We start from the raw sequence: 115,343 nt of genomic DNA, 5'->3' as shown, positions 1-115,343 counted from the left end.
AGTTTTTAATCTTGACAACTTAAATCTTACTGAATCGTCAAACGGTTTATACGAAATTAAAGTACTAAAACCTTACCCAACACTTTCTAACACTAACAGACCTGGACTTTTTGAAAACACTTACAATGGAAAGCTTAATATTTATGCTGGATATGTAGATGCCCAAATTAAAGCAGGAGAAAAATGGTTGTTTGTACCAGGCGTAAGATTAGAAAATTTTGAGCAAAGTATTGATTACAACGTGATCAACTTAGGAAATAATGGTGTAGACTCTAAAGTATCTGAAGAAACATTTATTTTACCAAGTTTAAACATTAAATACAGCCTAACAGATGATCAAAACCTAAGATTATCTGCAAGTAAAACAGTATCTACACCAGAGTTTAAAGAAATAGCTCCTTTTGTTTACGAAGACGTGTCAACTCGTATAGGTGGTAATCCAGATGCACTTGGTTACTCTGAAGTTTTAAATATTGATTTAAAATATGAGTGGTTTTTTAGTAAAAGCGAAATCTTTTCAATAGGTGCATTTACCAAACAAATTGACAATCCAATAAATCTTGTTGTTGTTGGTGATGCAACAGGTACTCAACGTTATGTTAGAACAGGAGATCAAGCAACTGTTTATGGTGTTGAAGTTGAATTAAGAAAAGACCTATTAGTTGATGCAGATCAAAACACCAATTTATCATTTGGAGTTAATGCAACTTACATGAAAACTAATCAAGATTTATATGAAAACATAGATGGAACATTTGATTTAGCTTTCAATAAAACCGAAGACGAATTACAAGGTGCTTCACCATTTATCCTAAATGCAGACATCAGCTATTCTCCAACATTTAAAAACTACAAGCCTGTTGCCAACTTAGTATTTTCATACTTCTCTGATCGTATCGATGCATTAGGTTCTGGTGATTTAGGAAACATTGTAGAAAAAAGTGTTCCAACTTTAGACTTTATCTGGAAAAACACAATCAATGATAATTTTGAAATCAACTTAAGCGCTAAAAATCTTTTAGACCCAACTATTCAATACGTTAGAGAAGACCAAAACCAAGGTGATGTATTAGTAGTATCTGCAAACGGAAAAGGTGTTACAGATTACAAAAGAGGTATGAATATAGGACTTCAACTTAAATATAAATTTTAATAAACATAACACAAAAACATAGTACAACTAAAAAACTAAAAACAATGAAAAAACAAATAATTTTAGGCTTAGCATTAGCAGCAACAGTATTCTCTTGCTCAACTGATGACACATCTGATATTGTAATTAACGACAATAGTGTAACCAATAATACATCTGGAGGAGGCACAACTGACCCTTCAACTATTTTCTTGTCTGGTACTTATACTGAAGACTTAACATTAGATGCTAACAACACTTATAAGTTAAATGGATCTTTAATTATGGCAAGTGGAACTACTTTAACCATTCCACCATGTATGACTATTAAGGCTTTATCATCTGGAGCAGATGTATATATTGCAATATCTCAAGGTGCACAAATCATAGCTAATGGTACTGCAGATTGCCCTATTGTTTTTACATCTGACGCTGCAAGTCCTGCTGCTGGAGATTGGGGAGGATTAATCTTACTAGGAAAAGCACCTATCAACTCTGTTACAGGAACAAACACTGCAACTTCTGAAATTGCAAGTTTACCTTACGGTGGAAATGTTGCAAACGATAATTCTGGATCTTTAAGCTATGTACGTGTAGAGTATTCTGGTGGTGCAGCTGATGGACAATCTGAAAATAACGGATTCTCTTTTTATGGTGTAGGTAACGGAACGTCTGTAAACTACATCCAAGCTTACGAAGGAAAAGATGATGGAATAGAATTTTTTGGAGGAACAGTTAATGCAAGCTACATCTCTGTAATCAATGCAGAAGATGACTCAGTAGATTGGACAGAAGGTTTTTCTGGAACATTAAACAATGTTTACATCTCTAACAGAGCAACAGATGATAAAGCAATTGAAGCAGATGGATACAATACTGACTTTAGTAATGCAACAGGAATATTCTCTAAACCAACTGTAAACAACGTAACTATTATTGGTGAAGGATCAGTTAACTCATCAGAAGCGGTTAGATTAAGAGCTGGTACTCAAGGATTATTTAGCAATATCATGATAACAGGATATGCTGAAGGTTTTGATTTAGATGATGCTGACACAGGAAACGGAGTTGTAAGTGACGATCTTCAGGTAACAGGAGTAACTTTTGTTGACGTTTTAACTAAAGTTAAAAATGATACTACTGTAACTTTTACAGATGCTGACTTTTTCACTGCAGAAGGTTCTGCAACTGGAACAGATTATACAACTTGGGGAGCTGGTTGGACAATCAATTAAACCAATATACATATATCAAAAAAAGCCTTGCAAATGCAAGGCTTTTTTTGATATAATAACTTAATTACTAGTAGCTACTGGATTTTTTACTTCCCACTCGCTAACATTAGCAATTTTGTTATTACTATAATCTACTTCTTTAAGAGTGGTATCATTCCAATAAAACCACTTGCCGACTTTTTTACCATTATCATAACTTGCTGAAACTTGTTTCTTGCCTGCTGTATCAAAACTTAACCACTCACCTTGCAACTTACCATCTGTCGTATAAGCTCCTGTTTGGCTTACAACTCCATTGTCGTGATAATAAACAACTTCTATTAAGTTAGTGTTTTTATTAAGTTTTAAATCCCTTTTGTCTTGAGCAAAAGAAACCACAGTAAATAAAAAAGCAATTGAAACTAAAATTGATTTCTTCATAATTATGGGTTTTAACATTATACTTCAAAGATACACAATTCATAACATTTATGCAACATTTACGTAACATTAAATTAACATTGGGATTGTAAAACACTGAAAAACAATCATTAAACAAATTAAATTCACATAATAATCCTTAATAATTACATAATATTAGGGTTACATTAAAATCACTTTGTGTGTTGATATTTGTTGGTGTCTTAAGACAACACAATTAGTATTTCATATAATCTATTAGTTTTTGTCGACTACATTATTATGATTTCTAATGAGACTGCTTTTGGCCAAAGCAGTCTTTTTTTATTAATTTTATAAGGTTAATACTTAGGAAACATTAAGTTAACATTAGAGTTATTTCTTTGCAGCGACAAAAACTAATACCTTGTAATGAAACTTATTTTATCTATTGCACTATTCTTGTGCATAACCTTAACTGTGCGTGCTCAAGAAATTAGTGATACGTCCTTTGGTAAAGGACTAATTAATTTTACAGCAAAGGACAGTTCTTTTAGTATAAAATTTGCACCTCGCTTTCAGGTTAGATCTATATCCTCTTGGGATCATGATGGGTCGCAATATACTAGTCCAGAACACAACTTTATTGTGCGACGTGCACGTTTAAAGTTTGATGGTTTTGCCTACAGTCCAAAATTAAAATACAAAATAGAATTAGGTTTATCTAACAGAGATATTTCTGGTGCAAACCAATTTAATCGTAATACACCTAGATATATTTTAGATGCTGTAATTATGTGGCAATTTGCTGATAATTGGGAGCTTTGGGCTGGACAAACAAAATTACCAGGTAATGTAGAGCGTGTTGTGTCATCCGCAAATCTGCAATTAATTGATCGTTCTTTATTAAACAGTCGTTTTAATATTGATCGTGACTTAGGATTACAATTACGACACACATCAAACTTAGGAGGTAATTTTTTAATGCGTCAAAAATTAGCTATTTCCCAAGGCGAAGGTCGTAATGTCTCGGAAGGTAACGAAGGTGGTCTACAATATACAGGTCGTTTAGAGTTTTTACCTTTTGGTAAGTTTCAATCTAAAGGAGACTATATACAAGCAGATTTAAAAAGAGAATCTAAGCCTAAATTAATGTTAGGGTTCACTTATAATTTTAACGAAAACGCTGTACGCGAACGAAGCGGTTTAGGCGACTACCTATTTAAAAGTGATGGCACATTGTATGAAACCAACATATCTACTATTTTCGCAGATGCTATGTTTAAATACAAAGGATTTTCATTTATGGGAGAATATGCTAATAGAGAGGCCGATCAACCTATAGCAATTGACACAGATGGTACAACACCAACTGGAGCTATTGTTTTAACTGGTAAAGCCCTAAATTTACAAGCAGGCTATTTATTTAAAAGTAATTATGAAATTGCAGCTAGATACACTACATTAACTTATGATGCTGTAACCGGAAACTTACCGACAAATCAGTACACTTTAGGAGGATCTAGATATATTGTTGGACACAAACTAAAAGTACAAACAGATTTAAGTTACACAACTGTAAGCGGTAACGAAGATAACATTACCTTTAGACTTGGATTTGACCTTCATTTTTAACAATAAAACATAACATTGTCATAACATTGCACTCGAAAACAGTAAAGATATTTGCAAACTTATTTTAATTAAAAACTATGGATAATATTTATTTATTTATGTTGATTGCCATAACAGTATTAGCAATCGTTGATATTGTTGTAGGTGTTAGTAATGACGCCATCAACTTCCTAAACTCAGCTATAGGCTCCAAAGCTATTTCTATGCGAACTATCATGATAGTTGCTAGTTTAGGTATCTTTATTGGTGCTGTATTTTCTAGCGGAATGATGGAAGTAGCACGTAAAGGTATTTTTGTACCTGCTATGTTTAGCTTTGAGGAGATCATGTATATATTTATGGCAGTAATGATTACTGATATTTTACTACTTGACTTTTTTAATACATTAGGTTTACCAACATCCACTACTGTATCCATTGTATTTAACCTACTTGGTGCAGCAGTTGTAATGTCATTAATTAAAATTAGTGCTTCAGACACGCAAACATTTGCTGATTTAGGAAACTATATTAACACTAAAAAAGCTGTCGAAATTATTACAGGAATTGTAATGTCTGTCTTTATAGCATTTACTGTTGGTTCATTAGTACAATGGGTATCGCGTTTAATTTTTACTTTTCAATACGAAAAAAAATCTAAATATTTTGGAGCTATTTTTGGTGGTATATCATTAGCTTCAATAACTTACTTTATCTTTTTAAAAGGTCTTAAAGGGACTCCTTTTTACAAAAGCATTAATAGTGTTGTAGAAGGAAACGAATTATACATACTAATAGGAAGCGTTATTTTCTGGACTTTATTTTCGTATATTTTTCAAAAATTAACTAAAAAAAGTGTTCTTATTATAGTAATAGCAGTTGGTACATTTGGATTAGCATTAGCCTTTTCTGGAAATGACTTGGTAAACTTTATTGGTGTACCTATGGCAGCTTACCACTCGTTTGAAGCGATGCAAACAGCCTTTACTACTTCAGGAACATTACCAGCAGATTTCTCTATGGCAATTTTAGAGAAAAAAGTACCAGCCGAGCCTTTATTATTGTTTATTTCTGGAGCTATTATGGTATTAACGTTATGGTTTTCTAAAAAAGCTAAAACAGTAGCCGAAACTGAAATTAACTTATCTAGCCAAGGTGATACGCATGAAAAATTTGAACCTAACATGTTATCTAGAGGTATTGTAAAAGGAACCTCAGCTTTATCTGATTACTTTAGTGCTATTGTACCAAAATCAACGCAAGCAAAAATTGACAAAAGCTTTCAAAAGCCTACTGCTAAAGCTTTGACTAAAACACAAAGTAAAGATTTACCAGCTTTTGATATGATTAGAGCATCTGTTAACCTTATGGTGGCTGGTGTATTAATTGCAATTGCTACATCTATGAAACTGCCTTTATCTACAACTTACGTAACGTTTATGGTAGCAATGGGTACATCCTTTGCGGATCGTGCTTGGGGACGCGAAAGTGCTGTATATAGAGTTGCTGGTGTATTAAATGTAATTGGTGGTTGGTTTGGAACTGCTATTGGAGCCTTTTTTGTTGCAGGTACAGTCGTATTTTTAATAAAGTGGAATCCTAAAGTGATGACACCAATATTATTACTATTAACTGCTATTTTACTAGTTAGAAATTATTTATCACACAAAGAGACATCTAACAAAACTGCTCCAGAGGATAGCTTAACAGACTCAGAAAGTAGCTCTGTACAAGGTGTTATTCACGAAAGTGCTAAAAACATTGCTAACGTTGTAAAAAGAGGAAACAAAATTTACACTAACGCTATTAATGGTTTAGCTAAACAGGATAGCGCATTACTTAAAAAGAATAAAAAACAAGTTATTAAACTGTCTACAGAAGTAGATGCGCTTAGAGATAATATCTTTTATTTTATTAAAAATTTAGATGAATCTAGCTTAAACGCAAGTAACTTTTACATCAATATTTTAGGTTATTTACAAGACATGACGCAGTCGTTAGACTACATTACTAAAATGAGTCATAAACACGTAAACAACAATCATAAAAAATTAAAGTTTAGTCAAATAAAAGAGCTTAAAGAGATTGATGCACGTTTTGATTTGTTTTTCAATAATACACAAAACGCATTTAACTCACGCTCATTTGAACAAATAGGAGATATTTTAGGAAGAAAGAATGAAATAATGGAACTTGTTTCCTCTAAAATTATTAAGCAAGTAGAGCGTACAAGAACTGAAGAGTCTAGTCCAAAAAATACAACCTTATATTTTAATTTATTATCAGAAACTAAGGATTTACTTAGTGCCACTATGAATCTTTTAGAAGAGTACCATAACGCTCATGATGCGTCTGTAACTCCTGCTACTTTAGAAGAGGAATAAATTAAATACCATTTATAATAAAAAGCTACCCTTAATCAGGTAGCTTTTTTTATGTCTATACATCAATAGTTAATACTTTAAATATAGTCCATACTACTTTATGGTATTCAAAATTTAAAAAAAACAAAGACTTAGCCTGACCTATTTAAAACCATAATAAACAGGCGTTTAAAGTCTAAAAATCAAACTAAAAGCACACACCGTTTTCAATAAACCCAAGATTAAAACATCCAAAACAGCTTAGCATTCGTAAATAGAATAACTAAAAATTAATGTATTTATGAAAAAAACATCAATAGCCTTATTCGCTTTAGTAATATTGTCATCATGCGTTTCTAAAAAGAAATTTGTCGCATTAGAACAAGAAAAAGGACAAATAACTAGCGAGCTACAAAAGACTCAGGTTGAAAAAGAAGAATTAGAAGCTAAATTTGCAAAAATTGAAGCTAGAGTAAATGAGTATAATTCTAAAATCAATAATCTGACTGATGAAGTAGGTGTTTTAACTGAAGAAAATCAGACTAAATTTGACGCAGTTGGAAACAAAGCTGTTATTTCAGAAAAAGCTAAAGTTGGTATGCGCGAAACTTTAAGTCGTGTAAGTCCAGAAGTAATGAAATATGTTACGACATTGGAAGACTCAATGAACATGGCTTTATCATTAAACTTAAAACGTTTTGTTGACACTACAGATTTAGATGAAAGTGATGATATCGCGATTAACATCGAGGAAACTGTAGTTATGATATCTATTTCTGATAAAATGCTTTTTAATAGCGGAAGCTACAGAATTAGCAAAAAAGCAGACAAAATATTAAAAAAATTAGCTGACGTTATAAACTCTGAGCCAAGCTTAGATGTTATGATTGAAGGTCATACAGACTCTAGAACAATCAGTACAGATAAAGTAGCTGACAACTGGGATTTAAGTGTATTACGTGCCACTTCTGTAGTTAGAAAACTACAAAAAGACTTTGGTGTGGCACCAGAAAAATTAATTGCATCTGGTAGAAGCAGCTATAAACCAGTTACAGATAACGACACTAGCGAAGGACGTTCTAGAAACAGACGTACGCGAATTTTAATACTGCCTAACATTGATAAGTTTTTTGCTTTAATGGCACAACAAAACTAGTTAGACATAACATATATTTAAAAAAAGCATTCAATTTTGGATGCTTTTTTTTGTGTCTAAAAGTTATAAAAATTGTAATAATCAATCATTAAGATTATAAAATTATGGATAAAGTGAATAATCATGCCTAACCAAAGTGTGTTATAGCGACTTCTTAAAAACCCTAACAATAATCCAAAAGGAAAAATCCATAAAAAAGAAAATATTGAAAAGTGAATTACCGCAAATAAAAACGCTGTCGCTATTATAGTAAGCCTTGTACTTGTCACCTCTTTTAAGGCATTAAACAAGACGCCTCTAAAAGCCAACTCCTCTATAACTGCTGGCATTAACGCAATAAATAGTGTTGCCCACAATAAAGGATAATCCAAGTACAAATACTCTTGAAAATAGTTTACAGATGCGCCATCCGCAACAAAACTATTAATAAACCCAATAAAAAAGTAAACAAAAGTGCTTGTTAATATTGGTGTAACAATCGCAAAAGCCAGATGCTTAAGTTTTAAATCTTTGTAGTTGTATAATTGTAAAACGGGTTGCAAATCAAACGACGCAAAACCAATCACAATGCACGCAAAGCCTATAACTGTAATAATTTCGGCCTCTAAATTATTAGGAAACGTGATATCTATGTAATAAACTAACAACATATAAACCAACATTGCTATATAAAAACCAATAATGGTAGACACCTTTTTAAGCTTATTAGTAGACACATTTTTTACAACAGACTGTCCGCATTGCGAACAAAATTTAACTTCTGTTTCAAAAATATAATTACAATTTTTACAGAAAATAGACATTACGCAACTTTATTAATTGAGGATGCCGAGTAAATCCCTTTGGCTAGATATCCAATGATTAATATTTTCCAGATTATTCCTGCTACTAATGTTAAAGGATCTGCAATAGCTGTAATAATTAGTAAAGTTAGATATAACAATAATCCTAAAATCAAGGCTATTAAAGGTCGTTGTTTAGACCAAAAACCCAAAACAACGTATACAATACTAACAACCAAGTTAATGCTTAAAGGCACTATATCTTCAGTTTTATAATAGATAAAAAAACCAAATACAGTAATAATACCTGCAATTATGAATAAGGTTTTTCTTGCCGATTTTATTTTCTCGTAAGCATTGTCCGTTTTACGCTTATCCATTACGCGTTTAGCATAAAACTTTGCAATATCCTGATCGCTACCCTTTATTGGATATCCACATTCAGAACAAAAAGAGGCTTCTTCCTTTGCTGGTGTTTCACAATGTTTACATTCTGATTGTAATATTATACTTTGCGGTATTTCCATTAACACTTTACTTTGGTTTAGTAATATAGTATTTATTGTAGTTTTTGAACAAAAAAAAGCATCCGAATGTGGATGCTTTTTTTATTATAACACTTAATACTAGCAAGTTTGTATACCTGCTTTTTTATTTAAGAACCACACATTAAGCAATCATCACCTTCAGCATCTTTAGCTTGAGCGATTAAAGCTTTCATTTCTTCTGGTGTCATTGGTTCTGCTTCTGCACTAGATGTATTTGCAAACTTAGCTGCTGTATTAGCTGCTTTTTGTTGTTTTTGAGCTACACTATCATTTTCCGCAACCTCAACCGTAGCTTTTACTTCTACTGGTTCTGCCTTCTTTATTTTTGTAACCGTCATTTTTTTAGCGTCTACTGCACTCTTAGATCTTAAGTAGTACATTCCTGTTTTTAAACCGCTTTTCCATGCGTAAAAATGCATAGATGTTAGTTTAGCCATAGTTGCACCTTCTAAAAACAAGTTAAGCGATTGTGATTGATCAATAAAATAACCACGTTGTCTAGACATATCAATAATATCTTTCATGCTTAACTCCCAAACGGTTTTATATAAATCCTTTATGTCCTGAGGAATAATATCTACATTTTGAACAGAACCGTTAGCTCTCATGATTTCGTTTTTAAGATTATCATCCCATAATCCTAAGTCTACTAAATCTTCAAGTAAATGCTTATTTACTACAATAAACTCTCCTGATAATACACGACGTGTGTAAATATTAGAGGTGTAAGGTTCAAAACATTCGTTATTACCTAATATTTGACTTGTAGATGCTGTTGGCATTGGTGCTACTAATAATGAGTTACGCACACCATGTTTTTTAACATCGCTTCTTAATTTATCCCAATCCCAACGTCCACTTAAAGTGTCCTCTTGGATATTCCATAAATTGTGTTGGAATTGTCCTTGACTAATTGGTGATCCTTCATAGGTTTGGTATGGTCCATCTACTTTTGCTTCTTCCATACTTGCTGTTAAAGCAGCATAGTAAAGGGTTTCAAAAATATCTTGGTTTAATGCTTTTGCTGCATCACTAGTAAAAGGCATACGCAATTTAATAAACGCATCTGCTAATCCTTGCACACCTAAACCAACTGGTCTATGACGGAAGTTAGAATTTTCTGCTTCTTTAACAGGATAGTAATTACGATCAATTACTTTATTTAAGTTTTTAGTAACACGCTTAGTAATACGGAACAACTCTTTATGGTCAAATTCTCCGTTTTTAATAAACATTGGTAACGCTATTGACGCTAGATTACATACAGCAACTTCATCCTTAGAAGTATACTCCATAATCTCTGTACATAAGTTAGATGACTTAATAGTCCCTAAATTTTTCTGGTTTGACTTACGGTTTGCTGCATCTTTATACAACATATAAGGCGTACCTGTTTCGATTTGAGATTCTAAAATTTTCTCCCAAAGCTCACGTGCTTTTATAGACTTACGTCCTTTACCTTCTGCTTCATACTTAGTATATAGTGCTTCAAACTCTTCGCTATGCACATCAGATAATCCTGGACATTCGTTTGGACACATTAATGTCCACTCTGCATTATCTTGGACACGTGCCATAAATAAATCTGGCATCCACATGGCGTAAAATAAATCACGCGCACGTAGCTCTTCCGCTCCTGTATTTTTCTTTAAATCTAAAAAACTAAAGATGTCTGCATGCCAAGGCTCTATATACATTGCAAAACTACCTTTACGCTTTCCACCACCTTGATCCACGTAACGCGCAGTATCATTAAACACCTTTAACATTGGTACAATACCATTACTAGTACCATTTGTACCTGCAATATAACTACCTGTAGCACGTACATTATGGATTGACAATCCAATACCTCCTGCAGATTGTGATATTTTAGCAGTTTGTTTTAATGTGTCGTAAATACCATCTATACTATCGTCTTGCATAGCTAATAAAAAGCATGAAGACATTTGTGGTTTTGGCGTACCAGAATTAAAAAGTGTTGGTGTGGCGTGTGTAAAATATTTTTTAGACATCAGCTCGTATGTTTCGATAGCTGCTTCTAAATCGTTTAAATGGATACCTATAGAAACACGCATTAACATATGCTGTGGTCTTTCGGCAATTTTCCCATTTAGTTTTAATAAATATGAACGCTCTAAAGTTTTAAACCCAAAATAATCATAACTAAAATCACGATTATATATAATAGTCGAGTCTAATTTATCTTTATTCTCCATGATGACGTTATACACCTCATCAGATAATAAAGGAGCTTCTTTTCCTGTTCTTGGGTTTACGTACATGTATAAATCATGCATGACTTCACTAAATGTCTTTTTAGTGTTTTTGTGTAAGTTAGATACTGATATACGAGCAGCTAAACGTGCATAATCTGGATGAGATGTTGTCATTGTTGCAGATACCTCTGCAGCTAGATTATCTAGTTCACTAGTAGTAACTCCGTCATATAATCCTTCGATTACACGCATAGCAACTTTTAATGGATCTACAAGTTCGTTTAAACCATAGCACAATTTACGCACTCTAGCAGTTATTTTATCGAACATTATTTGCTCTTTTCTTCCGTCTCTTTTAATTACATACATACTTTACACTGTTTATTATTCTTTTCTGATTTGCCTTTCAGAAAAGGGGTTAACTTCTTGACCTAAATATAGACCAACCTGTTTTTCAATAGGTTAGTTATTTAAGTATTAATTATTTTTTTGGGTTGGGTATAAAAAGTTTGTTAAGCGTTGCATGCAATGCTATAACAACTAAATAATCCAATAAAAATTATCTACGATTAGATTTCGGTATTAAAAGTCGAAATCCATATTGTATTTATCCTCATCAACTTCTTTGTTCATAACACCAGCCTTTTGGTAATCACCAACTCTTTTTTCAAAAAAGTTAGTTTTACCTTGTAGTGATATCATTTCCATAAAGTCAAATGGATTAGCGGTATTATATACCTTATCGCAACCTAAGTCATCTAATAAACTATCGGTTACAAACTCAAGATACTGAGTCATTAAATTAGCATTCATACCAATTAAACTTACTGGTAGAGATTCTGTTATAAATTCTCTTTCAATGTTTAAGGCATCTACTATGATTTCTTTAATACGTTCTTTTGGCACTTTATTGACTAAGTGGTTTTCATGAAGGTGTACTGCAAAATCACAGTGCATTCCTTCATCACGAGAAATCAACTCGTTAGAAAACGTTAAACCTGGCATAATACCACGCTTTTTTAACCAAAATATAGCACAAAATGAACCTGAGAAGAAAATCCCTTCTACTGCTGCAAACGCAATTAAACGTTCAGCAAAGCTAGGAGATTCTATCCATTTTAGTGCCCAATCTGCTTTTTTCTTAATAGCTGGAAACGTTTCAATAGCATTAAACAAGCCATTTTTTTCAGTTTCATCTTTAACATAAGTATCAATTAATAATGAATACGTTTCACTGTGTATGTTTTCCATCATAATTTGGAAACCATAAAAGAATTTTGCCTCACTGTACTGTACTTCGTTTACAAAGTTTTCAGCTAAATTTTCGTTAACAATACCATCGCTAGCAGCAAAAAATGCTAGAACATGTTTGATAAAGTAACGCTCGTCGTCATTTAATTTTTCTTTCCAATCTGAAATGTCTTGGTGTAAATCAATCTCTTCTGCTGTCCAAATACTAGCCATAGATTTTTTATACCACTCCCATAAATCATGGTGTTGAATAGGAAAAATTACGAATCTATCTTTATTTTCTGCTAAAATTGGCTCTACTTCTTGCGACATTGTACTATGTTTTTCTGTGATTATAATATGCGATTATTTGCTTTGACTTGGGACTAACAAAGATTGGAAATAATCTATGATTTAAAAAGCTTGTTTAAGCTAAATGTTTTCAAAGTTTTTAACATCGATTGTTGAAATGTAGGTCTACAAGTGGCTGTTGTTGATGTTTCGGATTTTTTAACATTTTAATATTTTTTTAACATTGAAATTAAACGCTTAAAACACCTAAACAAACAAAAATAAGTTGTAATTTAATAGTCGTTTTTTTTACATCAAATTTAAAATACATACTACACTTCTAACTGACTAACACTCTAGTCACTATGTAACCTTTAACAAAAAATACTTTTGTAGCATCTTATTTATCAGCGACATACAACTAAACCTAAAAGTTTTGTTTTGTTTGCATTATTAAAAATATAATACGTACATGGCATAAAAAAATGAAACTGAGATTATTATTACTTTGTAAAATATTACAATTAGCACCACAAAAACGTTGCTACTAAAAGCACATAAAACGTATTTTATAACAAACGCCAATTAGTATCAAAATTTGATATAAATAGTGTTAAAAAAAATTGTTTTTATTTGAATGGAGCATTACAAAATCATCTCACTTTTCCCTTTTAAATTAAGTTAAAAAGAGATGAGATTTTAGCCTTAAATAGTAAAGCTTTTTATACTTTTCTTTAAGAGAATTAAAGTATAATTTTTATAGTTGACTTAAAGCTATTGGCAGAGCCGAATTATTTAGACATTTTTTCGGCAACTTTTTCAAGCTCTGTATACCAATCTTCTCCAAATTTTCTAATAAGTGCTTCTTTAACAAATTTATAAACTGGTATTTGTAATTCTTTACCTAAGGTACAAGCATCATCACAAATATCCCATTTATCATAGTTAACAGCAGAAAACTCGGTATAATCCTTAACTCTTATTGGATACAAATGACAAGAGACTGGTTTTTTCCAATCTACATCGCCTTGATTATAGGCTTCCTCAATACCACAAAGCGCAGTTTTTTTCTTATCAAAAATAACATACGCACAATCTGCACCATTAATTAAAGGGGTTTCTATATCTCCAAAATCGGTAACAATAGACGTTCCCTGAGCTTCAATTGCTGCAATACCTTCTTTACGTAAATACGGTTTTACTTTTGGGTAAATGTCTTTTAATATTTGAGCTTCATCTTTAGATAAAGGTGCACCAGCATCTCCATCAATACAACATGCGCCTTTACATGCAGAAAGATTACACATAAAATCCTTTTCTATTATAGCCTCAGACACTATAGTTTTACCTAATTGAAACATAAAATAACTTAACTTATTTTTTTACAAATATAAAGCATCTAAATAAAGTAAGCGCTATAATTTTAAAACTAGAAACTTATTCATTGTTTAGCACTAAAATTCAATGAATTAAGACTACTTTTGCAAAAAAATTAAATAATTAAAATTATACGTTATGCCAATAAATTTTAAAGAAATATTTACTGTATTTATGGTGCTTTTTGCAGTAATTGATATTGTAGGTAACATTCCAATAATTATTGATTTGCGTAAAAAAGTTGGTCATATACAAAGTGAAAAAGCGTCAATTATAGCTGGAATTATATTAATTTCATTTTTATTTTTAGGAAAAAGCATATTAAATCTTATTGGTATTAATGTTAGCTCATTTGCTGTAGCAGGATCATTTATATTATTTTTTATTGCTTTAGAAATGATTTTAGGAATAACCCTATACAAAGAAGAAGACACTAACCCTTTAACTGCATCTGTGTTTCCGTTAGCTTTCCCGCTAATTGCTGGACCAGGTAGTTTAACTACATTACTGTCTTTACGTGCTGAGTATGATATTAAAAATATAATTATAGCTGTAATTTTAAACGTGATTGTAATTTACATTGTTTTAAAAACATCTAAACGCATTGAGCGCCTTATTGGTCAAAACGGAATTAGCATTATTAGAAAAGTTTTTGGAGTCATCTTATTAGCAATTGCTGTCAAACTGTTTACCGACAATATCAAAGTACTTTTAACCTAATTGTTGTATTTTTATAAAAATTTATTTTAATGAAACTATTTACATACATCACAACTATAATATCTGTTGTTTTAATAATATATAATGCTACAAACCTTAATTTTTCTGCATTATTTGAAGGAAAAAGCATTGTTGCAATAATCACCATACTAGCCTCATTATGTGCTATTTGCTTAGTACATATTTTACGTATTTCTAAAAAAATAGAAGTTAAAAGTAAAAGCTAATGGATTTTGATACTATAATAATTGGTGCTGGAGCTGCAGGATTATCTTGCGCATTAATTTTAGGTTCTGGACTTAAAAAACCTTTTGCTGAAGGAAAAAAAGTTGCATTAATTACGCATCAAAAAAATTCGCATTTACAAAATGCATTATTTAATAATGTTTTAGGACTTAAACCAGGCACTTTAGGAAAGGACTTACTTGAAGAAGGCATATTACAATTAACGCAATTATATCCTGAAGTTATACAAATTGACAAGGAAAAAGCAGAACAAGTTATTGAAACAGAATCTGGCTATAGCATTGTTACAAACAAAAAAACTTACTCAACAAAACGTGTTGTTATTGCTGTTGGTTACACTAATTTATTAACCATATCTGGATTAGAAAACTACGTTAAACCACATCCAAAAGCTGCGATTGAAAAAGATAGGATTTGGCTAGAAAACACAGACCATTTAATAAAACACAACCTTTATGTTGCTGGAACTTTGGCTGGTTGGAGAAGTCAGTTTGCTATTGCTTCCGGAAGTGGAGCACATGTAGGAACCGATATTTTAACTTTATGGAATAATGGCAAACACACTAAGGTGCACGATAAAATTTAATTTGCACTATTAGATAAGTCAATAACTTTATCAATCATTATATCATGCTTGTTTAATATTTTAAAGTAAGCACCAAAACCATATAACTGTTCTGCTAGAGTGGCTTTTAAATAATGTTTAACCTCTTCCTTATAAGCTACAAATACGATGTTAGAGCGTGTTTTTATTTTTAAAAAATCTTCGAAAGATTTTACAACTTCGTCCGTAATTTTAAAGTTATTAAAAAAGTCTTGCCTAGACATGTTTTTATAAACGTTACGTTCTTTTTCTAGCTCTTCAAAAATAAAATTATTTAATAATCCTCTTTTTTCTAAAAAAGTCAAGGTTTCGTTTAGCATTTTAGTGTCATACGGAACAAAAACATCAGGTATTATTCCACCTCCACCATAAACAATGTTTCCCTTTGGTGTTGTATACTTCAAGGAGTCTGCTACTTCAATTTTACTTTCATCCAAAAGCTCTCCACTGTTTAGGCGATCAGAATAATCGTCATAATAATCTCGGTTACCATTGTCGTAAGATCGTTGTATAGATCGACCAGTTGGTGTATAATATTTAGACACTGTTAGTCTTACCGCACTTCCGTCTCCTAATTTCATTTCGCGTTGCACCAATCCTTTACCATAAGAACGTCTACCTACAATAGTCCCTTTATCATTATCCTGCAAAGCACCTGCAATAATCTCTGAGGCAGAAGCAGAGCTTTCATCTATCATTACATACACCTGTCCTTTTTCAAAGTCACCTCGTTTAGTTGCATAGCTCCTATCTTCTTTTCCTTTTTTATTTTTAGTGTAAACTATTAACTTATCATCTTCCAAAAACTCGTCAACAATATTTACAGCTACTTCTAAAAAACCACCTGGATTACCTCTTAAATCTAAAGCTAAACTGGTTGCTCCTTGCTTCTTTAAATTTAGTAATGCTTTTTTAAATTCTGTAAAAGTACTTTCTGCAAATCGGTTTATTTTAATATAACCCAACTTATCTGTTAGCATATATGCTGCATCTACGCTTTTAATTGACACCTCATCTCTAGTCACATTAAAAGTCAACAGCTTAGGCTCTCCTTTTCTAAAAACCTCTAAAAGTAACTGTGTGTAGCGTTCACCTTTTAGCTTATCAATCAAGGTATCATTATCATAACCACCACCTAAAAGCGACTCGCCATTTGCAGATATAATCCTATCACCTCCAACAATACCTACTCTTGCGCTTGGACCATTTTCAATAGTTTTAATAACTGTTATGGTATCTTTAAATGTGTAAAAATTAATACCAATACCTACAAAGTTACCTTTCATGTTTTCGGCAACTTTTTGCATGTTTTCTTTTGGAATATAAACTGAATGAGGATCTAGATTCCCCAAAATCCCATTAACGGTAACATCTACAATACTATCGGTATTTACATCTTCAACATACTCATAATCAATATAATCTATTAACCTATTAAGTTTATCCTTTTTACTATTAGATGTAAATAATCTGTCTGATGAATCACCAAAATTTAATTTTCCACCAATAAAGATTCCTGCCGCAATTGCAACACCTATAATTAAAGGAAAATATGTTTTGGATTTGGACATTAGTCTTCTAATTGTTCGATTAATTGGATATCTATTCCAGCTTTTTCTAAAAATTTTAAGCCAGAATTATCTTTGTACCCTTGATTATATACTACACGTATTATGCCAGCTTGATGTATTAGCTTACTACAATCTTTACATGGTGACATTGTAATGTACAATGTTGCACCTTTGCAAGATTGTGTAGAAGACGCTACTTTTAAAATTGCATTAGCTTCTGCATGTAAAACATACCACTTTGTGTAACCCTCTTCGTCCTCGCAAAAATTTTCAAACCCACTTGGTGTACCATTATAACCATCTGAAATAATCATTCTATCTTTAACTATAACAGCTCCTACTTGTTTACGCTTGCAATAGGATAACTTACCCCATTCTGTAGCTATTCTTAAATAAGCCTTATCGTATTTGAGTTGTTTTAAGTCTGACATAATTAGGTAATAGAAATTATAACGCATAAAATGATGCGCTTAGATATAAACGAAGATACTCGCTTCATATTTTAATCACAATTTTAAATATGAAGTTTATGAAAATTTTAATGATACTTAACCTAAAAACGGACTGTTTAACAACATAGGAATTACTAATCCAACAACAATTGCAGAGATTACCATAACCCAATCACGCTTAGAAAATCTAAATACAGTTTGAAAAATGTAACTTAAAAACAAGACTACAAAAACAATTATAATTTGAGCAATCTCTATACCTAATGCAAACTCTACAAGTCGCAATAACTTACTATCGCCTTGATCTAAACTCATCCTAAACTCTCTAGCAAAACCAAAACCATGTACTAAACCAAAAAACAAGGTAGACACAAACAAAAGTCCAATTTTTTGGCTTTTAGCAATCTTACCTGCTGTAAAGACATTGTAAACAGCTACAATTAATATAGTAACAGGAATCAAAAACTCAATTAAATTACCATCTATTTTTACTTTTCCGTAACTAGCCAAAATCAAAGAGATTGTGTGACCAACAGTAAACATTGTAACTAGCCACAATACACGTTTCCAATCTTTAAAAAGATATGGCACTGCCAAAACAATTAAAAATAAAACATGGTCATAAGCGTTGATATCTAATACATGGTTAATACCATACTGTACATTTATCCAAAATTCTTGGAACATATAAATTAAGTTTTAGGGTTGTGGTAAATATACATAAAAACAAAAACGCTAGCCAAATTATAAGCACGATACAGATTAAAAAAAGAGTTTAGTAAAAAACTATAAAATATAGCGATAGTTTGGTAAATTTGAACTCTAAACACCACCTTTTATACCTATGGAATTATATCCTTTAAAATTTCAACCGCATTATAAATACAGAATTTGGGGAGGCGAAAAACTAAAAACTGAGCTTGGTAAAAACTATTCCAAAAACATGATAGGTGAGTCTTGGGAAGTATCTGACGTTAATAATGACGAAACAATTGTACTAGAAGGTCCACTTCAAGGGTTAACATTAAAACAATTAATCCAAAGATATAAAGGCGATTTTTTAGGCGAAACCGTTTATACTACATTTGGAAACAACTTTCCTTTGTTAATTAAATTTATTGATGCAAAAACGCCTTTATCAATACAAGTTCATCCAAGTAACGAAATCGCTAAATCACGACACAATTCTTTTGGAAAAAACGAAATGTGGTATGTTATGCAAGCCGAAAAAGAGGCTGAATTAATCATTGGATTTAAAGAAAACTTATCTCCAGAACAATATGAACAATATTTAAAGGATGGTAAGATATTAGACGTAATGAACCATGAGATTGTAAGTAAAGGAGATACTTTTTATGTCCCAACAGGTCGTGTACATGCAATTGGAGCAGGTGTGTTGTTAGCCGAAATACAACAGACCTCTGATATTACATATAGGATTTACGATTATGATAGAACAGATAGCACTACTGGTAAAAAAAGAGAATTACATACACAACTTGCAAAGGACGTTATAGATTTTTCAGTACAAGAGAGCTATAAAACAAACTATAACAAAACGACTAACCAATCTAATGATTTAGTTCATTCACCTTACTTTAAAAGCAATTTTATTAAAATTGATGGTACACTAAATAAAAATTACAGCAATATAGATTCGTTTATAATATATATATGTGTTGAAGGAAACATAGAAATTGAGTGGAAAAAGGATGTTTTTACCTTAAAAAAAGGTGAAACAGTATTACTTCCTGCTAGTATTAAAAACATTTCTTTATCTTCAACATCTTGTGAGTTACTAGAAGTTTATTTATAACAATTACTATGAAAAAAATTACTTTAAAAGATATAGCTAATCATTTTAGTGTTTCAATTTCGACAGTTTCAAAAGCTTTAAATGATAGCCCAGAGATTAGTAAATCTACTTCAGAAGACATAAAAGCTTACGCTAAAGAAAAAAATTACACACCAAACTTTAATGCCCTAAGCTTAAAAAATCAACGCACTAAAACCATTGGGATTATCATTCCAAACATGCTTAACTATTACTTTGCACAAGTATTAAAAGGAATAGAAAAAACAGCTACAAAAAAAGGTTACAAAATAATTACTTGTATATCCAATGACTCGCTTAACAAAGAAATTGAAACGATAGAAATGCTGTCCACAGGTGTTGTAGATGGTTTTATCTTATCTGTAGCTGAAGAAACAGAAACCGAAGCATCTTTTGATCATTTTAAATCTTGTATTGCTAAAGAAATCCCTTTAGTCATGTTTGATCGCGTTGTTGAAGACATAGATTGTGACAAAGTAATCACTAACGACTTTATGGCATCTGTAAACGCTGTAAATTACTTAAAAAATAAAGGCTGTAAAAAAATAGCTTTTGCTGGCGCAAATATGGACTTAAGTATAGGAAAACTAAGATATGAAGGCTATTTAGCTGGTTTAAAAAATAATAATTTAGAAAAAGACGACGACATTATAATAACAACTCATGAAATATATTACAAAAAACATGAAGCTGTCGTAAAACCATTATTTGACCATACTTTTGATGCTCTTATTGCTTCTGACGAGTCCGTAGCAATTGCTGCAATGAAAATAGCCCATGAAAAAGGCATTAAAATACCTACAGAATTATCCGTTTTAGCGTTTTCTAACGGAATTTTAGCAAGACACTCCAATCCTAGATTAAGTACAATAAGTCAACATGGAGAAATTATTGGCGAAAGAGCAGCCACACTTTTAATCAATAAACTAGAAAAGAAAATAACAAATACAACCATTGAAACTATAGAAACTGATATTGTATTTAGAGACTCTTCAAAATAAGATCAAACAAAACAACAGGCTAACAACCAGCTAATTACAACCAATAAAAAAGCCTTTATAAAACTATATTTTAGTATTATAAAGGCTTTAAACGTACTCAAGGTGGGAATCGAACCCACACTCCGAAGAATCGGATTTTGAATCCGACGCGTCTACCAATTCCGCCACTTGAGCAATTTGAGATGACAAAAATAAATATATTTTAGAAATATCCCTTAAAAATAGCGTCTAATATCTTTTAAAGCTCAAAAATTATACTAAATTTGCACCTCATTAAAAATCATGTAGCCTAAAAACCTACCAAACAACAGATTAACAATGCCAAACACAAAGCCAGAAGCTAAAATATTTTCCATTACGCAAAGTAAAGCGTTAGCAGAGAAAATCGCTCATGCTTACGGATCAGATTTAGGCAAAGTAATAACATCAACTTATAGTGATGGCGAGTTTCAACCATCATACGAAGAATCTATCAGAGGAACTCGTATTTTCATCATTGGATCAACAAATCCAAGCTCAGAAAACTTAATGGAAATGTTGTTAATGATTGATGCAGCAAAACGTGCGTCTGCAAGACACATTACAGCTGTATTACCTTACTTTGGTTGGGCAAGACAAGATCGTAAAGACAAACCTAGAGTACCTATTGCTGCTAAATTAGTAGCAAAAATGTTGGAAGCAGCAGGAGCTACTAGAATTATTACTATGGATTTGCATGCTGATCAAATACAAGGATTTTTTGAAAAACCTGTAGATCATTTGTTTGCTTCAACCATCTTTTTACCTTATTTAAAAGATTTAAAGCTAGACAATTTAACTATTGCTTCTCCAGACATGGGAGGATCAAAACGTGCTTATGCTTATTCAAAAGCATTACAAAGTGATGTGGTTATTTGCTACAAGCAACGTGCTAAAGCCAATGTAATTTCACACATGGAATTAATTGGAGATGTTACTGGTAAAAATGTAGTATTGGTAGATGACATGGTAGATACTGCTGGTACACTTACAAAAGCAGCGGATTTAATGATGGAACGTGGTGCATTAAGTGTAAGAGCAATTTGTACACATCCAATATTGTCAGGTAATGCTTACGAAAGAATAGAGAACTCTAAATTAGAAGAATTAATCGTTACAGACTCTATCCCATTAAAGCAAGAAAGTAAAAAAATAAAAGTTTTAAGCTGTGCTGATTTATTTGCCGAAGTCATGCAAAATGTACATTACAATAAATCAATTAGCTCAAAATTTTTAATGTAGTAACGTATAACTACATCAACAACGTATTTAATAATTAAACATAAATAATAAAATGAAGTCAATTACAATCAACGGATCTCAAAGAGAAAGCGTGGGCAAGAAAGCAACAAAAGCCTTACGTAATGCTGGTCAGGTTCCTTGCGTACTATACGGAGGAGACAAACCAGTTCATTTTTCAGCAGCTGAGTTAGCATTCTCTAAATTGGTATACACACCAAATGCGCACACAGTTGTAATCGAATTAGAAGGTGGAACAGTTTTTAATGCTATTTTACAAGACATTCAATTTCACCCTGTAACAGATAATATTTTACACGTAGATTTCTACCAAGTATTTGAAGACAAAGAAATCACAATGGATATTCCACTTAACTTTATTGGTAACCCAAGAGGTGTAAGAAATGGTGGTGTTTTACGTAAAAACAAACGTAGTTTACGTGTTAAGGCTTTACCAGGAGAACTTACCTGATTTTATCGATGCAAATATCGAAGATCTTAAAATCGGTAACAAATTATACATCACTAAGTTAGAAAACGAAGCTTACACTTTTATGCACCCAGACAACACTGTTGTGTGTTTAGTAAGACGTTCTAGAGCTGCAGTAACTGTAGACGATGAAGATGAAGATGAAGATGCAGATGATGTACCAGCAACTGAAACAGATGATGTAGCTGCAGTAAAAGATTAAATTTCTTTTAAAATTAAATACCAAAAAGCATCCTTTTAATTTAGGATGCTTTTTTTATTTTTACAAAAACAGACATTATGCTTAAATGGATTTTTAAACTGTTTACAAACAATAAATCCTCAAATTTTATTGAAGAATTAGATCCCATGAAAAAATTTTTAATCGTAGGCTTAGGTAATATTGGTGAAAAGTACGAGAATACACGCCATAATATAGGCTTTAAAATATTAGACTTTTTAGCTACAAAGGAGGACATTACATTTGAAACTCAAAAATTAGGAGATGTTGCAACCTTTAGATATAAAGGCCGAACATTTATTTTACTAAAACCAAGTACCTATATGAATTTAAGTGGTAAGTCTGTATTATATTGGTTAACTAAAGAAAAAATTCCTTTAGATAATTTACTTGTTATTACAGATGACTTAAACCTACCTTTTGGAAGTCTCAGGATTAAAACCAAAGGTAGTGATGGAGGACATAATGGACTAAAAGACATTCAAGAAAAATTAAACACCTCTAAATATAATCGTTTTAGATTTGGTATAAGCGATGCTTTTAGCAAAGGAAGACAGGTTGATTATGTATTAGGCGAATGGGAAGATGATGAAAACAAAAAACTTCCGGAACGCTATGAAAAAAGTGCAGAAATAGTAAAATCTTTTGGTACTGCTGGAATCAATAATACAATGAATAATTTTAATGGAAAATAAAAAAAGGAAGCTAAATAGCTTCCTTTTTTTATTTATAAATATTGAGTAGTAAATTACTTTACAATTAACTTTTTAGTTGCAGTAGACTTTCCGTCTGTAATACTTAATAAATACAATCCGGATTCTACGTTATTTAATTTTATAGTTTGATTAAATTCAGTAGAATTTTGAAAAGACTCGTTAAAAACACGTCGTCCTCTAACATCATAAACAACAACATTAACATCACTAGACAAATTATTATTATTCATTTGGATAACAAACTCTCCATTATTAGGATTTGGATACACATTAAAACTACTAAAATCAGTAAATTCTGTAACAGATAAAGATGCCATTACATTAATACGGTAATCTTCCACCTCAGCATCATGACCATTTTCGCAAGAGTTTGAAGCAGATGCATACTTTGTAGTTACACGCATAGTTGTCGCTCCAATAAGTGCATCAGAAGGAACGGTAACCATTAGTCCAGAATTTCCTGAAGGCCCATTTGTTACATTAATAGCAGAGCCCAAGTCATAAGTTTCATTTGCTTCAAATAAACAATTTTGATTCCAATCAATCCAAACATTAGTTATACAAGTATAGTTACCATCTGTATTTTGATGTATTACTAATGGATAAGTAGAGCCTCTATTGACATCCGTTGTTTGAGTGGCAATAGTAGACCCTGTATAATCACTATAACCAGAAGGTTTACCAGAAGAATTGTTTATATCTGCAAATTGAACTAAAGTCGTACTAGTTTGATAACTTGTATTAGCAACAGATGCACAGATACCGTCAATAATTGTTAAAGGTAAATCCACTGCTTTAGTTTGTGTAGCAGACGTACCTGTAATAGTAATTGTATAGTCACCAGCTGCAGCGCTTAGTAAACCAGATACGCTTACCAGAGTTGTTCCATCAGTATTTAAACTTGAAGGTGTAAATATCACATTTGCACTTGGTAATGCTGGACTGATTGAAGACGTGAAGTTAGTTGTCTCTGAAAAACCATTAACAGTAATCATATCTACAGTATAATCCACCGCATCTATACTACAAGCAACTTGAGCTCCTGTAGCATTATTAAGCACAAAAGAAGGCGTATTACTTATTGAAAACACGCTAGACATAGCATAAAATATATTATCCGCAGCCTCAACCATTACTCTAGCATTATTTGTGTCTGCAATTGCAGGTATAGTCACAACTTCTGTCCCATCATTAGCTGTACCAGATGCTAAAGTTATTGGGTAAGTTAAACCTCCATCTGTCGAAAATTTAATATTTACCGATTGGCAATTAATAACCGTTCCATCAGTATCTCCAACATTCCATATTAAAGTTTGATCACTTCCTGAACCCCAAGCTGGTGGAGTAACAACAGTAAATGGCTGCGTGCCTACAACGTCAACCACCATTAAATCTGCATCAGTTTGTCCAATACCATTAGCAAAACCACTAGCATTATCCCTTACTATAAAGGAAAAATTCATGGTTCTTGCAACAGCAGGAGTCACTTCCCAAGTTGGTGTTAAATTACCAGCAACCACATCGCTATAACTTGGCATATATCTATCTGGAGAATCTGTTGGCAATATAGATCTATACATTGGACCTGTAGTCCAATTTGGTTGTGGCGCTCCATTTGTTGGTGCCTGAGACGGATCGTTAGGACTCCAATTATACGTTAAACTTGCTAATCCATCAGGATCTGTTGCTGACCCTCTTAAAACAAAAGCTGTACTTGGTGGAATTGAATAATCAGAGCCTGCATCCGCAACTGGAGGTTGATTAGTTAGCGCCATAGTCACACCACAATCACTAGTTCCTCCTGGTTGGATATTAGCAGAGATATCTCTAATATTTACATAGTTAAAATGAGCATCACTATTAGATTGTACGTTAGTAGCACAAATACCTGCATAACCCATAATAGAACTACCAGAAGCTGGCTCTACTTCTGTCATACCATTTCCTGAACGACTGCAAGTATTCATACTATGCCATCCATCAAATTGATGACCCATTTCATGCGCAACATAGTCTATATCAAATGCGTCTCCTGTAGGATTTGGTCGTCCCGTATAACCTCTACCCTTTTGATTCCCTGTATAAGGTGGTGCACCATCAAGACACACACAACCTAAACAACCTGCACTACCTCCTCCAGAGGTATTAAAATTATGGCCTATATCATACAAGCTTTCATCATTTAATGTTGTAGAAATCACTTGTTGTGTTTTTGTATTAAACTCTCCTGTCCAAGGATCTGTCGCTGCGTTATAATAAATCAATTGGTCATTTTGATTAATAAACACTAGTGTTATAGCCAAATCTCTTTCATAAACTTCATTTACTCTATTAATAGTAATTGCCATTTGAGCCTGAATATTTTGCTTCTTTTGTGCATCTGTTCCTGTTCCAGCAAATAATGCTCCATACTCACCATTACAGGTTTGAGCTAATCGATAGGTTCTAAGTTGCATATCGTCGGTATCAGCTAAAGCTCTTGCTGTTTCATTAGTAAGTGATCTAAGCTCTATGTTTTCATCTGTCAAACACTCAAAACCTTGTAAATCTTGACCTAAAGCACTTCTTTGATACACAATATAAAAGTCATTAGTAACAGTGTAAGGATCGATAAATAATGACCCTCTTTTTCCTGACAATGACATTGTATGTAATCCAAATTGAGTTAAACTAAACCGCATTGTAGCTGTTGGATCATCAACACCGACAGCTTTATACGTTTTAATCATCGGATTTTTTGCTGCTAATTCTGACTCCATAATTGGAGATTCAGAAACACTAAAGCGTTCTAACTTACCAGTAGCATCAGGAAAGTAAGCTATAACATTAGACTTACCTATATTTTCACCTCTTAAAGGAGCGTCTTTAATTGCTAATCTAAATTTATCAACGTTTAAGGAAAATACTTGATAATGATCTGGAAAAGAAGCACGTCTAACTTTTTCTAAATTAGAAGTTTTAGCTTCGGTAGATTTAATCCAATAGTCCTGTTGACCATAGGAAAATACAAATGAAAGCATCATAAGTATTTTAAATAAATTGAGTAATCTTGTTTTCATGACAGCTGGTTTTAGTTGAATTATTAGACTAAAATAATGAGAATTCTTAATAAAATGTGTAAAAAAATAATATTCCTTTCAAAATTTAACACCCTAATTAGCAATTTTTCCATAAATTTATCGGATTAAACTAAAAAACCCTTTGATGAAAAAAATTACACTTTATCTTTTTTCTATACTATTCACTTTAAGCTTAACAGCTCAAGAGGAAAAGAGAAATAACGGTCAAAAAAACGTAACCCCTGAAAACGCTCGTAGTCTAGAGGACACGGGTTATGTAAAATGTTCAAGTACAGAATATGAAGCTTACTTAGCTCAACAATTTCCTGAAAGAGCTACAGATGGTCAATTTGAAGATTGGATGGCTACCAAAATTGAAGAAGCTAAACAACAACGCCTAGCAAATCCAGATAGCAGAAGTATGGTTGTTATTTCAATTCCTGTAGTAGTACACGTTGTTCACTCAGGACAAGCAATTGGTGTAGCACCAAATATTACTGACGCACAAGTAATTTCTCAAATTGATGCAATGAATGAAGATTTTAGAAAATTAACAGGTACACCTGGTGATGGAACTGGAGTTGATGTTGAGATAGAATTTTGTCTTGCTCAACAAGATGAAAATGGTAATCCAACTAATGGTATTAATCGTTTTGACTCTACTGCTTTAGGTACAACATGGTCTGGACCAGGAGGTAGTACAGATACAGTACTTAAACCTGCTACAATTTGGGATCCTACACAATACATGAACATGTGGTCTGTTCAATTTACTGATCAAACGCTTTTAGGTTATGCACAATTTCCTAATGCTTCAGGATTACAAGGTTTAAACGCAAATAATGGTGGTGCTAACTCGGATGGTGTTGTAGCTGCATATAGTACTTTTGGAGATATTGGTAGCAATGATGGTAGCTTTTTATTAAACGCACCTTATGATAGAGGTAGAACAATGACTCATGAAGTAGGTCACTACCTAGGTTTAAGACATATTTGGGGTGATGCTAACTGTGGAGATGATTTTTGTGCAGATACACCAACGCAACAAACATCTAGTGGTGGTAACTGTCCAGCAACAACAACTTGTGATGGTGTTGCTGATTTAACTACCAATTATATGGATTATTCAAACGATATCTGTATGAATAACTTTACTCAAAATCAAAAAGACAGAATGTTAATTGTAATGGCTAATTCGCCTCGTAGAATGGAATTAGCTAGCTCTAATGCATGTAACTCTTCAACAATTCCATTTATCAACACGTCTTCTGGAACACCTTCTCCTGGACAAATAGCTGAAGGTAGTGATTGTAATTTCCAAGATTATACAATTGATTTCACAATCTCTTTAGGTGGTACTGCTGCTTCAACTGTAACATTATCAAACAGTGGAACAGCTACAGAAAATGAAGATTTCATGTTAATGAATAACTCTGTTACATTTCCTGCTGGATCAACTACACCTAGTAATGCTGTCACTTTAAGAGTGTTTAATGATAGTTTTGTTGAAGCTGATGAAACTATAGAATTAACCTTAAATTTAACAACTACAGGTGATGCTACGGTATCAACAGTACCTTACAATGTTACCATATTAAATGATGACGCTGTAGTTTCAAACACTGCAAATGTTACATATTTTAGTGATGACTTTGAAGATGAAGATATTTCTGACTGGACAACTACAGATGCCGATGGTGATGGTAATTCATTTGGAGATCAATTTACAGTAGGCGTTGTTTTAAGTCCTAGTTTAATGTCACGTTCATGGATTCAAGTTCCATTAACTCCTGATAATTGGGCTGTAACTCCAGCAATAGATTTATCTGCTGCTTCTGGAACAGTTACAATGAGCTGGACTACTCAAGTGGCTGCAGCAAGTTGGGATGAAGAAAAATATAGCATCCATGTAGGTAACACAAACAATATTGCAACCTTAGTAAATTCTGCGACTTCAATGACAGAAATATTAGGTGATGCTGGAAATACAGGAGCAATTATATCTCATACGTTTGATATTTCGGCATTTGCTGGTCAATCAAATGTTTATATTGCTTTTAGACATTGGGATTGTACAGATCAAGACTTTTTAGCTATAGATAATGTTGCTGTAACATCAAACGTTAACACGTTAGTACAAACAGATGTTAACACTACAACACCTGACCAAATTAACTTAACTGCTGCTGGTCAAGCTTACTCGACAGATGTTTCAACTGGAAATATCATGTTAGATATTGATAACACAGGAGGATTTGCTCATGGTTGTACAACAGTAGCTGTATCTAGAGATGCAACAACTGCTGGAGCTGCAGCTGTATCTTACGCTGGAGCAACTGATGCTGCTGGTTTTGTAACTGCTAAAACTTTTGATATCACAACCACAAATGCTAGTTCTAGTGACGCATCTTCAATTAACTTCTACTTTACTGAAGCTGAAATAGCTGCTTGGGAAACTGCTACTGGAAATAACAGAAGTGCATTACAAGTTAAAAAAGAAGGTACTAACGAAGTTGTACCTGTTACAATTAGTGCGTTTGGTACTGACTTAATATTATCTGCATCATTTACTACAGGTATCGCAGATACTTATTACTTTGGATCACAATTAGCATTCTTATCGGTTAATAATTTTGAATTAGCTAGTACTTTATCTATATACCCTAACCCATCTGTTGGTGTATTAACTATAAAAGCAGCTAATAACAATGATTTACCAAATGCTTACAAAGTATACAACATGCTTGGTCAGTTAATCACTGAAAACAACATTAACAACGCTCAAGATCTTACTATAGACACTACTCCATTTAGTAATGGAATGTATTTTATTAAAATATCTAAAGCTGGAAATGCTGTAACATTCCCTTTTATCAAGAAATAAAAAGATAAATACAATAATCTTAAAAGCCAATTGGATTTAATCCAATTGGCTTTTTTACTTTTGTAGTATAATATTAGAAAGTTGAAAACAAATCAAACACAAAACACTGTATTAACTATTGGTACATTTGATGGCGTTCATATTGGACATCAAAAAATAATCAAACAGTTAGTTGAGGTTGCAAATAATAAAGGACTTCAACCTTCTTTATTAACATTTTTCCCGCATCCAAGGATGGTACTTCAAAAAGACGCTAACATTAAGCTAATTAATACAATAAGTGAAAAAGAGTTATTATTAAAACGTTTTGGAATTACCAATTTAGTTGTAAAAAAATTCACCAAAGACTTTTCTAGATTAACCGCTGAGTCATTTGTAGAGGACATTTTAGTCGATCAATTAAAAGCAAAACACGTCATTATAGGTTATGATCATCATTTTGGTCGTAACAGAAATGCTAACATCAATGACCTAAGACTATTTGGAGAGCAATTTAATTTTGATGTAGAAGAGATTTCTATGCAAGATATAGATGATGTTGCCATAAGTTCTACAAAAATTAGAGCTGCATTAAACGAAGGAGACATCAAAACAGCTAACACGTACTTAGGCTATAATTTTATGCTGACAGGAACAATTATTAAAGGCAAAGGCATTGGTAAAACAATAAGCTATCCTACTGCAAATCTTAAAATTGAAGAAACCTATAAACTTATTCCTAAACAAGGCGTTTACGTCGTTCAAGCCATAATAGATAATGTACTTGAATTTGGAATGATGAATATTGGCACAAATCCAACAGTAAGTGGTACTACCCAAAGTATCGAGATTCATTTTTTCAACTTAAATAAATCTTTATATAACAAAACCTTATCAATTGAGCTACTACATAGGCTAAGAGAAGAGCAAAAGTTTGAAAGCCTTGACTTACTAAAAAAACAATTAGAGATTGACAACCATAATGCATCAGAATTTTTAAAGACGTATGATAAATAAAATTCTATTTAAACATATTGACAATAGCGCCTTAATAGTTTTCAGAATTATTTTTGGTCTGTTGTGTTTTCTAGAATCCGTAGGAGCCATTTTTACAGGATGGATTAAAAATACGTTAATAGAACCAAAATTTACGTTCAACTTTATTGGTTTTGATTTTTTACAGCCACTACCTGGTAATTGGATGTATGTATATTACTTTATAATGGGCTGTTTTGGATTGCTAATAATGGTTGGTTACAAATACAGATTAAGCATGATTGCATTTACTGTTATGTGGACAACTACATATTTAATGCAAAAATCATCGTACAACAACCACTACTATCTATTATGCTTACTAAGCGGAATTATGGTGTTTTTACCTGCTAATAAATACGCATCAATTGACGCCAAACTCAATCCTGAAATAAAAAAAATAAGTATGCCTAGCTGGTGTAAGTGGATTTTTGTAGTGCAATTATTAATATTATATACCTACGCATCCATTGCCAAAATGTATCCTGATTGGTTAGACCTAAGCGTACCTAGACAGCTGTTAGAAAACAAAATTAACTATCCTATTATTGGGCAACTATTACAAAATCAATACTTACCTTTTTTTGTAGCTTATGGAGGTATTTTATATGATGGATTAATAATTCCTTTATTGCTTTTTAAACCAACCAGAAAACTAGCATTTTACAGCTCTATAATATTCCATTTATTTAATTCTATTGTATTTCAAGTTGGCATTTTCCCTTATTTAGCGTTGGCATTTAGCTTATTCTTTTTTGCTCCAGAATTAATTAAAAAAATATTTCTTAAAAACAAGCCCTTATACAAGGATAACCAAGTTATCATCCCTAATTACAAACCAATCTTAATAGGAGCTACAACCATATATTTTATAATTCAAATCATTCTACCTTTACGTCATCATTTTATAAACGATAATGTTTTATGGACAGAAGAAGGTCATAGATTATCTTGGCGAATGATGCTTAGATCAAAATCTGGATACGCAACCTATAAAGTAGTCGATAAAAACACCAATCAAGAAACCTTAATAAATCTAAACGATTATTTAACCAAAAAACAACAACGCTTGGTCACTACAAGACCTGACGTAATATGGCAATTTGCACAGCATTTAAAAAAGGACTACAAGTCAAAAGGTCAAGATATTGCTGTGTACGTAAGTGCAAAAGTAAGCGTTAATGGAAGACCTCATAAAACGCTAATTAATACTAAAACAGATTTAGCTAGTGTCAAGTGGCAACCCTTTAAGCACAGTGATTGGGTATTACCTTCGCAATTAGATAAATAATTTATTTTAAAGCAACCAAAATCTTACTACTTTTACAACATATAATTTGAAGTTACAAATTGTCACCTAGCACAACAATTATAGTGTGCCAAAGCATGAAGTAACACCCAAAACAAAACATATGTTACAAGTACCATTTATCAGAGAAAACAAAGATTTAGTTATCAATAGATTAGCAGTTAGAAACATAGATGCTTCTACATTGATTGAAGAGGTAATAAATTTAGATGAAGAGCGTCGTGCTTTACAAACTAAATTAGATGCAGTTTTAGCAGAATCCAATGCTATCTCTAAAGAAATTGGTATATTATATAAATCCGGTCAAGCCGAAAAAGCAAATGCTTTAAAAGCTAAAACAGCAGATTTTAAAGACGAATCTAAAGAGTTAAACGACAAGCTTACTACTACAGCCGAAGCTTTAAATCAACTATTATACAAAATTCCAAACATTCCACACGCTTCTGTACCAAAAGGTAATAGCGAAGAGGATAATGAAGAAGTATATGCCGAAGGTGAAATCCCTAAATTACATGATGGTGCTTTACCACATTGGGAACTAGCAAAAAAATATGACATCATAGATTTTGAATTAGGTACAAAAATAGCTGGAGCAGGTTTTCCAGTATACAAAGGTAAAGGCGCTAAGTTACAACGTGCATTAATTGCCTATTTTTTAGATAAAAATACAGCAGCTGGCTATGAGGAAGTACAAGTACCACATCTTGTAAACGAAGCTTCAGCTTTGGCAACAGGACAGTTACCAGATAAAGATGGACAAATGTATCATACTACCAATGTTAGCCCAAGTCTATACTTAATCCCTACAGGAGAAGTTCCTGCAACAAATATTTACAGAAACGATTTATTAGACGAAAAAGATTTACCAAAGTGCCTAACCACTTACACACCATGTTTTAGAGTTGAAGCAGGAAGTTATGGTGCACACGTGCGTGGATTAAACCGTTTACATCAATTTGATAAGGTTGAAATTTTACGTGTAGAGCATCCTGACAATTCTTACAAAGCATTAGACGGTATGGTTGACCACGTTAAAGCAATATTAAACGAACTTAATTTACCATTCAGAATCCTAAGATTATGTGGTGGTGACACAGGGTTTACTTCTGCATTAACTTATGACTTCGAAGTCTTTTCTACAGCACAAGACCGTTGGTTAGAAATATCAAGCGTTTCTAATTTTGAAACGTTTCAAGCCAACCGTTTAAAGCTTCGTTTTAAAAATAGTGAAGGTAAAAACGAATTAGCACATACCTTAAACGGAAGCTCTTTAGCACTACCTAGAGTTTTAGCAGGAATATTAGAAAATTACCAAACAGCAGACGGAATTAAGATTCCAGACGTATTAGTCCCTTATACAGGTTTTGAATATATTAATTAGTTTTGTAGGTTTTTTCTTATTTATAAAATTAATTTAATCGATTAAACGTTAAAAAACACGTTGTTTTGTCGTTTTTAATGCGTTTTGTTTTGTGGTTAACAAAAAATAAGTTTTCTTTGATACACCCAATACAACCTACTAATTATGAAAACCGTTGCAAGATTGCTGCTTTTCATGCTTCTTTTAGCTGTTATGGTGAAAGTTTTAAACAAAACTAACGACCAAAGCAACGACAAAGAGACAATAGCACTAGTAAAACAATAAAAAGTAAAATTACATAGATAAACCCCAATCAAGTAATTGAATCTTATATTGAATATATATATGATTAATAGCACATTTATTAGATTGGCTAAATGCCTGAACTTAGTTCGGGCATTTTTTTTGCACATTATTTACATTTACTAGCTTTCGTATTTTTATATTTACAACAATGATAATTAAACGTTACATTTTAATAATACTCTTGATATTTTCTGTGACATTAAATGCACAGGAGGACTTAGTAGCACGCGAATATTTTACAAATGGTGAGTTTGAAAAAGCCTTAACCAGCTATAAAAAATTATACAACAAAAACACAAATAACACCAACTACTTATTACAATTAGTAAAAATAGAGCAACAATTAGAACTATATAAAGATGCAGAAGCAAGACTACTAGAAGTACTTGACACCAATAAATATCCAGAATTATTAGTAGAACTAGGTTACAATTACAACCTACAAAATGACAGTATAAATGCTAATAAATATTATGATCAAGCAATTAAATCCTTAGACGAAAACACAAATAATGCCTATCGCGTTGGTAGGACTTTTGAAAATCTATCACTTTTAAACCAAGCCATAACTACATACAAAAAAGCTATGCAACTTAATCCTAGGTTAGAGTTTAATATGCAATTAGCACGTATTTATGGCGCACAAGGTGAAGTAGAAAAAATGTTTAAAAGCTATATAGATTTAGTAGAAACTAGCTACAGTTATTTAAACACCATTAAAAGAAGTATTAGCGAGTTTATTTCGGATGATGCCTCCAATCAAAATAATATATTTTTAAAAAAAATACTTTTAAAAAAATTCAACAATCACAAGATTTAATCTGGAATGAGATGCTTAGTTGGTTATTCATTCAGCAAAAAGATTACAATAAAGCTTTTGCTCAAGAAAAAGCAATTTACAAAAGACAAATGCAAAGCTTAGATCGTTTGGTAGAATTAGGTTTAATTGCAGAAAACCAAAAACAATACGACGATGCCATAGCTGTATTTAATTTTATAATTCAAAACACTCAGGACATTGACACCAAACTTGTTGGTAACTTAAAAGTGCTATTAATTAAAACTAAAATAGCCACTGCTAACGACTATCCCAACATTCAGAAAGACTATGAAAAGCTTTTTGAAACCTATGGTAAAACACCACAAACACTAAATTTACAAATTAACTACGCGCACTTTTTAGCTTTTAATTTTAATCAGCAAGATCAAGCCATTTCAATATTAAAAAACGCATTAAAATTTAAAATTTCAGAATATGATTTAGCTCCAGTTAAATTAGAATTAGGTGACATATTAATTTTACAAGAAAAATTTAACGAAGCCTTAATATACTACACCCAAATAGAACGCAACCTAAAAAACAGTACCATAGCACAGGAAGCAAGATTTAAAATTGCAAAAGCTAGTTATTATAAAGGCGATTTCAAATGGGCAGAATCACAGCTAAAAATATTAAAATCCTCGACCTCTCAATTAACCGCTAATGATGCATTAGATTTAAAATTACTAATTAGCGATAACAGAGCAGAAGACTCACTACAAATAGCTTTAACTAAATATGCTAAAGCAGATTTATTAGCGTTTCAAAATAAAAATGACCAAGCCATTAATATTCTAAATAGCGTTTTAACAGATCATAAAACAGAAGTTATTGTACCTCAAGCCTTACTAAAACAAGCAGCATTATTCGAAATTAAAAATGAATTTGAAAACGCAAAGTCAAATTACCAACGTATTATAACAGACTTTAAAGACAGTATTTTATTAGATAACGCACTATATAATTTGGCAGAACTATTAGTAAATCACTTAAATCAACCAGAAGAAGCTAAAAAATTATACGAACAATTATTGTTCAATCATTCGGATAGCATATACGCAGTCGATGCTCGTAAAAAATTTAGAGCGCTTCGTGGTGACAACTTAAACTAACATTATGGTAGTAGCAGAAACAGAACGACTTATAATTACTAAGTTTACATTGGATGATGCTCAATTTTTTATAGATTTAGTTAACACTCCAAAATTTAAATTATTTATTGGTGATCGTAAAGTAAACACTATTGACCAAGCCAAAGCACGCATTAAAAAGGGTCATTTAAATGACTACAAAAAACATGGTTATGGGTTTTACAAATTGCATTTAAAAGCAGAAAACAACAAACCAATTGGCACAAACGGTTTAACAAAACGAGCAAATTTAGAATTACCTGACATTGGCTTTGCAATGTTACCAGAATATGAAGGTAAAGGCTATGGGTTAGAATCGTCTTTAGCGATATTAAATTTAGCAAAAAACAGCTTTGACCTTAAAAAAATTGGAGCAATAACTAAAGATAATAACGTTGCATCCATTAAATTAATAGAAAAATTAGGTTTTAACTTCATAAAAATGGTAAAACCCTTTGAGGACGACTCAGAACTTATGTTATTTGCAAAAAACTTATAGACCATGTACATATATAACGTCACAGTAAATATAGATGATAGTGCTCACGACGAGTGGTTAATCTGGATAAAACAACACATACCAACTGTGTTAGCAACAGGTAAGTTTGAAAAAGCAACACTTACTAAGGTTTTAGTGGATGAAGAAATGGGTGGACAAACCTACTCCATTCAATATAAATCGTATTCCAGAGAAGCTTTGGATGCCTATTATAAAGAAGACGCTGACAACCTTAGAAATGAAGGTCTTAAAAAATTTGCAGACAAAATGTTAGCTTTTAGAACAGAGCTTCAAATTGTGGACGAGTATTCGGTATCGTTTAAATAATTCAGCTTAAGCTGAAAAACAACCTATTTTATGGCACATCAAAAACATAACAACCATCAAGTTAAAGCTAAAAAATTTCTTGGTCAACACTTTTTAGAAGATGAAGGTATTGCTAAAGACATTGCAGACGCATTAACTTTAAACGGTTACAAAAACGTCTTAGAGATTGGACCAGGAATGGGTGTTTTAACCAAATACTTACTACAAAAACCTATTACAACTTACGTTATAGAAATAGATACAGAAAGTGTAGAATACCTACAAAACAACTATCTAAACTTAGCGCCAAGAATCATTGAAAAAGATTTTTTAAAATACGACTTAAGCCAAACTTTTAAGGACCAACCTTTTGCAATAATTGGTAACTTCCCTTATAATATTTCAACTCAAATTGTATTTAAAACATTAGAGCTTCGTGATCAAATTCCAGAATTTTCTGGTATGTTTCAAAAAGAAGTAGCACAACGTATTTGCTCCAAAGAAGGTAGTAAAGTTTACGGTATATTATCTGTACTTACACAAGCGTTTTATGATGCCGAGTACTTATTTACAGTACCTCCAACCGTATTTAATCCACCACCAAGAGTAGATTCTGGAGTATTACGTTTAACACGTAAAGCAGATTATAGTTTACCGTGTGACGAAAAATTATTTTTCAGAGTAGTAAAACAAGCTTTTCAGCAACGACGCAAAACCATTCGTAACAGTTTAAAAACAATGGAATTGTCAGATAATTTAAAAGCAAACCCTATCTTTGACAAACGACCAGAGCAACTAAGCGTTGCGCAATTTTTAGAGTTAACTAGCCTAATCGAAAACGACAAATAATTATTTGGTGGAAGACAATCAAAACATACAATTTCAGCTTACAGACGCACTTATTGAGCAAGTAGAGTTACTTATCGAACAAAAAAACGATAAAGCACTTAAAACGCTTTTAGAGGAGTTTCACTATGCAGATATTGCCGAAATCTTAGATGAAGTAAATCTAGACGAGGCTATGTATGTTATCAAGCTTCTAGACTCTGAAACCACATCTGATGTCCTAATGGAATTAGATGAGGACAATCGTGAAAAGGTTTTAAAAAATCTGTCTGCTAAAGAAATTGCAGAAGAAATAGAAGAACTTGACACAGATGATGCTGCAGATATTATTGCAGAGCTTCCAGAAGAGCGTCAAGCAGAAGTAATATCTCAAATAGAAGACCAAGAGCACAAAGCCGAAATCCAAGAACTATTAGCATACGACGAGGATACAGCAGGTGGTTTAATGGCAAAAGAGCTTGTCAAGGTTTACGAAACTTGGACAGTAGCAGGCTGTCTGCGTCGTATTCGTGGTCAAGCACAACACGTCAGTCGCGTACATTCTATTTACGTTGTAGACAAACAAGAAAAACTGTTAGGTCGACTATCTTTAAAAGACCTATTAACAGCAAAAAGTGATCAAAAAATAGCAGAATTAGCCAACAGCAATGTGGACTATGTGTACGTAGAAGAAGACGTAGAGGAAGTCGCAAAAATCATGCAAAAGTATGACCTAGAAGCGATTCCTGTGGTTGATCAAAATAAAACACTATTAGGTCGTATTACTATTGATGATATCGTTGATGTTATTCGTGAAGAAGCAGACAAAGATTATCAAATGGCAGCAGGTATATCGCAAGATGTAGAAGCAGATGATAGCATCCTTAAATTAACCAAAGCACGATTACCATGGTTACTAATTGGTATGTTTGGTGGACTTGGTGCAGCCAGTATAATCGAAGGATTTAATGGCTCCATGGGTGAGTTTATAATCCTACTAAGTTTTGTGCCACTAATACAAGCAACAGCTGGTAATGTTGGAGTACAATCCTCTGCAATTGTAGTACAAGGATTAGCCAACAACAGTATAGATGGTAACATAATAAAACGACTGTTTAAAGAGTCTATCTTAGGATTAGTTAACGGTTTAGCGCTAGCATTGGTAGCCATAGCAGTTACGCATTTTGCATTTAAAACACCATATATAATATCAATAACTATAGCAATAGCATTAGTTGCAGTTATAATTATGGCAGCATTAATTGGGACCTTTATTCCAATATTTTTAGATAAAAGAGGCATTGATCCAGCAGTTGCAACAGGACCATTTATTACTACCAGTAATGATGTATTTGGTATATTACTATATTTTCTTATTGCAAAATCAATCTTAGGATTTTAAATAATTTGGGCGTTACCTAAAGGTCGTGTCATCCGTTATATCTTTTTTTTGCCATATATGGCAGCAAAAAAAAGGATGCCACTACTACCACTAACGCATAAAAACATTACTTTTATTAAAATTGTTTAACACAATAGACAGTCTCTAATAAATGAAAATATTACACCTAGACGCCAACCATCCATTGCTAATCAATCAGCTTAACGATATAGGCTTTACAAATCACGAAGATTATACCTCTTCCAAAATAGACATCCAACAAAAAATAAACCAATATGACGGTTTTATAATACGAAGCCGATTTAGTATTGACAAAACTTTTTAGACGCAGCAACCAACCTTAAATTTATAGGACGTGTTGGTGCAGGTCTAGAAAACATAGATTGTGACTACGCACAAAGTAAAGGCATCGCTTTAATTGCAGCTCCAGAAGGTAATCGTAATGCTGTAGGAGAACATAGTTTAGCCATGCTATTAAGTCTATTTAATAAACTTAATAAAGGTGATAAAGAAGTTAGACAAGGTCAATGGTTACGCGAAGATAATCGTGGATTAGAACTAGATGGTAAAACCGTTGGTTTAATAGGTTACGGTAATATGGGAAAAGCCTTTGCAAAAAAACTTCGTGGCTTTGACGTTAAGGTCTTATGTTATGACCTTAAACCAAATGTAGCAGACGCTAACGCTACACAAGTACCTTTATCTAAGTTACAAGACCAAGCAGACGTATTAAGTTTACATACTCCAGAAACACCATCTACCATTAATATGATTGATGCAAAATTTATAAACGGTTTTAAAAAACCATTTTGGTTAATAAATACAGCAAGAGGTAAAAGTGTAGTAACTTCAGATTTAGTTTCAGCATTAAAAACGGGAAAAATATTAGGTGCAGGTTTAGATGTTTTAGAATATGAAAAATCATCCTTCGAAAACCTTTTTACCGATAATAAAATGCCAGAAGCCTTCAAATATTTAATAAAAGCAGATAATGTTATTTTATCTCCACACGTAGCTGGATGGACCATAGAAAGTAAAGAAAAACTAGCACAAACAATAGTAGATAAAATTAAATCACAGTTTAGCTAATTCTCTAAAAATAAAATTAAACCTAATGACCTCAACCGCAAAAACACCAGAAGACTACATTAATCAACTACCAGAAGACAGAAAAGCACCTGTAACTAAACTGCATAATTTAATAACACAACACATGCCAAAAGGTTTAGAAGCAGGCATGGGTTATAGTATGTTGGCTTATTATGTACCAAAATCTATATATCCAGCTGGTTACCATTGCAAACCATTTCCGCCTTTACCTTTTATTAATGTAGCTTCTCAAAAAAACTTTATAGCAATATATCATTCAGGTTTATATGCAAAAAAGGAATTATATGATTGGTTTGTTGCAGAGTACCCAAAACACTGTAAATACAAATTAGACATGGGTAAAAGCTGTATCAGATTTAAAAAAATGGATGATATCCCTTACGATTTAATTGAGGAGTTATTAGGTAAAATGAGTGTTGAAGAATGGATAACAATTTATGAATCTGCATTAAAATTAAAAAAATGAAAAAACGCGTTACAGGAATAGGTGGTCTATTTTTTAAAACTAAAGACCCAAAAGCAACAAAGGATTGGTACCAAAAACATTTAGGATTTGATACGGATGATTATGGCTCAACCTTCTGGTGGAAAGACAAAGATGGTAATGACTGCTCGACACAATGGAGTCCTTTTAAAGAAGATAGCCAACATTTTGAGCCATCTAAAAAAGACTTTATGTTTAATTATCGTATAGAGAACTTAACAGAATTACTATCCGCTTTAAAAGAAGAAGGCGTAACTGTACTAGGTGAAATTGAAGAATACAGCTACGGAAAATTTGGTTGGATTTTAGATAATGATGGTAATAAAATTGAGCTTTGGGAACCTATTGATAAAATATTTTTAAAATAATCATAAATTATTGTAATATATTAGCTTTCAGAAAAATAACATCGATAAATCATGAACGAAGAGCATAAAAATATTGAAAGTGAAGCAGAGAAAACTTTAAACAGTATAGAAGACACTGCAAATAATGTAACTGAAGACGTCAAAGAAACATCCGAAGAAACCCTAGAAGCTGTTAAAGAAAAGACATCAGAAGTTGTTGATAAAGCAGAGTCTAAGTTTGAAGATCTAAAAGAGGATGCTAAAGAAACGTTTGAAAAAGCAAAAGCTAAAGCTACCGAGTTTATAAACGAAGATGCTAAAGAGTTTATGGACGATGCTAAAGACAAAGCATCTAAAATAGCCAAAGAGGCAGGAGAAAAATTTGAAGAGCTATCTGATGACGCTAAAGAAACGTATCAAAAGGCTAAAGCAAAAGCAACCGAATTTATAAATGAAGATGCTAAAGAAATGCTAGATGACGCCAAAGAGAAGGCCTCTAAACTTGCAGACGAAGCTGGCGATAAATTAGAGGATTTAGCTGAAGATGCTAAAGAAGTTATTGAAGAAACTACTAAAAAAACGAAGTCTTTTTTCCAACGTTTATTTGGTAAATAACAAAAAGATTAGAAATTTAAAACCAAAGTCTTGCTTGATTTTGGTTTTTTAATTAAATTTATCATTGTGATATTGCAATATCACTTTAATAATAATATTAATCATATAATAACTATGGGCTTTTCAAAAAAACAGCTATTTAATACATCGCAAAATCAAGTGGCAAGTATTACTAAAGTATTGGGGCATCCTGCTAGAATAGCCATGATACAGTACATAAGCGAAAACAAAGATTGCAATTGCAATGCGCTTGTGGAAAGCACTGGATTGTCACAACCAACTATCTCGCAACATCTTGGCGAGATTAGAAAAATAGGTTTACTTAAACAAAAAGTAAAAGGAAAAAACCTATTTTACACGATTGATTTAGATCAATTAAACGAAAGTAGACGTGTTGTCAATGACTTTTTTGTAAAAACTCAGGTTAATTGCAATAAGTAATAGTTATTGTAAATTATAATCCGATGGTAGCATATTTACCAATCTATCTTGTCCAAACAGACCTCCAAACAATACATTGTTAATAGGAAAGTGTATACCAAAGCTGTCTATATAAAAAGTCAGATCTTTTGAGTTTGGCAATAAAAAGGCTTGCTCTAAGTTTTCAAAACTAACCACTACTTTATTAGTACCTAAAAAGGAGACTTTTGTAGTATTATGTTCTGTTTTTTCAGTTTTAAAAACCGCATCTTGAATAGTTTCAAATAATGGATCGGAAGACGCTTCATCCTCCTTTTTAAATAACTTAAATCCATTTTCTCTAAGATTACTTGCTGCTAAGCTTCTCATAAAATATAATAATGAGGTCTTGTAAACAAAGCTTCGGTTTTTGAGATAACGTTTCTTTACTTTTGTATTTAATTCGGTAAAATTACTTGTACCACTGTAAAATACTTCTTTAACATAATCAAATCCTGCTGCTGATGTATGGAACATGATTTCAAAATCAACTAAGTTATACTCGACTTTATAACCTAAATACTTATTGATTACAACTATGGGTTGATCTGATATAGCGTACATAGTTTGATCTACTTTGCTATATCTAAATCTAATGTTATCAAGGTTTTTGATCTTACAATCTTCACTATGGATTGACTGTCCTAAAAACTCGCGTTTAAAATATCCTATTTTTTTCTCTTGACCAGTCATCATCAGTTAAGACAATCTCGTCCAAATCTGTAGCTTGAGGTTTAAGCTTTATTATAGGATTATTTTGAAGTATTTTTTTATCAATTATTAACGTCTCGTAACCAATATAACTAATTACTAATGGCGCGTTTATAGTTTTTTGTGTTGAAATAGAAAAATTACCATCAAGATCTGTGATTACACCAATGGTTGTACCATCAAAATAAACGGTAACACTAGATAACAATTGATTTGTATCTGCGTCTTGTACAGTACCAGAATAGGTCTGCGCAAATGTTAATGTGCTAACAAAAAAAGCAATTAAAATTACTATTCTGTTACTCATTTTGCTCAGTAACTTTACGCTCTAATTCTGCTTGAAACTCTTCCATAACAGGTCTTACTGTACTTTCTGGTAAATCTTCTATTTTAATATACATTAAACCATCTACTGCATTATTAAATAGTGGATCAACATTAAAAGCCACTAAACGTGCATTTTGTTTGATGTACTTTTTAAGTAGTACAGGAAGCCTTAATGCTCCTGGTTCAATCTCGTCAATAATTTTGTCAAACTTGTTTAAGTCAGCTTCTGTTGCATCAAATACAAAGTCCTTATCTGCATCTTTAAGTTTTACTTTAAATTCTTTTTTAGGATGTACATATTGGGCTACATAAGGATCGTAATAATGCGACTTCATAAACTCAATCATTAACGATTTAGAAAATTCTGAAAATTGATTACTGATACTAACACCACCAATTAAAAACTTATGCTCAGGATGACGTAACGTAGTGTGTACAATACCTTTCCATAATAAAAATAAAGGCATTGGTTTTTGCTGATACTCTTTTATTATAAATGCACGACCCATTTCAATGGACTCACTCATCATTTTATACAATTCTGGTTCAAAACCAAACAAGTCTTGCAGATAAAATCCATTAATCCCATAATTGGCAAAAATCTGAGATCCTAATCCCATCCTGTATGCTCCTGCTAAAACATTAGCTTCACTATCCCATAAAAATAAATGGTGGTAATAATTATCAAATTGGTCTAAATCTATAGGTTCATTTGTTCCTTCTCCTACTTCTCTAAAAGTAATCTCTCTCAAACGACCAATTTCACGCAGCAAGTTTGGCATGTTTTCGGCAGTAGCCAAAAACACTTCGTAATTTTTACTAGTTAACAATTTGCAATCCTGCTGTCTTAAAGCATCAACCTCAGTAATCATAGCCTGTTGACTAACAGGTGTCACAATTTGTTTAGGTGCTTTTATAGATTTTGGAGATTTTAAGCTAGAGGAAATGGTATCTATTATTTTTTCTTTTGGTTCAAATGCATTGGATAGCATATAGGTTTTTCTTCTTATAAATTCAGAAAAATCTGAAAGCGACTCATGCTCGGCTTGATCATTCACAGAGATTGGCTTTCCTATTCTAACCTTTATCACTCGTCTTTTTTGAGTCAACAACTCTGATGGTAATTTTGCAGTTCTAAAAATATCGCTAATTTTAGATAGCTTATAAAACAACTTACTATTATTAGCATGAAAGTATATTGGTACTACAGGTACTTTAGCTTTTTGTACTAACTTCATAGCTGTTTCTTCCCATGGTCTATCTACTACCAATTTACCGTCTCTGTAAGTAGACACTTCTCCTGCAGGAAATATACCTAATGGATGACCATCGCGTAAGTGTGAAATTGCACTTTTAAATCCTGCTATGCTAGATTTTACATCTTTTCTGTCCTCAAAAGGATTAACAGGCATTATATATGGCTTCATCGGTTCTATACGATGTAATAAAAAGTTAGCAATTATTTTAAAATCTTCGCGTTGTTCTAGCATTAATTTTAAAAGTAATATACCATCAATTCCGCCTAAAGGATGATTAGAAACTGTAATGTATGCTCCATCTTTAGGTAATCGCTTTAAATCTTCTTCAGGTATTTCAAATTTAATTTGAAATTCATCTAAAATTCCGTTTAAAAATTCTAAATGTGATAAATGTTTATTACGATTATAGATTTTATTTAAAGTAGATATCTTTAAAACTTTCATTAATAACCAACCAACAAAAGTCCCTAAAAACCCGTATTTATCAAGTTTTATAGCTTTTGAAACTTCTTTTGCAGTGACTAATCCCATTTAATTTTATTCATATTAGAGTTTACAAATGTAATCAATAGATTTATTTAGTTACTATTTGTAATGTTTCTTGAAACATTTGTTTTAATAAAACTGTTTTTCCGACTTCTAAATCGGCAATTGCTTTTTGATTGTAATGCCTAATCGTGTACAAAGATACGTTATCATTACATGTCACTTTAAATTTAGCTTTTAAATGTAACAATAAAGGTTCTAAATTATTGTAATTATTGTCAAAACAAACAGAAAAACTAATCGCAGAGTTTTGGATAACATCAACTTTCATTTTATATTTTGATAGCAAATTAAATATTTCGCTAATATTATCTTCTACAATATAGGAAAAGTCTAAAGTAGATAATGATAATAAGACTTGGTTTTGCTTTACTATAAAACAGGGTACTTTTGGTTCAATTCCTTTAATTTTACTAACTATTGTTCCATCTTCATTTGGTTGTAAAAACGATTTAACGTATAATGGTATTTCTTTACGTTGAAGTGGCTGTAATGTTTTAGGATGTATTACTGAGGCACCATAAAAAGCCAGCTCAATAGCTTCTGTATATGATATGGCGTTTAATAATTGTGCATTTTTAAAGTGTCTAGGGTCTGCATTTAAAACACCAGGTACATCTTTCCAAATGGTAACACTATCTGCACTTAGACAATAAGCCAAAATGGCTGCTGTATAATCACTACCTTCGCGACCTAAAGTTGTTGTAAAATTATTTTTGTCGCTTCCTAAAAACCCTTGAGTTATATTAAGTTTATTAGTATCAACATGTTTAGTAATTAACTGCTGTGTCAGGTCCCAATTAACATTTGCGCGTCTATAATAGTCATCTGTTTTAATTAATTGTCTAACATCTATCCAATTATTAGTAAATCCTTTTAAGTTTAAAAATTGGCTAATTATAGTGGTAGATACTAACTCACCAAATCCTATCACTTGATCGTAAACAAAATTATAATCCGGAGATTTATTTGTTTTCAAAAAAGTAGTAAGCTCTTCAAAAAGCGCATTTGTAATTTCAAAAACGGGATGATTTTTATTTTCAAAAAGCTCTGATATAATATCGTTATGATAAGTCACAACTGCTTGTATAGCTTGCTGTAATTCTGGTTTGTTATCAAAATAGTTACCTATAACCTGCTCTAAAGCATTAGTGGTTTTACCCATTGCAGACACAATAATTAACGTATTGTCATGTCCTACTTGATCTAAAACCGAAATTAGATTTTTAACACCTTTGGCATCTTTAACAGACGCACCTCCAAATTTAAATACTCTCATTTATAATTTTTGGATGTAATTTTCAATACTTGATTGATCCATTTGTACTAAAAACCAATCTTTTAGTAAAGTGGCTCCTTTACTTTCATAAAATTTTATTGCAGGTTCATTCCAATCTAAAACTTCCCAACATATACGTTTAACACCTAAACTATAACCGTATTTAATAACCTCGTCAAGAAGTAAAGTACCAAGACCTTCTCCTCTATAGTTTTCTTTAACAATTAAATCTTCTAAATGTACTGTCTTACCTTTCCAGGTAGAAAAACGGATATATATTAAAGCCATAGCTACAACTTCATCATTTTTTTCGGCCACAAAAGTTGTAAATAAGGGATGTTTTCCAAAACCTTGTTCCAATAAATCTGCTTCTGTAACAATGACTGCTTCTGGTTGTTTTTCAAAAACAGCTAGTGTTTTTATCAAGTCAAGCATAGCCGGAACATCTTTTTTTCGGCAAAACGAATTGTAAACTCCATAAAATTTTAATTTAATCAAATATAGTTTAAGAATGTTTATAATACCAAATTATGGACAACTACAACGTTATAATTGTTAAAATATACGATATTTGTGCAAACAACTACATCTAAACACATGTCTAAAAAAAATCAAACGTTAGGAGAATATATTATTGAAAACCAAGCTTCGTTTAAATACACATCTGGAGAACTCTCTAGATTAATAAACTCTATACGTCTTGCTGCCAAGGTTGTAAACCATGAAGTTAACAAAGCTGGACTAGTAGATATTATTGGTGCTGCAGGAGATACAAACATACAAGGTGAGGACCAGCAAAAGCTAGATGTTTATGCCAATGATAAATTTATCCAAACCCTTACAAATCGTAATATTGTATGTGGTATTGCAAGTGAAGAAGAAGATGATTTTATTACAATAAATAGCCAAGATGATAACAATCAAAATAAATACATTGTATTAATTGACCCTTTGGATGGCTCTTCTAATATTGATGTTAACGTGTCTGTAGGAACTATTTTTTCAATTTATAGACGTGTTACGCCAGTTGGAACACCTGTAACTATCGAAGATTTTTTACAACCAGGAAACCAACAAGTTGCTGCAGGTTATGTGGTTTATGGTACATCTACAATGCTAGTGTACACCACTGGTCATGGTGTTAATGGGTTTACATTAAATCCAGCAATCGGTACTTTTTATTTATCACATCCAGATATGCAGTTTCCGGAAAACGGAAACATATACTCTGTAAACGAAGGTAATTATACACACTTCCCACAGGGTGTAAAAAACTATATTAAATACTGTCAAATGGAAGAAGGAGATAGACCTTATACATCTAGGTACATTGGGTCATTGGTTTCTGACTTTCATAGAAACATGATTAAAGGAGGTATTTATATGTATCCTAAAAGCTCAAAAAATGAAGATGGTAAATTAAGATTATTGTATGAATGTAATCCTATGGCTTTTTTAGCAGAACAAGCTAACGGAAAGGCAAGTAATGGTTACAACAGAATTATGGATATTGAGCCAACAGCACTACACCAACGCGTTCCTTTTTTCTGCGGAAGCAAAAACATGGTGCTTAAAGCTGAAGAATTCATGCAAAACGCTGATTAATTAACATTGTGTTTATTTTTTTGCTACTTTTGAAACATAAATTATCCTGATGGCAAATACAGACAAAATCAACGAAGACAACATGCAAGCATCTTCTGAAGCAACTTCAAAAATAGATGCGATTAAGCAACTTATTTTTGGTGAAAACATGCAAGCTTACGATAGTGAGTTTGAAACACTAAAAAAAGATATCCTTGCTAAGAAAAAAGAATTAGAAGCTTTGATGGACGAAGTCAAGTCTGAGTTGCTTCAAAACATTGATAACCTAAGCACTGATATTAATATTAGAATCACAGAGCTAGAAAACAATTTAGAAGATAAAGTTGACGATTTAAACGAGAAAAAAGTGGATCGTAAACTTTTAGGTGAACTATTTACCAAATTAGGCGAAAAAATAAGTCAATAACAAATTGGCTTCCGCATGAACCAAGAAGATAAATTAAAAATCCTTAAGGACATCTTGCTTAAAGATGAGCATGAGTACGCCTTGTCAATTGAAGAAAAGCTTAAAAAACTTGAAGATTTAATTAACAAGCAAAATAATTTATCTAAACATATAGACCCTATTCTAGAAGATAAACTAGAAGCGTTTATCAAGGAAATGCCAAAAACATTAGGACCAACAATTACGCAAACGTTACAAGAAGAAATTAAAAACTCTCAGGATGCAGTAGTTGAAGCCTTATACCCAATAATGGGTAAAATGATTAAAAAATATGTACAGAAAGAAATACAAATCCTATCTGAAAACATAAATAAAAGCTTAAACAATACCTTTTCTTGGGCTTCGATAAAAAGAAAATTTAGATCAAAAAAATCAGGAGTATCAGAAGGAGATATGATTATTCACGATCAATTTAAATCTAAGATAGAGCAAATAATGGTTATTGAAAGTGGCTCTGGACTAATTGTATCAGAATACTCAAAAACCCACGGAATAGACCAAGACACAGTTGCTGGTATGTTAACAGCCATAAAAAGTTTTGCGCAAGATGCCTTTACAACTCAAATTCAAAATTTAGAATATATAGAATATGAAAACTACCACATTCATCTTCAAAATTTTTCTAATTATTATATTGCTGTTGTAATTTCAGGTGCATTTACAGCTACCTTTAGAAGCAAACTTGAAGACAAACTTCTAGACTTTGCACAAAACATTATAAACAAAACAGATTTAGAAAACAGTGATATTTTTAACACTAAACTAAAAGATTACTTTGACAATGAAAATATCTAAAAAAATAGTTTTAATAGGCCACTTTGGTGTTGGTAAATCCTCTTTAATAAGACGATTTGTAGAAGACACGTTTACAGAAGACTACAAAGTAACTATTGGTGTACACATTTTAAAAAAAGAAGTATCAATACCAAAATCAGATAAAGACATAACACTTGTTATTTGGGACTTAGAAGGAAACGATGACATTACAAATACTAGACCATCATACCTTATAGGTACTAATGGGTTTTTATATGTTTTTGACATGACTAGACCTGCAACCTATCAAAACATAGAAGCAGATTTAGATTACATCAAAGACCGCTACCCAAAAACACCAATTAAAGTTATTGGAAACAAAAAAGATTTGGTTACTAACGAGTTTATTAAACAGAACAAAGACATTTTTGGACGCTTTGTCGATTTTTATACAAGTGCAAAATCTGGGACTAACGTTGACGATGTTTTTATTAATTTAGCAGAAGCTGTAATTTAACAAGCGAAAAAATAATGCTAGAACAATACAAAAAAGAATATTCGCAATCCACAAATCAATACATAGTTGTAGACTTAGATGGTAAAATATTAGAGTCTGACGATGTTATATTTACTAAGGTAGTTGGAAAAAACATTTCCACAATTCATCCTTTTTTTGAAAGTATACATAGTACACTTCTAGAACCAAACCAAAGACACGTATTTTCTTGTATTCATTTAACAAATCCTGAAAACCAAACAATAATAACAGACATTATTGTAAAAACTTTTGACGGTAAACAACCGCCTTTAGTTGTTGTTTTAGATCTTACTACGCATTATAACAATTACCAAACAACAGCTCAGGTTAGAAATGAGTCTGTTATTAACTCTCAAATTTTAGAGTTAAAAAACGAATACCTACAAGAAAAAGAAGCCTTTAAAAATGCATTTATTGCAAACTTTAGTCATGAGTTAAGAGACCCTTTAACAGGAATCTTAACGTTTTCTGATATATTAAAAAAGACCCATTTAAATGACGAGCAATTAAATTACTTAAAAGTAATAGACTCGTCATCTACTTACCTAAAACAATTAATAGAAGATATTTTAGACATCTCTAAAATTGAAGCAGGTAAGTTAGACCTTGTTATTAGTCCTTTTGATATTAGACAATTACTAGAAGACATAAAAAGTATTTTTGAAATTAAAGCACAACAAAAAGGATTAGAGTTAATCACTAATTTTAATGATAACCTACCAGAAGTTGTTGGTGGTGACCCTTTAAGATTAAGACAAGTATTAAGCAACCTTCTAGAAAATGCTATAAAATTTACAGAAGAAGGTACAATTACCTTTAACGCGTCTTTAAACCAAATCAGAGCTCAAAAAGCAAGCATACACTTCCAAATAATAGATACAGGAATAGGAATCCCTCAAGACAAAATAGAAGATGTCTTCACAAGTTTTACACAATTAAACAACTCTCAAACCTACAAAGGTGCAGGATTAGGATTGGCAATAGCTAAACATTTAGTAAGCTTAACACATAGCAAAATTAGCGTAGACAGCACAGAAGGGGAAGGTAGCACGTTTTCTACCAATATCAATTTTAGCTTAGATAAAAACCATAAACTAAAAACTAAAAAGAAAGACGTTGCAACTTCACCACGATCAAATAAAAAATACAGTATTTTATTAGTTGAAGATTCAGAAATTACTCAATTATCCATACTAAAAATATTAGCCTCTAGAGGTAATTACTTTTTAGACATAGTAACAAAAGGAGAAGACGTTATTCCAAGAATAGAAAACTCTGAGTTTGACCTAATACTAATGGATATAAAATTACCTAATAGTTATGGTGACGAGATTACCAAACTAATTAGAAAAATGCCAGAACGCGAACATAAAAAAATCCCAGTAATTGCGTTAACCGCTCGTGTTATGAAAGACGACTTAAAACGCTATAAAAAAGCAGGAATTAACGATGTTATCCAAAAACCATTTGACGAAAACGCCTTAATTACCAAAATAGAAGAATATTTAAAATAAAAAAAAGCGAACTTTAAAGTTCGCTTTTTTTTATAGTTATCAAACAGGATTATCTGTTCATCGTTTTAATTTCTTCAGCAAAAGTATCTAAATCAACACCTTCATGCACTAGCTCTAAAGCCTTATGCGTAATATATTTTGCATTGCTAGATTTAAAACCTAAACCAACACATAAACGCTCCAATACAGCTGTTTGCTTAGGACCTTCAATATGATCAGCCCAAACCATTCTTGACAAATCATACAGACGCTCTAAACGTTGGTCATAAGATGTTGGAGGGTTAATTGGATGCTCTTTATAATCAATTAATATCTGCTTATACTCGCCTTCACTAATATCTAAATTACGTGCTAAACGATCTAAAAACGCTTTTTCTGACTCACTAATCACACCATCACTCATTGCTACACGTACAATTGCAGCAAAATGATCCTCATTGCGCTTTTTAAATCCACTATCGAATAAATCTGAAAATGACATACTTTTTTGTTTAATTTTAGATTACAAATATAGTCAAACCGTACACCTTTTAAAATTAAAAGTTTCTATTTTTTTGGGCGTTTATTTTACACCCTTTAATAGGTGTAAAAAACCAGGCTCTCGTGGCTCGCTCTCTGCGAGGAGCTCAGACAAACCACTCCATCCTTAACGCATCTACCCATGGACATTTCTAAAAAGTTAAATTTTGTAAATCTAAAAGCTAATAATTTATGCATTGCTTATATTTGCACAAACTAAAGTTATAGTGAGTAAAACCTTAATCTCGCAAACCTATTTACAGTCTTTGCAATTGCAAAAACTGCAAACTGCTATTGCCCAAACCCAAAGTAAAACACATTTAAAAGGACTTGTAGGCTCATCACTATCCTACGTTGTAGCACAATCTTTTAAACAAACACAGCTACCCTTTTTACTTATTTTTAATGACAAAGAAGAAGCTGCTTTTTACCTAAACGATTTAGAACAACTCATTAACAAAACAGACGTCCTATTTTATCCAGGAAGCTATCGTAGACCCTATCAAATAGAAGAAACTGACAACGCAAACGTACTTTTACGTGCCGAAGTTTTAAACCGTATTAACTCACGCAAAAAACCCGCTATAATCGTTACCTATCCTGACGCACTGTTTGAAAAAGTAGTCACAAGAAAAGAGCTAGAACGTAATACACTTAAAATAACCGTTAATGATAGCCTATCAATAGACTTTGTTAACGAAGTCCTATTTGAGTATAAATTTAAACGTGTTGATTTTGTAACAGAACCTGGAGAGTTTTCAGTACGTGGAGGAATTGTAGATGTTTTTTCATTTAGTCATGACGAGCCCTACCGAATCGAGTTTTTTGGAGACGAAGTAGATAGTATCAGGACTTTTGATGTAGAAACACAATTATCTACAGAGCAAATTAAAAAAATTAGTATCATACCAAATGTTGCTAATAAATTAATGGATGAGTCCAGACAAAGTTTTTTAAAATACATTGCTCAAAAAACAGTCGTTTTTGGCAAAAATTTTGACTTAACCTTTGATCGTGTGGACGACTTTTTTGACAAAGCAATTGCTGCTTTTGTTAAATTAAACAAAGACATCAAACACGCAGAACCACTAGAGTTATTTTGTAATGCTGCCGAGCTAAAAAAACAACTATTAGATTTTAGTATTGTAGAGCTTGGTACAGACTCAATTTTTAGTGCCACACAAGTCATACAACATAATACCACACCGCAACCTACATTTAATAAGCAGTTTAACTTATTAATAGATAACCTAAATAGCAATCATAATAACGATTACACAAACTATATAGCTTGTGTCAGTGAGCAACAAGCAAAACGTTTTCATGATATATTTGACGATGTTGAGCAAGACGTCCATTACCAAACCATTACCCAATCACTTTACCAAGGATTTATAGATCACGACCTTAAAATAGTCGTTTATACAGATCACCAAATTTTTGAACGTTATCATAAATTTCATCTTAAAAATGGATATGCTAAAAAGCAAGCCATAACCTTAAAGGAGCTTACAAACCTTGACATTGGTGATTATGTAACACACATTGATCATGGAATAGGAAAATTTGGAGGACTTCAAAAAATAGATGTCGAAGGTAAAAAACAAGAAGCTATTAAATTGGTTTATGGAGAGCGTGATGTCCTATATCTAAGCATTCACTCATTACACAAAATAACTAAGTTTAATGGTAAAGATGGTAAACCTCCTAAAGTATACAAATTAGGAAGTAAAGCTTGGAAAGTTCTTAAAGAAAAAACCAAATCTAGAGTTAAGCATGTCGCTTTTAACTTAATTAAATTATACGCAAAACGTAAGCTAGAAAAAGGATACCAATACAAACCTGATAGCTATTTACAACACGAGCTAGAGGCTTCTTTTTTATACGAAGATACACCTGATCAAATTACTGCAACTGCAGATATAAAAGCAGACATGGAAAGCGAGCGTCCAATGGACCGTTTAATATGTGGAGACGTTGGTTTTGGTAAAACCGAAGTAGCCATTCGTGCAGCTTTTAAAGCAGTGGATAATGGTAAACAAGTTGCAGTTTTAGTACCAACAACTGTATTAGCCTTTCAACACCATAAAACCTTTACAGAACGTTTAAAAGACTTTCCGGTAACTGTGGATTACGTTAACCGTTTTAGGACTGCAAAACAAAAAAAGGAAACCTTAGAAAAATTAGAAAAAGGTCACGTAGATATCATTATAGGCACGCATCAACTAGCAAGTAAAAATGTTAAGTTTAAAGATCTAGGATTGCTTATCGTTGACGAAGAGCAAAAATTTGGTGTAGCTGTAAAAGAAAAATTAAAAACTTTAAAGGATAATGTAGACGTATTAACGTTAACAGCAACTCCAATACCTAGAACCTTGCAATTTAGTTTAATGGCAGCAAGAGATTTATCAGTCATTACTACACCTCCACCAAATCGTTATCCAATAGAAAGTAACGTGATTAGATTTACAGAGGAGTCTATTAGAGATGCTGTAAGCTACGAGATAGAACGTGGTGGACAAATCTTTTTTATTCACAACCGTATTGAAAACATTAAAGAGGTTGCAGGAATGATCCAAAGACTTGTACCTGATGCTAAAATAGGTATTGGTCATGGACAACTTGAAGGTAAAAAACTAGAAAGCTTGATGCTTGGTTTTATGGATGGCGAATTTGACGTGCTGGTTAGTACTACTATTATTGAAAGCGGTTTGGATGTACCCAATGCAAACACCATTTTTATTAACAACGCCAATAATTTTGGATTAAGTGATTTGCATCAAATGCGTGGTCGTGTTGGACGTAGTAATAAAAAAGCGTTTTGTTATTTTATAACTCCAGAATACTCTGCAATGACAGATGATGCCAGAAAACGTATACAAGCTTTAGAGCAGTTTACCGAGTTAGGTAGTGGTTTTAATATTGCTATGAAAGACCTTGAAATAAGAGGAGCAGGAGATTTATTAGGAGGTGAACAAAGCGGATTTATAAATGAAATTGGTTTTGACACCTATCAAAAAATCCTTAATGAAGCAATTGAAGAGCTTAAAGAAAATGAGTTTAAAGAATTATATGATGAACCTTTAGAAAATAAAGAATACGTTAAAGACATTACTATTGACACAGACATGGAACTTTTATTCCCTGACGACTATGTTAACAATATTGCCGAAAGATTAAGTCTTTATACCCAATTAAACAATTTTAAAACCGAAGCTGAATTAACCGAATTTGAAACACAACTTATTGATCGTTTTGGAGAGTTACCAACACAGGTTGTAGATTTAATAAATAGCGTACGCATCAAATGGGTAGCTACCAAATTAGGTATTGAAAAAGTAATAATGAAACAAGGAAAGCTAATTTGTTATTTTATTAATGATCAACAAAGCAGTTTTTATCAAAGCCCAAATTTTACAAAATTACTACAGTATGTGCAAACTCATCCTCAGGCTTGTAAAATGAAAGAAAAACAAACCAGAAATGGCTTACGTTTATTACTTACCTTTGACAATATAAAAACGGTTAAAAAAGCTTTAATTGCCTTACAACCAATATTGGAATAGTTTTTGAAATTATAAAAGAAAATCACAAAAAATGAACAAAAAAATACTGTTTTTATTTGCCATATTGCCAACCCTTTTGATGGCTCAAAACACAATTAAAGGAACTTTTACTCCAGCAGATCAATTTAAATTTGCATTTCTATACCAAGTTACTGCAGACACTTCAATTTTTGTAGACAATGCAGATATTGCAGCAGACGGAAGCTTTATTTTTAATCTTAAAAAAACACAAGCTCCTGGCACGTATCGAATTGTTTATGCACAACCACAAGATGAATATAACTTCGATTTTTTGTATAACAACGAGGATATTGAGTTAACCTTTGATTTAGAAAAAGGTCTAGAATTTATAACTTCCGAAGAAAACAAACTTTGGATTTCTTACAATAATAGCATGTCTATGATTGGACAGAGCTTAAATGCTTTTTATTCTTCTGGAGGTAAAAAAGAAAAAGATTTTAAAAACATTATTGACATCTTAAAAACAACGCAGTCAGAGTTTGAAAAGGCATCGGAAGGTAAATTAGTACTTAATTTTATAACTGCCAGCCAACCTTACATTCCTGAAAATTTAATTGACGCCAAAACGTTTACAGAAAATGCTAAAACCAGCTACTTTAAACATATCAATTTTGGAAACCCAGTACTTCAAAATTCAAACTTTTTAATTGAAGCAACATTAAATTATGTATTCAATTTTAGTGATAGTAATGACCAAATTACTTCCTACAAAAATAACATAGACACAGTAGTAAAAGCTATTGGCAACAATCCTAAGATTAAAAAAGTAATGTTAGAAATTTTATGGAATCAATTTGCTTTAGAAGAAGTTGAACCTGTTGCTAACCATATTACAGACACCCATTTATTAGCTTTAGCTAAAGCGGAAAACGACACGCAATTAATAGAAGATTTAACTTATTTTAAAAATGCATCTGTTGGGACTATTGGACAAGATTTTGAAATAGTAATCTATGATGAAGAAGGCGAAGCAACTGTAAAAAACCTATATCAATTAGATGAGTCTAATAATTACCTAATCGTGTTTTGGAGCACAACATGCTCACACTGTTTAGAAGAGATTCCAGAACTACGCAAGTATGTAAAAACTTTAGACAATAAACAATTAAAAGTTATTGCGATTGCTTTAGATGAAGACCGTTACAGATGGAAAGACATGACCTATGACTATCCTGAGTTTTACCATGTTTTTGGTGAAGGAAAATGGGATAATGAGATTGGAAACAACTATAACGTAAAGTCTACACCAAGTTATTTTGTATTAGATAGTGATAAAAAAATAATCAAAAAACCATACGATTTTAAAGCGTTTGAAGCTTATTTTAAAACACTACCTCAACCAAAAAAAGAAGAATAGGTAACTAAAAAGTTAAACATCAAAGTATTAATTTTTATTAGGACACTTTTTTTATAGCAATCACGACAAATTAAAAATGATAAAAGGCATTTTCTAAATGTTTGATATTAAATTGATTATTCTGTTTGACTATTGCGATAATGTCAAAACGGACTTCAACATCCAATCCATTTACCGTAACATACTCATCCACAGCTTTTACTAAACGTTGGATTTGTTTTGGTTTTACAAAGTCTTGAGGATTACCAAAGGTATCTGTAGATCTTGTTTTGACTTCAATTATGGCTAAAACATCAGCTTTTTGAGCAATAATATCCACCTCAGCTTTATCAAAACGATAATTTTGTTCTATTATATCGTACTTGTTTTCAATTAAAAAATCTACAGCTAGTTGCTCTCCTTTTTTACCAAGTTCATTGTGACTAGCCATTATTCTTCAAAAATTAAAGTCGATTTACTTTTATCTACTTTTAATATTACTTGACGTCCTAAAATTAAAGCTCTGTTATCCTTTTCATGTCCTGCAGGCATATTAAACGCAATAGGGAAATTATAATCAGACAACGCATCCAAAATTAATTGCTCAATTGAAGTTCCCCATAATGTTGTGTTTTTTCGCATTCTGCTCATGTCACCAACTATAACACCTTTACAATTATCAAAATAACCAGCACGTTTTAAACTTTGTAACATACGATCTATATGGTACTTGTACTCTCCTATTTCTTCAATAAATAAAATTTTACCATCCGTATCTATACTATCTTTAGAGCCTAACATAGTGTGTAAAATAGTTAGGTTTCCACCTACTAAAACACCATTAGCATCTCCTGATTTATTATATTTTGATCCCTTTAAAGCATAACGTAAAGGTTGTCCAAAAAGCGTATTTTTAAAAGTTTCAATACTGTCTGCAATATCCTCTAAATTTTCAGGTAAACTTACTCCCATTATTGCATGTAGTGATTGCACTCCTAAATTATGTATTTGGTTATGTAACGCTGTAATATCACTGTAACCAATAATCCATTTAGGCTGCTTTAAAAATTTGGTATAATCTAAGCTATCCAAAATCCTAACGGTTCCGTAACCACCACGAGCAGACCATATAGCCTTAATTTTAGGGTCATCTAAAGCCATCTGAAAGTCTTCGCAACGCTCTTGATCTGTACCTGCAAAGTGGTTTGCCTGATTAAAAACATGCTTACCAATAACGACATGTAACTTCCAACTTTCTAAAAGCTGCTTGGCACGATTTACTTCATCAAATCTATTTTTTAAAACACCAGAAGGCGCAACAATAGCAACAGTGTCTCCTGCTTTTAAATAAGGTGGCTGTATCAATTTAGTTTCGGTTTTATTTTGCGCAAATCCTGTTGTATTTCCTAAGAAAAAAACAGCACAACACACTATCACTAATAATCTCTTTTTTGACATAATGTAAAATTACATTTTTTTCTAAATGGCTGTCAAATTACGTATTTTTACACCTTCAAAAGATAACAAAGATGTCAAAAAGATATACAATTACTGCAGCATTACCTTATACTAATGGACCAATACATATTGGACATTTAGCAGGTGTTTATGTTCCAGCAGATATTTACGCTAGATATAAAAGACTAACTGGTAACGACGTAGCCTTTATTTGTGGTAGTGATGAGCATGGTGTGCCAATTACTATTAAAGCAAAAAAGGAAGGTGTTACACCTCAGGAAATTGTAGATCGCTATCATAAAATAATTAAAGATTCTTTTGAAGAATTTGGAATTACGTTTGATAATTACTCACGTACGTCTGCCAAAATTCACCACGATACTGCTTCTGAGTTTTTTAAAACTTTGTATGATAAAAATGAATTTGTTGAAGAAGTGTCGGAACAATTATATGATGCAGAAGCTAACCAATTTTTAGCAGACCGTTTTGTAATTGGTACGTGTCCAAAATGTGGTAACGAAGAAAGTTATGGTGACCAATGCGAAAAATGTGGAACGTCACATAATGCAACAGATTTAATTAATCCTAAATCGGCAATAACTGGTAATGTTCCCACTTTAAAAGAAACAAAACATTGGTTTTTACCTTTAAATAAACACGAAGCTTTTTTACGCGAATGGATCTTGGAAGGTCATAAAAAAGACTGGAAACCTAACGTTTATGGTCAAGTTAAATCTTGGATTGATGATGGATTAAGACCTCGTGCTGTAACTAGAGATTTAGATTGGGGAATTCCGGTTCCTGTTCCTGGAGGAGAAGGCAAAGTGCTTTACGTATGGTTTGATGCACCAATTGGTTACATATCATCAACTAAAGAATGGGCTGCAAGAGAAGGTAAAGATTGGGAACCATACTGGAAGGATGAAGACACTAAATTAGTACACTTTATTGGTAAGGATAATATAGTATTTCATTGTATAATATTTCCTGCTATGCTTAAAGCAGAAGGCAGCTATATTTTGCCTGATAATGTTCCAGCTAACGAGTTTTTAAACTTAGAAGGCAACAAACTATCGACTTCTAAAAATTGGGCTGTTTGGTTGCCAGATTATTTACAAGATTTCCCTAACCAACAGGATGTGTTACGTTATGCTTTAACTGCTAATGCGCCAGAAACTAAAGACAATGATTTTACTTGGAAAGATTTTCAGGCAAGAAACAATAACGAGCTAGTAGCAATCTTCGGAAACTTTATTAATCGCGTTGTAGTTTTAACTAATAAATACTATGAAGGTGTTGTACCGACACCATCTGATTTTTCCGCTATAGACGAAGAAACTTTAGCGACTGTCAAAGCATATCCTGCAGTTATTGAAAGCTCTTTAGAGCGTTACCGTTTTAGAGAAGCTGGTCAGGAGTTAATGAACTTAGCAAGACTTGGAAACAAGTATTTAGCAGATGAAGAACCTTGGAAACTAGTTAAAACAGATGAAGCTAGAACCAAAACAATTATGTTTGTCGCATTGCAAATAGCTAGCGCTTTAGCAACATTATCAGAACCGTTTTTACCATTTACTTCTACCAAATTAAAAAACATTCTTAATACAACAGAAAACTCTTGGAACGATATATCGACTAAAGACACATTACTTCCTGCTTTGCACCAAATAGGTAAAGGTGAATTGTTATTTAGTAAAATAGAAGACGAAACAATCCAAAAGCAAATAGATAAGCTAGAAGCAAGTAAAAAAGCTAATGAAGCTGCTAACAAAGTCGTTGAGCCGCAAAAAGATGAAATCACTTTTGATGATTTTACTAAGTTAGACATACGTGTTGGAACCATTTTAGAAGCTACAAAAATGCCTAAAGCTAAAAAACTTTTAATCTTAAAAGTGGATACAGGTATTGATGTACGCACAATAGTGTCTGGAATAGCAGAAAGCTTTACTGCAGAAGAAGTTGTTGGTAAAAAAGTGACTGTTTTAGTTAATTTAGCACCAAGAGCACTACGTGGTGTAGAGAGTCAAGGTATGATTTTAATGACAGAAAATGCGGAAGGCAAATTAGTATTTGTAAATCCCGATGATGCTAATGTTAGTAATGGATTACACATTAGTTAACAAAAATTATTATTGTAAAATAAGTTTATGAAGTACGCCTTAATACTATTTGCATTTGTTTTTAGCACCTTAACTTCTGCTCAAGAAGAATGGGTTGGATTTAATATTGAAGAAGAAACAAAACAACTGTACCCTAAGGACGTTATTCCTGTTGTTAATGAAGACACTAACCAAATCGCCATGTTTTTTACAAATAGAAAGGTGATTTTTGGAAATCTTCATGATCAAAATAAACAATTAATCGGCTCAATAAATAATGTAATCATTCCCAAAAAGGGTAAGATTTTAATTGGTGCAATATATGACCAAGAGACTTATACGCTGTTTTTTAGTAATAATAATAAATCTCATTTTAGTTCGGTTTCGTTAAGTTTTAAAACAGGAAATTTTAAAATAACAGAAGACTTAAACATTGAATTTAAAAAAGAAAAAATAGTCGAATATCTAGTCTTAAAAAATAAGCTTCATATTTTATCTGTTAGTAGGAAAGAAGATGTTTTAATATCTAGAACATTAACTGATAAGGGGCTTATTAAGACAACTAATTACGATTTATCATCGCAAGCAATAGTTAATAACATTGACAGAGATTACCCATTATATCCTTTGCTATTTGGCAACCCTAACTACGCAGCTATTGAGGTTGTTAATAGTAATGTTCCCAACAGTTTAGAGCAAACTAATGCGTTTACAAAATTATATGTAGACAATAACAAACTTACAATTACCAATAATCTTTTTAACAAGTATACTTACGTTATTAGTTTAGATCTAGAAAGTGACTCTTATAGCTTTAATAGCATTATCAATACAGGTTATACTAATAATCATCATGGCGCAAATTCTAATTCTTTTATTCATAAAGATAAACTATTAACCATCTATTCTACATTAGATCACTTAAGTTTTAGTGCCTATAATTTAGATGATTTTGGGTTAATAAAAACGTTTAATATTAACGACAAAGAAGAAATCACGTTTAAAAACACACCAATAATTCAGGAAGGTGGTGCATTTGAAGATTACCGAGAATTAGAAAAAACCTCTAAATTTTTAAGAAAAATAACACAGTCTAAAATAGGTATTACTGCTTATTCAAAAAATGAGGACTTAATTATAACATTAGGAGCTAGCGTAGAAATAGATAGAGGTGGTTTTGCTATGGTCAATTTTGGCGCTTTTGGCGTAATTGCATATGGTCTAATATTAGACAGCTTTAATAGCTACACTAGAACAAAATCTACTAGAATAAGCTGTTTATTTGACAACGATTTAAATCACAAAACAGGAGACATTCCGTTAAACGAATTTGATCAAATCAAAAACTTTCAAGACGCTAACAGAACGTACAATAACGCACATTTGCAAACCTTATTTAAGTATCAATCTAGCTACTTTTTAGGAAACTATAATAAAAGGACTGGAGAATATACACTTACTAAATTTGACAATTAATTCTTCTAATCGCAAGCATACACCTACTCTACCTTAGCAATTACAATTTTAAAAATGGTAATTATATAACCTATATTAATAATCGTGTAATATCAAATATCAGGTAATATTGCACCTTTGTATCAAATAAATTAAACAATCATGAAGCAAATAATAACCGTTTTGTTTTTAAGTCTACTATTTAGCTGTGGATCTTCAAAAACAGTAAGACAATCAGAAAAAACCATTAAAGGTCAATGGGTTTTAAACACCATTAATTACAATCAATCCGGCACTTATAATGTATCATTATTAAATGACACATCTAAGGAATGTTTTGAACAAAGTACTTGGCAGTTTATACCAAATAATAATACAGGTATTTATACCATAAACACTCCAAATTGTAATACAGGAGAAAGAAACTTTAACTTTACTATTCAGGAGGTAGACGAAACTACAGGTTTATACAACTTCTTATTAAAGCCAACCGATGCTAAAGGGAAAAGTGAAACCAATCAAGGGTTTAGATTAAAATTAGCCCAATTATCAGAAACCAACATGAGATGGGAACAAACCCTTACAGTTGATGGTAAACCATTTACAATTAACATGAACTTTTCTAAATTATAAAAACTATGAAATCTATATTAAAAAAATATCAATAAGTGCATTAACAGTCGCTATGGCTTTTAGCTTTACTAATTGTAGCAGTGTAAAAAATGCAAATAATAAACAAAAAGGTGGTGTCATTGGTGCTACTGGAGGAGCCATTTTAGGAGCCATAATTGGTAACAATGTTGGTAAAGGTGGTAACGGAGAATTAGGTGCTGTTATTGGTGGAGTTGTAGGTGGTGGAGCCGGAATCCTTATTGGAAACAAAATGGATAAACAAGCACAAAAAATTGAGGAAGAAATTCCTGGTGCTACAGTGGAGCGTGTTGACGAAGGTATTGTGGTAACTTTTGACGAAAATAGTGGTGTGTATTTTGACACAGCAAAATATAACGTAAATGGTGCGTCGCAAGAGACACTTAACAAACTTGTAGCTGTATTTAAAGAGTATCCAGATACTAATATTTTAGTTGTTGGACATACAGACAGTGTTGGTAGCGAAGAAAACAACATGACATTATCTAAAAACAGAGCTAATGCTGTTACCAATTACTTAACAAACCAAGGTTTAAGTAGCGGTAGATTTACAACAAATTGGTTTGGAGAAACACAACCTACTAATGATAATACAACTGCAGAAGGTAGAGCAAAAAACCGACGTGTAAACGTAGCCATTTTACCAAATGAAAAAATGATTAATGACGCTAAAATGGAGTCTGGAGAAAACTAGAATTTTGTCCGATTTTCCTCGGAAAATTAATCAGAGTTAAATATATTACAAGACCTTATTTATTATAAAAAAATAAGGTCTTTTTTTATGCTTTTAAACTATATAATTTCTAAGACTAAATTACCTGAAACATCAGTAAAAAATACGATTGACCTATTAAATCAGGACGCAACTATTCCGTTTATTTCAAGATATAGAAAAGAAGCAACTGGAAATTTAGATGAAGTCCAAATTGGAGATATTGTAAAATATAAAGAAGAATTTGAAACTTTAGAAAAACGAAAAACAGCAATATTAAAAGCACTTGAAGAGCAAGATGTTTTAACTGATGCTTTGCAAGCCAAAGTCGAAGCTTGTACTGACTTAACAACGCTTGAGGATTTATACTTACCGTATAAAAAAGCAGAAAAACTAAGGCAGAAACTGCAAGAAAAAATGGCTTAGAACCTTTAGCCAAAATCATCATGTCTCAAAATGCAAATGATGTGGAATCTATCGCATTTAAATATGTAAAAGGCGACGTCAAAACGGTTGATGATGCTTTGGAAGGTGCAAGACATATTATTGCAGAGTGGATTAACGAGCGCACAGATATACGTAATAATTTACGTAACCAATTGGAGCGTCATGCTATGATTTCCACGAAAGTGGTAAAATCAAAAAAAGAAGATGAGAATGCTCAAAAATTCAGAGATTATTTTGAATGGGAAGAAGCATTAAGTCGTATTCCATCGCATAGATTATTAGCCATTTTAAGAGCTGAAAAAGAAGGTTTTATTCGTGTTAAAATTGAAATAGATAAAATAAAGGCGTTAGAAAACATTGACAGACGCATTATTAAAAGCGAAAACGCCTGCGCAGATCAGATTGAGCTAGCCATTAACGATGCTTACAAGCGTCTATTATTCCCATCTCTAAGCAATGAAGCGTTACAAAAAGCAAAAGAGAAGGCTGATGCTTCTGCAATTTCGGTATTTGCAAAAAACTTAAAACAACTATTATTAGGTTCGCCTTTAGGCGAAAAACGAGTACTTGCAATTGATCCTGGTTTTAGATCAGGCTGTAAAGTGGTTTGCCTAGATGCCCAAGGAGTTTTACTGCATAACGAAAACATCTATCCGCATCCTCCAAAAAGCGATAGTATTGGTGCCATAAAAAAACTATCCACCTTAACGGAAGCATATAAAATAGAAGCAATTGCGATTGGTAATGGTACAGCATCCAGAGAAACGGAAGCGTTGGTAAAAAAGATTCAATTTAAAAACGACATACAAGTCTTTGTGGTTAGCGAGGCTGGAGCAAGTATTTACTCGGCTTCAAAAATTGCAAGAGACGAGTTTCCTAATTACGATGTTACCGTTAGAGGTAGTGTTTCTATTGGACGACGTCTACAAGATCCATTAGCAGAACTGGTAAAAATTGACGCTAAATCTATTGGTGTTGGACAATACCAACATGATGTGGATCAAAGCAAACTACAGAAAGAACTGGATGTTGTGGTAGAAAACTGTGTCAATAGTGTTGGTGTAAACATCAATACTGCAAGCACCTCTTTACTTAGTTATGTCTCCGGAATTGGTCCAAAACTAGCCGAAAACATTTTTAATTACAGAAACGAAAATGGTGTTTTTACTAGTAGAAATGCAATAAAAAAAGTACCACGCTTAGGCGGAAAAGCGTTTGAACAAGGCGCTGCTTTTTTAAGAATTAGAGAGGCTAAAAACCCGTTAGACGACTCGGCAGTACATCCTGAAAGTTATAATATAGTCGAAAAAATGGCCAAAGATTTAAAGGTTACTTTAAACGATTTGATTGGCAGTCAAGAGTTGCTTAAAAAAATAGATTTAAAAAAATACTGTACTGATACTGTTGGTTTACTAACCTTAGAAGATATTATTAAAGAACTTGAAAAGCCAGGACTAGATATTAGAGAAGAAGCTAAAGTATTTACTTTTAATCAAAATATTAAAACAATAAACGATTTGGTTGCGGGTCAATTATTACCAGGTATAGTTAATAACATCACTAATTTTGGATGCTTTGTGGACATCGGAATTAAAGAAAGTGGTTTAATACATGTCTCTAACTTATCGGATAGTTTTGTAAAAGATGTTAATGAGCATGTCCATTTACACCAACAGGTTATTGTTAAAGTTTTAGAAGTTGATGTTCCGCGAAAGCGCATCCAATTAAAACTACACAAATAAAAAAAGCATCAATCTATAGGTTAGATTGATGCTTTAAATAAAACTAATTTAATAGCGTTAAGATGCCATTTTAGCTTTGACTGTAACCTTTAAGTTATTGTCAATAATGTCTTTCCAGTTTTCTATTCTTCGTGCTTCATAATCTTCTGTAAAAGCTTCATCTGTGTCAAAAAAACTGATCACGACAGCTTCTTTATTTGGCGTATAAAAAGAGATTTTTAAATCCAAATGTTTTAATCTTGTTACTTTATCTATGTCTTTTTTATAGTCAGAAAGCACTTCGCATGCCTTGATTTCAGACAATTCTAAATTAAATACTTGGTTTTCATCTTCCTTAAAAGCAATATAGGACAGTACTTTTTTATCTTCGGTTAAACCGATAAATTTATTGTTCCAAACCTCTTTTAAATTGTACTTAAACCCGTTGGATTTTAATAAATTTTCGGCTTTATGCTTTGTTTTTGTAGTGTTATTTAAACCTTTAAAGATGAATATAAAAAAAGGCACGAATACGCTTAATGATACTAGAATAGCTAGTAGTGTGAATGAAATTTTCATTGTTTTAATATTTTGATTTAATGTATAAGAAATCAACACATTGTCTTTACAGAAAAGACATGTATTGCAATAGTTAATAAAAACGTATTGCGCTTATGTAAACCAATGAAAAGGGTAAATAATCTGTGTTTTAGACAGTCCAACATCTATAGACCTGTTAGTTTTTTGATACACCAAGAAATTTTCTTGCTGCTCTTTACTAACTGCATTTATAAAAGCTAACTGCTTAAAAAAAGTAATACTGTCCTCTGGCTGTACGTTAACTGTAAGATCAATTTGAGAATTTACAATTATACCTTGAGAGTGTAAGGCTGCACTAGACTTTACTGTGTGTTGCGGAAACGTATTTTGCACGACAGATGCGACCTCAACTTCAGAAGCGAAGAAGGTAGACAACCCTATTAAAAGAGAAATAACTAAAAAGTTAAGTCTTGCCATGTTATACTTTAATTTGAAGTACAAAGGTATACGATAAGTTGTTAAGAAGATGCTAAATTATAAAACTTCGATAATTTTTTTTGAAAAGAGTTAGTATTAAATTTAAAACTTGAACCGTTAATCTACCTATGCTTAAAATAGCTTATCATCCTATTTACTGTCATCCATTGCCTGAAGGACATCGTTTTCCGATGTTAAAATACGAGTTGCTTCCTGAGCAATTAATCCATGAAGGCACTTGTACTGAGGCTAACTTTTTTGAACCGAATAGAATGCTAAACGAAGCGCCAATATTGGCAGTACACGATCCTGAGTATTTTTACGACTTACTTAATATTACATTGGATCCGCGAGCTGCACGTAAAATAGGTTTTCCGTTAAGTGAGGTGTTAATTGAACGTGAAATAGTTATTGCAGATGGAACCATAAAAGCAAGTAAGTATGCGATAAAAAATGGCATTGCTATGAATATTGCTGGCGGAACACATCATGCGTATACTAATCGTGGTGAAGCCTTTTGCATGTTAAATGACCAAGCGATTGGTGCTAGATTTCTTCAAAAAAAAGGACTAGCAAAACGTATTTTAATCGTAGATCTGGACGTGCATCAAGGTAACGGAACAGCTGAGATATTTAAGGATGACCCTTCTGTTTTTACGTTTTCTATGCACGGAAAACATAATTATCCGTTTAAAAAAGAACAAAGCGATTTGGATATTGCTTTAGAAAACAATGTTGGAGACACGGAATATCTTTCAATTTTAAAGGACACATTACCCAAACTAATTACAAACTTTCAACCCGATTTTGTCTATTATTTATGTGGTGTAGACGTAATTGCTACAGATAAATTAGGCAAATTAGGACTGTCGGTTAAAGGCTGCAAAACTCGTGATCAATTTGTTTTAGAAACTTGTAAAGCTAACAACCTGCCTGTTATGTGCAGTATGGGAGGAGGTTACAGTCCAGACATAAAAACAATAGTAAATGCACATGCCAATACGTTTAGATTAGCACAAGATATTTATTTTTAATATGTGTAATTTTCACCTAGTTTTTAAGACTATATGGTTATGCTAAAAACATTTACCGAGTTTTCGACTAGCGCCACGCTAAAAATAGCTGATCAAAGCCTATTACAAACATTTACTAGCTCAGAACAAATTGGCTTATATACTTTTATTATCTCTGGTAACAGCACTATTACTGTGCTTGTAGATGGTATTCCTATTGTTTTAAAACCACACCAAATTTTGTCATTAACTCCAATTCAATATTTTCAATTTATTGAAGGTGATGATGGTGTTGTCTATCAATTTAATCGCGAATTTTATTGCATAAAAGACCATGATAAAGAGGTGGGTTGTGCTGGTGTTTTGTTTTTTGGGAATGATACTATTCCGGTGATTTCTTTAAATAAAAATGAGCAGCATAAATTTAATGTGCTGCATGATATGTTTTTAGATGAAATTGAAACAGAAGATACTATTCAGGCCGAAATGCTAAGAATGTTATTAGCACGATTTATAATTAAAACCACACGTTTACTTAAAAACGAAACACCTACTTCAATACTTACCAAAGCTACAGACGAAACTTTAAGACAGTATAACTTATTAGTAGAAACCCATTTTAAAGAAGCACATCAAGTTAGTTTTTACGCAGAAAAATTATTTAAGTCGCCCAAAACATTATCCAATAGCTTTGCTAAATCGGGACAAAGTCCTTTAAAGATTATTCATGACCGTTTAGTATTAGAAACCAAACGTCAATTAATGTATACTGACAAAACTGCTAAGCAAATTGCTTACGATATTGGTTTTGAAGATGCTTCACACTTAAGCAGATTGTTTAAAAAACAAACTAGCATTACCCTTTCTGACTTTAAAAAGGGTTTATAACCTTTATTTAAGGCCATTATTTCTTCATAAAAATACCATTTGGGAAAAATCGACAACTACTAAGGTAATATCGTCGTTTTAAAACCCACTTTCGCGTCGCATCTTTGCACTGTAATATAAAAACAACAGCATTATGAAAACGACCATATCCATATTCAATCTAATTGAAATCTTTACAAAAGCAAAAAGAAAGCTAACCAAAACCATCAACCCACAAGAACATTGTGAGCATAAACAATTACACGATTACTATTGTGATGCAGAAATAAACAAAGGAATTATTGACAATTCAATTATATAAAAACACAACATTAAAAACATAAGATTATGACACCTATTAAAGCACTTAAAAGAGACGAAGTAAACGCAACCAATCAAGCTATTTTTGACCAATTAGAAAAAGCGGTTGGATTTGTACCAAATTTATACGCAACGTATGCAAATAGCGAAACCGCTTTAGAGAATTACTTAAACTTTGCAAATGCAAAAACCTCTTTAAAAGCTAAAGAAAAAGAAGTAGTAAACCTTGCTGTAAGTGAAGTAAACGGTTGCATTTACTGTTTATCTGCACACACTGCAATTGGTAAAATGAATGGCTTTACAGACGACCAAATTTTAGAATTAAGAGCCGGAAAAGCCTCTTTTGACACTAAATTTAATGCATTAGCAGCTTTAGCTAAAAACATTACAGAAACTAGAGGAAAAACAGACGCAACTATCTTAAACAACTTTTTAGACGCTGGTTATAACCACGGAAATTTAATTGATGTTATTGCTTTAGTTGGTGATAAAACAATCTCTAACTACATCCACAATACAACACAAGTCCCTGTAGATTTTCCAGTAGCACAACCATTAGAAGCAGTAATATCTTAATTAATTATAACCTTAAAATAAATAACAATGAAAAAATTAATCGCAACTTTAGTATTGACATTAACCCTTTTAGTATCTGTTAATGCACAAGACAAAATGATGAAACATGATGCTGTAAAAACAGTAGCATTAGAGCAAACTACGGGTGAGTTTACCCAAAAAGGATTAACGATAAGTGAAGGGACTTATATTTTTGAAATAGCAAATAACGCTGTTGGAACAGATGTTGGATTTGTACTAATTAAAAAAGGTGCTGATGCTTCTAACCCAGAAAACCACATTAAAACTGCTTACGTAACTAGTGTTGTTAAGGATGGAGAAACACAAACGTCTAGCGCTACAACATTAGCAAAAGGAGAATACACATACTTTTGCCCATTAAATAAAACACCACAGTACACGTTAACTGTACAGTAATTTATCAGCTTTTAAGTTGATCTAAAAATTCCTGTCTGCGATTACGCGAGACAGGAATTTTTGCATTTCCAGACAAAATCACATAACCTTCATTAAGGTATTTTTGGATATAACTTAAGTTTATTAAATGTGATTTATGTACTAAGTAAAAGTCGTTATGCTCTAATAATTTATTAAAATGCCCAATACTATTGGAGCTTAATAATGGCTTACCTTCTTTTAAATGAATTTTGGTATAACCCGCTTCGCCTTCGCAATGCACTATATTTTCAATTTTAATAAACTCTAAGCCTTCCACAGACGGAATTATAATTTTCTTTTTTTGAAACGTTTGTACGCCTAAGTTTTCAATTAACTGCTTGTTTTTTTGAAGCGCAGATTTATCACTAATATTTTTTTCGGCATTAGCCACAGCTTCTACCAGATCTTTATTATCAACAGGTTTAACTAAGTAACCAATTGCACAATGTTTTATAGCCTCAATAGCATAATTATCAAAAGCTGTTGCAAAAATAATTTCGAAATCAGGATTTTCAAACTGTTTTAACACATCAAACCCACTTAATTCTGGCATTGCAATATCTAAAAACACCAAGTCTGGCTTTAATGATTTAATAAGCTCAATCCCTTCTTTTGGACTTTGCGTTTCTGCAATTATTTGGACATTTGGACATAAACGTTCTAGCTTATTTTTTAGAATAGCCAGCGCTTTACGCTCGTCGTCAATTAATATGGTTTTAATGGTCATAGTCATTTTCATTTAAGCCTTCCTTAAAAATCAAGGTAACTTTTGTTCCTGTTTTGTTGGATGTATCTGCACGATCCTGAATTGTAAACGCTACATCCCAATGTTTACTTTCTTTTAATAAAGCCAAACGCTCTTCTAAAACAAAACTAGAATGTTCTGTATGCGTTTGCTTCTTTTTAGCATTCATAAGTTTAGACTTATTAATACCAATTCCGTCATCTGTAATTTCAACTTTAAAGCTATAATCGTTGATGCTTACAAAGTCAATCCTGACTTCTCCCTTTCCTTTTTTATGAAAAACACCGTGATTAATTGCATTTTCTACAATGGGTTGTAAAATCATTGGAGGCAAAAATAAATCTTGTGTATCCAATGCTTTATCTATATTTAATTGAAAGTCAAAATCGTCTTCAAAACGAAGCTTTTCTATTTGTAAATAATTTTTTAATAACGAAATTTCGTGTTCAACCGAAATACGTTCTTTACGAGAATACTCGAAAAATTGTCGCATTAATTTTGAAAATTTAGAGAGGTAATCTTCACTTTTTTCGACTTCGTTTAACTGAATATAATATTGAATAGCATTAAGCGAATTATGTACAAAATGTGGATTCATTTGTGCCCTAAGCGCGTTTAACTCTAACTCGTGTTGACGTTTTTGATTGTTTAGTTTGGTTTCTAACTGCTCCTGGATGAGTTTGTTTTTACGATTGCTGAACGTCATAAACAAAAATATTAGTGATAAAACCACTAATAAAGCAACTGAAAATAATGCTATGAAAATTAACTCTTTTTCAGACATAAAAAGCTTTTTATTATAAATCCAAACATTAAAATGATGTTAATCGTAATTGGAATACGATAATAAATACCTGACAACCCAAAATATTTTTGCAACAATACTAATGGTAAATAGCCAATATAAAACACTAAACACCCTGTAACAATCCAAAATTTCTGATCGGTTTTAAAATTGACGACTTCATTTTTGGTTAATAAATCAGAAAAAAATACTGTGCTACAAATTAGTATTGCAATTGCTAAAACGACTAAGGGGATTTTCCATAATACACCAAACGCTTGAAAAAACAGACAATAACCAATTGATGCAATGAAGACAGAAATAAAGACGATGACCAGTCTTTTTGTTTGCAATATGGACTTAAACCAAGTAAGTAAAAACAATCCGGATATTATAGTATAAACATTATATACATAGCCACTTTTAATATCACATATAATTGGTAATAGATAGCCTAAACACTCAATAACCAACACAAAACCTAAGAAGTATCTAAAATTACGTTGCGTAGTGTTTTTATAATTTGGCCACATTACAATTGCTAATACAAAAGCTGCAATTTGTGGTAACCACATTAGTAATCTTAATATAATATCTTGGCTAAGCATAATTTAGATTATCCTTTAGTTTTATATTCTATACTATCAGGATCTCCTGCACTACCATAGTTAAGTGGGTTTAACTGGTTAATGTTTTGATGTGGAGCTTCGGTGTTTCTAGTAACTTCTTTAACCGTTGGAATAAAAAATAAGGTAGAGCGCATGACGCTATCCTTGTCTTTTTCAAATTTTACATTTTTGGCTCCAAAATATACTCTTAAACTAATTTCGTCTTTTGCATATTGTTTATCAGTATAAGCTTTGACATATTTAATGTAGTTTTCTAATTCTTCAAGACTAAAACGAATAGCTCTAGAGTCTTTAATATATTTATTGTCCTGCATGTCGACACCTTCTATGGTATCCACTAATGGCTGATTTAATTTTTCATTTATAAATTTATACTGATTTTCAAGATAGTTTTTCTCATACATTTCTGCTTTTTTTAATGAGATTAAACCTGTTGGTTCTTTGTAAGAATCGTTGTTTTTTTGACACTCTTGAAAGAGTAAAAACCCTAGTACTAAACAAATGATTAGTAATGACTTTGATGTTAAATTTTTCATTGGTTGGTGGTTTAAATTAATAGCTAGATTACTAAGTTAGTATTTTACTTTTTAATATATTTTATTACTGTTTGTTTTCTTTTAAAAAGCAGCTTGTCCAACCGTCTTTATTTGACTTATTAAAACCAATGACTTCTGTAAACACATCTTGTCTTGTTTTTAACCTGGTTGATTGATCAAATTGAATGTCATAAAATGGTGTTTTTATCTTTTTAAAAGTTGCCATCACATCTGCTCTAACGTCGTTTTTTAATGTAATAGATGTTACTTCTTGTACTTCTCTAGAGACTAATCTAACATAAGCAATATTGTCCTTCTGTTTGGTAATATGCTTTTTATATTCTGGTTTAATAGAAACATTATAAACGGTATTTATCCTGATATGATCTGACATTTGTTGATTGTTAGAGGATAATGAATCCAAGACTACAATCCCAGATTTTGCTAATTTTTTAATATAACCTAACTCTACTAGACTTGTTCCTGCATTTTGATAGGTCATTTTACCAACATAAATTCCTTTTATAAATTCCACTGGATTTTCAGCATCACAAGCTTTAATGTTTTGTATCGCTAATGCTTTAGTTAAACCATTATTTGCATCTGTACATGACGATAAAATAAGAGATATTATTAGTAGTGTAAATAGTTTTTTCATTGTTTAAAATTTAATAAAACTCAAGACTATTTGTATTAACAGTCTTGAGTTTGTTAGACTAATTTTGAAATTATGTAATGATTATTCTTCGTTTCCGTCGCAAATATTTTCGATTAGTGTGATAATATTTTCAGCTATATTATTAAAATTAGGGACAATCATTTTATCTCCTAAAATATTATTATTAATAAGCTCTAGTTCATAATTAGACGATGCTAATGTGGATACTAAAACTAATTGCACGTTATCCAAATTAGCTTGAGTAGCCAATCCATTTAAAAAGGTATCATCAATAGCAGTATTAATATCATCATCTCCACCTGCTGGTGCATCTGTAATTATAAATACTAGTTTAGTTATACCAGATCTCCAAGATCCCGAAAAATTATTATTTAAAATTTGATCTAATAATAATGCTCCTGGCTCTGCAAAACCATTACCAGAACCCAATGACATATTTGCACTATTTAAATTAGATAATTGCGTGGTAAAAGTTGTTTGATTTGCAGTAGCAAATGGCTCCATCATGGTTAAGTATTGCGCAGTAGTTGTACCAGTAGTAATAACTTGTTTTTGCGCAGCAGGTAAATTAGTATATCCAACCTGAGTATTGTAACTAGGAGTAGTACCTGCAGTAACCTCGTCAAAAACTGATAACGACAATCGGTAATCACCACCAGACTCTGTTACAATACTTGTTGCTATTGATGAAATTGAACTTTTAATACCTTCAATAGCTTCACCCATACTACCTGTATAGTCTATTAAAAACGCTACGTCCATACCAGAGTCACATGAAAATGGAAAGGTATCTGTTGGTGAGGTATAATCGCAAGCCTCGTCATCACTACATGCAGAAGCAAATAAAGCTAAAACGGTTACTACTACTAATTTTATTGATGTGAAAAATCTAGATTCTGAATCGTTGTTTTTCATTTTATATATTGTTTTCATAATTATAATTTTTAATAAATTAAGGCAGTTTTTTGTTTTATATACTGCCTTAATTTGACATTGATTTATAGCTTTTAATTTAATTGATACACACAACTTTAAATTCTGTTCTACGATTAATGGTGTGTTCGTTTTCCGAGCATTGCACGCCATCTGCACAACGATTTAATAATTCTGATTCACCTGCTCCACGAGCAATTAAACGGTCTCTAGAAACACCTTTAGTCATTAAATAATCTACTGTAGATTGTGCTCTTTTTTGAGATAACTCTTGGTTGTATTGGTTACTACCTCTAGAGTCTGTGTGCGATGACATTTCCACTTTAATAGTTGGATTATCTTGCATTAATTTTACAACATAATCTAAGTCTGGTCTTGCTGCAGGAAGAATATCCCATTTATCTAAATTAAAAATAATGTTATCTAATTTAATGGCTTGACCACAAGGATTCACACACATTTCAAAATCAATAAACAGTGATTTATTACGATCAACATCTGATGTAGACACTTCTACTTCATTAGAAAAATAGCCATCTTTATTACCATTTAAAGCATAGGTTGATGCTTGTTTTAAGTGAAAGATAAATGCTCCATCTAAGTCAGACAACGTATTTTTTTGTCCAGCTTTAACTTTGTCTTTAAGAAGAATATCAACCCCTTGAATACCTTTGTCTGTATTACACTCTACTACGTTTCCTTTTAAGATGAAGTTTAAATCACCATATCTAATAACTTTTTGAATGCTATTACCATCTTTCTTACAAGCTTTAAAGTCCTCCTTGGTAATACTAGTTTCTTCCAAATTAACACCATATAATTTTCCTTTAACAATTAAATTGTCTTCGGCAACATCATTAAACACCACAACACCATATGCGTTAGTAATACCAGACTGTACAATATTTCCGTTTAAATCCGTTAAAACAACATCTGTAAAAGGTAATGTTTCGTCTGTATATTTATCTCTAGCAGTAACCGTTACACCACAACCACAAGTTGCACAACATCTAGGCATATGGTCTTCTCCACAAACTTCGCAAACAGATTCTTTTTCTTTTTTATTAAATTTAAAAGTTACACCTGCAAATAGTCCTACTGAAGATATATCACAATCGCAAGGTTCTTCTCTTAACACTGGACCACTTTGATCTAGGCTATTAAAATTTACGTCTACATCGTTAACCGTGTTAAAAGGATGGTATCCTGCAGCTATATTTAATGTTGGATCCAATTGCTCTGTAGCACTAAAATGTTTTAAATAATAAGCGCCAACATTAATTCCAAAATTATCGTTTAAGTAATACGTAAAACGCAATTGTCCTTTAAAACTTAAAACACTAGATAGGTCGTAGCCAGAATGAAAGTTTAGTAGTGTTGACGCTGGATCGTCTGTTAACAATGTTCTTCCACCTTTTATTGACGCTAAACCTACTCTTGTATTCAGCTCTGCAGAGAAACGTCTAGACTGACTACGATATTGGAAATTTGGACCTATACCAAAGAAGACTCTAGAAATATCATCTTCTGACAAGATAAAATTATTAATTGGACCTCCTCCTGGATAAAACAAATTGTCTGTTGGATAGGTGCTTTCTGGTTGGTTTTTGATGTAATCAAAATCAAACCCTAGACCAAACCAATTCCAGTAATAGTCTAAGGATAATCCCAAATCCATTCCACCATTATAATCTATAAAAGGTGTGTTATTGTTATAACTTGGAAAGTCATAACCAATTCTTGGTGACAATTGAAAATAGTTATTGTCATCCTGTTGTGCGTTTGTAGTAAATGCCGAAGCAAATACAAATACGATTAATAAAAATTTTAATAGAGTTTTCATGATTTACATTTTTAAATTTTAGTTATACACGTTTATATAAAGAAGCCTTTAGTTTTGTTACCCTTCTTTATTAAAATTTGCATTAATCAATTTATTGGGAGTTGTCGCTATAGCACAAATGTCTAGAGTTAGACCCTGTAAATAAAGACCAAATAGGCTATTGGTCGTTTTGAATCCATTACTGGTTATAATCAAATCATGAGACATAAAAAAAGCCTGCTATTATATAGCAGGCTTTTTTTAATACGTTAAGTAGGATTACATACTTTGCAGTAAAATTATTGCAAGTATTAAACTAACTAAAGGCAAACTTAACAATAATGTTAGATTGTGACTGCTTGCTTTACTTCTGTTAAACTTAGCGTTAAGTACCTTTCTAGTTTTACCACTGTACTTTAACCAGTTTTTAATATGTATTGCTATCGCAATAAGCACAAATAAGGTCCATGCTTTTTGACTTGAAATAGTAGATGCATTCATTTTGGTTAAAAATGTTGCGGTAAAAACACCTAATAAAAAGAATAAGGCGATTTGTAACGCAGAGATATAAGCTAAAGCAATAGTATTAGCCTTTTGTTTAAAACGCGCTTTAAACGCAGTGAAAACAGTAAAAAAAGTTGATCGAATGTTGTCATAAATTGAATAAAAAAACCTGCTACAATGTAGCAGGTTTTTTTAGATATTAGTTTTTGCAAAAATTATTCTGCAGAAATTTTTACGTTATCTACTTCCCATGTTGAAGCAGCTGAACTTGTTGAAGTATATTTAAAAGCAATAAATACATTTCCACCAGCAGCAGCAGATAAATCTAAGCTACCAGAATCAGTCCAAGATGACCAGCTACCTTCGTTAGTATCTAACGTTGGTGCTAATGCAACCCATGTTCCGTCTGTATTAGGATTTCCTCCTGTATAATCTGTAGCATAAAATACTTCTAAGTTATTACCACCATAACGTTTTACTGTTTGGAAAGATAAAAATGCAGATGGTACTGAAGATAAATCAATTGGTAATGAGATTAACCAATCTTCGTTTGTTTGTGCTCCACTAGCAAAACCATTCATAGTTGCACTATCACTTGGATTACCAAAGCTGTTATAATACCACTCTTGTGCACCTGTAACGCTAAACGTTGTCCACTTATCTAAGTTAGCAGCAGAGAATGAATCTTGAAATAAAGGATCACATCTAAAACCATCCATTACTACATCATCTGTAGTATTTAAGTTGATAATTAAGTCATAACCATCATAAGTTTTGTTTACTATCCCAGAGATAGATCCTTTTCCATCTGTTGGTAATAATTCATTTTTAAAAGCAGCAAAAGTACTAGATTCTAAAGTAAAAGAACCAGCGTCTGAACAGCTTTCAATAGATCTTTGAGAATCAAAATCGTCTGTAGGATCTACGTAAGGTTTGTTTTCTAAACCTGCAGGAAATTGTACGTTAACTAATTTTACAAACATACCAATATGCTCTTCTCCTACATCAGATAATTCTAATTCTACAGGCATAAGTGTTTCTGTAGTTGTTGATCTAAATAAGTGGTTAGGTATTTGGTTAGATGTCATTTCTAAAACATCGTTATCAAACGTATCAAATTTACCACCAATAGTTACAACATCATCACCAGTATTAGTTTCACCAATGTATAAATCTTTAAGATAGATATAAACTTCTCTACCTTTATTAAATTGGTTATAAGTATCTGCTTGATTTAACACTACTTTTAAAGTTTGTGTTGGGTCTGTTGGACTGTCTTGGATAAAAAATTCTTTATAAAAGTTTCCTGTTTCGTCACTTGAAGACACATAACCTTTAACCGCTATTTCTGATACAAATTGCGTCGCTTCGTATTGAACAAAGTTAGATTTAACTTGAGTTATTGTTTGTAACTCAACTTCTCCTGATTCAATTTTTGAAAGTAATTTATTTAAGGCAGCATTCTCTTCATTTCCTTGAGATTCTGGAACTGAATAATCGTCATTTTCTACACAAGAAGTTACAGCCAATAAAGCCATAAAACTAAATGCTAATGTTAAAAATTTATTCGTTTTCATAATTGTAATGTTAATTATTAATAATTTTTCTTTTTCTTTTTAAAATCTAAGATACACATTTACAAAGTAATTAGCACCTCTACCATACCAGTATTTAGGTCCAAAAACTCTTTTTTCAAGGTTTACATCATCTCTTAAAGCTCTGTAATCCGCACGTCTACCTTGTTCAAAACCTCCAGTTTTGTATTCTTTATCTAAAAGGTTACCTACACTTGCAAAGAAACCAATAAATTTATCTCCAATCTTCCAAGACTTACCTCCAACTAAATTTACTACCATGTAGCTATCAAATTTTTCTTGTTGTAATAACTCTTTTGCAATTGCTGGATCGTAATCGTTATACGGTAATCCATCTGCATCTGTGTAAAACTCAGTTGATCTAGATAATGGACTTACGTCTATGTAAGCATTATCAAAAAAGTTAGCTGTTGCACCAAACCACCAGTAATCTGGATCTCTGTATTCAAATCCAACTGAATAAGCTGTTTGTGGTCCACCTGCCACTTTATAATCCTTTAAGTTAGATGTACTAACTAATCCAGATGTGTTAACAACATCTCCACCTTGTACATCAATAAAATCCTCTGAAGTTGATGTTACATATAAGTTTGGATTATTGTTGTAAGTATATTGTCCTACAGATGCTGCACCTTTTAATTTAATAGTAGGTGTTACTTGTGCTTCTATACCAAACTCTCCACCAATGTGTTGTTTTTCTACTCCTGATAATACCTCTTGGATAAATCCTGTAGTACTACCTTGTGTAAAGAAGAAACCTACTTCGTTAGCATCTTCTATTTTAGTATAAAAACCTGTTAATTTAGCTTTGATAATTGGAGATCTAAAGATATAACTTGCATCTACTGATGAGATTTTCTCTTCAGTAATATTAATATCTGTATTATTTACACCATTAATAACACCAACATAATCATGACTTTCTCTTGAGTTTGTATACGTGTTTCTAATAGAAGGTGCTTTAGCGATATAAGCTCCATTAAAATCTAATAAATGTTTACCAGATATTTTATAAGTAAAACCTGCTTTTGCACCATATCCTGTAAATTCGATTTTATCTCCTTTACCAAATGAGTTGTCTCTTTCAATACCGTTTTCGATATATACTTGGTTTTCGTTTTTATACAAACCTTCTCTTTGGTAATCTGTTTTTGTTACGCTTCCTGCTAAATAAAAATCAACTTTGTTGTATTTGAATTGAGCTTGAGCAAAACCAGATATTTCGTTAACATATAAATTATAGTTGTATCTAAATTTATCTCCTACAAAAGCAACTTGGTCAGGATTGTTTAAATCAAATTGATTTTGACTGAAAGAATCAACATTTAAAGCTCCTGTTGTGCTTCCTAATAAATCAATAATTTCAGCAAAGTTTTCAGAATCTAATTTTTTATAATTTACACCTGCATTAAACAGAATGTTTTGGTTAATCTCAGTATTAAAAATAGTATTTAATGTTAATTGCTTATCATCATTTCTATCTTCATATAATACGTAGGCAGCATTTGCACCAGTTATATTATTAGTTAAGTTAGCATCTAAAATTCTGTTCCAATCAATTTGACCATCATTTAAAAACTCTTGTTCAGCTTCATATGCACCAGCTAAATCGTCATCTTCAAGAAAATAACTTGGTAGGTTTTGGTAGTATGCAGGACTTGGATTTTCACCTCCAGCATAGTCTAAACGACTGTTTCCTACTTTACCAAATTGGTAACCTATGTTTGTATTTAAGCTTGTTTTTTCAGTGATATCCCAATAATGGTTTAACATTAAAATTGGCTCTTCCACTTCTTTAATACGAGAATTTTTTTGCTCTCCATCAAAATCTCCCCAAAACTCATTATACTTAATACCTTTAAGGTCATAAACCTCTTGTGTATTTGCAGAAGATTTCCCTCTTCTGTTTGGTGCGTATATAGATGTAAAGTTAATGCTATGCTTATCGTTTATTTTCTTTTCTACAGAAGCAAAAAATGAATTTGAATCATATAATGATGCATCCTGAAAACCTTCGTCTCCCCAACGTCTACCAATCATAAGTGTATATGCCCAACCATCTTCCATTAATCCAGAAGCATAACTAGCCATTAAACGATTTGTATAACTTCTGTTTGAAGAAGAGTATGTAATACGACCACCTTCTCTGTAATTAGAAGCTCTAGTATTAATATTTGTAGATCCTAATACACCTCCAAATGTGTAAGCTGATGGTGTTAACCCTAAACTTAACTCTTGGTTACGCATGACGTCGTTTAATCCTCCCCAATTACTCCATTGTGGACGACCAGTATCTTGCTTATTCATTTCAACACCATTAATTAATACCTTGGCGTTGTCAGAATCTAAACCTTTAATTCTGAAAAATGAAGAACTAAATTCAAAAGCAGCTGTACGCTGAAAAATGTCTTGAGAAGCAGATAACAATCCTGAAATATTATCAGAACCACTTGTGTCATCATTTAACTCGTCATCAGATAAAGTAATGGTAAATAAATCCTGCTCGTTTGTAACTGCTAGATCTAAAGTCATATCTTGGATATCAAGCGTCTTACCTTCGTTGATAATGATTGGATAAAACTTTGTAGTAAATCCATCTTTTTCAATTTTAAGAATTTGCTCTCCTAAAGGGACTTCATTCTTAAAAGTAAACTGACCAAACCCATCTGTTTTTTCAGTCAATACTGTTTTTTGAATGGATACTGTTACATCTGGAATAGGCTCATCCGTTACTGCGTCCTTAACACTACCTTTAACTGTAGTTTGTTGTGCAACAAGCGTAAACGTTGAGAAAATTCCGAATAAAAAAATTAAAAAACTTTTTTTCATACTAGAAATTATAGTTAATAAAAATGCTTAACCGTTAAATAATCATTATTTAAGGCGTGCAAATTTACATTATTTATAATAAATATCTACTTTTGGCAGGAGTTTTGTATTAACATAACTATAACATAATATTAGAATACATGAAAAATTTTAAATTCTGGGCTGCAGCGTTTTGTTTAACGGTTGTTTTTTCTGTAAATGCTCAAGAAAAGAAGAAGTTTAAAGTACATACTGTTGCTTTTTATAATCTTGAAAATTTATTTGACACGATTAATGATCCAACAAAATATGATGAGGCTAGTCCAATGATGGAACTTAAAGCAGATCGCTCTGAAGTGTACAAGAAAAAAGTACATAACATGGCACGTGTTATCGCAGATGTTGGAAGTGACGTTACTAATAATACACCTGCACTTATCGGAATTTGTGAAGTTGAAAACATTAATGTAATTGAAGATGTTGTAAACGACCCTTTATTATTAGGTAAGGATTATGGTATAGTACATTTTGATGGTCCTGATAACAGAAGTATTGATGTTGGTTTACTTTATCAAAAATCATTATTTCAAGTGGTATCAAAAAGCACACATACTTTAAAAATTTACGATGATAAAACACGTAAACGCGTTAACACAAGAGACCAACTATTAGTTACAGGAAAATTAGAAGGAGAAACAATGCACATTATTGTTAACCACTGGCCATCTAGAAGTGGTGGAGAAGCTAGAAGTAGACCAAAACGTGTTGCTGCTGCTAAGCTAAACAAAAGTATCATTGATAGTTTACAATCTATAGATCCTTATGCAAAAATTATTACTATGGGAGATTTAAATGATGACCCAACAAATTCTAGTGTTAAGGATGTTTTAAAAGCTGAAAGCGATAAAAACAAAGTTGACTTTAAAGGTATTTACAATCCTTATATTGACATGTTTAAAAAAGAAGGATTAGGAACTACTGCTTATAGAGATGCATGGAGTTTATTTGATCAAATCATGATAACTAAACCTTTTTTAGACAAGGATTATTCAAACTTTACCTACTATAAAGCAGGTATATTTAATAAATACTATTTAGTAAACAAAAAGGGTCGTTACAAAGGTTATCCTTTAAGAAGTTTTGCTGATGGTGGATTTACTAATGGGTTTAGTGATCACTTCCCTGTTTACATCTACCTAGTTAAGGAGGTAAAAGACACTGACACCACAACTGAAGCAGAAGTTAAGAAGAATTAATTTTTAAATTATATAAAAAAAGCGACCTTAATTAAGGTCGCTTTTTTTATACTATAAATTTAACCATGCTTTCCATGGTATTTTAGCTAACACTAAAACTAATGCAATGCTGTAAAAGATTGCAATTGACTTAAGTTTGTTAGTAGATGTTAGTTTCTTTTTATGCTTAGAATATCCAATAGTAATTAAGGCTACAGCTAGAATCATAGCAACAGGATGCTCAACAACATTTGATCGCATTGTTGCATTTTTCATGATTTCGCCCATACTCATTTCAGAGAAGTAGTCTGCAGCAAACCAAAGCACAATACCAATTAACAAATGTATATGAGATACAATTAATGTAAAAAGAGACATTCTAAAATCTCTTGCTTCATACTCCTTTTTTGTCACTGTTTTATACACTGCGTTAAAGGTTGCCACTACAATCATAAAAAGCACTAAATATGCCCAATAATGATGTAACCATTTTAATGTTGAATACATATATTTTTAGTTTATTAATTAAGTTATAAAGGTAATAATTAATTACATAAAAAAAGCCTCTTCAATTGAAGAGGCTTTTAAAATTTATTCTGTGTTATAAATTAGAAATCTATTGGTATACCCAAATTCCTCCCATTTTAATAACAGCAAAGTCTTCAGTAGTATTACTACCATTGTAAACTTCTATAGTAACAACATACTTTTGCTCTTCAGCAGCAGAAGGATCCATTTGGTTTAACACCACAGCTACTGCTTCAAGTACCATTGGGTTTGTCCATTCTGCACTGTTACCAACTCTTCTGTCCATATTCCCATAGTTTAACATACTTGCAGTTGCTGTTGGATAATCCGCCTCTAAAGCAGATGCTATAGTAACGTAATCTTCAGCAGCTAAAGTATATCTAATTGTATTATCTGGTACCCAAAGACCATTATCAAATCCAAACTGAAGCGTTGTAGATATAGTAGATTGATGAGCTTCAAACTCGCCATTAACTACAGTGTACAAGTTACCTCTTCTTTGTGCTCCTGAAGAACTAGAGAAATAATCGTAAACAATAAATAACTCCTCATCCTCTTGACCGTAAGGGAAATTTAAATCTAAGAACGTTGGTAAATAAGAGTTTGGAGATAATGAACTACTAAAGTTATTATACTCACCTGGTTGTCCAGAAGCTGTACCCATTGCGTCATAATCTGCAGAACTTAAGTAATAAACACCTTCCATTGCTACCCATGTACCACCTGAGTACATAAAGTATTCTCCTTTAGAGTTTGTTGTACCTGTTGCACCTAGAGTTTTAATAGCTATGTTAGAGATTCTCCATCTTCCTGCATCCGCATCTGTAGATTCATATTTTAAAGCTACATTAATAACTTGACCATCGTAAGCAGAAAAATCGTAATCTTCTGAAGCAGCCATATCACCAGTAGCAGGATTTGCTAATGAAATCTCATCCCACGTAGCAGTTAATACATCTCCTGTGTAATCTGTAGACACTAAAATTTTCACTAACGAAGCATCTCCAGCAAAATCAAGCTCTTGAGTAATCTGAAATTTAAGATCACTCTCATCAGTTAAGTCCACTGAAGGAGATACCAACCATTCTTCATTTGCTACTTGTGTCCCAAAGTATCCATTACCTTGCACATAACCTGTAGCAGATGTCCAAACATCATTAGCACCTGACTCTTCTGCTATTGTCCATCCTTCAAAACTACCTGCAAAGTTATACTCTACTAAGTTAGCTAAACCAACAACTGGGTTTTCTGTATATTGCTTGTATTTTGCTAAAACTACTTGTCCTTCAGTAGGAGCAGTGATTTGAGCAGTTAATACATCAGGAATTTGAGATGTTGCATTTACATTTGGGTAAAATCCAAAAGCATCACTACCTGTAGTTGCATAATCAGAATTAGTTAATTGGTAAATATCAGAATTAGTTAAATCACTAACACCTTCAGCGTTTCCAACATATAATTGGTATCCAACTAAAACTGAAGATCCTTGACCCCAAAATGGATATTTATTAGCTAAAAAATCTGGCAAAAGCGCTTTAGCTTCCTCAACAGAATTAAAACTACCAAAACCTAATTCTAACTCATCATAATCATCACTTGTAAGTGTGTAAGATTCTGATCCTTGAATTGGATCTGCTGATGCATCTAAGTCATTATAGATGTCTTCAATAGGGTTACAACCCACTAAGGTTATCCCTAAAATTGCTAAACAATAAATTATTCTTTTCATTTTAAATATTTTTTAAAAATTAACTTTTAATGCTACACTGTAAGTTCTACCAGCTCCATAATATACTTGAGCTTTTAAAGCAGTACCATCGATGTCATTAGCATCAGAAACATACTCTGTATTGAAAACATTATTTACTTTTCCTATTAAAGTTGCATCAAAAGATCCGATTGCAAAACCATGTTTTAAACCAACATCAAATAATCCAAAATCAGGCACTTCCCATACATCTGGTAAATCTGCACTCCCTCTGTTTGTTACATCATAAGAAGCATAGTTGTCACCTGCAAAGTTATAATCAACATAAATATTAGATTTTTGAGCTAATTTATAATCTAAACCTAAAGCGAATGTAGTTTGAGCAGCATCACCTACTTTAATTCCATCTGCAACAACTTCTACAACGTCAATTGCATCTCCTGCTTGATCTCTAATAATTGCTGATACATTACTTTTCCATTGCCAATCTCCTAATGAAGCCATACCTGTTAAAGTAATATTGTCATTTGCTTTATATCTAAAATCAACCTCAACACCTTGGTGTAAAGCATCGATCCCTTGTAAGTTGTAGAAAAATAAGTTTTCTCCAGTTCCAATTGAACCGTTAAGAGATTTGTCTAACCATTTAGTATGGTAAACGTTTACGTTTGCACTAAATTTCTCGCTACGGAAACCGTAACCTAACTCTGCACTAAACACTTTTTCGTTTACTGCTCCTCCATTTGGAACAATTCCATCTTCATCTAAAAATACATCATCTAAAAATGGCGCTTTAGAGAAATAACCAACATTTACAAAAACATTATTGTTTATGTCTAAGTTATAGTTACCACCTCCTTTAATACCATAACCAGAAAAATCAACTGCATCAGACTCTCTGCTACCAACTATAGTATTGTTCATATATTCTCTTTGCTTATAGTTACTGTTAGAAATATCTCCAGCAATAAACAAATTTAATTTCTCAGAAACTTGATATTCTGCTTGTGCAAATAAACCATATCTATTAACAACACCGTCGTAATCTTTATTATATCTATCTCCTACTTTAAGTGGTTGTCCAAAAGCAAATGTATCAGTCTCATTATCTAAGAAAAATTGACCTCCTAATAAATCATCCACTTGGTACCAGTGTGATCCAACATAATAGCGTGCATCTAAACCTCCTGATAATGTTAATTTATCATTGATAGATGTTTTATACGTGGATAATACACCATACCATTCGTGAGAGTTTCTAGAAGAAGAAATAATATCACTAGAACCATTTACTCCATTAGCTTGATTTTCTGCAACTATTTTATCAAAATCGATAGGTTGTAAACCTGAAGTACCAATTCTGTAATCATCAGATCCAATTTTAGATCCTTCATCTCTACGTCCACCTCCTGAACCAAAAGAAGCATATACTGCTGTAGATAAAGCTGAATTATCATCTATATTCCATAAGTGATTTATAGACATTTGTGGTTTGTGGTAAAAGTTATAAGATTGGTGATAAACTTCTCCGTTTTTATAACCCCAATCTCTATTTGCTTTTTGCGGTCCTGAATCTGTATCTTGTAATTCTTCAATAGTAGAACGATTAAAACGTTGACCGTGTTCTTGTTGAGAACCAAAAGCTGTAAATGATAATCTGTGAGCTTCGTTTATTTGTTGTGATAAACTAAGAAAATAATTATATCCTGAAAACTCTGTTCCGTCAACATAACCATCACCTGAAATTTTTGAAGCACTAACTGTTGCTGCAAAACCTTTATCACTTAAACCTGTTGAATATGTCATTCCGTATTTGAAATATCCATCATTAGCGATACTTGTACCAAAACTTCCTCCTTCTTCAGCGTCAGTAGTTTTAGTAATAATATTAATTGTACCTCCAACAGAAGCTACTGCTACTTTAGACGCTCCTAAACCTCTTTGTACTTGCATAGTAGATGTTACATCACCTAAACCTGCCCAGTTACTCCAGTAAACAGCTCCATTTTCCATATCGTTAACTGGAACACCGTTAATCATTACAGCAACGTTTTCTGAGTTAAATCCTCTTAGGTTAATTCTACTATCTCCATAACCACCACCTTGCTTAGTTACATAAACTCCTGGTGTAGATTTTAATATTTCTGGAAATTCTTGAGTTCCTAATTTAAGCTCAATATCTTTAGCTTTAATTGTAGACACTGCAACTGGTGTTTTTCTGTCAACTGCTACAGATGCAATAATCATAATTTCATCCAAAGAATTACCTGAACTTAAAGACACATTACCTAAGTTAGTATCTCCGTTGAATGGCATGCTAATTGTACCATAACCAACGTAAGAAATTTCGATAACTCCTGAAGGCGATTTAGTTTTTAAAGTAAAATTTCCATCAAAATCAGAAGTAGTTCCATTTGTAGTACCCTTCTCTACAACACTAGCAGTAGGTAGTGGTGAGTTTAAATCGGCATCCATAACTGTTCCTGTAACAGTACTTTGAGCCATAGTAAATGCAGTAAACATAAGTGTTACTGCTAAAAACATAACTTTAATTGTGTTTTTCATTGTGTTTAATTATGATTTGTTAGTTTCAAATTTTGTGCAAAAATACGACTAATTATAGTTGTAATATTAACTTAATGTTAACAATTTTACACAATGCAAGTTACGTATACTTTTTAGTACTACATAATACAAATCAAATCAAACAATAAACAAAGTTTTTAACAATGCTTACCTTAATTTTTTGTAGATATTAAGCAAATTTAACGTGGAACCGTCATGATCATCAAAAGCCTGATTATCAAACTCTTTTAAAATTTTATTTGCCAGTTGCTTTCCTAACTCAACTCCAAACTGATCATAACTATATATATTCCAGATTATTCCTTGTACAAATATTTTATGTTCATACATAGCGATTAACTTACCTAAGCTTTCTGGTGTAAGCTTTTTAATGAAGATGGTATTTGTTGGCTTATTACCTTCAAATACTTTAAATGGTGTTAATTCTTTTATTTTTTCTACTGAAAGGTTTTGACCTTCAAATTCTGATTCAACTTCTGCTTTTGTTTTACCATTTAACAACGCTTCTGTTTGCGCAAAATAATTAGACATTAATTTATCCTGATGATCTTGATTACCATGTAGTGACTGAGCAAAACCAATAAAATCTGCTGGAATTAATTTAGTTCCTTGATGAATTAATTGAAAGAATGCATGTTGCGAATTTGTTCCTGGTTCTCCCCAAATTAATGTTCCTGTTTGGTAATTAACAAGATCACCATTACGATCAACACTTTTACCATTACTTTCCATAATCCCTTGCTGCAAGTACGTTGCAAACTGAGTTAAGTATTGTGTGTACGGTATTACTGCTTCACTTTCAGCATTAAAAAAATTATTATACCAAATGCTTAATAAGGCTAAAACAACTGGAATGTTTTGATCAAAGTCTGTACTTTTAAAATGCGTATCCATTTTATTTGCTCCAGCTAAAAGCGAATCAAAATTTTTGTAGCCAACAGATAAGCTAATTGTTAATCCAACTGCACTCCATAACGAGAAACGACCACCAACCCAATTCCACATTGGAAAGATATTATTTTGATCAATCCCAAACGCTTTTACCTTTTCAATATTAGTAGACACTGCTACAAAATGTTTTGCAACATCCTCTTGTTTAGCATGCTCTAAAAACCAAGTTCTGATAGTATTAGCATTGGACAACGTTTCTTGTGTTGTAAATGTTTTAGATACAATTACAAATAAAGTTGTTTCTGGATTTAAAGTTTTTAAAACCTGGTTAACATGATCTCCATCTACGTTACTTACAAAATGTGTTGTTAAATGATTTTTATAATATTGAAGCGACTCCACAACCATAGCTGGTCCTAGATCACTACCACCAATACCAATATTTACAATATCTGTAAAGGCTTTATTTGTATATCCTTTTAGTGCTCCAGAAATTACCTGATTAGAGAATGTTTCAATTTTTTGTTTTACTTCAAAAATCTCAGGCATTACATTTTTGCCTTCAACTAAAATAGTATCTGTAGCTTTAGCACGCAATGCAGTGTGCAACACCTCTCTACCTTCCGTTTTATTTATGACTTCTCCAGAAAACTGAGACTGAATAGCGTCTTTTAACTTAGTTTCTTCTGCTAATTCTAGTAGTAAGTTAATAGTTTCAGAAGTAATTCTGTTTTTTGAATAGTCTACATAAAAATCTTCCCAATTAATGGCCATTTGATTTGCTCTATCATTATTTTGAGCGAACAAATCTTTCATTTCTAAACCTTTTACGTTTTCAAAATGTGCTTGTAATTTTTTCCAAGCTTTAGTGGTCGTCGGGTTGATTGAAGGTAATGCCATTACTTAGTATAAGTTATTGAGTTTTTAGAAGTTTCTTGAATATCTAAAATTTGATTTTCGTCAATTGGAAGGATAAATTCAATCCCATCTAATTGCGTTTTAAGTGGTTTTACAAATTTTAAATATTTAGCTTTTAAGCTATCCGAAATCGCTTCGGCTTCTGGTAATTTTTGTTTAAATGGATCTACTTGTTTTCCGTTTTTCCAAAAACGGTAACAGACATGTGGTCCAGATGTATTACCTGTCATACCTACATAACCAATTACATCTCCTTGTTTAACAAAATCGCCTACTTTAGCTTTACGCTTACTCATGTGCAAGTATTGCGTGCTGTAGGTCGAGTTGTGTTTAATTTTTACATAGTTACCATTTCCACCACGTTTTGCAGATTCAATTACAGTCCCATTTGCGGTTGCTCTAATTGGTGTACCAATATTAGCTGCAAAATCAGTCCCTTTGTGTGGTCTTACGCGATTACCATACAAAGCAATTCTACGGTTTAAATTATATCTAGAAGAAATACGTTTATACTCAACAGGTGCTTTTAAAAAGGCACGTCTTAAGTTTTTAGCATCTTCAGTAAAGTAATCTTTAAGTCCTCTAACTGTATCTGTTTCAAATTCGAATGCATAAAAATCTTCTCCGTTGTGCTGAAAGTAAGCTGCCTTAATATTATCAATTCCAGCATAAATACTATCATCGATATATTTTTCGGTATAAATTAATCTGAATTTATCGTTTTTTTGAAGTCTAAAAAAGTCAATCGTCCAAGCGTAAATATCAGACATTTTATAAGCTAATAATACACTTTTACCTTGCTTTGCAAAAGCTTCAGATATATTAGACTCAATAACTCCTGAGACTTCTTTTTCTACAAATTTTATAGGCTTAGTGCTTGAATAGGCATGAATTGAATCTTGAAAATTGATTACGACATAGTCCGTTTTAGTAGGTTGATATATAAAACATTTTGGTTGTTGAAGCGAATCGTTTGAACATAACAAGGTGTAAGGTTTTCCGATTTGCAATCGTGTAATATCAAAACTATCCTTTGTTTGTTGTGCTATTTGAAATATTTTAGAATAATCTATTTGGTTACGTTGAAGGATTTCGCCAAAGCTATCACCTTTTCTAATGGTATCACGCTTAACAACATAGTCGTTAAGTTTAAAACCAAACTCATAAACCTCTTCAGGCTCAATAACCGAAACAGTATCTATTGGTGTTTTATCTTCTTTTTTACAACTAATTATTACTAAAGCAAAAGCTAGTAATATTAAACATTTTTGCCCCAATCTTGTAATTCTTGTTTGCTCCATAAATCTGGAAAAAATATTCGTCTTTGATACTTTGGATGCATGTATTTTACCCATTCACTTCCTCCTGTTGCTTCTGCAGTTTTTCCACCAATATTTAAATAGTGATTTGCAGTGTTATAATGTGCCATTACCCAAGTAATATTTACTGTGTAATCGTAATGACGCATTGCTTTGATTAAATCTTTATCTTCTCTAACGTCTTGTGGTAAACTTTTAAAGATAGTCCACAAATTATGAGTGTTATAGAATTCTGCAAATCTAATAAATTCGTCTTTGTATTTGGCTTCAAAAACTGTTAATGTATAGCTTTTTTTGCCTGTTTTATAATCCTTTCCTGCTGCTTGCCAATATAAATGTTCAAAAGCATGCTCAAAAGACGTGTTTCTGTCTATAGTTTCTCTAAACCTATTATCAATAAGGTTAATCAACTCGGTTGAAGCAAATTCAATTTTACGATATTGTGCAGACTGAAAACCACTTGCAGGAGTTAAGGAATTACGAAACTTATTATACTGTTCGACATCCATTCCATCTTTCATTACTGTAAACGAAGATGTTAATACATCAAAATAGCGACTGATACGCATGATTTTAGTTTCAAAAAAAGAAGCTGTTATATTTTCTTTTTTTGCGACTTGGTCAATCTCCCACAAAATCATTTTAAACAACAACTCATTTACCTGATGGTACATTAAAAAGACCATTTCGTCTGGCAAGGTTGTGCGTTGTACTTGTAAGTTTAAAAGCGCATCTGTTTGAATGTAGTCCCAATAATCGATAGGCTTACTATGCAATAAACCCTCTAAATGTGTATTTACATTTTGATCTAATGCGTTATATTTATCTTCTAACTGGTTGGTTATTTTTTGGTCTACACTCATGCTTTAATTAGTCTACAATAATTTTGAAGCTGTGCTTTAATCCTTTATAGGCTTCTAAATCTGCTCTTAACGATCCCACAGCTAAATCTGCTTTAATACGTAAAGGTATTTTATTTTTATCATTAGACACCCAAAGTGTTAAACTTTCTTCTTCTTTAAAAACACGTCCAGCCATTACATATGGTCTAAACATAAGTGTTTCAACAGTTCCAAAGTTTGTACTTAGGTTTTCTTTTCCTAAAAATTTTAGCTTAAAACCATAGTTTTCTTCGTCAAAAAACATATCCAATTTAATTTCGTCCCCAACTTTAAGTGTACTTGTATCTAATTTATTTCTTAAATAATAAAATGTAGACACCATATCTTGTACATTTGGCTTTGTTGTAAGTGTCTTTTTTGTATCGTGTTTTTTGTTATAAACTAGCGCTTTTTTATTGGCTTGATCAAACTCGATTTCGATATTTTTTTTGTGACCACCTTCATCAATATCTCTGATAAACTTGTATGGCAAAATTGTGTTTTTATCAAAATAACTTTCGTAACGATCCTCTACTTTAAAAAACCATTTAATCATTCCGGTTGTCCAACCTTTTCCAACAACATGAAATACTGGTTTTCCGTTTAGTGTTGTTTCTTTTACTTGAAGGGTAGCGTTACCAGCTTTCATCCAACCACTATAGCTCATCTTAAATTTAAACCATTCGCCATCTTTAAAAGCAGGTTCTTGTTGGAAAGCAAAAGATATGCTAGCGGTAAATATTGCTAATATTATAAGTATTTGTTTTTTCATAACTATTGTAATTATATAACTTAATTTTTAAGTTACAGATTATATTATAACTTATAATACAATTACTATTCCAAAAGTATAAAACAAAAAAATGCCATCTGAGTATTTGATGGCATTTTTTTGTTACTAAACTATAAAGTTTTGTTAAAGTGTTCCTCGTTTAGCTTGCTCTCTTTCAATAGATTCAAACAACGCTTTAAAGTTTCCTGCTCCAAAACCTTGTGCTCCCATACGCTGTATGATTTCGAAAAACAGTGTTGGTCTATCTTCTACTGGCTTAGTGAAAATTTGAAGTAAATAGCCTTCCTCATCTGCATCAATCATAATTGATAGCTTTTGAAGCTCACTGATATCTTCTTTCATCATTTCCATATGCACACCTAAACGATTTGGTATATCATCATAATACGCTTGTGGTGGTGGTGGTAAAAACTCGATACCTCTTGCTTTAAGCTGAGATACTGTTTTTATAATATCATCCGTTGCTACTGCAATGTGTTGTACTCCTGATCCTTCGTAGAAGTCTAAATACTCCTCTATTTGAGATCTTTTTGCAGCTTTTGCAGGCTCGTTAATTGGGAATTTGATACGTCCATTACCATTACTCATTACTTTAGACATTAAAGCTGAGTATTCTGTATGGATTTGCTTGTCATCAAACGATAAGAAATTAACAAATCCCATAACATCCTCATACCATTTTACCCAAGTATTCATTTCTCCCCAACCTACATTACCAACCATGTGGTCAATGTATTTTAATCCAACTGGCTCTGGATTATAGTCGCTTTTCCACTCTACAAATCCTGGTAAAAATTGTCCATTGTAGTTTTTACGCTCTACAAACATGTGTACTGTTTCTCCGTACGTATAAATTCCAGCTCTTACTACTTCACCAAATTCGTCTTTTTCTACGACTGGTTCCATGTATGATTTTGCACCACGTTTTGTAGTTTCTTCGTAAGATTTTCTAGCATCTTCAACCCATAAAGCTACAATTTTTACACCATCACCATGTTTTACAATATGATCATTAATTGGTGACTTACTGTTTAATGGTGTTGTTAGTACTAAACGAATTTTGTCTTGCTTTAACACATAACTTACTGAATCTTTTGATCCTGTTTCCAACCCTCTGTAGGCATGAGATTGAAAGCCAAATGCTGTTTTATAAAAATGCGCTGCTTGTTTTGCGTTACCTACATAAAACTCTACATAATCTGTTCCTAAAAGTGGCAAGAAATCTTGTGCACCTTCAAATATTTTTTCTAAACCGTAGTCTACTGATTTTACTTCTTTTTTACTCATAATACTTTATATAGAAGAAAGAATATAGCAACAAGAACAAAAGATTATGTGGTTATTAAATAACACTTTAGTAGTCTTTTAAAATTCTTGAATTTTTAATTCGATCTTAATTAATTATTGTTTTGAAATCTTTTTTAATTTTAATGCTCTAGCCACGATTTGTAATAGTCTTCGTCTGCTATTTTAAGTGCTTCCTCAGTTACCATTAATGGTTTAAACGTGTCCACCATTACTGCTAGCTCGTCTGTTTTTACTTTCCCGATGCTACGCTCTGTTGCTCCTGGGTGTGGACCATGTGGTATTCCTGCAGGATGCAAGGATATGTGTCCTGCATCAATATCGTTTCTAGACATAAAATCTCCGTCAACGTAATACAATACCTCATCACTATCTATATTACTATGATTGTAAGGTGCTGGAATACTGTCTGGATGATAATCGTACAGTCTTGGCACAAAACTACAAACTACAAATGTATCTGTCTCAAAAGTTTGATGCACTGGTGGTGGTTGGTGGATACGTCCTGTAATGGGCTCAAAATCGTGGATTGAAAACGCGTATGGATAGTTGTAACCGTCGTAACCCACTACATCAAAAGGATGTGTAGCGTAAACCATTTCAAAAATATCGTCTTGCTTTTTAACTTTCATTAAAAAGTCTCCTTTTTCGTTATGTGTTTCTAATTCTTGTGGTTGTCTTAAATCACGCTCGCAAAATGGCGAATGCTCTAATAATTGTCCAAACCAGTTACGGTAACGTTTGGGTGTGTAAATTGGTCTTTTAGACTCGACAATAAATAAACGATTGTCCTCAGTGTCAAAATCCATTTTATAAATTACACCTCTTGGTACTAATAGATAGTCTCCGTATTTGAAGTCTAGGTTACCTAGGTGTGTGCGCAGTTTTCCGGTACCTTTGTGGACAAAAATAAGCTCGTCTGCGTCTGTGTTTTTATAAAAATAATCTGTTGTTGATTGTTTTGGTGCTGCTAAAATGATACTACAATCGCTGTTTATAAGTACTGTTTTACGAGACTGTAAATAATCGTTTTCTGGTTTGACTTGAAACCCTTTTAAACGGTAGGATTGTATATGGTTTTTTTTAGCAATTTTTGGTGCAACACTGTATTGTTTTTTAATTTCTTTTACTTGTGTTGGTCTATGCTCGTGATAGGAGTTTGTTGACATACCGTCAAATCCTATGGTACCAAATAACTGCTCTGCGTACAATGTACCGTCCGCTTTTCTGAACTGTGTGTGTCTTTTTGGTGGTATTTTTCCTAGTTTATGATAAAATGGCATTTTGTTATAGTTTTAAATTGAAAAAAATAACGTCTAAGAAACTTGTGACGCTTTACTAAATGCTTAACAAGGAAGAAAGATCACTCTGGATTACGCTTAATCAAGAATTTTAAATGTGATAGTAAATCGCTCCAAATTGTCTTCATAGTGTAACAAATATCGTAAAATTTTATGAGTTTAGGAAGTGTTTTTAAATTGAAAAAAAGACCATTGCGTCTAACCTTGCGTTAAGGGTAGTAATGGCATCCTTTTTTTGCTGCCATATATGGCAAAAAAAGATATAATGGATGACCTGGTTGTATTTAAACCCTTAAAGGTTTAAGTACAAAACGCCCAATTAAAACCAATACCCTAAGTTAAAAAACCAATAGCTTTGTTTAGTCTCTGGAGAGATGGTGTACTTAGCTTCTATGGGACCCAAAAAGGATTCAAACGAATAACCTACTGCGTATCCTGAATATTCTGGCCATGAAAACCAATCTGTACCATCATACAACCTGTCTTCTACATTGGCATAGTTTGCTGCTACCATTATGTGGTTTTTAGGTAAAAACTGATAATCTAAACTTATGGTCCCTTTGATGTAAGAATCTGCTGCTATGGACAGAAAATCGTATCCGTAAAAGGGTTTAAAATTATTAATGAAATTATTACCATAACCACCTAAGACAAAGTCTAAAAAGCGATTTGCTTTGGGATTAATTTTAAATCCTCCGTCTGAACCTAGATTAAATGATAATTTATCGGATACTTTGAAGGCATACCCTAACTCGGCTTTTAGAATTGTAAATGGAGAAAATGTGCTTGAAAAATCTGAGGAATACACATAGTGATTACCTTGCGCAGAGAAAAGCACGCCTTCTGTCGGGAAGTATTTACTATCGTAGGTATCGTATTTTAATTCTCCAAAAAGACTGACATAGTTACTGTTTTCAAAAAGTGTTTCTGTTTCATCTTCTGAGGATAAAATAGTTTCGGTTTTTACTCTTAATTTTTTATGCTCAACACCAAGTGATAATACTAAATCATTTCTAAAAAGGGTTTGTAGGTAAACTTGGTTATTAAAGTCTGAGAGCTCGGCATTTATTTTATTTATGCCTGTATTAATTTGTGTTGGTGTTAAAAATGCGTTGGCTACAATGCCTTGACTAAACTCGTTATACCTTGATTTTAAACCAACACTCCAATATATCCCTTTATCTATAAAGTAATCCAAGTTATACCTAACGTGGTCACCTATTATAAAATCCATAGACACTACATCGTTTTTTAATAAAAATTGCTTTTTAGTTATGTTGGCCAAAATTGCACTTTTATATAAATCATCGTAGTGTAATCCCAATTTTAAAAAGGTTGTTTTTTTAGTTTCGGACACATTGGTAATTATCTTGTAAGTATTGTCTTGTTCTGGTTTTAACTCGTAAAAAAAGCTATCAAAGTTATTGGTTGCAACAATATTGTTAGCGCCTTCTGATAGGTCGTTGTATGAAATTTTGCTGTAAGGTCTGATTTTTAATTTTCCTAGGATGTAAGATCTTGTGTATTTATCTATTCCGTTAGTTTCTATATAATTAATTTGCAAACTATCTGGAGACAGGTCTGTTTGCTCTTTACTTGGTGTGTAATGTTGCTTTGCTTTTAATTGTTTTAAAATATCTATTTCTTTTTTTGCAGCAACTTCTCCATTATGAATTATTTGATTTCCGTCATCAAAAGACACGACATTAAATTTAGAAATATCTGGTTTAATATAAATATCAGTCATTTTAGACTTGATTTTCATGTCATTAATGGTTCTAAAATTATTTATCTGAAATAAAATTTGTGGTGCTGAAGACAGATCTGTTCTATTAGCTAATCCGTCTTGTACGTCTACACCAATAATAATATCCATGCCTTTTGCCTTTAACTCTTTTATTGGGTAATTATTTACAACACCACCATCGATTAACAATTTACCATCAATATCTACTGGTTGAAATAATGAAGGAAAAGCTCCTGATGCTTTAACTGCTTGTGGTAAATTACCTTTATCTAAAATAACTTGCTGACCAGTCTCTACATCTGTAGCAATACAGAAAAAAGGTATTGGTAATTTAGAAAAGTCGTCCTCACTACTTACATGAAGCAATAATTTTGTTAATAAATTAAAGGTGTTTTGCCCTTTGGATAATGCTGTTGGCAGCTTTACTTTAAGATGATCAAAGGGTAGTGTTATTGCGTATCTTTCTGAAATTTCTCTTTCATAGGTTGACTTAGCTGATCTTGGGATATTATCATTTAAAATGTCATCAAAATTTACGCCTTTAAAAATAGAATCTAATTGTTTACCTGAATATCCTGAAGCATAAAGTGACCCAATAATTGCTCCCATACTTGTCCCAGCAATATAGTCTACCCTAATCCCTAAACTGTCTACAACTTTTAAAACACCAATGTGAGCAAAACCTTTGGCTCCACCACCACTTAATACTAGACCAACCTTTGGCTCTGCAACTTGTGTATCTTGCGCGTTAAGATTGGTACTTAACGCTAATAATGTTATAATTATAATGTATATCTGCTTCATTCTTTATGGTAATAATTATAAATTTTTGTTGCTCTAGAATTTCCGACAACCTCTTCTAGCTCGTCAATTTTAGCATTTGAAATTCGTTTTGCGGACTTAAATACTTTTAATAATTCTACAATTGTTTTTTCTCCAATACCAGGAATGGTTTCCATTTCTGTATTTAATGCTTGTTTACTTCGTTTGTTACGATGATGCTCTATCCCAAAGCGATGGGCTTCATTACGTAACTGTTGTATTATTTTTAGCGTTTCTGATTTTTTATCTAAATATAAGGGAATTGGATCGTCTGGATAGAATAATTCTTCTAATCGTTTTGCAATTCCTATAATGGCTATTTTTCCTCTTAACCCTAAAGCATCTAAACTTTTTAAAGCTGAAGATAATTGTCCTTTTCCTCCATCAATTATTATCAATTGTGGTAAAGGTTGTTTTTCTTCTAACAAACGTTTGTAGCGTCTAAATACCACTTCTTCCATTGAGGCAAAATCATCAGGACCTTCTACTGTTTTGATATTAAAGTGACGATAATCTTTTTTACTAGGCTTTCCGTTTTTAAACACAACACAAGCTGCTACTGGATTTGTCCCTTGTATGTTAGAGTTATCAAAACACTCGATATGTCTTGGCTCTTCTCCTAATCGCAAATCCACCTTCATTTGTGCCATGATACGATTAGCATGACGATCTGGATCTGTAATTTTTACCTGTTTAAAACGCTCTAATCTGTAATATTTAGCATTTCTAACGGATAAGTCTAAGATATGTTTTTTATCTCCTAATTGTGGAATAGTTACTTTTATATCTTGACCTAAATCTACTTTAAAAGGTACGTAAACTTCTTTAGACCTTGAGTTAAAACGTGCTCGGATTTCTACAATTGCTAATTCTAGTAAGGTTTTATCTGTCTCGTCTAACTTCTTTTTAATCTCTAAAGTATGTGACCTAATTATTGACCCATATGATAATTGCAAAAAGTTAATATAGCCATGACCTGCATCACTAACTATGGAAAACACATCCACATTGCTAATCTTAGGGTTTACAATAGTAGATTTGGCTTGATAGTTTTCTAGAACCTGAATTTTTTCTTTAATTTTTTGGGCTTCTTCAAACTGCATGTCTTGCGCATATTGGCTCATTTGTGCTTTAAATTCGCCTAAAGATTCTTTAAAATTTCCTTTTAAAATTTCTCTAATTGCCTTTATGTTTTGGTTATAACTTTCCTCATCCTCATAACCTTCGCAAGGTCCTTTACAGTTCCCTAAATGGTACTCTAGACATACTTTATATTTTCCTGACTCGATTTTGCTTTCTGCCAAATCATAATTACACGTTCTAATCTGATACAAGCCTTTAATTAAATCTAATAAGGTATAAACCGTTTTAATATTGGTGTAAGGTCCAAAATATTCGCTTCCATCTTTTATATAGCGTCTTGTACTAAATACTCTTGGAAAACGCTCTTTTTTTATACAAATCCATGGGTAGCTTTTATCGTCTTTTAGTAAAACATTATAACGTGGTCTATGTTTTTTAATTAGGTTGTTTTCTAATAAAAGCGCATCTGTTTCTGTCTGTACAACAATGTGTTTAATGTTAGCAATACGTTTTACTAAAACTCTAGTTTTACCATTTTCGTGAGTTTTTGTAAAATACGAACTTACTCTCTTCTTTAAATTTTTTGCTTTACCAATGTATATTATTGTACCTTCTGTATCAAAATACTGATAAACTCCAGGTGATTCTGGAAGGGTTTTAAGTTGTACATCTAAAGAAGTTTGACTCATCTTACACTTTAAAATCGAAGAAAATTGATAGTTATTCAAAGGTAATTATTTAAAAACAACTTAACCTTTATCACCTAAATTTTAACCTAAAAATAAATTAATCACGCCTAGTTATTTAGTACCTTGCACCTCTTTTTAAACTTTACAAATGACAAAAAAAACCATAGGAAGAACAGACAAAATTAACTTTCCAGTGTTAGATCTTTTTGAAATAGACTGCAAAATAGATACAGGTGCTTACACGTCTGCAATACACTGCTCTCTGGTAGAAGTTAAAGAAGATGGCTTACATTGCACATTTTACAGCAAAGGTCATCCTAATTTTAATAGTAAAACTAAAGTTTTTAAAGATTACACTTTTACTGATGTAAAAAGCAGCAATGGTTTTGTAGAAAACCGTTATAAAATAAAAACAGATGTTGTTTTTTTTGGTAAAACATACAAGATTAACTTAACTTTAAGCACAAGAGACGATATGAGATTTCCGGTTTTAATTGGTAGACAGTTTTTAAAACGAAAATTTTTAGTAGATGTCGATATACAAAACCAATCCTTTAACTATAATAAATAAATGAACATTGTAATTTTATCTAGAAACGCTAACTTATACTCCACAGACCGTTTAGTTGAAGAAGGCGAAAATAGAGGCCACAAAATAGAAATAATAGATCCTTTAAAATGTGATATTATTATTGAAAAAGAAAAACCAACCATCTACTACAAAGATCGTTATTTAGATTATGTAGATGCTATTATACCACGTATTGGTGCTTCAATAACCTTTTATGGTTGCGCTGTGGTAAGGCAATTTGAAATGATGAATGTTTTTACAACAGCATCTTCTGAAGCTATTTTAAGATCTAGAGATAAGCTTAAAAGTTTACAAAGATTAAGTAAAGCCGGAATTGGAATGCCAAAAACGGTTTTTACAAACTACTCTAGAGACGTTGAAGAAGTTATAGAACATGTAGGTGGCGTGCCAGTAATTATTAAATTACTAGAAGGTACACAAGGTTTAGGAGTTGTTTTAGCAGAAAGCAAAAATGCTGCCGAATCTGTTTTAGAAGCCTTTAATGGTTTAGAAGCTAGAGTAATTGTTCAAGAATTTATAAAAGAAGCTAAAGGTGCTGATTTACGTGCGCTTGTAGTTGACGGTCAAGTTGTTGGAGCTATGAAACGCCAAGGTAAGGAAGGTGAATTTAGATCTAATTTACATCGTGGTGGAAATGCACAGATTATTAAATTAAGTGAAGCTGAATTAAGCGTTGCAATGAAAGCGTCACAAGCATTGAAGCTACCAGTATGTGGTGTTGACATGCTACAATCGGACAGAGGTCCTTTATTACTAGAAGTTAACTCTAGTCCTGGTTTGGAAGGTATTGAAAATGCTACAGGTAAAAACATTGCTAAAAGCATTATTAATTACATTGAAAGAAATACCAAAAAATAATTGATGCAAACAAACGACGTTTTAGAAATTTTAGGTGAAGCTATAAAACCTGGTCAAAGTGCAGAGGTCAGTTTTAATGTTGCTAAGTTACATACAAGAACTCCAGTAGATGTTCCTATTATTATAGAACGCTCTAGAAAACCTGGTCCTACTATTTTATTTACAGCAGGTATACATGGTGACGAGATTAATGGTATTGAAATTGTACGACAACTAATCTCTAAAGGGATAAATAAACCTAAAATTGGTACCACAATTTGTATTCCTGTACTTAACATTTTTGGTTTTATAAACATGGCTCGCGCTTTTCCTGATGGTCGTGATCTAAACCGTGTGTTTCCTGGAGTAAAAAATGGGTCATTAGCCAGTCGTGTGGCTTACGAGTTGATACATGAGGTTATACCACATGTAGATTTTATAGTAGATTTTCATACAGGAGGTGCGTATCGTTTTAATGCACCACAAATACGTATTGAAAAAGGCAGCGAAGATGATGATGTAATGGCCGAAATATTTGGAGCACCATTTATTTTATATTCTAAAAACCTTAATAAATCGTTTAGAAACGCGTGCAACAAATTAGGAAAACCCATCTTACTTTATGAAGGTGGAAAATCTTTTGATTTAGACAATACGGTTACTAATACAGGTGTTAATGGTGCAAAACGCATCATGAATCATTTTGGGATGTTACGCAGACAATTTAAGGTTACAGAGCCTAAAAAAGAGTGTGTTAAAATAACCGAAAGCTCTTGGATGCGTGCTAAACACTCTGGTATGTTTAAAGCTACTATAAAAGTTGGTATAGAGGTTAAAATAGGTGATGACATAGGAAACATAACAGATCCTTATGGTAAATTTAATCACTTTGTTAAAGCAAAACACTCTGGTTACATAATTAATATTAATCAATCACCTATTGTTTATCAAGGTGACGCATTGTTTCATATCTCTACAGAAGTCTTAAAATAGTTTAAGATGAAAAAGATTGAATTACGAAAAAAATATAAATCAGTAAGACGCTTACTTAATCAAGATCAAATTGAAGCACAAAGCATTACTATTGCTAATCAGTTACTAACCCTTCCTATTTGGGATTATAGTTTTTACCATTTATTTTTAACTATTACATCACAACATGAAGTTAATACCGATTATATTTTAAATATCTTATCAGGAAAGGATAAAAACATAGTTGTTTCTAAAAGTAATTTTACCAACAATACGTTAACCAACTATTTGCTAACAGACGCTACCACATTTAAATTAAGTGATTATAATATCCCAGAACCAATAGATGGCATTGAGATTTTAAACCATAATATAGACGTCGTATTTGTACCGCTTTTAGCGTTTGATTTAAAAGGAAATCGTGTAGGTTATGGTAAAGGATTTTATGATAATTTATTAGCGTCTTGCAAACCCAATACCCTTAAAGTTGGCTTATCCTTTTTTGAAGCTGAAGCTGAAATTAAAGATGTTTTTGATGGAGATATCCCTATGGATTACTGCGTAACTCCGAAGCAGATTTACAAATTTTAATCTTGTTCATTTTTAGGAAATGCTTTTCCGTTAAAGAAAATTAATATTCCAAAACCAATACTAATTGCAACATCAGCAATATTAAATACAGGTTCAAAAAACGTAAAATAATCACCACCAATTCCTGGAATCCATTCTGGTAAATAACCTTTCCATAACGGAAAGTATAGCATATCTACAACCTTACCATGTAATAAACTATCATAACCTTGACCAGGTAAAAAAGAAGCAACTTGACTAATACTGTCTTCAAACATAACACCATAAAACACAGAGTCTAAAATATTACCTAAGGCACCAGCAAAAATAAATACTAATGCTAATATTAATGTTTTAGATTGTTGCTTTTTGATAGTATTAACTAACCAATATCCAATACCAATAATAGCAAAAACCCTAAATACTGTCAGGCTTAATTTTGCTGTTCTATCCGTCATAAATGGTAAAATATCGCTTAGTTTTGTTCCCCAAGCCATACCACTATTTTCAATAAAATAAATTTTAAACCAATTAAAAACAGTTACATCTTCGCCTAAAACAAAGTGTGTTTTTACGTAAATTTTACTTATTTGATCAATAAGTAAAATAACAAAAATTAATGCTGTGGCTTTTTTGAAATTCATAATCTAATTAAACAAAAGTAGTGCTATTTTTCAGTTTTAGTAATCTTTATATCACCATTAATGGTATGACAATTTAGATTAAATTTTAAAAATTTAAATTGGGTTAATGTAATCTGTCCCGTTTTAGTAAAAGCTTCTACTTTTGCGTGATCTGTTTCGATATTAATATCACCATTTACCGTGTTAATGGAGGCATTTCCTAAAAACTGTTTAAGATTACAATTTCCTTGATTTAATTCAATAAAAACCGATGGATACGTCCCAACCAAATCCACAGATCCAATATTACTTTTAATCTCTAATTTAATATTTTTAGGTACCAACAATTGATACTCTACAGACATAACCTTGTGCGCACTTAATTTGTCGTTGTCTTTTACAAATAATGGCTGAAATGATGAGGATATATACAATTGCTTGTTTACAATACTATCAACCATTACTAATTGATTAGCATGTTCACCTTCAATTTTTACCTTTAATAAGATAGTGTTAGATGGACTATTTGAAACCGTAATATTAAACACATTTTCTCCATCTATTACTATTGTATTAATTACATCTGCATTCCATATTTTTTCAGTACTTTTTTGAGCACATACAGATGTAATTGCTATTAATAGTAATAAAATGGTAGTTTTAAGTTTCAAAAGGTCAAACTATTTTAAATATAAAACGCTTCAAAATATATTGAAGCGTTTATAAAATCAAAGACTGTATCTTTTATTATTGTTGCATATTTTTAGCCTCTATACTTAATGTTGCATGAGGTACTAGTTCTAATCGTTTGGCATTTATTAGCTTTCCAGTTACACGACAAACACCATAAGTTTTGTTTTCAATTCTGATTAAAGCATTTTTTAAATCACGAATAAATTTTTCTTGTCTAATCGCTAATGCTGAATTAGATTCTTTACTCATTGTTTCGCTTCCTTCGTCAAACGCTTTAAATGTAGGTGATGTATCATCTGTACCATTATTATGGTCATTCATATACGCACTTTGAATAAGTTCTAAATCATGTTTAGCTTGTTTTATTTTATCTTGAATAAGCACTTTAAATCCAGCTAATTCTTTATCTGAATATCTAATATTAATATCTGAAGCCATAATTTTAAATTTTTTGTATAAATAGTTTGGTATTTACGTCATCAAAAGCAATTTCTATACCACTATTTAATTGATTAATAATTTTTAGATCATCAGTTAAAGTTTCCGCTTTAATATAATCTAAGTTTGTTTTTACCGCTTGCGTGATGTTAACATCTTCTTGTAATTGCACACTAATTTTATCTGTTACTTCAAATCCAGAGTCTTTACGTAAATTTTGAATACGGTTTACTAACTCCCTAGCTATACCTTCTTCTTTTAAAGCATCTGATATTGTAACGTCTAAAGCTACTGTAATATTACCTTCATTTGCAACTAACCACCCTTCAATATCTTGAGAGGTAATTTCGACATCATCACGTTGTAATTTAACTATTTTTCCATTACAATCAACATCTATTTCTCCTTTTTGTTCAACAATTTTAATATCGTCTGCAGTCATTTTATTTATTGCTCCAGCGATAGTTTTCATGTCCTTACCAAAACGAGGTCCTAACGTTTTAAAGTTAGGTTTGATTTGTTTTACTAATATATCTGATGCATCTTCTAAAAGTTGGATTTCTTTAATGTTTACCTCATGCTTAATTAAATCCGCAACTGCTAGAATTTCTTCTTTTTGTTGTTCTGAATCTATCGGAATCATAATTTTTTGCAACGGTTGACGCACTTTTATTTTTTCTTTAGCTCTTAATGATAGCACTAAAGAAGAGATGGTTTGCGCGTTTTCCATTTTACGCTCTAATGATTTATCAATATAACTAGCGTCAAACTTAGGGAACTCTGCTAAATGCACACTCTCAAAAGCCTCTTTATTAGTTACTGAGTTTAAATCTAAATACAGCTTATCCATGAAAAATGGTGCAATTGGCGCTCCTAACTTGGCTATGGTAACCATACAAGTGTATAGGGTTTGATATGCCGAAATCTTATCTGTTTGATAGTCTCCCTTCCAGAAACGTCTTCTGCTTAAACGTACAAACCAGTTACTTACATAATCCTGTGTAAAATCTGAAATAGCACGCGCTGCTTTAGTTGGTTCATATTCTGCATAATACTCATCAACTTTCTGAATTAAAGTATGCAATTCTGATAAAATCCATCGATCCAATTCTGGTCGCTCTGCTAATGGAATTTCCGCTTCAGCGTAACTAAACTTATCCAAGTTAGTATATAAACTAAAGAATGAATACGTGTTATATAGTGTTCCGAAAAACTTACGTTTTACTTCTTCAATTCCATCCAAATCAAATTTTAAGTTGTCCCATGGATTTGCATTAGAAATCATGTACCAACGTGTAGCATCTGCTCCATAAGTATCTAAAGTTTCAAACGGATCTGTGGCATTACCTAAACGTTTAGACATTTTCTGTCCGTTTTTATCTAACACTAATCCGTTAGACACTACGTTTTTATAGGCAACCGAGTCAAATACCATTGTTGCAATTGCGTGCAAGGTATAAAACCAACCTCTAGTTTGATCCACTCCTTCTGCAATAAAATCTGCAGGAAAAGCTTCGTTATTATCTATTTTTTCTTTGTTTTCAAATGGGTAATGCCATTGTGCGTAAGGCATTGATCCAGAATCAAACCAAACGTCTATTAAGTCGCTTTCGCGTTGCATTGGCTGTCCACTAGGTGACACTAATACAATACCATCTACAATATTTTTATGTAAATCTAACTTAGCATAGTTTTCTTCGGAATTGTTTCCAACCTCAAAATCTTCAAAGATATCTTTAGCTAAAACACCAGCTGAAACTGCTTTTTGCATTTCGGCTTTAAGCTCTTCAACAGATCCAATACAGATTTCTTCCTTACCATCTTCTGTTCTCCAGATTGGCAAAGGAATTCCCCAATAACGAGATCTAGATAAATTCCAATCGTTTGCATTAGCTAACCAATTACCAAAACGTCCTGTCCCTGTTGATTTTGGTTTCCAGTTAATGGTATCATTATTTGCTACCATTTTTTCTTTAACATCAGTCACTTTAATAAACCAAGAATCTAATGGGTAATATAGGATTGGTTTATCTGTACGCCAGCAATGTGGATAACTGTGCTTATATTTTTCAACCTTAAAGGCTTTATTTTCTTCTTTTAACTTAATCGCTAGCTCAACATCTATTGATCGTTCAGGAGCTTCGCCATTATTATAGTATTCATTCTTAACATACTTTCCACCAAACTCTCCCATTTCTGGTCTAAACTTACCTTGTAAATCTACAAGAGGCACTAAGTTTCCATTATCGTCTTTTACCAATAATGGTGGTATTTCTGGCGAAGCTTGTTTTGCTACTAAGGCATCATCTGCTCCAAATGTTGGTGCTGTATGTACGATACCTGTACCATCTTCAGTCGTTACAAAGTCTCCAGCAATGACTCTAAAGGCATTCTCTGGATTGTCATTTGGTAATGCGTATTGTAATAATTGTTCGTATTTAATACCAACAAGGTCTTTTCCTTTAAATTCTTTTACAACATAAAAAGGGATTTGCTTATCACCATCTTTATAGTCTAAAAGTTCTGGTTTAGTCTGTACTTGATTAAACGATTTTCCTGCAAATTGTTTAGCAACTAAAGCCTTAGCCATAATTACATTAATAGGCTTAAATGTATATTGGTTATACGTTTCTACCAAAACATAATCTATTTTTGGGCCAACCGTTAATGCTGTGTTACTTGGCAATGTCCAAGGTGTAGTAGTCCATGCTGTAAAATGGATATCGCCTTCGTTTTGTAAAAAGTCTGGTAATGTACTTTCAATAGCTTTAAACTGAGCAACAATAGTTGTATCTGTTACATCTTGATATGCTCCAGGTTGATTAACCTCATGCGAGCTTAATCCTGTTCCTGCTTTTGGAGAATATGGTTGAATAGTATACCCTTTGTACATTAACTTTTTAGAGTAAATCTCTTTTAAAAGCCACCAAACGGTTTCCATATATTTAGGCTCGTAGGTAATATATGGATCTTCCATATCTACCCAATATCCCATTTTTTGAGTTAGGTCATTCCAAACATCAGTATAACGCATAACTGCTTTACGACAGGCTGCATTATAGTCTTCCACCGAAATTGTTTTACCAATATCTTCTTTGGTAATACCCAGTTCTTTCTCTACACCAAGTTCTATTGGTAAACCGTGGGTATCCCAACCAGCTTTACGCTTAACCTGAAAACCTTTCATGGTTTTGTAACGTGGAAAAATATCTTTTATAGCTCGTGCTAAAACGTGATGTACTCCAGGCAATCCGTTAGCTGAAGGTGGTCCTTCAAAAAACACGTAAGGCTCTGCGTTTTCACGAGTTGTTACACTTTTTTCAAAGATGTTATTGTCCTGCCAATATTTAAGAATTTCTTCTGCTACGTTTGGTAAGTTAAGTCCTTTATATTCAGTGAATCCTGCGCTCATTTTTTCTAATTTCGTTATAGAGTCGCGAAATTAAGGAATTCTGTTTAAAACTCTGTTTTTTGATCATAAAAAAAGCTTAAAACAACAACACGATAAAGCAAAATTATCGAGAAAGTATGAATCTAATAAAATCCACTACGTAATTATCAAATCCACCAAGTCTTCAATTTTTGAGATTAATTGAATTTTGATTGCAGTATTTTTTAATGAAATTTTATTGTATTTAGATACAAAAATAGTGGAGAAACCTAGTTTTTCTGCCTCAAGTATACGTTGTTCTACACGTTGTACTGGTCTGATTTCTCCAGATAAACCAACTTCCGCAGCAAAACAAAAATTTGCTTGTAAAGCTTCGTCTTCATTTGAGGACAAAATTGCTGCTACCACAGCTAAATCTATTGCTGGATCATCCACAGATATACCTCCAGTTATATTTAAAAAAACATCCTTTGCGCCAAGCCTAAAACCTGCACGTTTTTCTAAAACTGCTAACAACATATTTAGTCGTTTAGCATTAAATCCAGTTGCACTACGTTGAGGCGTACCATAAACAGCTGTACTAACCAATGCCTGAACCTCAATCATTAATGGACGCATACCTTCTAATGTTGCTGCTATAGCGTTACCAGACAACTCGTCATCTTTTTTTGAAATTAATATTTCGCTTGGATTAGAAACTTCTCTTAATCCCGAACCTTGCATTTCATATATTCCAAGTTCGTGTGTAGATCCGAATCGGTTTTTTTGCGCACGTAAAATTCTAAAAACATGGTTACGATCTCCTTCAAACTGAAGCACTGTATCTACCATGTGTTCTAATATTTTTGGTCCAGCGATGTTACCATCTTTTGTTATATGACCAATCAAAATTACTGGTGTATTGGTTTCTTTAGCAAATTTAATAAGCTCTGTCGTACACTCTTTAACCTGGCTGATACTTCCACTTGAGGACTCTATATAATCAGAATGCAATGTTTGAATAGAATCAATAATTACAATATCTGGCTCTAAGGCTTCGATTTGCTTAAAAATATTTTGTGTTTTTGTTTCAGTAAGAATGTAGCAACTTTCGTTTTCAGGATTTATACGCTCGGCACGCATTTTTATTTGCTTTTGACTTTCTTCTCCAGAAACGTATAAGGTTTTATAAGGTAGTTTTAATGAAATTTGAAGTAACAATGTACTTTTACCAATACCTGGTTCTCCACCCAAAAGCGTTAAAGATCCTGGTACAATCCCACCACCCAACACACGATTAAACTCCGCATCAAGCGTATCTAATCTTGCTTCTTTAGAGGAATCAATTTCGTTTATTCTTAATGGTTTTGATGCTCGTTTTGTATTATTAGTCGGTGTTTTCCAATCGCTTTTTTCTGGTTTTTGCACAACCTCTTCAACAATTGTATTCCACTCCTTACAGGCATTACATTGTCCTTGCCATTTAGCATATTGCGTACCGCAATTTTGACAAAAAAAGGTGGTTTTTACTTTAGCCATAAGTTAATATCCAAAATCTGCTTTAATCTGTTCTGATAATTCTAAAACATGATCTTTAGTAATACCTGCTATTTCTGATAGTACATAAGCCGACTGGTATGTTTTCATTGCTTTTTTAGGCTCTCCTGTTTCTTCATAAAAGCGTCCTAAATAATAATTTCCTAATAATGTATCTGGATATTCTTTTCTAGCTAATTTTCCTAAATCCTCAAAATATTCCCAATTTTCTTTCTTTTTAATAGCTGCTTCAATTGCTTTAAAATCGTTAATTAAAATTGGTTTTTCTATTCCAAACAACTCATCAATCATTTGGTATTTTTCCGTCAGGTAATCCACTGGATTGCCTTCTAGATTTAAAATTGTTTCTTTGTACTCTTTTTTACTAATTGGCTGAAACACTAAAAAGATACTCTCTAATGCTTTAGGAATTGCGTGAGTAGGTAAGGTATAGTGTGATGGTCCATCAAACGTCTCAAATGTTTTTAAAACATTATTATTGTCTACTGCTTTTAATGCGTTAGACAAAGCTTCAGTTTGTTCATGAATATTTGAAGCATCATTGGTAGTACTTGCTAAATAGTAAAACGTTTTTTGTTCTAGTTTAGGAAATACTTCTGTTAAATAATTAGCCATATCTGGAGCTAACTCTGGACTTAAAACAATATAAGATTGAAATAAAGGAATACCTTTTAACAGATAGTAATTAATAAAATTTGCTGTTTTACCATGTCCTACAGCAACTTTAAAGTTTTCTGTACGGAAGGTTTTATCTATAAACGGAACCAACTCCATGCTAATAAACTCAAAAAAGGCTGCTCCACTTTCGATTGGCAGAGAGTTTTGTTCGCTATAATAACAATCGTTTTCTCTTAACCCGTATTGATTAACACCAATAACAATAGCTTCTGGTATGTCTTCCCAATAGGCATAATAGTCCACATTTCCTGCAACAGGCTCAAACAAGTAATCTGCATCAAAAACATATATAACGGGATATTTTTTACTTGATGTATCGTAGTTTCTTGGTAATTGGATTTTTATTTGTCTAGTTTCTCCTAGCCTTTCAGAGTTAAGCTCTTTATATATAGTTTGCGCACTAAGGTTAGACGTTAAAAATAAACCTACAAATAGAAAAAATATATGTTTCATGATGTGTGATGATTAAGTTTGGGTGTAAGTTACAAATTATTTGTTTCGGTTAAAAAAGGGAAGGTATAATAACGAAATTCCTCCAAAAACAAAAACCAAAATTGTTTGCGAGCTCCACATAATCCAACCAAATGCACGACTTGGGTCCACTGGTAGATTAAATAAAGTAAAAGCAATAACAATAGCTTCTGGATACGACCCTATACCTCCATTTGTAGCTGCAATACTAAAACTTGCTAAAATAAACCCTATTAAAACAGCTCCAAATGGCATAGCGTTTAAATCGGGAAAAGCTAGCGTAGTTACATAAAACATAAGCACGTACATGGTCCAAATAAATAAAGTGTGAAATATAAAGGCCCACTTTTTTCATTTTAAAAATACTAAGAGCTCCTTCAATCAATCCAGTTACAAATCCTTTAATTTTTAAAGCTATTTTTGACTGACTTCTTTTTATAAAAAGAATAAAAAATAGTGCAAAAACCGTTAAGATTAGTCCTGCAACCAGGATTTTAGTAAAATCAAATTTATCCACTAAAAAACTGTATATAAAGTCAAACTGCAAAAACAAAGTAATTGCTATTATACCTAACATGACAATCATATCTGCTATACGCTCTGCTACTATTGTACCAAATCCTTTTTCAAAAGGGACGCCTTCATAATTAGTCAATATAGTTGCTCTTGCTACTTCTCCAGCTCTAGGGATTGTGTAATTAATTAAGTAAGTAGCAAATACAGCCATTATACTATTACCTAATTTTATTTTATAACCTAAAGGTTCTAACATAAATAACCAACGATAGGCTCTAGATAAGTGACTTAGTAAGCCAAAAAAAACACCTAATAAAATGTATTTATAATCTGCATTTTTAGCAAACTGAACTATATCTGTAAAAGATAATTGAGATAGAGAATACCATATTAAAAAAACTCCCAATAAAATTGGGAGCGTTATTTTTAATATTTTTACTAGAAGCCTTTTGGACATTTACTTTAATAGGTTGGAAGCTTCGTCAGGAAATACTAAAGAAGGCTTAAATACTTTAGCCTCTTCAATATCCATAAACGCATACGTTATTAATATCAAGATGTCGTCTTTTGCAACTAATCTTGAGGCAGCTCCATTTAATGTGATTTCACCACTGTTTCTTGGGCCAGGAATGGCATATGTCTCTAGTCTTGCACCATTGTTATTGTTAACAATTTGCACTTTTTCACCTTGAATAATATTTGCTGCATCCATCAAATCCTCGTCAATGGTTATACTACCTATATAATTTAGGTCAGCTCCTGTTACTTTTACTCTGTGAATCTTAGATTTTACTACTTGTATTTGCATAGGGCAAAGATAATTAATTTAGAGCGATATTATCTATTAATCTGATGTCGTCTGCATAAACTGCAATAAACGCTCTGTAAGTGTTAGTTTTATTTTTTCTTTTTACGGTTTTTAAAGTGTCAACATCAGCTATAATAAAATATTCTAATTGCAATAACTCATGTTTATCAAACTGTTGTTGGACCCACTTTGTTGTTTTATCTGCACTTTTTGTGCCAAACTTAACTTTAGCTTCTTTAAGTGTTTTGTATATAAAAGGTGCTGCTTGTTTGTAGTCAGGTTTTAAACGTACATTTCTAGAACTCATAGCTAAACCTGAGCTTTCTCTAAAAATATCACAACCAACTATTGTTACAGGCAGCTTATATTTACTCACTAATTTTTTTATAATTGCCAATTGCTGGAAATCTTTCTCTCCAAAGTAAGCGTTATTAGGTGTTACAATTTCAAATAATCGTTTAACAATAGTACCTACACCATCAAAATGTCCAACTCTAAATTTTCCTTCCATTTCAAACTCCAAGCCATCAAAACTAAATTGTTGGGCTTTTGTATTACCATCATAAATATCATCTACGGTTGGTGCATACACAATTATTTTGTCAGAAACGGTCTTTAAAAGAGCAACATCGTCCTCTAAAGTTCGTGGATATTTTGCTAAATCGTCAGCATTATCAAATTGAGTAGGGTTAACAAAAATACTAACAACTAACCTTGAGTTATTAGCCAATCCTTCCTTTACCAATGACAAATGTCCTTGGTGTAAAGCTCCCATAGTAGGCACAAAACCAATAGTTTCTCCCTCTTGTTTTAAAGAAGAAATATGGGCACCAATTTTAGATTTATTAGTAAATACAAGCATTTTTAATATTTAATTAACGGATGCAAACTTAATATTTTAGTGGCAATCTGCATAAAATTTTGTACTTTTGCGTGTTTTTTAATGATAATTCTGAAAAAGCTATACAATATATGAAAGATAAGAGGATATTATATGTATCATCTGAAGTGGTGCCTTATTTACCGGAAACAGAAATTTCTTCAATGTCATTTGAAACACCTAGGATGATCAATCAGCAAGGTGGACAAATAAGAATTTTCATGCCTAGATATGGAAATATCAACGAAAGAAGACATCAATTACATGAAGTTATCCGTCTTTCTGGTATTAATTTAGTTGTGAATGATTTAGACATGCCTTTAATTATTAAAGTAGCCTCTATACCTAAAGAACGTATTCAAGTTTATTTTATAGATAACGATGAATATTTTAAAAGAAAAGCAACACTTACAGATGAGGATGGAAATTTATTTTCTGATAATGATGAAAGAGCTATCTTTTTTGCTAAAGGTGTTATTGAAACCGTTAAAAAATTAAATTGGTCACCAGATATTATTCACGTTCATGGATGGTTAGCCTCTTTACTACCACTATATTTAAAGCAATTTTACAAAGACGAACCTTTATTTAACGAAAGCAAAATTGTTACTTCAGTATATAAAAGTGGCTTTGAAAACGAGTTAAATTCAAAATTAGTTGATAAAATTAAATTTGATAATATTGATGAAGATCAAATAAAGGATTTAGTTAAGCCTACTTATAATAATCTAATGAAGGTAGCGATAGACAACTCTGACGCCTTAATTGTTGGATCAGAAGATTTACCTGAAGAGCTAACATCCTATTTAAAAGAATCTAAAAAACCTGTTCTAGATTTTCATGCTAAAGACGAATTTAGCGAAGCATACACTAATTTTTATACAACTAGCGTTTTAGACTAACGCAATATTGCCATATTTAAGAAATATCTATGAAAAGATTCATATTAAAAAGCATCAAACCATTAGTCGTTTTGATGATTATTGCCTTTACCGCTATTGCTTGCGACAAAGATTTTGTAAATGTAGAAAGCGATATTAGAGGTGCTCAAAATTTTTCTACAAGTAGTAGAGTATTCCCTTTTATAGCATACAATAAAAAATTAGAAGGAGTACAAACAAGTGGTTTATCTAGTAATGTTTTAGGTATATATAACGATCCTAATTACGGATCAACAGCTGCAAGTTTTATCTCTCAAATTACACCTGACGATTTAGCTCCAGATTTTGGTGACAATCCATCAATACTTTCTGTTAAATTATATCTTCCGTATTTTTCTACAGTAACTGAAACGGATGAAGATGGTAACTCAACTTACACTCTAGACTCAATATATGGTGATTCGTCAAGCCCTTTTAAATTATCTATTTACAAATCTAGTTACTTTTTAAGAAACTTAGACCCTGAAACAAATTTTGAGGACGAACAAGCTTATTATTCAAACGCTTACACTAATTTAAACTTAGAAGCTTTTGAAGAACAATTACTTTATCCTGCAGATCCTAATCAAACATTTACACCTAGTGCTTTAGAGCATGTAATTCAAGCAGAAGTTGAACCAGGAGAAGACCCTGAAGTTGAAGAAAGATTAGCTCCAGGAATTTATGTTGATTTAAACGATCCAAGTATTGTACCTGCTAACTTTTGGGAAGACATAATCTTTGCTGCAGACGGAAGCGCAAACCCTGCAATTACAAATGCAGCTGACTTTAAAAACTTTTTTAGAGGATTAATTTTAAAAGTTGAGCAAAACGATACTTCTGTTGACGGTAGCTTACTGTTTTTAGACCTTACTACTAATGCTAAAGTTGAAATTAAGTATGAATATGATGGTGATGACGCAGGAGATAGAGAAACAGGAACATACACCTTTAACTTTAACGGTAACAAGTTTAATACTTTTAAAAACCTTTCAAATTTTACACCATTAACAGACGGAAATAGCACTTCTGGTGATGATCAATTATTCATTAAAGGATTTGAAGGATCAATGACTGTTTTAGACTTATTTAATGGTAACATTATTGACGAAAACAACGCTACTCAAGATTCTTGGGAATACTTTAAAGGTAAAAACGGACAATGGTTGATTAATGAAGCTAATCTAAATCTATATGTAGATCATAGTACTTCTACTGGAGGAACATCAGAGCCAGACAGGATAATGATTTATGATTTAAAAAACAACCTTCCAATTATCGATTATTTTGTTGATGTAACTAGTAACTCAACAGATCCTTATAACTCAAAAATAATTTACTCTCCAAAACTTGAAAGAGATGATAGCGGAAACGGAGTAAAATATAAAATTAGACTTACTGAGCATATTAATAACATCTTATTAAATGACTCGACTAATACAAAATTAGGTATTTACGTTACCAATAATATTAACTTATTTGGAACTTCAAAAGTATTTAATACTAATGAAAGTAACATTGTAAATATTATTCCTCAAAGTTCAGTTATCGCTCCAGAAGGAACAATACTTTATGGGAATACACCAGCTGTTCCAGAAAACGTAAGAGCTAGTTTTGAAATTTTTTATACAGAACCTGAAAATTAAATTATTATGTGTGGTATTGTTGGATATATAGGTCATAGAGAAGCTTATTCTATTGTAATGGAAGGCTTAAAACGATTAGAATACAGAGGTTATGATAGTGCAGGTATTGCGCTATATGATGGTACTGATATCAAATTATCTAAGACTAAAGGTAAAGTCGCTGATCTAGAAGAACGTGTAAAAGAAGAAATCACAACAGAAGGAACAGTTGGAATAGGTCATACAAGATGGGCAACCCATGGTGTACCAAATGATGTAAATTCTCACCCACATTATTCTAATTCAGGTGATCTAGTTATAATTCATAACGGAATTATTGAAAATTACGACTCGATAAAAACAGAGCTTATAAAAAGAGGGTACGTTTTTAAATCAGATACAGATACAGAAGTCTTAATAAATCTGATTGAAGAAGTTAAGAAAAAACAAAACGTAAAATTAGGTAAAGCTGTACAACTAGCACTTAACGAGGTTGTTGGAGCTTATGCTATTGCTGTTTTTGACAAAAACAAACCAAACGAAATTGTCGTAGCTAAACTAGGTAGTCCTTTAGCAATTGGTATTGGAGAAGACGAGTTTTTTATAGCAAGTGATGCCTCTCCTTTTATTGAATACACAAAAAATGCTATTTATCTTGAAGATGAAGAAATGGCTATTGTGCGTCGAAATAAAAAAATAAAAATCAGAAAAATCAAGGACGATTCTGAAGTTAATCCCTCAATGCAGGAGCTTAAGTTTAATCTTGAGCAAATTGAAAAAGGTGGTTACGAGCATTTTATGCTTAAAGAAATCCATGAGCAACCAAATGCAATCAGGGATACTTACAGAGGTCGTTTATTAGCCAATGAAGGAATAATCCGTATGGCTGGTATAGATGATAATATAGAAAAGTTTTTGAATGCTAATCGTATTATTATAGTAGCTTGTGGTACTTCTTGGCATGCAGGATTGGTAGCCGAGTATATTTTTGAAGACCTTGCTAGAATACCTGTAGAAGTAGAATACGCATCAGAGTTTAGATACCGTAATCCTGTAATTACAGAAAAGGATGTGGTAATAGCAATTTCTCAATCTGGAGAAACAGCAGACACACTTGCAGCGATTAAATTAGCAAAATCAAAAGGTGCTTTTGTATTTGGAGTTTGTAATGTCGTTGGATCTACTATTGCTAGAGAAACAAATGCTGGAGCATATACACACGCTGGACCAGAAATAGGTGTGGCTTCCACTAAAGCTTTTACAACACAAATTACTGTTTTGACTTTAATAGCTTTAAAGTTAGCTAAAGCTAATGGAAGTATGTCAAATTCAGATTTCCATCATCATTTACAAGAGTTAGAGCTAATACCTGAAAAAGTAAAAGAAGCTTTAAAAGCAGATGAACACATTAAAAAAGTAGCCGAAATATATAAAGATGCTAAAAACTGTTTGTATTTAGGTCGTGGATATAATTTTCCTGTAGCTTTGGAAGGTGCATTAAAGCTAAAAGAGATATCATACATTCATGCAGAAGGTTATCCTGCTGCAGAAATGAAGCATGGACCAATTGCTTTGATTGACGAGCAAATGCCTGTTTTTGTAATAGCTACTAAAAAAGGACACTACGAAAAAGTTGTAAGCAATATTCAAGAAATTAAATCTAGATCAGGTAAAATAATAGGTATAGTTACCACTGGAGATGTAGACGTTAAAAATGTTGCAGATCATGTAATTGAAGTACCAGAGACAATAGAGTCTTTAACTCCATTACTTACAACAATTCCTCTTCAACTATTATCATACCATATTGCGGTAATGCTTGAAAAAAATGTCGATCAACCACGAAATTTAGCAAAATCTGTTACTGTAGAGTAATTAGATAACTGTTTATACATCAAAGACGCTTTAAAGCTTCTAATTACGCAAAAACCAACCCTGTTTTTTGTGAATAATTAGCTTTAAAGCGTCTTTTTTTTAGAAATACTTATTATGCGTGCATAATTTATTCTCACTTTTTCTAAAAATTTCGTTAAAAAACGTATATTGGCATTATAAATTAACTAAATCTAAAAAATGAGAACAATCCTTTCAATTGTATTTTTGTGCTTTTGCGGACTAACTTTTTCGCAAACAACGATCACAGGAACAGTAGTAGATGATGTAAGTCAGCAACCAATTCCTAGTGCAAACATTATTATTACTGGCACATCAGTAGGAACAGCAACTGATTTTGATGGTAACTTTTCGTTAACGACTGATCAAAATCCTCCTTTCACTATACAAATAAGTAGTGTAGGTTTTGCTTCTAAAGATGTTGAAGTAACAACTAATAAACAAATTATTAATGTTGTCCTTAATGAAGGTACAGCGTTAGACGAAGTAGTAATTTC

100 protein-coding genes, 1 tRNA gene and 4 pseudogenes (2 of these 105 cut by a window edge) are annotated in these 115,343 nt (G+C 32.2%); 54 read left to right on the top strand and 51 right to left on the bottom strand.

The features are described 5' to 3' along the window. Positions 1-1,153, top strand: partial view of a TonB-dependent receptor gene (locus AC0L3M_RS13820; RefSeq protein WP_473431145.1) — the final stretch only. It extends 1,652 nt beyond the left edge of the window; the window shows 1,153 of its 2,805 coding nt (coding positions 1,653-2,805); the start codon falls outside the window, past its left edge; it ends in the stop codon at positions 1,151-1,153. Between the two features lie 44 nt (positions 1,154-1,197). Further along, a complete protein-coding gene (locus AC0L3M_RS13815) occupies positions 1,198-2,367 on the top strand; it encodes a multidrug transporter (protein ID WP_473431144.1) in 1,170 nt (389 codons plus the stop codon). 60 nt (positions 2,368-2,427) lie between these two features. Here the strand turns inward: AC0L3M_RS13815 and AC0L3M_RS13810 are convergent, their stop codons facing one another. Further along, positions 2,428-2,787: a toxin-antitoxin system YwqK family antitoxin gene (locus tag AC0L3M_RS13810; RefSeq protein ID WP_292943495.1), complete on the bottom strand. Its 360-nt coding sequence runs from the start codon at positions 2,785-2,787 to the stop codon at positions 2,428-2,430. A 390-nt stretch (positions 2,788-3,177) separates the two neighbouring features. On the opposite strand from AC0L3M_RS13810, the gene AC0L3M_RS13805 reads away from it, so the two are divergent. The 3 genes from AC0L3M_RS13805 to AC0L3M_RS13795 all read left to right on the top strand — a co-directional run bounded on the left by AC0L3M_RS13805 (position 3,178) and on the right by AC0L3M_RS13795 (position 7,878). Next, positions 3,178-4,380: a porin gene (locus AC0L3M_RS13805; protein WP_473431143.1), complete on the top strand. Its 1,203-nt coding sequence runs from the start codon at positions 3,178-3,180 to the stop codon at positions 4,378-4,380. A 77-nt stretch (positions 4,381-4,457) separates the two neighbouring features. Continuing rightward, positions 4,458-6,743: an anion permease gene (locus AC0L3M_RS13800; RefSeq protein ID WP_473431142.1), complete on the top strand. Its 2,286-nt coding sequence runs from the start codon at positions 4,458-4,460 to the stop codon at positions 6,741-6,743. Positions 6,744-7,023: 280 nt separating this feature from the next. After that, a complete protein-coding gene (locus tag AC0L3M_RS13795) occupies positions 7,024-7,878 on the top strand; it encodes an OmpA family protein (protein ID WP_292943489.1) in 855 nt (284 codons plus the stop codon). Positions 7,879-7,934: 56 nt separating this feature from the next. Here the strand turns inward: AC0L3M_RS13795 and AC0L3M_RS13790 are convergent, their stop codons facing one another. From AC0L3M_RS13790 to AC0L3M_RS13770, 5 genes are all read right to left on the bottom strand, one after another. Further along, positions 7,935-8,594: a lysostaphin resistance A-like protein gene (locus tag AC0L3M_RS13790; RefSeq protein WP_473431141.1), complete on the bottom strand. Its 660-nt coding sequence runs from the start codon at positions 8,592-8,594 to the stop codon at positions 7,935-7,937. An 86-nt stretch (positions 8,595-8,680) separates the two neighbouring features. Then, entirely contained in the window at positions 8,681-9,187 is a 507-nt protein-coding gene (locus AC0L3M_RS13785; RefSeq protein WP_473431140.1) for a hypothetical protein, read from the bottom strand. Between the two features lie 128 nt (positions 9,188-9,315). Beyond that, positions 9,316-11,796 carry a ribonucleoside-diphosphate reductase subunit alpha gene (locus AC0L3M_RS13780; protein ID WP_473431139.1) on the bottom strand — a complete coding sequence of 827 codons (2,481 nt, stop codon included), beginning with the start codon at positions 11,794-11,796 and terminating at the stop codon, positions 9,316-9,318. A 213-nt stretch (positions 11,797-12,009) separates the two neighbouring features. Further along, complete coding sequence (locus AC0L3M_RS13775; RefSeq protein ID WP_145005853.1) at positions 12,010-12,990, bottom strand: ribonucleotide-diphosphate reductase subunit beta; 981 nt, start codon at positions 12,988-12,990, stop codon at positions 12,010-12,012. Between the two features lie 749 nt (positions 12,991-13,739). Then, the gene (locus tag AC0L3M_RS13770) at positions 13,740-14,309 is read right to left on the bottom strand and encodes a DUF3109 family protein (RefSeq protein WP_473431138.1); all 570 of its coding nucleotides are present in this window, start codon (positions 14,307-14,309) and stop codon (positions 13,740-13,742) included. Between the two features lie 154 nt (positions 14,310-14,463). On the opposite strand from AC0L3M_RS13770, the gene AC0L3M_RS13765 reads away from it, so the two are divergent. The 3 genes from AC0L3M_RS13765 to AC0L3M_RS13755 are packed head-to-tail and all read left to right on the top strand — an operon-like array spanning position 14,464 to position 15,877. Beyond that, on the top strand, positions 14,464-15,045 hold the full coding sequence (locus tag AC0L3M_RS13765) for a MarC family protein (RefSeq protein ID WP_145005848.1): 582 nt from the start codon (positions 14,464-14,466) through the stop codon (positions 15,043-15,045). Positions 15,046-15,074: 29 nt separating this feature from the next. After that, positions 15,075-15,272, top strand: coding sequence for a hypothetical protein (locus AC0L3M_RS13760; RefSeq protein WP_145005845.1), 198 nt, complete (start codon positions 15,075-15,077; stop codon positions 15,270-15,272). Further along, entirely contained in the window at positions 15,272-15,877 is a 606-nt protein-coding gene (locus tag AC0L3M_RS13755) for an FAD-dependent oxidoreductase (RefSeq protein ID WP_473431137.1), read from the top strand. Before AC0L3M_RS13760 ends, AC0L3M_RS13755 begins: the two co-directional genes overlap by 1 nt. On the opposite strand, the gene AC0L3M_RS13750 is transcribed toward AC0L3M_RS13755, so the two are convergent. The 3 genes from AC0L3M_RS13750 to AC0L3M_RS13740 all read right to left on the bottom strand — a co-directional run bounded on the left by AC0L3M_RS13750 (position 15,874) and on the right by AC0L3M_RS13740 (position 18,605). Continuing rightward, on the bottom strand, positions 15,874-17,466 hold the full coding sequence (locus tag AC0L3M_RS13750; protein WP_473431136.1) for a S41 family peptidase: 1,593 nt from the start codon (positions 17,464-17,466) through the stop codon (positions 15,874-15,876). The two genes, AC0L3M_RS13755 and AC0L3M_RS13750, sit on opposite strands and share 4 nt — an antisense overlap. Further along, the gene (locus AC0L3M_RS13745) at positions 17,466-17,897 is read right to left on the bottom strand and encodes a deoxycytidylate deaminase (RefSeq protein ID WP_028284186.1); all 432 of its coding nucleotides are present in this window, start codon (positions 17,895-17,897) and stop codon (positions 17,466-17,468) included. Before AC0L3M_RS13745 ends, AC0L3M_RS13750 begins: the two co-directional genes overlap by 1 nt. A gap of 117 nt (positions 17,898-18,014) precedes the next feature. After that, positions 18,015-18,605: a HupE/UreJ family protein gene (locus AC0L3M_RS13740; RefSeq protein WP_292943465.1), complete on the bottom strand. Its 591-nt coding sequence runs from the start codon at positions 18,603-18,605 to the stop codon at positions 18,015-18,017. Positions 18,606-18,762: 157 nt separating this feature from the next. On the opposite strand from AC0L3M_RS13740, the gene AC0L3M_RS13735 reads away from it, so the two are divergent. Then, on the top strand, positions 18,763-19,734 hold the full coding sequence (locus AC0L3M_RS13735) for a type I phosphomannose isomerase catalytic subunit (protein WP_473431135.1): 972 nt from the start codon (positions 18,763-18,765) through the stop codon (positions 19,732-19,734). Positions 19,735-19,742: 8 nt separating this feature from the next. Then, positions 19,743-20,753 carry a LacI family DNA-binding transcriptional regulator gene (locus tag AC0L3M_RS13730; RefSeq protein ID WP_341587295.1) on the top strand — a complete coding sequence of 337 codons (1,011 nt, stop codon included), beginning with the start codon at positions 19,743-19,745 and terminating at the stop codon, positions 20,751-20,753. A 94-nt stretch (positions 20,754-20,847) separates the two neighbouring features. Here the strand turns inward: AC0L3M_RS13730 and AC0L3M_RS13725 are convergent. Further along, positions 20,848-20,927, bottom strand: a tRNA-Leu gene (locus AC0L3M_RS13725). A gap of 144 nt (positions 20,928-21,071) precedes the next feature. On the opposite strand from AC0L3M_RS13725, the gene AC0L3M_RS13720 reads away from it, so the two are divergent. The 3 genes and pseudogenes from AC0L3M_RS13720 (at position 21,072) to pth (ending at position 23,415) form a co-directional block, all read left to right on the top strand. Further along, positions 21,072-22,013: a ribose-phosphate pyrophosphokinase gene (locus tag AC0L3M_RS13720; protein ID WP_145005828.1), complete on the top strand. Its 942-nt coding sequence runs from the start codon at positions 21,072-21,074 to the stop codon at positions 22,011-22,013. Between the two features lie 52 nt (positions 22,014-22,065). Beyond that, positions 22,066-22,702: pseudogene (locus AC0L3M_RS13715) on the top strand (50S ribosomal protein L25/general stress protein Ctc). Positions 22,703-22,779: 77 nt separating this feature from the next. Next, a complete protein-coding gene (pth, locus tag AC0L3M_RS13710) occupies positions 22,780-23,415 on the top strand; it encodes an aminoacyl-tRNA hydrolase (RefSeq protein ID WP_145005822.1) in 636 nt (211 codons plus the stop codon). A 53-nt stretch (positions 23,416-23,468) separates the two neighbouring features. On the opposite strand, the gene AC0L3M_RS13705 is transcribed toward pth, so the two are convergent. Next, on the bottom strand, positions 23,469-26,495 hold the full coding sequence (locus AC0L3M_RS13705; RefSeq protein WP_473431134.1) for a reprolysin-like metallopeptidase: 3,027 nt from the start codon (positions 26,493-26,495) through the stop codon (positions 23,469-23,471). A gap of 145 nt (positions 26,496-26,640) precedes the next feature. On the opposite strand from AC0L3M_RS13705, the gene AC0L3M_RS13700 reads away from it, so the two are divergent. The 15 genes and pseudogenes from AC0L3M_RS13700 (at position 26,641) to AC0L3M_RS13630 (ending at position 41,347) form a co-directional block, all read left to right on the top strand. Beyond that, positions 26,641-29,379, top strand: a complete 2,739-nt coding sequence (locus AC0L3M_RS13700) for a M43 family zinc metalloprotease (protein WP_473431133.1) — start codon at positions 26,641-26,643, stop codon at positions 29,377-29,379. A gap of 81 nt (positions 29,380-29,460) precedes the next feature. After that, positions 29,461-30,375 carry a bifunctional riboflavin kinase/FAD synthetase gene (locus AC0L3M_RS13695; protein ID WP_292943445.1) on the top strand — a complete coding sequence of 305 codons (915 nt, stop codon included), beginning with the start codon at positions 29,461-29,463 and terminating at the stop codon, positions 30,373-30,375. Next, the gene (locus tag AC0L3M_RS13690; protein WP_473431132.1) at positions 30,365-31,684 is read left to right on the top strand and encodes an HTTM domain-containing protein; all 1,320 of its coding nucleotides are present in this window, start codon (positions 30,365-30,367) and stop codon (positions 31,682-31,684) included. The genes AC0L3M_RS13695 and AC0L3M_RS13690 overlap by 11 nt, the downstream gene beginning before the upstream one ends. 121 nt (positions 31,685-31,805) lie before the next feature. Beyond that, positions 31,806-33,083, top strand: a complete 1,278-nt coding sequence (serS, locus tag AC0L3M_RS13685) for a serine--tRNA ligase (protein WP_473431131.1) — start codon at positions 31,806-31,808, stop codon at positions 33,081-33,083. A gap of 433 nt (positions 33,084-33,516) precedes the next feature. Further along, entirely contained in the window at positions 33,517-34,188 is a 672-nt protein-coding gene (locus AC0L3M_RS13680; protein WP_473431130.1) for a tetratricopeptide repeat protein, read from the top strand. A gap of 11 nt (positions 34,189-34,199) precedes the next feature. Next, positions 34,200-35,300, top strand: coding sequence for a tetratricopeptide repeat protein (locus tag AC0L3M_RS13675; protein WP_473431129.1), 1,101 nt, complete (start codon positions 34,200-34,202; stop codon positions 35,298-35,300). A gap of 4 nt (positions 35,301-35,304) precedes the next feature. Next, the gene (locus AC0L3M_RS13670) at positions 35,305-35,817 is read left to right on the top strand and encodes a GNAT family N-acetyltransferase (protein ID WP_473431128.1); all 513 of its coding nucleotides are present in this window, start codon (positions 35,305-35,307) and stop codon (positions 35,815-35,817) included. A 3-nt stretch (positions 35,818-35,820) separates the two neighbouring features. Next, a complete protein-coding gene (locus AC0L3M_RS13665; protein ID WP_145005798.1) occupies positions 35,821-36,144 on the top strand; it encodes a DUF4286 family protein in 324 nt (107 codons plus the stop codon). 30 nt (positions 36,145-36,174) lie between these two features. After that, complete coding sequence (gene rsmA / locus AC0L3M_RS13660; protein ID WP_028284171.1) at positions 36,175-36,972, top strand: 16S rRNA (adenine(1518)-N(6)/adenine(1519)-N(6))-dimethyltransferase RsmA; 798 nt, start codon at positions 36,175-36,177, stop codon at positions 36,970-36,972. A 4-nt stretch (positions 36,973-36,976) separates the two neighbouring features. Further along, positions 36,977-38,350 (top strand): magnesium transporter, encoded by a 1,374-nt coding sequence (mgtE, locus tag AC0L3M_RS13655; protein ID WP_339808035.1) that lies wholly within the window; start codon positions 36,977-36,979, stop codon positions 38,348-38,350. A 151-nt stretch (positions 38,351-38,501) separates the two neighbouring features. After that, positions 38,502-39,439, top strand: a pseudogene (locus AC0L3M_RS13650) (2-hydroxyacid dehydrogenase). 25 nt (positions 39,440-39,464) lie between these two features. Next, positions 39,465-39,926: a DUF1801 domain-containing protein gene (locus AC0L3M_RS13645; protein WP_473431127.1), complete on the top strand. Its 462-nt coding sequence runs from the start codon at positions 39,465-39,467 to the stop codon at positions 39,924-39,926. Continuing rightward, complete coding sequence (locus AC0L3M_RS13640) at positions 39,923-40,312, top strand: VOC family protein (RefSeq protein WP_473431126.1); 390 nt, start codon at positions 39,923-39,925, stop codon at positions 40,310-40,312. Before AC0L3M_RS13645 ends, AC0L3M_RS13640 begins: the two co-directional genes overlap by 4 nt. Positions 40,313-40,363: 51 nt before the next feature. Beyond that, positions 40,364-40,906, top strand: a complete 543-nt coding sequence (locus tag AC0L3M_RS13635; protein WP_473431125.1) for a hypothetical protein — start codon at positions 40,364-40,366, stop codon at positions 40,904-40,906. A 114-nt stretch (positions 40,907-41,020) separates the two neighbouring features. Continuing rightward, entirely contained in the window at positions 41,021-41,347 is a 327-nt protein-coding gene (locus AC0L3M_RS13630) for an ArsR/SmtB family transcription factor (protein WP_145005786.1), read from the top strand. A gap of 3 nt (positions 41,348-41,350) precedes the next feature. Here AC0L3M_RS13630 and AC0L3M_RS13625 read toward each other — a convergent pair whose 3' ends face one another. From AC0L3M_RS13625 to AC0L3M_RS13605, 5 genes are read right to left on the bottom strand one after another with little or no spacing between them, the layout of a single operon-like run. Further along, positions 41,351-42,061 carry a hypothetical protein gene (locus tag AC0L3M_RS13625; protein WP_473431124.1) on the bottom strand — a complete coding sequence of 237 codons (711 nt, stop codon included), beginning with the start codon at positions 42,059-42,061 and terminating at the stop codon, positions 41,351-41,353. Continuing rightward, entirely contained in the window at positions 42,024-42,383 is a 360-nt protein-coding gene (locus AC0L3M_RS13620) for a carboxypeptidase-like regulatory domain-containing protein (protein ID WP_473431123.1), read from the bottom strand. Before AC0L3M_RS13620 ends, AC0L3M_RS13625 begins: the two co-directional genes overlap by 38 nt. Further along, complete coding sequence (locus AC0L3M_RS13615) at positions 42,376-44,193, bottom strand: GNAT family N-acyltransferase (protein ID WP_473431122.1); 1,818 nt, start codon at positions 44,191-44,193, stop codon at positions 42,376-42,378. Before AC0L3M_RS13615 ends, AC0L3M_RS13620 begins: the two co-directional genes overlap by 8 nt. Positions 44,194-44,236: 43 nt before the next feature. Next, positions 44,237-45,487 carry an aspartate kinase gene (locus AC0L3M_RS13610; protein WP_473431121.1) on the bottom strand — a complete coding sequence of 417 codons (1,251 nt, stop codon included), beginning with the start codon at positions 45,485-45,487 and terminating at the stop codon, positions 44,237-44,239. Then, the gene (locus AC0L3M_RS13605) at positions 45,488-45,985 is read right to left on the bottom strand and encodes a GNAT family N-acetyltransferase (RefSeq protein ID WP_473431120.1); all 498 of its coding nucleotides are present in this window, start codon (positions 45,983-45,985) and stop codon (positions 45,488-45,490) included. Between the two features lie 99 nt (positions 45,986-46,084). On the opposite strand from AC0L3M_RS13605, the gene fbp reads away from it, so the two are divergent. Genes fbp through AC0L3M_RS13580 form a run of 5 tightly spaced genes read left to right on the top strand, consistent with a single transcriptional unit; the run spans position 46,085 to position 50,345 of the window. Further along, positions 46,085-47,092 (top strand): class 1 fructose-bisphosphatase, encoded by a 1,008-nt coding sequence (gene fbp / locus AC0L3M_RS13600; protein WP_473431119.1) that lies wholly within the window; start codon positions 46,085-46,087, stop codon positions 47,090-47,092. Between the two features lie 49 nt (positions 47,093-47,141). Continuing rightward, positions 47,142-47,498 (top strand): fructose 1,6-bisphosphatase, encoded by a 357-nt coding sequence (locus tag AC0L3M_RS13595; protein ID WP_145005768.1) that lies wholly within the window; start codon positions 47,142-47,144, stop codon positions 47,496-47,498. Between the two features lie 15 nt (positions 47,499-47,513). Then, positions 47,514-48,332 (top strand): cell envelope biogenesis protein OmpA, encoded by an 819-nt coding sequence (locus AC0L3M_RS13590; RefSeq protein WP_473431118.1) that lies wholly within the window; start codon positions 47,514-47,516, stop codon positions 48,330-48,332. Further along, the gene (locus AC0L3M_RS13585; protein WP_145005762.1) at positions 48,319-48,810 is read left to right on the top strand and encodes a Rab family GTPase; all 492 of its coding nucleotides are present in this window, start codon (positions 48,319-48,321) and stop codon (positions 48,808-48,810) included. The genes AC0L3M_RS13590 and AC0L3M_RS13585 overlap by 14 nt, the downstream gene beginning before the upstream one ends. Positions 48,811-48,824: 14 nt before the next feature. Continuing rightward, complete coding sequence (locus tag AC0L3M_RS13580) at positions 48,825-50,345, top strand: ATP-binding protein (RefSeq protein ID WP_473431117.1); 1,521 nt, start codon at positions 48,825-48,827, stop codon at positions 50,343-50,345. 49 nt (positions 50,346-50,394) lie between these two features. Here AC0L3M_RS13580 and AC0L3M_RS13575 read toward each other — a convergent pair whose 3' ends face one another. Next, the gene (locus AC0L3M_RS13575) at positions 50,395-50,826 is read right to left on the bottom strand and encodes a tellurite resistance TerB family protein (RefSeq protein ID WP_145005756.1); all 432 of its coding nucleotides are present in this window, start codon (positions 50,824-50,826) and stop codon (positions 50,395-50,397) included. A 265-nt stretch (positions 50,827-51,091) separates the two neighbouring features. Between AC0L3M_RS13575 and mfd the strand changes: the two genes are divergently transcribed. Beyond that, positions 51,092-54,430 (top strand): transcription-repair coupling factor, encoded by a 3,339-nt coding sequence (gene mfd / locus AC0L3M_RS13570; RefSeq protein ID WP_145005753.1) that lies wholly within the window; start codon positions 51,092-51,094, stop codon positions 54,428-54,430. A gap of 31 nt (positions 54,431-54,461) precedes the next feature. After that, positions 54,462-55,808, top strand: a complete 1,347-nt coding sequence (locus AC0L3M_RS13565; protein ID WP_473431116.1) for a thioredoxin-like domain-containing protein — start codon at positions 54,462-54,464, stop codon at positions 55,806-55,808. Between the two features lie 70 nt (positions 55,809-55,878). On the opposite strand, the gene AC0L3M_RS13560 is transcribed toward AC0L3M_RS13565, so the two are convergent. Both AC0L3M_RS13560 and AC0L3M_RS13555 read right to left on the bottom strand, forming a co-directional pair. Next, positions 55,879-56,238: a YraN family protein gene (locus tag AC0L3M_RS13560; protein ID WP_339808049.1), complete on the bottom strand. Its 360-nt coding sequence runs from the start codon at positions 56,236-56,238 to the stop codon at positions 55,879-55,881. Next, positions 56,238-57,245, bottom strand: a complete 1,008-nt coding sequence (locus AC0L3M_RS13555) for a S66 peptidase family protein (protein ID WP_473431115.1) — start codon at positions 57,243-57,245, stop codon at positions 56,238-56,240. The genes AC0L3M_RS13560 and AC0L3M_RS13555 overlap by 1 nt, the downstream gene beginning before the upstream one ends. 71 nt (positions 57,246-57,316) lie before the next feature. Here AC0L3M_RS13555 and metG point away from each other — a divergent pair, with 71 nt between their 5' ends. From metG to AC0L3M_RS13530, 5 genes and pseudogenes are all read left to right on the top strand, one after another. After that, positions 57,317-59,365 carry a methionine--tRNA ligase gene (gene metG, locus AC0L3M_RS13550; RefSeq protein ID WP_473431114.1) on the top strand — a complete coding sequence of 683 codons (2,049 nt, stop codon included), beginning with the start codon at positions 57,317-57,319 and terminating at the stop codon, positions 59,363-59,365. A gap of 27 nt (positions 59,366-59,392) precedes the next feature. Beyond that, a complete protein-coding gene (locus AC0L3M_RS13545; RefSeq protein ID WP_473431113.1) occupies positions 59,393-60,820 on the top strand; it encodes a hypothetical protein in 1,428 nt (475 codons plus the stop codon). Between the two features lie 141 nt (positions 60,821-60,961). Beyond that, a complete protein-coding gene (locus tag AC0L3M_RS13540) occupies positions 60,962-61,432 on the top strand; it encodes a lipocalin family protein (protein WP_292943365.1) in 471 nt (156 codons plus the stop codon). 52 nt (positions 61,433-61,484) lie between these two features. Continuing rightward, complete coding sequence (locus AC0L3M_RS13535) at positions 61,485-62,144, top strand: YiaD family glycine zipper/OmpA-like lipoprotein (RefSeq protein ID WP_473431112.1); 660 nt, start codon at positions 61,485-61,487, stop codon at positions 62,142-62,144. An 87-nt stretch (positions 62,145-62,231) separates the two neighbouring features. After that, positions 62,232-64,351, top strand: a pseudogene (locus AC0L3M_RS13530) (Tex family protein). A 57-nt stretch (positions 64,352-64,408) separates the two neighbouring features. Here the strand turns inward: AC0L3M_RS13530 and AC0L3M_RS13525 are convergent. Next, complete coding sequence (locus AC0L3M_RS13525) at positions 64,409-64,909, bottom strand: hypothetical protein (protein ID WP_473431111.1); 501 nt, start codon at positions 64,907-64,909, stop codon at positions 64,409-64,411. Between the two features lie 93 nt (positions 64,910-65,002). Beyond that, positions 65,003-65,347 (bottom strand): hypothetical protein, encoded by a 345-nt coding sequence (locus AC0L3M_RS13520; protein ID WP_473431110.1) that lies wholly within the window; start codon positions 65,345-65,347, stop codon positions 65,003-65,005. A 128-nt stretch (positions 65,348-65,475) separates the two neighbouring features. Here AC0L3M_RS13520 and AC0L3M_RS13515 point away from each other — a divergent pair, with 128 nt between their 5' ends. The 5 genes from AC0L3M_RS13515 (at position 65,476) to AC0L3M_RS13495 (ending at position 68,541) form a co-directional block, all read left to right on the top strand. Further along, positions 65,476-66,381, top strand: coding sequence for a histone deacetylase family protein (locus tag AC0L3M_RS13515; RefSeq protein WP_473431109.1), 906 nt, complete (start codon positions 65,476-65,478; stop codon positions 66,379-66,381). 39 nt (positions 66,382-66,420) lie between these two features. Then, positions 66,421-67,248, top strand: a complete 828-nt coding sequence (locus tag AC0L3M_RS13510; RefSeq protein WP_473431108.1) for a helix-turn-helix domain-containing protein — start codon at positions 66,421-66,423, stop codon at positions 67,246-67,248. Positions 67,249-67,381: 133 nt separating this feature from the next. Then, positions 67,382-67,549 carry a hypothetical protein gene (locus AC0L3M_RS13505; RefSeq protein WP_473431107.1) on the top strand — a complete coding sequence of 56 codons (168 nt, stop codon included), beginning with the start codon at positions 67,382-67,384 and terminating at the stop codon, positions 67,547-67,549. A gap of 26 nt (positions 67,550-67,575) precedes the next feature. Next, positions 67,576-68,124 (top strand): carboxymuconolactone decarboxylase family protein, encoded by a 549-nt coding sequence (locus tag AC0L3M_RS13500; protein ID WP_473431106.1) that lies wholly within the window; start codon positions 67,576-67,578, stop codon positions 68,122-68,124. A 27-nt stretch (positions 68,125-68,151) separates the two neighbouring features. Further along, positions 68,152-68,541, top strand: coding sequence for a plastocyanin/azurin family copper-binding protein (locus AC0L3M_RS13495; protein WP_282069757.1), 390 nt, complete (start codon positions 68,152-68,154; stop codon positions 68,539-68,541). A 4-nt stretch (positions 68,542-68,545) separates the two neighbouring features. Here the strand turns inward: AC0L3M_RS13495 and AC0L3M_RS13490 are convergent, their stop codons facing one another. The 10 genes from AC0L3M_RS13490 to AC0L3M_RS13445 form a co-directional block, all read right to left on the bottom strand. Continuing rightward, on the bottom strand, positions 68,546-69,289 hold the full coding sequence (locus tag AC0L3M_RS13490) for a LytR/AlgR family response regulator transcription factor (RefSeq protein WP_473431105.1): 744 nt from the start codon (positions 69,287-69,289) through the stop codon (positions 68,546-68,548). Next, positions 69,279-70,091, bottom strand: coding sequence for a sensor histidine kinase (locus tag AC0L3M_RS13485; RefSeq protein WP_473431104.1), 813 nt, complete (start codon positions 70,089-70,091; stop codon positions 69,279-69,281). Before AC0L3M_RS13485 ends, AC0L3M_RS13490 begins: the two co-directional genes overlap by 11 nt. Next, the gene (locus tag AC0L3M_RS13480; protein WP_473431103.1) at positions 70,073-70,699 is read right to left on the bottom strand and encodes a hypothetical protein; all 627 of its coding nucleotides are present in this window, start codon (positions 70,697-70,699) and stop codon (positions 70,073-70,075) included. The genes AC0L3M_RS13485 and AC0L3M_RS13480 overlap by 19 nt, the downstream gene beginning before the upstream one ends. An 8-nt stretch (positions 70,700-70,707) precedes the next feature. Continuing rightward, complete coding sequence (locus AC0L3M_RS13475) at positions 70,708-71,256, bottom strand: hypothetical protein (RefSeq protein WP_473431102.1); 549 nt, start codon at positions 71,254-71,256, stop codon at positions 70,708-70,710. A 64-nt stretch (positions 71,257-71,320) separates the two neighbouring features. Beyond that, a complete protein-coding gene (locus tag AC0L3M_RS13470; protein ID WP_473431101.1) occupies positions 71,321-71,914 on the bottom strand; it encodes a hypothetical protein in 594 nt (197 codons plus the stop codon). An 81-nt stretch (positions 71,915-71,995) separates the two neighbouring features. Further along, a complete protein-coding gene (locus AC0L3M_RS13465; RefSeq protein ID WP_473431100.1) occupies positions 71,996-72,868 on the bottom strand; it encodes a hypothetical protein in 873 nt (290 codons plus the stop codon). A 79-nt stretch (positions 72,869-72,947) separates the two neighbouring features. Further along, positions 72,948-74,711 carry an OmpA family protein gene (locus tag AC0L3M_RS13460; RefSeq protein ID WP_473431099.1) on the bottom strand — a complete coding sequence of 588 codons (1,764 nt, stop codon included), beginning with the start codon at positions 74,709-74,711 and terminating at the stop codon, positions 72,948-72,950. Positions 74,712-74,969: 258 nt separating this feature from the next. Continuing rightward, positions 74,970-75,191, bottom strand: coding sequence for a hypothetical protein (locus AC0L3M_RS13455; protein ID WP_473431098.1), 222 nt, complete (start codon positions 75,189-75,191; stop codon positions 74,970-74,972). Positions 75,192-75,409: 218 nt separating this feature from the next. Then, positions 75,410-76,771, bottom strand: coding sequence for a DUF5689 domain-containing protein (locus tag AC0L3M_RS13450; RefSeq protein ID WP_145005686.1), 1,362 nt, complete (start codon positions 76,769-76,771; stop codon positions 75,410-75,412). Between the two features lie 39 nt (positions 76,772-76,810). Further along, positions 76,811-79,618 (bottom strand): TonB-dependent receptor, encoded by a 2,808-nt coding sequence (locus AC0L3M_RS13445; protein ID WP_145005683.1) that lies wholly within the window; start codon positions 79,616-79,618, stop codon positions 76,811-76,813. 140 nt (positions 79,619-79,758) lie between these two features. On the opposite strand from AC0L3M_RS13445, the gene AC0L3M_RS13440 reads away from it, so the two are divergent. Beyond that, positions 79,759-80,853 carry an endonuclease/exonuclease/phosphatase family protein gene (locus AC0L3M_RS13440; RefSeq protein ID WP_473431097.1) on the top strand — a complete coding sequence of 365 codons (1,095 nt, stop codon included), beginning with the start codon at positions 79,759-79,761 and terminating at the stop codon, positions 80,851-80,853. A gap of 51 nt (positions 80,854-80,904) precedes the next feature. On the opposite strand, the gene AC0L3M_RS13435 is transcribed toward AC0L3M_RS13440, so the two are convergent. The 11 genes from AC0L3M_RS13435 to uvrC all read right to left on the bottom strand — a co-directional run bounded on the left by AC0L3M_RS13435 (position 80,905) and on the right by uvrC (position 97,403). Next, a complete protein-coding gene (locus tag AC0L3M_RS13435) occupies positions 80,905-81,339 on the bottom strand; it encodes a hypothetical protein (RefSeq protein ID WP_145005677.1) in 435 nt (144 codons plus the stop codon). Positions 81,340-81,448: 109 nt separating this feature from the next. Next, positions 81,449-83,089 carry a choice-of-anchor J domain-containing protein gene (locus AC0L3M_RS13430; RefSeq protein WP_473431096.1) on the bottom strand — a complete coding sequence of 547 codons (1,641 nt, stop codon included), beginning with the start codon at positions 83,087-83,089 and terminating at the stop codon, positions 81,449-81,451. 12 nt (positions 83,090-83,101) lie between these two features. Continuing rightward, positions 83,102-85,633, bottom strand: coding sequence for a TonB-dependent receptor (locus tag AC0L3M_RS13425; RefSeq protein ID WP_473431095.1), 2,532 nt, complete (start codon positions 85,631-85,633; stop codon positions 83,102-83,104). A gap of 168 nt (positions 85,634-85,801) precedes the next feature. After that, positions 85,802-87,445 (bottom strand): glucose-6-phosphate isomerase, encoded by a 1,644-nt coding sequence (gene pgi / locus AC0L3M_RS13420; protein ID WP_473431094.1) that lies wholly within the window; start codon positions 87,443-87,445, stop codon positions 85,802-85,804. Then, positions 87,445-88,764, bottom strand: a complete 1,320-nt coding sequence (locus tag AC0L3M_RS13415; RefSeq protein WP_292943288.1) for a M23 family metallopeptidase — start codon at positions 88,762-88,764, stop codon at positions 87,445-87,447. Before AC0L3M_RS13415 ends, pgi begins: the two co-directional genes overlap by 1 nt. Then, the gene (locus AC0L3M_RS13410) at positions 88,722-89,645 is read right to left on the bottom strand and encodes a tryptophan 2,3-dioxygenase family protein (RefSeq protein ID WP_473431093.1); all 924 of its coding nucleotides are present in this window, start codon (positions 89,643-89,645) and stop codon (positions 88,722-88,724) included. The genes AC0L3M_RS13415 and AC0L3M_RS13410 overlap by 43 nt, the downstream gene beginning before the upstream one ends. 7 nt (positions 89,646-89,652) lie before the next feature. After that, positions 89,653-90,435, bottom strand: a complete 783-nt coding sequence (locus AC0L3M_RS13405) for a DUF3108 domain-containing protein (protein ID WP_473431092.1) — start codon at positions 90,433-90,435, stop codon at positions 89,653-89,655. A 144-nt stretch (positions 90,436-90,579) separates the two neighbouring features. Further along, complete coding sequence (gene hppD, locus AC0L3M_RS13400; protein WP_339808068.1) at positions 90,580-91,743, bottom strand: 4-hydroxyphenylpyruvate dioxygenase; 1,164 nt, start codon at positions 91,741-91,743, stop codon at positions 90,580-90,582. A 140-nt stretch (positions 91,744-91,883) separates the two neighbouring features. Then, positions 91,884-93,044 (bottom strand): homogentisate 1,2-dioxygenase, encoded by a 1,161-nt coding sequence (locus AC0L3M_RS13395; protein WP_473431091.1) that lies wholly within the window; start codon positions 93,042-93,044, stop codon positions 91,884-91,886. A gap of 337 nt (positions 93,045-93,381) precedes the next feature. After that, positions 93,382-95,613: a patatin-like phospholipase family protein gene (locus AC0L3M_RS13390; protein WP_473431090.1), complete on the bottom strand. Its 2,232-nt coding sequence runs from the start codon at positions 95,611-95,613 to the stop codon at positions 93,382-93,384. Then, positions 95,610-97,403, bottom strand: coding sequence for an excinuclease ABC subunit UvrC (uvrC, locus tag AC0L3M_RS13385; protein ID WP_145005647.1), 1,794 nt, complete (start codon positions 97,401-97,403; stop codon positions 95,610-95,612). Before uvrC ends, AC0L3M_RS13390 begins: the two co-directional genes overlap by 4 nt. A 148-nt stretch (positions 97,404-97,551) precedes the next feature. On the opposite strand from uvrC, the gene AC0L3M_RS13380 reads away from it, so the two are divergent. Genes AC0L3M_RS13380 through AC0L3M_RS13365 form a run of 4 tightly spaced genes read left to right on the top strand, consistent with a single transcriptional unit; the run spans position 97,552 to position 100,395 of the window. Beyond that, positions 97,552-97,974, top strand: a complete 423-nt coding sequence (locus AC0L3M_RS13380; protein WP_145005644.1) for an ATP-dependent zinc protease family protein — start codon at positions 97,552-97,554, stop codon at positions 97,972-97,974. Beyond that, positions 97,975-98,853 carry a 30S ribosomal protein S6--L-glutamate ligase gene (gene rimK, locus AC0L3M_RS13375; protein WP_145005641.1) on the top strand — a complete coding sequence of 293 codons (879 nt, stop codon included), beginning with the start codon at positions 97,975-97,977 and terminating at the stop codon, positions 98,851-98,853. Positions 98,854-98,856: 3 nt separating this feature from the next. Next, positions 98,857-99,825 carry a succinylglutamate desuccinylase/aspartoacylase family protein gene (locus AC0L3M_RS13370; RefSeq protein ID WP_473431089.1) on the top strand — a complete coding sequence of 323 codons (969 nt, stop codon included), beginning with the start codon at positions 98,857-98,859 and terminating at the stop codon, positions 99,823-99,825. A 6-nt stretch (positions 99,826-99,831) separates the two neighbouring features. Next, positions 99,832-100,395, top strand: a complete 564-nt coding sequence (locus tag AC0L3M_RS13365; RefSeq protein WP_473431088.1) for a 5-formyltetrahydrofolate cyclo-ligase — start codon at positions 99,832-99,834, stop codon at positions 100,393-100,395. On the opposite strand, the gene AC0L3M_RS13360 is transcribed toward AC0L3M_RS13365, so the two are convergent. The 9 genes and pseudogenes from AC0L3M_RS13360 to panC all read right to left on the bottom strand — a co-directional run bounded on the left by AC0L3M_RS13360 (position 100,392) and on the right by panC (position 110,390). Continuing rightward, positions 100,392-101,018, bottom strand: a complete 627-nt coding sequence (locus tag AC0L3M_RS13360; protein WP_473431087.1) for a lipoprotein signal peptidase — start codon at positions 101,016-101,018, stop codon at positions 100,392-100,394. The genes AC0L3M_RS13365 and AC0L3M_RS13360 overlap by 4 nt on opposite strands. A gap of 23 nt (positions 101,019-101,041) precedes the next feature. Further along, complete coding sequence (locus tag AC0L3M_RS13355) at positions 101,042-101,668, bottom strand: DUF4097 family beta strand repeat-containing protein (protein ID WP_473431086.1); 627 nt, start codon at positions 101,666-101,668, stop codon at positions 101,042-101,044. Between the two features lie 76 nt (positions 101,669-101,744). After that, positions 101,745-102,128 carry a TraR/DksA family transcriptional regulator gene (locus AC0L3M_RS13350; protein ID WP_145005623.1) on the bottom strand — a complete coding sequence of 128 codons (384 nt, stop codon included), beginning with the start codon at positions 102,126-102,128 and terminating at the stop codon, positions 101,745-101,747. Between the two features lie 4 nt (positions 102,129-102,132). After that, the gene (gene ileS / locus AC0L3M_RS13345; protein WP_473431085.1) at positions 102,133-105,540 is read right to left on the bottom strand and encodes an isoleucine--tRNA ligase; all 3,408 of its coding nucleotides are present in this window, start codon (positions 105,538-105,540) and stop codon (positions 102,133-102,135) included. A 135-nt stretch (positions 105,541-105,675) separates the two neighbouring features. Further along, positions 105,676-107,037: a DNA repair protein RadA gene (radA, locus tag AC0L3M_RS13340; RefSeq protein ID WP_145005610.1), complete on the bottom strand. Its 1,362-nt coding sequence runs from the start codon at positions 107,035-107,037 to the stop codon at positions 105,676-105,678. Between the two features lie 3 nt (positions 107,038-107,040). Next, positions 107,041-108,186 (bottom strand): alpha/beta hydrolase, encoded by a 1,146-nt coding sequence (locus tag AC0L3M_RS13335; RefSeq protein WP_292943239.1) that lies wholly within the window; start codon positions 108,184-108,186, stop codon positions 107,041-107,043. 36 nt (positions 108,187-108,222) lie between these two features. Next, a pseudogene (locus AC0L3M_RS13330) lies at positions 108,223-109,177 on the bottom strand (lysylphosphatidylglycerol synthase transmembrane domain-containing protein). Continuing rightward, positions 109,178-109,528, bottom strand: a complete 351-nt coding sequence (gene panD, locus AC0L3M_RS13325) for an aspartate 1-decarboxylase (RefSeq protein WP_473431084.1) — start codon at positions 109,526-109,528, stop codon at positions 109,178-109,180. A gap of 13 nt (positions 109,529-109,541) precedes the next feature. Beyond that, entirely contained in the window at positions 109,542-110,390 is an 849-nt protein-coding gene (gene panC, locus AC0L3M_RS13320; RefSeq protein ID WP_473431083.1) for a pantoate--beta-alanine ligase, read from the bottom strand. 110 nt (positions 110,391-110,500) lie between these two features. Between panC and AC0L3M_RS13315 the strand changes: the two genes are divergently transcribed. The 4 genes from AC0L3M_RS13315 to AC0L3M_RS13300 all read left to right on the top strand — a co-directional run. Continuing rightward, complete coding sequence (locus tag AC0L3M_RS13315; protein WP_145005597.1) at positions 110,501-111,310, top strand: glycogen/starch synthase; 810 nt, start codon at positions 110,501-110,503, stop codon at positions 111,308-111,310. 29 nt (positions 111,311-111,339) lie between these two features. After that, positions 111,340-112,974: a DUF4270 domain-containing protein gene (locus tag AC0L3M_RS13310; RefSeq protein ID WP_341587238.1), complete on the top strand. Its 1,635-nt coding sequence runs from the start codon at positions 111,340-111,342 to the stop codon at positions 112,972-112,974. 6 nt (positions 112,975-112,980) lie between these two features. After that, the gene (gene glmS / locus AC0L3M_RS13305) at positions 112,981-114,828 is read left to right on the top strand and encodes a glutamine--fructose-6-phosphate transaminase (isomerizing) (protein WP_292943223.1); all 1,848 of its coding nucleotides are present in this window, start codon (positions 112,981-112,983) and stop codon (positions 114,826-114,828) included. 198 nt (positions 114,829-115,026) lie between these two features. Further along, a protein-coding gene (locus tag AC0L3M_RS13300) for a TonB-dependent receptor (protein WP_473431082.1) crosses the window boundary here: on the top strand, positions 115,027-115,343 show its start. Its footprint extends 2,461 nt past the window's final position; only the first 317 of its 2,778 coding nucleotides appear in the window; the start codon lies at positions 115,027-115,029; the stop codon falls past the right edge of the window.

It is taken from the genome of Olleya sp. KJ81-1, assembly GCF_055808135.1.
This window is presented reverse-complemented; position numbering and strand designations above follow the sequence as displayed.

Coding starts and splice junctions, on each gene's coding strand:
- AC0L3M_RS13815 (WP_473431144.1), top strand. CDS start 1,198: ATGAAAAAACAAATAATTTTAGGCTTAGCATTAGCAGCAACAGTATTC.
- AC0L3M_RS13810 (WP_292943495.1), bottom strand. CDS start 2,787: ATGAAGAAATCAATTTTAGTTTCAATTGCTTTTTTATTTACTGTGGTT.
- AC0L3M_RS13805 (WP_473431143.1), top strand. CDS start 3,178: ATGAAACTTATTTTATCTATTGCACTATTCTTGTGCATAACCTTAACT.
- AC0L3M_RS13800 (WP_473431142.1), top strand. CDS start 4,458: ATGGATAATATTTATTTATTTATGTTGATTGCCATAACAGTATTAGCA.
- AC0L3M_RS13795 (WP_292943489.1), top strand. CDS start 7,024: ATGAAAAAAACATCAATAGCCTTATTCGCTTTAGTAATATTGTCATCA.
- AC0L3M_RS13785 (WP_473431140.1), bottom strand. CDS start 9,187: ATGGAAATACCGCAAAGTATAATATTACAATCAGAATGTAAACATTGT.
- AC0L3M_RS13780 (WP_473431139.1), bottom strand. CDS start 11,796: ATGTATGTAATTAAAAGAGACGGAAGAAAAGAGCAAATAATGTTCGAT.
- AC0L3M_RS13775 (WP_145005853.1), bottom strand. CDS start 12,990: ATGTCGCAAGAAGTAGAGCCAATTTTAGCAGAAAATAAAGATAGATTC.
- AC0L3M_RS13770 (WP_473431138.1), bottom strand. CDS start 14,309: ATGTTTCAATTAGGTAAAACTATAGTGTCTGAGGCTATAATAGAAAAG.
- AC0L3M_RS13765 (WP_145005848.1), top strand. CDS start 14,464: ATGCCAATAAATTTTAAAGAAATATTTACTGTATTTATGGTGCTTTTT.
- AC0L3M_RS13760 (WP_145005845.1), top strand. CDS start 15,075: ATGAAACTATTTACATACATCACAACTATAATATCTGTTGTTTTAATA.
- AC0L3M_RS13755 (WP_473431137.1), top strand. CDS start 15,272: ATGGATTTTGATACTATAATAATTGGTGCTGGAGCTGCAGGATTATCT.
- AC0L3M_RS13750 (WP_473431136.1), bottom strand. CDS start 17,466: ATGTCCAAATCCAAAACATATTTTCCTTTAATTATAGGTGTTGCAATT.
- AC0L3M_RS13745 (WP_028284186.1), bottom strand. CDS start 17,897: ATGTCAGACTTAAAACAACTCAAATACGATAAGGCTTATTTAAGAATA.
- AC0L3M_RS13740 (WP_292943465.1), bottom strand. CDS start 18,605: ATGTTCCAAGAATTTTGGATAAATGTACAGTATGGTATTAACCATGTA.
- AC0L3M_RS13735 (WP_473431135.1), top strand. CDS start 18,763: ATGGAATTATATCCTTTAAAATTTCAACCGCATTATAAATACAGAATT.
- AC0L3M_RS13730 (WP_341587295.1), top strand. CDS start 19,743: ATGAAAAAAATTACTTTAAAAGATATAGCTAATCATTTTAGTGTTTCA.
- AC0L3M_RS13720 (WP_145005828.1), top strand. CDS start 21,072: ATGCCAAACACAAAGCCAGAAGCTAAAATATTTTCCATTACGCAAAGT.
- pth (WP_145005822.1), top strand. CDS start 22,780: ATGCTTAAATGGATTTTTAAACTGTTTACAAACAATAAATCCTCAAAT.
- AC0L3M_RS13705 (WP_473431134.1), bottom strand. CDS start 26,495: ATGAAAACAAGATTACTCAATTTATTTAAAATACTTATGATGCTTTCA.
- AC0L3M_RS13700 (WP_473431133.1), top strand. CDS start 26,641: ATGAAAAAAATTACACTTTATCTTTTTTCTATACTATTCACTTTAAGC.
- AC0L3M_RS13690 (WP_473431132.1), top strand. CDS start 30,365: ATGATAAATAAAATTCTATTTAAACATATTGACAATAGCGCCTTAATA.
- serS (WP_473431131.1), top strand. CDS start 31,806: ATGTTACAAGTACCATTTATCAGAGAAAACAAAGATTTAGTTATCAAT.
- AC0L3M_RS13680 (WP_473431130.1), top strand. CDS start 33,517: ATGATAATTAAACGTTACATTTTAATAATACTCTTGATATTTTCTGTG.
- AC0L3M_RS13675 (WP_473431129.1), top strand. CDS start 34,200: ATGCTTAGTTGGTTATTCATTCAGCAAAAAGATTACAATAAAGCTTTT.
- AC0L3M_RS13670 (WP_473431128.1), top strand. CDS start 35,305: ATGGTAGTAGCAGAAACAGAACGACTTATAATTACTAAGTTTACATTG.
- AC0L3M_RS13665 (WP_145005798.1), top strand. CDS start 35,821: ATGTACATATATAACGTCACAGTAAATATAGATGATAGTGCTCACGAC.
- rsmA (WP_028284171.1), top strand. CDS start 36,175: ATGGCACATCAAAAACATAACAACCATCAAGTTAAAGCTAAAAAATTT.
- AC0L3M_RS13645 (WP_473431127.1), top strand. CDS start 39,465: ATGACCTCAACCGCAAAAACACCAGAAGACTACATTAATCAACTACCA.
- AC0L3M_RS13640 (WP_473431126.1), top strand. CDS start 39,923: ATGAAAAAACGCGTTACAGGAATAGGTGGTCTATTTTTTAAAACTAAA.
- AC0L3M_RS13635 (WP_473431125.1), top strand. CDS start 40,364: ATGAACGAAGAGCATAAAAATATTGAAAGTGAAGCAGAGAAAACTTTA.
- AC0L3M_RS13630 (WP_145005786.1), top strand. CDS start 41,021: ATGGGCTTTTCAAAAAAACAGCTATTTAATACATCGCAAAATCAAGTG.
- AC0L3M_RS13625 (WP_473431124.1), bottom strand. CDS start 42,061: ATGATGACTGGTCAAGAGAAAAAAATAGGATATTTTAAACGCGAGTTT.
- AC0L3M_RS13620 (WP_473431123.1), bottom strand. CDS start 42,383: ATGAGTAACAGAATAGTAATTTTAATTGCTTTTTTTGTTAGCACATTA.
- AC0L3M_RS13615 (WP_473431122.1), bottom strand. CDS start 44,193: ATGGGATTAGTCACTGCAAAAGAAGTTTCAAAAGCTATAAAACTTGAT.
- AC0L3M_RS13610 (WP_473431121.1), bottom strand. CDS start 45,487: ATGAGAGTATTTAAATTTGGAGGTGCGTCTGTTAAAGATGCCAAAGGT.
- fbp (WP_473431119.1), top strand. CDS start 46,085: ATGTCTAAAAAAAATCAAACGTTAGGAGAATATATTATTGAAAACCAA.
- AC0L3M_RS13595 (WP_145005768.1), top strand. CDS start 47,142: ATGGCAAATACAGACAAAATCAACGAAGACAACATGCAAGCATCTTCT.
- AC0L3M_RS13590 (WP_473431118.1), top strand. CDS start 47,514: ATGAACCAAGAAGATAAATTAAAAATCCTTAAGGACATCTTGCTTAAA.
- AC0L3M_RS13585 (WP_145005762.1), top strand. CDS start 48,319: ATGAAAATATCTAAAAAAATAGTTTTAATAGGCCACTTTGGTGTTGGT.
- AC0L3M_RS13580 (WP_473431117.1), top strand. CDS start 48,825: ATGCTAGAACAATACAAAAAAGAATATTCGCAATCCACAAATCAATAC.
- AC0L3M_RS13575 (WP_145005756.1), bottom strand. CDS start 50,826: ATGTCATTTTCAGATTTATTCGATAGTGGATTTAAAAAGCGCAATGAG.
- AC0L3M_RS13565 (WP_473431116.1), top strand. CDS start 54,462: ATGAACAAAAAAATACTGTTTTTATTTGCCATATTGCCAACCCTTTTG.
- AC0L3M_RS13560 (WP_339808049.1), bottom strand. CDS start 56,238: ATGGCTAGTCACAATGAACTTGGTAAAAAAGGAGAGCAACTAGCTGTA.
- AC0L3M_RS13555 (WP_473431115.1), bottom strand. CDS start 57,245: ATGTCAAAAAAGAGATTATTAGTGATAGTGTGTTGTGCTGTTTTTTTC.
- metG (WP_473431114.1), top strand. CDS start 57,317: ATGTCAAAAAGATATACAATTACTGCAGCATTACCTTATACTAATGGA.
- AC0L3M_RS13545 (WP_473431113.1), top strand. CDS start 59,393: ATGAAGTACGCCTTAATACTATTTGCATTTGTTTTTAGCACCTTAACT.
- AC0L3M_RS13540 (WP_292943365.1), top strand. CDS start 60,962: ATGAAGCAAATAATAACCGTTTTGTTTTTAAGTCTACTATTTAGCTGT.
- AC0L3M_RS13535 (WP_473431112.1), top strand. CDS start 61,485: ATGGCTTTTAGCTTTACTAATTGTAGCAGTGTAAAAAATGCAAATAAT.
- AC0L3M_RS13525 (WP_473431111.1), bottom strand. CDS start 64,909: ATGAAAATTTCATTCACACTACTAGCTATTCTAGTATCATTAAGCGTA.
- AC0L3M_RS13520 (WP_473431110.1), bottom strand. CDS start 65,347: ATGGCAAGACTTAACTTTTTAGTTATTTCTCTTTTAATAGGGTTGTCT.
- AC0L3M_RS13515 (WP_473431109.1), top strand. CDS start 65,476: ATGCTTAAAATAGCTTATCATCCTATTTACTGTCATCCATTGCCTGAA.
- AC0L3M_RS13510 (WP_473431108.1), top strand. CDS start 66,421: ATGCTAAAAACATTTACCGAGTTTTCGACTAGCGCCACGCTAAAAATA.
- AC0L3M_RS13505 (WP_473431107.1), top strand. CDS start 67,382: ATGAAAACGACCATATCCATATTCAATCTAATTGAAATCTTTACAAAA.
- AC0L3M_RS13500 (WP_473431106.1), top strand. CDS start 67,576: ATGACACCTATTAAAGCACTTAAAAGAGACGAAGTAAACGCAACCAAT.
- AC0L3M_RS13495 (WP_282069757.1), top strand. CDS start 68,152: ATGAAAAAATTAATCGCAACTTTAGTATTGACATTAACCCTTTTAGTA.
- AC0L3M_RS13490 (WP_473431105.1), bottom strand. CDS start 69,289: ATGACCATTAAAACCATATTAATTGACGACGAGCGTAAAGCGCTGGCT.
- AC0L3M_RS13485 (WP_473431104.1), bottom strand. CDS start 70,091: ATGTCTGAAAAAGAGTTAATTTTCATAGCATTATTTTCAGTTGCTTTA.
- AC0L3M_RS13480 (WP_473431103.1), bottom strand. CDS start 70,699: ATGCTTAGCCAAGATATTATATTAAGATTACTAATGTGGTTACCACAA.
- AC0L3M_RS13475 (WP_473431102.1), bottom strand. CDS start 71,256: ATGAAAAATTTAACATCAAAGTCATTACTAATCATTTGTTTAGTACTA.
- AC0L3M_RS13470 (WP_473431101.1), bottom strand. CDS start 71,914: ATGAAAAAACTATTTACACTACTAATAATATCTCTTATTTTATCGTCA.
- AC0L3M_RS13465 (WP_473431100.1), bottom strand. CDS start 72,868: ATGAAAACAATATATAAAATGAAAAACAACGATTCAGAATCTAGATTT.
- AC0L3M_RS13460 (WP_473431099.1), bottom strand. CDS start 74,711: ATGAAAACTCTATTAAAATTTTTATTAATCGTATTTGTATTTGCTTCG.
- AC0L3M_RS13455 (WP_473431098.1), bottom strand. CDS start 75,191: ATGAATGCATCTACTATTTCAAGTCAAAAAGCATGGACCTTATTTGTG.
- AC0L3M_RS13450 (WP_145005686.1), bottom strand. CDS start 76,771: ATGAAAACGAATAAATTTTTAACATTAGCATTTAGTTTTATGGCTTTA.
- AC0L3M_RS13445 (WP_145005683.1), bottom strand. CDS start 79,618: ATGAAAAAAAGTTTTTTAATTTTTTTATTCGGAATTTTCTCAACGTTT.
- AC0L3M_RS13440 (WP_473431097.1), top strand. CDS start 79,759: ATGAAAAATTTTAAATTCTGGGCTGCAGCGTTTTGTTTAACGGTTGTT.
- AC0L3M_RS13435 (WP_145005677.1), bottom strand. CDS start 81,339: ATGTATTCAACATTAAAATGGTTACATCATTATTGGGCATATTTAGTG.
- AC0L3M_RS13430 (WP_473431096.1), bottom strand. CDS start 83,089: ATGAAAAGAATAATTTATTGTTTAGCAATTTTAGGGATAACCTTAGTG.
- AC0L3M_RS13425 (WP_473431095.1), bottom strand. CDS start 85,633: ATGAAAAACACAATTAAAGTTATGTTTTTAGCAGTAACACTTATGTTT.
- pgi (WP_473431094.1), bottom strand. CDS start 87,445: ATGGCATTACCTTCAATCAACCCGACGACCACTAAAGCTTGGAAAAAA.
- AC0L3M_RS13415 (WP_292943288.1), bottom strand. CDS start 88,764: ATGGAGCAAACAAGAATTACAAGATTGGGGCAAAAATGTTTAATATTA.
- AC0L3M_RS13410 (WP_473431093.1), bottom strand. CDS start 89,645: ATGAGTGTAGACCAAAAAATAACCAACCAGTTAGAAGATAAATATAAC.
- AC0L3M_RS13405 (WP_473431092.1), bottom strand. CDS start 90,435: ATGAAAAAACAAATACTTATAATATTAGCAATATTTACCGCTAGCATA.
- hppD (WP_339808068.1), bottom strand. CDS start 91,743: ATGAGTAAAAAAGAAGTAAAATCAGTAGACTACGGTTTAGAAAAAATA.
- AC0L3M_RS13395 (WP_473431091.1), bottom strand. CDS start 93,044: ATGCCATTTTATCATAAACTAGGAAAAATACCACCAAAAAGACACACA.
- AC0L3M_RS13390 (WP_473431090.1), bottom strand. CDS start 95,613: ATGAAGCAGATATACATTATAATTATAACATTATTAGCGTTAAGTACC.
- uvrC (WP_145005647.1), bottom strand. CDS start 97,403: ATGAGTCAAACTTCTTTAGATGTACAACTTAAAACCCTTCCAGAATCA.
- AC0L3M_RS13380 (WP_145005644.1), top strand. CDS start 97,552: ATGACAAAAAAAACCATAGGAAGAACAGACAAAATTAACTTTCCAGTG.
- rimK (WP_145005641.1), top strand. CDS start 97,975: ATGAACATTGTAATTTTATCTAGAAACGCTAACTTATACTCCACAGAC.
- AC0L3M_RS13370 (WP_473431089.1), top strand. CDS start 98,857: ATGCAAACAAACGACGTTTTAGAAATTTTAGGTGAAGCTATAAAACCT.
- AC0L3M_RS13365 (WP_473431088.1), top strand. CDS start 99,832: ATGAAAAAGATTGAATTACGAAAAAAATATAAATCAGTAAGACGCTTA.
- AC0L3M_RS13360 (WP_473431087.1), bottom strand. CDS start 101,018: ATGAATTTCAAAAAAGCCACAGCATTAATTTTTGTTATTTTACTTATT.
- AC0L3M_RS13350 (WP_145005623.1), bottom strand. CDS start 102,128: ATGGCTTCAGATATTAATATTAGATATTCAGATAAAGAATTAGCTGGA.
- ileS (WP_473431085.1), bottom strand. CDS start 105,540: ATGAGCGCAGGATTCACTGAATATAAAGGACTTAACTTACCAAACGTA.
- radA (WP_145005610.1), bottom strand. CDS start 107,037: ATGGCTAAAGTAAAAACCACCTTTTTTTGTCAAAATTGCGGTACGCAA.
- AC0L3M_RS13335 (WP_292943239.1), bottom strand. CDS start 108,186: ATGAAACATATATTTTTTCTATTTGTAGGTTTATTTTTAACGTCTAAC.
- panD (WP_473431084.1), bottom strand. CDS start 109,528: ATGCAAATACAAGTAGTAAAATCTAAGATTCACAGAGTAAAAGTAACA.
- panC (WP_473431083.1), bottom strand. CDS start 110,390: ATGCTTGTATTTACTAATAAATCTAAAATTGGTGCCCATATTTCTTCT.
- AC0L3M_RS13315 (WP_145005597.1), top strand. CDS start 110,501: ATGAAAGATAAGAGGATATTATATGTATCATCTGAAGTGGTGCCTTAT.
- AC0L3M_RS13310 (WP_341587238.1), top strand. CDS start 111,340: ATGAAAAGATTCATATTAAAAAGCATCAAACCATTAGTCGTTTTGATG.
- glmS (WP_292943223.1), top strand. CDS start 112,981: ATGTGTGGTATTGTTGGATATATAGGTCATAGAGAAGCTTATTCTATT.